This window comes from Crocosphaera watsonii WH 8501 (assembly GCF_000167195.1).
GTDB classification, from domain to species: Bacteria; Cyanobacteriota; Cyanobacteriia; order Cyanobacteriales; family Microcystaceae; genus Crocosphaera; species Crocosphaera watsonii.
The window spans coordinates 115,343-225,009 of record NZ_AADV02000004.1 but is presented as its reverse complement, the minus strand read 5'-3'; the positions used below and the strand labels follow the sequence as shown (position 1 = coordinate 225,009).

Below are 109,667 nucleotides of genomic sequence, written 5' to 3'. Positions count from 1 at the left end.
ATACAGCTCAGGCTCGGACCTTCTACCCAAGTTGCCTAATTAATGAAAGTGGGGCTAAATCTCATGAGAAAACGTTGTTAGTTTCAATCCCCAGAATTCTCCTAACTTTGCCTCTACTAATCTTATCAGTGCCTTGCTCAACTTTGACTTAAAAGGATTAGTCTTTGTAAATTCTAGACAAACAGCTAAACATATCTTTTCTTTATTATCTTATCATCATGGAGGCTATATTTCATCCGTTGATTTATTCTATGGTTCTTTAAGAAGTGAACAAAGAAAAGAACGAATAGAACAACTAAGTAATTGTGAAACTAAAATCCTAATTACCACCAATTGTCTCGAAGCAGGAATCGATTTACCTGAATTGGATTTTGTGGTTTTAAGGGGTTTTTCCAGTCTGAATAGTTTCTGGCAACGAGGGGGACGGTGTGGCAGGAAATCCCCAGGTTTAATTATCTTTATTCCTGATAGTAATAACCATATTGATTATTATTATGCCACACAACCTCAAAGATTACTATCTCCTGTAGAAAAAGTCAAAATTCAACCTAATTATCCTTCAATTCTCAGTCGTCATCTTCTATGTGCAGCAGCAGAAGGAGGATTAAATAGTGATGAAGTCACTCAATATTTTGGAGACAAAAGTGATTTAGTTACGGCTGAATTATTGAAGCAGAAGCAGTTATCTTGGTCATTAGGAAAACGACTGTGGAAAAGAGGGTATCCCCATAAATACGTCTCTCTGAGAGGGATTCAAGATGAGACTATTTCCTTAATTGATGTAAAGACTTCTAAGATATTAGAAGAAATGAGTTTATACATCGCTCATAAAGAATGTCATACTGGTGCTATTTACTTAACAGCGTCAGAGGGAAAAACTAATGTATGGAGATGTAAAGAACTTGACTTAAAACAAAACAAAGCTTTCCTTGAATTAGAAAATTCGTCAGATAAACGAACCAAACCTGATGTACAATTAGCCGTTGAACCTTTGTCTAAATTAGAAGACCCCTCCATAGTCAAGACAGCTATTCCCAATGGGAATTTAAGACTGATTTTCTATTGGGGAAAAGTTAAACGACAAGTCATGGGATTCAAAGAGTTACAGTTAGTTTATGCCCCTACTTGTATTAACCGAAACTGTAGTCATTATCAGATTCCGAAAGCTTCTCAGATGACTAAATGTCCTGGTTGTGGGTGGACACTCAAACAACGATTAAATACCCAAGAAATTGCTAAGTTTGAGTTTAAACCTCCTTTAGAAACAACCATAGAAGTTCCTCTTTTGAGGATTGAAGTTAACGAAACCTTAGCAACAGCGATTACCAATAAGGCTCAAGAAATCAAGAAAGCTATCTTGAAAACTTACCATAATCCTGATGATATTCCCCATCAATTAAGTCCGACTTTTAGCTATGAACCAGTGCATTTAGCTTTGCATTCTTTGTGTCACTTGCTAACGAAAACAGTTCCTTTGTTATTCTTAGCTAGTCATCAAGATTTGAGCAGTTATACTGAACAAAGACCGGCTAATATTGGAACATCTCATCGGACAATCGCTTATATTTTCGATAGTGTTCATGAAGGTTGTGGCACCACAGAAGCGTTGGTAAATGACTGGGATAACTGTGTGGAAAAAGCCTTAGAATTAGCAACTAATTGTGATTGTGGGGATATGGGGTGTCCTCGTTGTTTGACGGAAATTGGCTGTCCTGAGTCCAATGATGGACTATCTAAATTATTAGGAATGTGGTTGTTAGAACAGATTGCTAATTCACCATAGCTTTTAAGAGATCGTACTTAATTGTACGGTCTTTTTTTTCCTATTAAAGTATAGACTCATCCATAGCTTTCTGCTAATGTGGAGAGTCTTTTAAGGTCAAATAACCACGGATAACTAATTCATTGTAAAAATGATCAGTGATTTGACGACATTCTTGCCAACTTTTCTGACGCAATGAATCCTTTTCAAATCGTTTTCCTTCCCAATAGTGAGGATCGTTGTAGGTTTCTAGATAACATCTAAGCTCAAAGTTATTCATAAATAAACCCTCTCTTATCCTAATGTTAACGATAGTTCCTTCAATACGTCTGGGGGTAAATAGAGTTATACTCTATTCTTTTCTCTACTTTTATTATCACTCAATTAATTGGATATCATCTTAAAATATTATCAAATTAACATAAAATTTAACCATTATTTTTTCTTTTAAGAGATAATTAGTAAGAGTTTAGAGTTTTGGACTTTGGATAAAAAACAATTGTTAGCGTAAATTTTACGCTAAACATATCTCCAGAGCTAAAATAGAGAATTAAGGTGATTTTAAAAACTCTCTTTCCATCTTTTTAGGGGATTTTAAATATTAAATAGCTTCATTCAGTTTCGGTTCCAATATAGATATCTAAGTAGCTTTCAGTTAGAGATTGAATGACTCGTTCTAATTCATCAATGAGATTTCTTCTAGTGAGTTTTTCTACAGCATCAATATGAGCAGAACTTCCGGCTCGTCCTAAATATTTATATTTGGTTTTTTTATCATTATTAGTGGCCATAGGAAAAATTGATTCAGCAGCCTGTAGTTTATAATACCAGTAGATTGTTCCCTTTCCATTAACCTGATAACGAATAATATGACAATTAGCTGGTGCTACTTCCCCTTCCCGTTCAATTTTCTTTATTTTCTGTTTAAGAGAGCGAATTAGACTCTTAATTTGTTTGGCTCTCAGGTGGACATCTTGACTGGTCTTAAGTTCGGAATGTGATGACATTAGCCTTAACTGTAACAAACAACCTCTTTTGATGTTAGCGTATATATTCCGCTAATTTATAAGGTAATAAATTTTAAAAATGACCAAAAATGAAACGGCTACGTCTGTCGAGGAATTCCTGGTGTGGAGGTCTAACCTCTTCCAAGGACTAAAAGCTAGAAAAGAAACTATTATAGAATTACTCGAGGCCCTCTCCAGTAACCAACAAGCTCACTCAGTCGTTGAATTGTCTCTCAATCCTTTATTTAGAAGAGATTATAACAGTTTATATAGAGGAATTCAAGAGTTTTTACCCACTCAAACTGACCCTAATTATGAACAGAGAATTGAGACTTTATTTTCAGCGGTATCGAGAACAATTCCTCCCACTTCAAAACATTATAACTTATTTGGTATTGACACAACTCCCTGTCCACGACGGTTTGCCGAAACGTTAGCGGATAAAACCTTTATTCATTACCCCAATCCAATTAAGGGAAATAAACCCATTAATATTGGACATTGTTATTCCGTTGTCTGCGCTTTACCTGACCAAATAGACACAGAAAAAGTCCCTTGGGCTGTCCCCTTATCAGGAGAGCGAGTCCCCTCTAAACATAAAGGAGTAAATCAAGGCAATCAACAACTAAAAAAAATCTGGCAAAGTTCTTTATTTTCTGATAAATTATCTGTCTTAGTGGCTGATAGTGACTACAGCCAAAAGGATTTTATTGGGGAACAAGTTAAGCATGAAGAGGTAGTTACTATTACAAGAGTTAGAAGTGACCGAGTTTTTTATCGTCAATTTATTCGGGACCCAAATCAAGCCAAAACTTCGGGACATCCCCGTTGGTATGGGGATAAATTTGACCTTAAAGATGACCAAACTTGGACTGAACCTGATGAAGTTCATCATGTTCCCTTTACAACGAAAAAAGGTCGTCAATTAACAGTGACTATTTCGGGATGGAAACAGATGTTAATGAGAGGAACTAAAAACTATAAAATGAACAATCACCCCTTTACTTTACTCCAGATTGTTGTCAGAGATCAAGAAAGAAATAGTATTTGGAAACCTATGTGGCTTATTGTTATTGGTTCTCGGCGCGATGAGTTAAGTTTAGTTGATTGTTATCAGTGTTATCGACAACGTTATGACATGGAACATCTTTTTCGATTTGGTAAACAAAGATTATTGATGACATCTTATTTAACTCCCGATGTACATCATGAAGAAAATTGGTTTAAACTAACACTTCTTTCTTATGTAAATTTGTGGGCTGCCAGAAAATTAGCTGTGGTTTTACCCCGTGATTGGGAACAGTATTTGAAGACTAATAAATCTATCAAAATCACCCCTAGTCTAGTTCAAAGAGACTTTTCAAGAATAATTACGACCTTGGGGACTTTCGCCAAATTTCCCAAACGTCGAGGTTTTTCTTCCGGACGTATTAAAGGTTACAAAAAAGCCCCACGAACTCGTCATGATGTTATCAAGAAAGGGAGCAAAAAATCAACTAAAAACTTAAAAGCTCCTTAGTTTTCCTCAGAATCTATAGATTAGCCCTATTTGTTAGCCAATTTTATTGACTGATACAGAGCCGATATTTTGGGATTTTAGTTTAGCGTAAAATATACGCTAACAAACTTTTTTGTCCAAAGTCCAAGAATAACCCAACAATATCCTAATGATTATCGAGGATGGTATTATTTGGGAGAATTAATGTCTACTTTTCAGCAATATGAACAAGCGATCGCATCTTTTGACAAAGCATTACAGTTGAAACCAGATAAAGATCAACCTTGGTATAACCGAGGGGTAGCTTTATTTAACTTAGGAAGGTGGGATGAAGCGATCGCATCTTATGACAAAGCATTACAGTTGAAACCTGATAGGAGTTACGCATTGACAGATGGTTTACAATGTGCATAGTCCAAACAGAGAAAGCGATCGCTGTTAACAAAAAGCAAAAAACTGATAAAATAGAGAGGATTATAAGAACTGGAGGTAGATATCCGAACTATAACGAAGAAATCAACGGCTAAATGTCATTTAGAACTCTATACTTACTATTTAATTGCTGAATCCAAATATTCGGGTTGTAATCGTTTATCCGAGATATTTGAGGATTTATCTCATGATAGTGTTAACCGTTTTTTATTAAGAGAAAGCTATAAACCTGTTGATTTATTCAATGAATTTAAACAGCACATTGAACTGAGTGGGGGAACCTTAAGTATTGATGATACAGTCATTGAAAAACTTTATAGTAATCCTAAATTAAGTAAATTTATTGGTTATTTCTGGTCAGGAAATAAACATAAAACTATCAAAGGAATTAATTTAGTTACTTTATTATATACTGACCCTAATGGAATTTCACTCCCTCTAAATTATCGACTTTATGATAAAGAAGATGATCTGTCTAAAAATGATTATTTTCGGATGATGCTATCGGAAGTTTTAGCTTGGGGACTGAGGCCAATTTATGTAACTGGTGATAGTTGGTATTCATCTAAAGAGAACCTTAAATTTTTGAAAAAACAAGAATTAGGTTTCATGATAGGAATAGCTAAAAATCGACAAGTATCAATCGTTAAAGGACAATATCAATCCGTTGAAAGCTTAGAAATAGAGGAAAATGGGACAATTGTTTACTTAAAAGAGTTTGGCGAAGTTAAAGTATTTAAGAAACATTTCAAAAACGGGATGCTTCGTTTTTATATTTTATTTGACCAAGAAAATAAAGACTTAAGAGAAACAGATAAAACTCTATTTACTTTGTTGAAAACAACTCATTGGATTATTGAATGTTACCATCGTGCGCTCAAACAATTATGTGGTATCAATAAATTTATAGTCAGAAAATCAGAAGCTATATTGACCCATTTCTTTAGTTCTTTACGGGCTTTTATTAAACTTGAATTAATGAGAGCTAATGAGTTAATTGATAATTGGTATCAACTCCAAAGAGAATTGTCTATTGAAGTTAATCGGAATTTTATTTTAGAGCAAATAAATTTGAAATTATCAGCCTAATTTATAGATTAGTTATTGTTATTATTACGTCAATTTTAATGACTCTAATAATTAGCGATCGTTGTCTCTCTTTAAAGCTACTCATATTTAAGTTAATTTGTCAATGCGTAACTCCTACCTGATAAAGATGAAGCTTGGAATAACCGAGGGAATGCTTTATATAACTTAGGAAGGTTGGATGAAGCGATCGCATCCTATGACAAAGCATTACAGTTGAAACCAGATGATGATGAAGCTTGGAATAACCGAGGGTTAGCTTTAGATAACTTAGGAAGGTTCGATGAAGCGATCGCATCTTATGACAAAGCATTACAGTTGAAACCAGATTTTCATGAAGCTTGGAATAACCGAGGGATAGCTTTAGGTAACTTAGGAAGGTTCGATGAAGCGATCGCATCTTATGACAAAGCATTACAGTTGAAACCAGATTTTCATGAAGCTTGGAATAACCGAGGGATAGCAGCAAGTTTATCAACTGCAAGTGAAGGGTATATATTACGGGTAGAAAGTCAATTTATAGATACATTTCAACTGGAATTAACCGACGCTTCCAGACAACTAATTAACTATTTTCAATCCCTAGAAACAGGAGATTTTGGTGATCTCATTTCTTTTTTACAACAACCCAACTCAGACAAGTTAATACAATTTCTTAATCAATCTCAACTACAGTCAATTTCTCGGTTGAACCCTGAGTTAAATATACGGGGATACGAAGGACGATTAATTAGTTATCGCTACCCCTTAAATAAACATATTTATCAAGACAGTCACCCCGAAGGATGGGGATATTTACATCATAAAATTGGGGTAGCGCAATATAAACACCAAGAATATTATAACGCTATTAATAGTTATCATTGTGCCTTAGAAACTTTAACCATTGAACAGTTCCCCGAATTACGCTTAGAAGTGATTCAAGATTTAGTTAAAGTTTATTTAGCAAAGGGAGATAAAGACAACGCTGATGATTATTTATTCCAAGGATTACAACTACTCAATCAATTATTAGATCAGGTTCCCATTGAAGGCAAAACCCAAAGATTAAGACTAGAAGCCAAATTTTTAACCTTTCGTCAACTAACCGTTAATGTTCTTTTAGAGAAAGGAGAAATTATCGAAGCATTACGCAACTCAGAATTAGAGAAAAATCGGCGTTTAACTCATATTCTCGAAGGATATAAAACAGAAAATAAACTAAAAACAACCTCTAATATTTATCCCAGTTATGAACAAATACAAAGCTTATTGACTCCTGAGAAAGCAATTATTTACTGGTTTAATAGTCCAATGGGATTAATTACTTTCATTATCAAGCAGAATGAGTTAATACCATTAAACCTATCAAAAAACTCCCCCCTTACTAAGGGGGGTTGGGGGGGATCACTCGAAAAATGGATAAAAGAATGGGACGAAGATTATCAAGACTATAGAAGTAAACAAGATGAAGAGAAAGAAGACAAAAAAGAGCATCCTTGGCGAATTAATATCAGCGATCGCCTAGAAAACTTAAAAAACATCTTAGGTATTTCTGAGATAGAAAAAGACTTAAAAGATATTAAAGAATTAATCTTAATTCCCCATCAAGACTTACATAGATTACCCTTACATTACTTATTCAATAATAAAAATTGGATAATATCTTATCTTCCCAGTTTACAAATAGGTTTAAACTTGAAACAAAAACAACAACAATTAAACAATGGTGAAAGAGAATCATTATTAAGTATATAAAACCCCAGAGAAGATTTAGTATTTTCTGAAATAGAATCTGGCATCATTAACACATACTTTGCTACAATAGAACCATCCATCACTACTATTGAGGACTTTAAGAATGCTATTCCTAACCATACTCACTTTCATTTTACCGGTCACGGTAATTATATTTTTGATGATCCCAAAAGATCAGCTTTAGAATTCGCTAATTATAATCAACTAACTGCTTATGAAATAAGTCATCTTGACTTTAATTCTTATGAGTTAATAACCCTTTCTGCTTGCGAAACCGCCTTAAATGGAAAGCAAACCATTAACAGTGAATATGTAGGGTTAGTTAGTGCATTTCTCAAGAGTGGTGCCAACTGTGTTGTTAGTACCCTCTGGACAGTTGATGAAACTTCTAGCGCATGGTTAATGATTTATTTTTATCAACAATATTGTGCAGGAGTTACCCCAAAAATTGCTCTAGAGAATGCACAAACTTGGTTAAAAGATGTGAATAATCAAGAATTAGGTATCTGGTTAACTAAACTTTTAAAATATGGAAAAAGTAAAAAAGTTAATGGTGATATACTACGTTCAATAGAAGATGAAATTAATAAACATAATGAACGAAATTTCAATAGTAAACCGTATGAAGAGTCTTATTATTGGTTAGGATTTATTGTCCATCAATTATAAATTATGGTATAATAAAAACAAATAATCCTACTTGTTATACCATTTTCATAAACTTAGACTACATAAATTTATATTGTAGGGGCCAACGGCCGTTGACCCCTACACCGGATGTGTAGCCAGACTTTAGGAAATTGGTGTTAGGAGAAAACCATGACTCAACCATCTAAACCACTAAAACCAACTCAAAAAATAACCTTAGACGCTTTAAAAATTGCTATTCAGCGTATTAATATTGAGCAACTTCCTGAAGATTTCAGGGAAAAAATAAATAGTATTGAAACAGAATCATCAGAATATAATTATCAAGTCATTGATGAAATAATAGCATCGATTGAAAATATTTCTGATTTTAATTATGCTTATAAAAAAGCTAGACAGGAATTAGCAGAAAAATATAATAGCCAAGAAAAAACTAAAACAGCAAGTACCTATCCTTCAACTTATTCTCCTTCTAATACATCTCATTCTCCGGCAAAAAACACGCAAAAGATTAATCCTAAAGCATTATTTATTTTGCAAGAATTAGAAGATTATCCCTTGACATTAGAAGACTTAAAATATCGTTTAGAATTATCTTCATCGGAAGTTCTTGAAATTGTCAGAAAACTCTGGAATGAAAAGAAAATAAATAAAGTTTCTGGCAATATTTGGTATAGTGTTTTTCCTATCACTAAACGAGGAATATTAGACATTCAAGAAGATGATTCAGAAACCTATTTTACTGTAACATCCCTTGGTAAAATAGAACTTCGTACCTCGAGTAATTCTCGTTTATAAAAAAAATAATGGAACAGAATTCTACAGGATCTATATTAGTTTTAATTCCTTATTTGCTTATAGGAATTATTGCAGGAATTATTAATGCTGTTAATGCTTGGATAAAATTAGAGGGAAAATATCTTTATTATATCTTTTTTCAACCATTAACAACCTTCCTTTTTTGGGGATGGTTATTAATTCAAATTTATGTTCCTGCACAGATTTACTGGTGGATACTTACCGGAATTTTTCCTAAAAAACCTGATATAAATCCAATATTTATTATAACGGTAGTTATTTATGGAATCTCTTTCCAGTCGTTACTTGAATATATAGAGGAACAAGCTTTAGCCCCTCGTAATTTAAGCATCATAGTTAATTGGGTTGATAATTTGTTAGAATACTATCTAAAGGCAACACAATTAGCCAAAACCTCCGACTTTTGGAAAAGTTTAGAAGAGGAAATGAAAGAAATAAAGAAAGAAAATTTATTATCAGGACTTGAATATCTTGAAGATTACTATTTTGACGGAAAGTATAACAGACTAAATAAGGATCAATATCAAGGGTTTCAAAATAAATTAACAGAAATTAAACAAGAAAATGATATTAGTCTTCAATCTAAAAAATTAGTTAAAACTTTGCTTAAAGGAAAGATACCTCGGCGACATTTACCTAACGTTTTAAGACAATTTAAACTTTCCCCTAAATTCATCAATAAATATTTTAAACAGTCTTAATCTTCCAAGTTAAGGTAAATACTTTTGGACAACACTCCAACCGCTTAAACTTACCATAACAAAGCCAAGAAATAAGATAATATTACTGCCAATATGTAACCAGCGCATTCTGGGTTTTTCTGGACTTATTTGTGTAGCAGCAGCAGCAGAAATTAACACTAAAATAACAGTGAATAATCCAGCAATTAAATGAGGAGAATGACCTAAACTACCGTAATGTCCTAAAGTTCCTACCAAACCAATAACTAATAATATTAACACCAATGCCACCATAATCGCCCCAGTGATATAATGGGCAGGACGTAACCATAAAGGGGAAAAAGCTTGAGTATTTCGGCGATAAAACATCCATCCCCCCGACATTCCCAATAATAAATAGGCGAATAAAGATAAACCCATTGACCAAGCAGCTATTTTCCATAGCCATAAAAAAGATGGTAAATTCATAGTATCAAAAATCACTTCTAACTCCCCCTCCTATTCCCCTCTTTGGATAGGTTAGAGATGGGTTGACTCCATTAACCTGAGTTCGATATAAGGAAATTTATAGACAACTGGTCTTTCATCAATAGTCTTAAACCCTGATTATCTCATGGAAAAAACTCCGAACTCCGAACTCCGAACTCCGAACTCCGAACTCAGGTAATTAACTCTCCTCACCCACTGATTATTTTACCTGATAACTGATAACTGATAACTGATAACCCAAAAAAAAAGCCCCAAAGGGGCGATCTCAGCTAGAATTTTTCAATCATGAATTGTCATTATGAGACTTTCTAAACTAATGCAGCGTTTAAATCCGACGCTGGAGAATTCTGTTTATCACTTGTTTGTATAGTTTGCTTTTTATCAGTCAAAGCAGTAGTAGAAACAAATTCTTCCTCTATTTCGTTATCGTTTCCGTCACTTATAGAAAGACGTTCACAAGGAATGGTATCTGAAAGAATGGCACTAGCCATCATTCCTGTATGGACTTCTAGTTGCGCCTGGGGTAAAGCTTCAAACACAAGGCGTTGTCCTGGAAAAACAACTCTCTCAAAGTACCAGTTTTCTATGTTGGTAATGCGAGCAACTTGGATCTGACTGGTAGCGTTTACATAACAGCAAAGTAGTACATTTCTTTGCCCAGTGGGGACGGGATCAAGGATCTGAGCCATAATAATTGAGGCAATTTAGTTTCTGATTGTTCATTTCTCCCTTACCCTAACATCGAGCGATCCCCGTTAGCTGTAATCAATATTACAATCAATACTTTTCCTATACACCATCTCATGCCATCACACTCTTATGCTATAATGCGAAGTCTGTTCTGAAGTCAAAATTTCGAGTATTCTGACTTAAGCAAAAAGCCCTATTATTCGAGCTATTAGCCGAATCGCCCCCCTAAATTTTCGACGGGTTAGCTGGTAAAAATATCCCCAAGGTTAAGAGATATTACAAGTTTTAAGTTACCCTTATTCTGCAACATAACTTTACAAAGACGGGGATCGCCCAATTGACGGGAGTTCTCAATTATGTGTATCCATATTTCAATTGAAAGTTTGGGGAGACTGGGGAAGTGTGGGGACTATTTACATTTTTATGTTCACTCCATCAGACCCCTTCTGTGACAAAAATTGATATTATATATAAAACATTGTAAATAAATATTACGGTTTCATTAATGTACTTATACTATACCCTGGGATTTATCGCCGTCGTCTTAGTCATAGGTGTTGTTGTCTATCTTGTAACACCTCGCAGTTATGAATCATCTGACACAGTAGCCACTTCTTACGACGAATGGACTCAAGACGGAATTTTAGAATTTTATTGGGGAGAACACATTCATTTAGGTCATTATGGTTCACCACCAAGAAGCAAAGATTTCTTAGAAGCAAAAGCTGATTTTGTTCACGAAATGGTCAAATGGGGTGGTTTAGACAAATTACCTCGCGGTACAACCGTTTTAGACGTTGGCTGTGGTATTGGTGGCAGTAGTCGGATTTTAGCCAAAGCATACGGGTTTGAGACAACAGGAGTTACCATCAGTCCCAAACAAGTACAACGGGCCACCGAATTAACCCCCGAAGATGTTACTGCCAAATTCCAGGTAGATGACGCTTTAAATCTCTCTTTCCCAGATAACAGTTTTGATGTGGTTTGGTCCATTGAAGCTGGTCCCCATATGCCAGACAAAGCTAAATATGCCCAAGAGATGGTGCGAGTTTTAAAACCTGGTGGCCTTTTAGTAGTAGCAGACTGGAACCAACGGGATGACCGTCAAAAACCCCTGAATTTCTGGGAAAAACCAGTGATGCGTCAACTCTTAGACCAATGGTCACACCCTTCATTTTCCAGTATCGAAGGCTTTTCTGAACAAATCGCAGCCACAGGATTAATCGAAGGAGAAGTTATCACCGCAGATTGGACAAAAGAAACCCTACCCTCTTGGTTAGAATCCATTTGGCAAGGAATTGTTCGACCCCAAGGTTTAATTAAGTTCGGTTTCTCAGGATTCATTAAATCTTTAAGAGAAGTTCCCACTATGTTATTGATGCGATTGGGATTTGGTGCTGGTTTGTGTCGTTTTGGAATGTTCCGCGCCATTAAATCTCCTTCTGTTTCCCAGTCAACCCAGACTGCAAAAGGTGAAACAGTAAACGTTTAAACAATTTTGTATCAGCTAATCAACTAACATAGATTTGAAAGGACTAGGGACTGAATCAAGGTTTTTCAGTCCCTTTCCCTTAGCAAGTCTTGAAAAATATTGTCCTCAAGGAAGGGTAAAAGTATGACAATGTTTGGTTTTTTGGGTGGTACAATCATGTCCGTTGACTCTGGTTATAAGGTTTTGCCTCATCCCAAACCGGATAAAATTTATCCTCGATTAAGTGATGCTAAATGGTTTTTGGCGGTGAGATGGTGTGATACCCTTCCTACTCCGGCCGGTATTATTAATAACACTGGAGAATTAGCTTTTCTTAATCAATTTGTTTTGACTATGGGAGAAAAAAACTTTATTCCTCAACAAGATAGATTAAATATATTTACTCGATGTATGTCTCTCTTACCTAACGAAACAGTTAACTATGAATTGCCAAATCAAAACCGCATTTTAGAAATACGAGGATTAGAAATCGATGCTCGTTACGGTAAAGTTGCTCTAGTTAGGGAATTATCCAAAGAATCGACTACAATTTAAACAAAGATATTATGCAAGACGAAATTACAATCATTGGTGCTGGTATTGGTGGTTTAACTTTAGCTGCTGCCTTAGAAAAAAAACACATCCCTTTTCAACTATACGAACAAGCAAACTCTTTTGAAGCCTTAGGATATGGTATTCAAGTTAGTCCTAATATTGTTAGAGTATTATGGGCATTAGGTCTAGAAAAAGAGCTAGAAAATATATCTCATCGTTGTTTAGGTTTTGAGTTGCGATCGTTTAACTCCGATAATATTTTAGCAAAATGGCAAATTGATAATAAGATACCCTATTATCAATGTAGAAGAGCAGATTTGCATCAATTATTATTCGATTCTATTGAAGATAAAAATAGAATTCATTTCTCACAGCGTTTGGAATCATTCCAACAAAAAGATCATAAAATATCCCTCCACTGGCAAAATTCTCAACCCACAACCACCACTGCATTAGTTGCGGCCGATGGGGTTCGTTCTCAGGTTAGGCGATCACTTTTTCCTGGAAATAAAGCTCAATACGCTGGTTACGCTGCTTACAGGGCAATTTTACCCTTTAAAGACAAATATCGTCCCTTATGGGGTAAAGCAACGGTTTGGATGGGGGAAAATCATCACGTGGTGGTCTATCCTAATGGTAATCAAGAAAATTCAACCCCTTGGCTTAATTTGGTCTTAGTAGTCAAAGATGCCAACTGGAATGAACAAGGCTGGAGTATTCCGGCAGATAAGCAAGCAGTTGCGCAAGATTTTGTCAATCAATCAGAGGAACTCAAAGAAATTTTAGAGGATATGATAGCAAGTCCCGAACCTTGTTTTAAATGGGGCTTATTTATCCATCAACCCCTACCCTATTGGTCACAAGGTAAGGTCACCTTATTAGGGGATGCGGCACACCCAATGCTTCCTTTTCAGGCCCAAGGTGCAGCTATGGCCATAGAGGATGCTTATGTATTAGCTGAATATTTAGGGAAGGAAAAGGAGATAGAAAAAGCTTTTATTAAGTATCAACAAACCCGTCTTAAAAGGGCTACAAAAGTGCAACAAGTCTCTAGAAATAATGCTGATATTTTCCACGCATCAGGAGTTAAAGCACTGATTAGAAACTTTGGTCTCGGTTTGGTTTCAGCTACTGTTCCTAATTTACTTAATCAAAAAACAGCTTGGATTTACGATTATGATATACTGTCAAATTAAGTTAATAACTTTCCCATATTTATGGTCAGAAGAAACATTCATAACTCGTAGGGTGGGTTAGGCGCACGGTTGATTTTGATGAAAACATAATAAGTTTTTATCTATGCCGTAACCCACCGTTTTAGGTATGTAGTCTATTACCGTTATCCTAAGACATTCAATCTCTCAATATTCTTTGTATAGCGCAATAGCAACATAATCGATGCTTGAAAGCATACCTTAAGATTAGTTATTTAGTTTTTGTCAAGTCTAATTTATAAATATTTACAGATAGGTTGTTTGTATTAACTTAATTTTCAAGCATCATCAAACCATTATTTTAGAAAAATGAAGATTGTTGTACTTTGCCGGTTAAAATAATTAAAATGTTGCTTTTTATAGCAGTCAATAACTAGCAAAAAAGAATCACTAAAAAACATGAGTGAAATTGAAACAGGAAGAATGTTATTGTCCCACAATTTTGATATCTCCAATGATATCTTTCCTGAGTTAAGTTTGCAGGAGTTTACCCAAGTCTTTATTGATGGTTTGAGTCAATATGATGGGGTGAAATGTCGTCAAGTAAATCATCCTCATTGGATGGTAGAAATTTTGTTTCCTAAAAATAGTTTTTCTCCTCCACAGATAGGAGAAATATGTGCAGATGCTTTAGTTAGTAAGCGTATGAGTCATAAAAATAAGGATGATAGTTTTCCTGATATTTTGCTCTTAGCTGGAGTAAAGACAACACCACCTTTAAGTAATTCTCCTGACACATTACAAACTGGGGAATGGGGAGTTGATGTAGTAGAAACTGCTTCGGCAGAAAGGTTTTTAAACGAGTTAGGATGGGAGGAAAAAACCGCAGGGAAAACTATTGATGATGTCTTTAGAGTTGAAAGATTGAAGTCTTAATTTTTTCGTCCTAACCATAATGCCTATTGCTATAGCAAACGTTATTTTACTTATATTCTTTTGTACCTTTTGGACAACTAAAGTAACGTTTTTCATTTCTTACAGTCATAACTGGTAAAGGTATATCTTCAATTTTGGCAACGGGATCATTAGTGATGCAAATAACCTTGTTAGAATTGTATTCTAGCCCATGGAAATGAAATATTCCTATAACTGCTGGAGTCCATGGATTAGTTTTTTTCGGAAGACCATAAGTTATGATTGTAAAATTATCAATTTGATGATAATCGTAGGCGAAGTAATCTGAAAAAGGAGTTTTAGCATAGTCTCCATTAGAGGAATTAAAATGTCTTTCATACAATTTTAGAGTTCTTTCCATTGTTTCTAAGTCCGTTGGGATTCTACGTCTCAAAGTTAAATATTTATGTTGAGAACGTAATATACGCTTCATTTCCATTGGTAAAAAATGAACTACCTTTTGAGGAATCAAATATTTTTGATAAGTAAGATATAATAGTCCCGTAGAAAATAATAAAAGACTACTGATCATTAACTTCTTTAAAAAGTAATTTTCCGGTTTTTGCTCTTTTTGACTATTAACTTTTAAAATTAATTGTAATTGTTCGTAAGCTTGACGAGATGATTGTATTCGCTTTTCTGGAATAGGATTAATTAATTGATCTAACCAAGCGGTTAAATTAGGACTTAATTCGATTTCATGACTGAACTGTAAACGATTATTATGTAGCAGATCCGATGGATTTTTTCCTGTTAATAATTGGAGCAAAGTTGCCCCTAGAGCGTATAAATCTGAGGCCGGTATTGCTTGACCCCATAATTGTTCTGGAGGTGCATAACCATTGGAGCCAACAATAGTAAATGTTACACCTTCTTGTCGTGTTTTATCTTGAACTGCTCCAAAATCAACTAAATAGATATGACCATCTTCTCCCAAAATTAGGTTACTAGGTTTAATATCTCGGTGAATAATAGGAGGATTTAACTCATGTAAATATATTAAAATTTCTAGAATTTCTGAAGCAATACGACACACCTGTTTATCCGTCATTTGAAGATTTTTATCTAGCCATTGTTTTAAGGATATTCCAGGTATATAATCTTGTACTGTTACCAACCAAGTCAAGTCAGATTCTTCTTTTTTATCTAGGGTAAAATAATCTCTATAATGGGGAATTCTCTCGTGTTCTAATGTTTTAATAACTTGCGCTTCTCTTTCAAATAATTTAATCGCTTCCCAACTAACATTTGAGTTAACCGCTAACAGTTTAATTATTACTTCTTCCGTTGGGGATGTCTGTAAATCAATTACTTTCCATGTCTTTCGACCCGCATATTGACTTAATTTTTCCTTTAATTGATAGCGTTGATTGAGAATAGTGTCAAGAGTTAACATAATAATTATTGATAAGAGTAATTAGGTTCAAATTTCAACAGCGTTACTATCTTGAAAGGTTTCAATAGTGTATTTTTGAGCTATAGAATTATTAATTGTTTCTAAACGATTGTTTAGATAATGACTTACCCATAACTTTTCTTGATGGGATAGGAATAAATAATATTTTTCTTTTCTTTTTGATTTCTTTTCCTGAATAATTAAATTGTTAAATTTGTCAATGTAAAAGAATTGCAGTTGAGAAATATGGTAGGATTTTGTTTGTGAAAAATTAGTGAAACTTTTTGTTAGTCTAACTAACTTATAATCTGAATATATATTGATATTATAGTGAGTAAATCGACCAACTTTTATCAAAAATAGACTACTCAAATTATTTATTAAACGAGAGAATATAGGATGAGAGAATATTCTATTAAATACTTGTTGTATCCTCTCCAATAACTTATTTATTAATTTCAATTCTAGCTTAAACAAAATCAACACTAGGTAAGAACAAAATAGATAAATACCTATAAAGATAGAAATACTCAAGAAGCTTCGCAAAATCATCAGAAAAAAGATCATTGCTATTTGGGGAAGATATGTCTTTTTAAATTTTCTATATAATTTTCTAGACAAGTATCTTATTTTTCTATACCTTTTCTGAAAATTGTAAATAATAAGTAGGCCAGGTGACAGAATTATATGAGTAACAAACAAAAAATGAAAAATTGCTGTAACCGTAATAATAAAATAACTAAATACTTGAAACATATTCAAGAAAAATAAGACCAAGCTTACTGTTATCACAGTCACCAAAATAATTCCTGATATTTTCAGCAAATCTAAAACAAGAGTTGCAATCTTGGGAATTAAATTTTTGGCATTAAAAGAGAAATTTAATAGTTTTCCAGGAATGGATAGAATAGCTTGATGAGAAGATTCTTGTATTTGTATTTTACTCTCAAAAGGTAAAACAACAGGATTTAAACTATCTTTGGGTAAACGTTTAGTATTCAGAGAAATTAACGCCTTTTCTGCGGATTGAAAACGACTGTTTAAATCAGGATCGATTAAGCGATTAATCCACTTAATAAAAAAAGCGTCAATACTCAGGCGATCGCTAAATTGAATTCTTAAATTATCCTGGGGTAAATTAACAGGAGAAACCCCTGTCAGTAAGTGAATTAAAGTCGCCCCTAAACCATATAAATCAGATGCAGGAACAGCTTTTCCCCATAACTGTTCTAGGGGTGCATAACCAGTTGTTCCCACAACAGTAAAGGTAACACCCTCAATAGCAGCAGCATTTTGAACCGCCCCAAAATCGACTAAGAAAATTTGCTCATCTTCAGTAAAAATTAAATTACTCGGTTTAATATCTCTGTGTAAAATAGGCGGAGAAAACTCGTGTAAATATTGGAGAATTTCTAGAATTTGAATAGCAATATTATTGACCTGTTCTTCTGTAAAGTGTTTTCCTTCTTCTAAAAACTGTTGTAACGTTTTCCCAGGAATATACTCTTGAACTAAGCCAAACCAGCAAAGACTCTCCTCTGCCTTCTTTTCTATAGTAAAATAATCGTAGTAACTGGGTATTTTAGGATGGTTGAGTTGTTTGAGAACATCTCCCTCCCGTTCAAATAATTTATAATCATCCCAGTGCATCTCGGGATGAAAAGCTAATAATTTAACAATAACAGATGTATTTTGAGATGAAATAAGATCCGTGACCAACCAAGTTTGACGACCCGCATTATTGGCCAAACATTGAGTTAGTTGATAGCGATCGCAAAAAATTTGTTGAGGTTGCAACATAGGGATAATATCCCTTAAATTTTAAAGTCATAGTCAGTATTCCCAAAATTATCCCCAATCCCAACACTACCGAAAAAATATCTAGGGGTCAACGGCCGTTGACCCCTACAAAGTCATATTTACCCAAATGTAAAGTTTGAAGAAGAAAATGGGCAACTTAAGTATGGACCATATACTCAGTTATCCCCAATAATTCCTATGAGAGATAAAATTGTTGCCCTCACAGATAATCTTAGTCGCACTATAGTAGGTAAAGAAAAGCCCATTCGTCTTGTTATCGTCGCTTTATTAAGTGGGGGACACGCATTACTAGAAGATGTCCCAGGTGTGGGGAAAACCCTCCTAGCTAAGTCCTTGGCCCGTTCCATTAGCGGACGCTTTCAAAGGGTTCAATGTACCCCTGACTTACTCCCCACCGATGTAACCGGAACCAATAGATGGAACCCCAATAGTCGAGAATTTGAATTTTTACCCGGCCCTGTATTTGCTAACGTCTTACTAGCTGACGAAATTAACCGTGCTACTCCTAGAACCCAGTCTGCACTGCTAGAAGTGATGGAAGAAAAACAAGTAACCGTCGATGGAGAAGCTCGTCAAGTCCCTAAACCCTTCTTTGTCATCGCTACTCAAAACCCCGTAGAGTCTCAAGGAACCTTTCCTTTACCCGAAGCTCAAATGGATCGCTTTACAATTTCTTTAAGTATGGGTTATCCTAGTGAAGCCGAAGAACTGCAAATGTTACAAAAACAACTGCAACAAGCTCAGGTTGAGGAACTAAAACCCTGTATTTCCTTAGAAGATGTACAAGAGTTACAACGTTTAACCAGCTTGGTGAAAGTCGCTCCATCCCTACAGCAATATATGCTCAGTGTTGTTCGAGCAACCCGTAGCGATGATGATATCAGTTTAGGGGTAAGTCCTCGGGGAACCGTAGCTTTACAACGGGCAACCCAAGCAGTGGCATTCCTCGAAGAAAGAGATTATGCTACCCCCGACGACGTTAAATTTATCGCCCCTCACGTCCTCTCCCATCGTCTCATCGTCTCCAATGGCCGTCAACCTCACGCCATCATGGAACGGTTATTGCGATCGCAGGTAGTAGAACCCGAACTAATGGCGGCTTAGAAATTTAAAATTTTATAACATACCGCAAGGAATTTGGCAAGATTCCTTGCAATTTCTTTACCCAATGATTAAAATAGTTTACATAAGTTTACAAGAGGCTCAGAAATATGAGTAACACGATCATCGAACTTCTTACCATCGCTGTCATTGCTATGGCCTTCAGAAGTAAACCATCTCAGAGAAAAGCTGAGTCGGAGATGATTCCCATACCTGTAAATGATCAAATAAGGAAAAGTTAAACTATGTTAGAAAAGTTAATCATTTTTTTACAAGACGAATTAAACATTCCGGCCGAAGAAGTTAATTTAGCCTTACGGCACACCCAGGCTATCCCTGCTCAAGTACCGATGCAGTTATGGAAATACGGCCTTATTGATATCACTCAATTAGAACAGATTTTTGATTGGTTAGATTAATATTGCTTTTTAACAGCACAGAAAACTAAATTTAATTTAATTCTTGCCTTCCCTCTAATGCTCTAGCCAAGGTGACCTCATCAGCATATTCTAAGTCACCTCCCATAGGCAAACCGAAAGCAATACGAGTTACTTTGGTAAACGGTTTAAGTAATTGACCTATATATAGGCTCGTGGTTTCCCCTTCCACCGTGGGACTGATAGCTAAAATAACCTCTTTGACTCCTTCTTGAGTCACTCGCCGCACCAGGGGTTGAATATAAAGCTGTTCTGGTCCAATACCGTCCATAGGAGACATGACACCCCCTAAAACGTGGTATTTTCCCCTATATTCTCGGGTTTTTTCCAAAGCAATAACGTCACGAGCATCTGCTACGACACATATTGTTTGTGAGTCACGGTTAGGGTTACGACAGATATCACAGATAGGCTGCTCAGAAAAATGGAAACAAACTTTACATAAACCCACTCGCTTCTTCGCATCAATTAAAGCTTTAGCGAGGGCTTGAATTTCGTTATCAGGCCGTTTAAGAATATGCAAAGCCAGACGTTGGGCTGTTTTTGGTCCAACCCCTGGCAACCTTTGTAATTGTTCGATTAAACGAGCTAAAGGAGGTGTATAGATAAGGCTTTTCTCCAAATTTAACTAAATAAATAAAAGGTTAGAGAACATTAATTTTTGAATTTAGAGTTTACTCATCGGTTTCTTTATTATCTGTTGTTGGTTTTTTCGGTTTATCTGTTTTTCTAGGAGGTTTTTTATTTCCCCGGGGAGGTGCTTGACCATCAGCAGTTGCCTTAATAGGTTTCTTATATCGTGGAATCTTCTTGGTGGGGGGTTCTAGGTCTTTATCCCATCCCCAACAGTTACGAGAGGGGATAAATTTAAAATTCCCTTGAACAAACCAACGAGGGGGTAAATCTTCCTTAGCTATTTTGGGGTTAAAGCGGAAAGGTTTAGCCTCATCCTCTCGTCGCATCAAAACCGGAAGATGAGAAGCTTTAAATTTGCCTTTGGGATCATTGGCATTTTGATTACGATAGACAGAAATCACTGGGGTTCTGACTTGGGGGACAAACTGCCAAACCCCTCTAAATTTGAATATGCCTGGTTGTTCTTCCCAAGGGTTTTCATCTTCCCAGGCAGCTACTTGAAAATAAATTTGAGGATCTTTGCGAGGAATCATTAAACATTTGGGATAGACTCGCAAAAATAAAGTTTTGTCGGGGTTAGCCGCCATTTGCTTGAGCCAAGCTTGATAGCGATAACCAGCAATAAATAATTTATAGCGTTTTCCCCCTAAACGGAGCAAAAAGTTCCCCTCCTCATCTTGTTCCGGTTTCCCTTTCAGGGTTCCGATCGCTTGAAAAAGAGTAGGATTTTCCTCAATTTCGGGTTCAGGGGGTGAAGTTTCTTCGGATTGAACGGGTTGTGAGACCTCAGTAGTGAGTTCTTCAGGGGCAGACATTTTGGCGTTTCCCAATGGTATTTGGTGGTTTATCTAACGAAATTTATATAAATCATAAACCCCTATTTAGAATAAGTCTAGGGGTGTTATAATGAATACTTTGACCATAATATCGTTAAACCCCGAATAATAGATATTTAGGAGATTAATTATTCATTAGAAATTATGTATTGTTTGGGCTTAATAAGTGGCACTTCCGTAGATAGTATCGATGCTGCCTTAGTAAAGATTACTGGAAAAGAATTAGATTTAAACATTGAACTTTTATCTGGGATTAATCATGATTATCCAGACAAACTTAGAGCAACCATTTTGGAAGTGGCAGGGGGAAAACCCTTATCAATGGAAGCTTATGCCCAATTAGATGAAGCAATTGCTTTGTGTTTTGTCGAAGCAGTCGATAAAATTAAGCAGAACCATCCTAACATAGAATTAATTGGCTCCCACGGACAAACTGTTTATCATCGTCCCCCAAACCAAGAAAACATCGGCTATACCCTACAATTAGGCAGAGGAGAAATAATTGCCAATTTAACAGGAATTACTACCGTTAATAATTTTAGAGTCGCTGATATAGCAGCCGGAGGACAAGGCGCACCATTAGTATCTAAAATCGATGCCTATTTATTGAGCGATCCTGAGAAATATCGTTGTGTACAAAATATTGGTGGTATTGGTAACGTCACCTATTTACCAGCAAAAAAAGAAGATAATTGGCAAAAAAAGGTAATGGGATGGGATACGGGACCAGGTAATATGTTGATTGATTTAGCTGTCCAAAAATTTAGCAATGGGGAAAAAAACTACGACAAAAATGGAGAATGGGCAGCCCAAGGAAATCCATATTTAGAATTAATTGAAAAGTGGTTGAAACATGATTTTTTCCAGCAGCCGCCCCCTAAATCAACCGGTAGAGAATTATTCGGAGCAGACTATTTAGAACAGTGTTGGCAAGATGCACAGAAATATAATTTACCAGAAACAGACTTTTTAGCTACCATAACCGATTTAACCGCAGCTTCCATCGCCCATAATTATCAACAATTTATTAAACACCCCATCGACGAAATTTTGTTATGTGGAGGAGGCTCCCTTAACCTATACTTAAAAAAGAGGATTCAAGCTCATTTCCCTGGCTCAACCGCAGTCAGAACCACCGATGAAGTGGGGATGAATAGTGATTTTAAAGAGGCGATCGCCTTCGCCATCTTAGCCTATTGGCGATACGTGAGTAAGCTTCCAGGAAATTTACCCCAGGTGACAGGAGCAAAACAAGAGAGATTACTAGGTGATATTCACTATCCCCTCTAAAAAATGTTAAGGGCTGTTAGTTTTCTGTAAATATAGGGAAATCTAAATTAGAGAAACCTAAGAGTGATAACCGTTAGAGGAGTCAATCAGAAAAATAATCTTTTCTGAACCTTGAAACCGGACAAACTTGCCTTTAATTAGGCTTATCAAATCGACTTGATTTTTTCCACCATAGGATCTCAAATTTTATCGTTAAGGAGATTAAGGAGTGGTATTTTGGCTCATAGCTTTTTAATAGAAGCCGGACGCTGGACAATTGAGGGAAACTGGCTCGAACGCAATGAAATGCCCCTACCCGTCAAAGGGAAAAGTATCGTGGCTTGGAGTAATGATAATTGGTTCACCATGGTAACAAAATTGGTATTTCCCCAAAGCGATCGCCCCGAAATTGCCTTTCAATATCGAGGACACCTTAGTGGAGAAGAACGAGAATATACCTATGTTCTTCAACAAAGTGTCTTAGGGAAAGTAGAAGGAGAAGGATGGATCGGACCAGACTCCATTATTCAACGCTATTGGGTTTTAGGCGATGGCCAACGGCGCAGTGGCTTTGAAACCTTTTACCGCCTTAATAATAATACTTATCATTTCTCTGGAGGTCTGCTCAGAGGTCATTACCTGACTAGCACCATGGAAGCGATATTTGAACGTCAATTGTGATTGTAATAATCTCCCTTGAAACCCCGTTTTTCCTAAGTTTTAATTCTTATCTTGTTCTCACTATTAATGAATCATTATGAATCCCCCAGTTACCATGAAAGAAACTCATCAACGTCGCTTATTAGCTAACCGCTATCAACTCATCGATATGGTTGGGAGTGGGGCGATGGGTCAAGTGTATCGTGCTGAAGATAAACTACTTGGTGGTGTCACCGTTGCGGTGAAATTTTTGTCTCAAGCTTTGCTCAACAGTAAAATGCGCGATCGTTTTGAACGAGAGGCAACGGTTTCTGCCTTACTAGGGGAAAAGAGTAATCATATTGTGCGAGTGCGAGATTATGGGGTAGACGAAAAAGAAATCCCCTTTTACGTCATGGAATTTCTGAAAGGGGAAAGTCTCAGCAACGTTATTAAGTTTCGTCCCTTAAACTTGGAAAGATTTTTAAAGATCGTCCGACAAATTTGTTTTGGTTTAGAATGCGCCCACAAAGGCATTATGTTTGAAGGGGAAATGTGTCCCATTATTCACCGAGATATTAAACCCAGTAACGTTTTAGTCGTCCAAGATCCGGCTTTGGGAGAGTTGGTGAAAATTCTGGATTTTGGTATTGCTAAATTAATTCAGTCAGGGGAGGCACAAACCCAGTCATTTATGGGAACTTTAGCCTATTGTTCCCCAGAACAAATTGAAGGCAAAGAACTCGATAGTCGTTCGGACATCTATAGTCTGGGAGTGATGATGTACGAAATGCTCACGGGAGAAATGCCCATTTTCCCCGAAAATTCCTCTTTTGGGGGTTGGTATGAAGCCCATCACTACGCCAAACCCAAACCCATTCCTGCTAAATTCCGTCTTCCGTCAGACTTAGAAAGCTTGATTTTTCAATGTATGGCCAAAGCTCCTGGTGAGCGTCCCCAAACCGCCACAGACATTTTAAAGAAATTAGAAAAATTAGAATCGTCTCCAGCAGAATCAGAACAAGAAACTTTAGTTGCTAAGCCAAAACCACGGACTGATAAGGCTATTAAGTCCACTAAGCCCACTTTCAGAAAAACCTCTCCTAAAGGGGATGATATTTGTTTAAAAATGACTTGGCCTGAGGATAAACCTCAACAGAAAATTGTTTTTCCTCACGTTGTTCGAGCTTCTGAAGGGAACTTTGCCAGTCTTTGGGTGATGCTCAATGAAGAAGATATTGCTAATCGTCTCTCGAGTATTCGTTACAATCAGTTTGTTTTTATTACCAATCCTCATCCTATGATTTTGTGGATTACCTTACTCTACCATCGTGAACATGGACCGAGATGGTTACCTTGTTATTTAGACCTCAAAAGTTCATCCGGTCAACGGTTTGCTCGTTTATTGGGGGAGTCGGGTTACTACTGGATTTTGTTTTTTGCTTTGGAAAAAGGCAAGAAATGTCAGCACGTTTTAACTACAAGTATTGCTGCTGATCAATGTCAAAATCTACAACAATGGGCTGATAAAAGTCAACTGTTGCCAGGGGGTAAACCGCAAATTACCAAACGAATGTTAAAAAAGGAATTTGAGAAGTTAAAACCCACCATTGAAAATAAGCTCAAAGCGTCTTACACTACCTCTCGGAATGGTTCTAGTTTATAACAGGTTATAACAGGTTATGAATTCTGATATTCAACGAAAAGGGTTAAGCATTTTTTCTTTGCTTAACCCTTTTTATATCTATCCTAAAGGCTAGTTATTAGCTCCATTGGGATTATATTCGGCAATTTTGATGTCCACTGGCTTAACATTCCAGATTTCACTGCAATACTCAGCAATGGTGCGATCAGAAGAGAATTTACCCATTCTGGCAGAATTGAGAATAGACATTCTTGTCCAGTTTTCCTGATCCCGATAAGCTTCACTAACGGCATCTTGACAGTCAACATAAGCTTGATAGTCAGCCATTAACATATAGGGATCATCGTTCATTAACTGTTCCACAATAGGCCCGAATAACTCGCCATTACCATGACTAAAGTGGCCGCTAGAAATGCGATCGATTACAGCCTTTAAGCTACCGTTGTTGTGGTAATACTCACTAGGAGAATAACCCTGGGCTTTGCGATCGTAAACTTCGTGGGCCGTTAAGCCAAACAAGAAGAAGTTTTCTGGGTGCGCTTCTTCGCGGATCTCAATATTGGCTCCGTCTAAAGTACCGATGGTTAAGGCCCCATTCATAGCAAACTTCATGTTACCCGTTCCAGACGCTTCTTTACCTGCGGTGGATATTTGTTCCGATAAATCAGCAGCCGGATAAACCCTTTGACCCAAAGAGACGTTAAAGTTGGGCATAAATACCACGTTTAACCTGCCTCGAACATCGGGATCGTTATTAACCACATCGGCCACAGCATTGATTAACTTAATGATCAATTTAGCCATGAAGTAACCCGGGGCAGCTTTACCGCCGAAAAGGAAGGTACGGGGAACGTAGTCAGCGTTGGGGTTTTCTTTGATGCGGTTGTAGAGGTTAATGATTTCGAGAACCATTAAATGTTGCCGTTTGTATTCGTGAATACGCTTGACCTGCACATCGAACATGGTGTTGGGGTCAATCTTAATATTACGATATTTCAGCAGATAATCGGCTAAACTCTGTTTATTTTGCTGTTTAATCTCCCGCCATTGTTTACGGAAGGCGGCATCGTCGGCAAATTTTTCCAGTTTGCGCATCTCATCCAGATTCTTTAACCAACCATCCCCAATTTTTTCCGTTACTAATGCCGATAGTTTGGGGTTGCTTAACAAGATCCAACGACGAGGGGTGACACCATTGGTTTTATTGAAGAATTTCTCGGGCCAGAGTTTGGCAAAATGCTTGAGGGTATCTTGTTTGAGTAACTCGGTATGTAAGGCCGCTACTCCATTGATAGCATGGGAGCCTAAACAAGCTAGGTTAGCCATGCGGATCAATTTTTCCTCTCTTTCCTCAATTAAGGAAATATTGGTAATTAAATCGTCGTCACCAGGGAAATAAGTCCGTTGATCTTCTAAGAAGCGATGATTTAATTCGTAGATGATTTCTAGATGTCTGGGAAGTAATTCACCGAAAATACTCACTGGCCAGCGTTCTAGGGCTTCTGGCATTAAGGTATGATTGGTATAGGCTAGGGCTTTGGTGGTTATTTCCCAAGCTTTCTCCCATTGATAATTATGTTTATCCATCAATAGGCGCATCAACTCAGCTACTGCTACGGCCGGGTGAGTATCGTTGAGTTGTACGGCAACTTTGTCAGCGAAGTGATCTAAGTTGTTGTGGTTACGCAGGTGAATACGAATTAAGTCTTGTAGAGAGGCAGAAACGAAGAAATATTGTTGTTCTAGTCGTAATTTCCGACCGGCTGGGGTGTTATCGTTAGGATAAAGCACTTTGGAGATGGTTTCTGCATCCATCTTTTCTTGCACCGCGCGATCGTATTGTCCGGCGTTAAAGGCTTCAAAGTTAAAGTTTTCGCTGGCCTCTGCTTTCCACAGTCTTAAGGGGTTGACAGTGTTGGTGTCGTACCCAGGAACCGGTGTATCGTAGGGAACGGCTAAGATGGTGCTATCAGCCACCCAGAAGGTTTTGGGGTTACCATTTTCGTCGTGGGTGTGTTCGGTATGTCCCCCTAACTTGATTTCTACTGCATCATCAGGACGGGCGATCTCCCAAGGGTTCTCAAACCGTAACCAGTTATCAGGAATCTCTACTTGCCAACCGTCTTGGATGGTTTGGTGGAAAATACCAAACTCATAACGGATACCATAACCAATGGCCGGCATGGCTAAAGAGGCTAAAGAGTCCAGGAAACAAGCAGCTAAACGACCTAAACCCCCATTTCCTAAACCTGGATCTGGTTCTTGTTCGATAATATCCTCGAAGTCGATCTTCATCTCCGTCATGATATCTTTCATGGTGTCATAGATCCCTAGGTTAACTAGGTTATTACCTAAATGACGACCCATGAGAAACTCAGCAGAAAAATAAGAAACTATCTTAACTTCTTCTTTTTTGTAGGTTTCAATAGTTTTTAAGAAGCGATGGAGTAAGCGATCGCGGACTGTATAGGACAGGGCCATATAATAGTCCCGTAAAGATGCTTTAGAACGATCAACCCCTTGAATATAAAAAAGATGATCCAGAAACGCCCGTTTCAGGGTTTCTTTGTTCATTCCTGTACGATCATCTTCGATTTTAATGTTAGTTTTTTCGGGACTGGTGCTAGTGTTCTTGACTTTCGGCGTTAATGTACTCATAAATGAATCCTTTTGGGGCTATGCAAAACTTTTCTATAGATTTCAATAGCAATCCTGGCACCATCAGCAATGGGCAAAGTATCAGGAAAAAAGCTAAAGTTTATTTGATTTTGAGGCTTTAACTTTTACAGATTTCCTTAACTTATAATGTGTCGTGCTATATAGGCCAGCATATACCATTGTGAGGCGTAATTAGATGGCTTTAGTTACGCTTTCTTGACAATTGGTTTCCCGTTTTTTGGATATAATTACACTCTAATCATAGAATACAAATTTGATTTTTATCTATTTTCTTTAGCTTTATTTAAGGTCAACGAGTGATTGAGTTAAGTTCTTTTCTGCTGAACTCAAAAAATGGTTTGTGTTTACACTCAGTTAATATTATTCTTAGCAAAGTTAAGCATATTTTCAGCTTGATTAATAATTTCTATAGCTTCTTGCTCTGTAATATTAGGATTAAGATTTTTTCATATAATAATTCCTTCTCGGTGAATATTTAATAATAAGGGACTTTTTTTCATACTTAAATTGTTTTTGACTGACATAAACACAACTGACTAAGTCCCCATATTCTATACACAAATCAGAGATCAAGTCAATTGTTTTTTTATGTTTTTCTTGGGGAGGTTTAGCAGTCTTAAGTATGACTAATATATCAATATCTGATTCTAAGGTTGCTTCCCCTCTTGCTTGAGAACCAAATAAAATCAAATTGACTAGATTTTGTTGATAAATTTCTTTAAATTGTTTGTTAACTTGAACTAAAATTTCTTCTAGCTTTGGATGTTTACCTGTATCTTTTAAAGTTGTATTCATGTTTAAATTAATCTCTAAATTATTATTATTTATATTTTTAATTCTCATTCCAAGGAACGAGGAATATCCTTAACGTCTTAAAGATAACACAGAGAGCTTAACGAAGTCAGAAGTCAGAAGTTCCTCACTACGTTCCGGCGCTATCGCACAGAAGTTGTTTTTGAAACAGAGATTTATACTCCGCTTCAAAAACTATGCGCCTTAAAAGGCGGGGTTTTAGACCCAACTATTTTCGATAATATTATTATGCCCCTACGAACATTTTAATGATTAAATCTTCAATAATCTTTTATCATGTTCACCTGTTAATAACCAATAAACAGGTGCAACTACTCCAAAAGGTTTCCAATGTTTGGGATCTTTTATTACACCCCAATGAGAAAGAGTTTCATGATTAATGTAGTGGATATGATCGACATTAGGAACTAACTTACCATCCTCTTCTAAGAAACCAAAAGCAGAACAAGCAAAGTAAGCAACATCACAATTTTTATATTCAATTAAATCATCCAGTGCATTAACTGTTTGAGGAAAAAATATCTCAGCAAACTTTTCTAAATTTTTTCGATACTGTTGTAATTTTGGAGTTTCAAACATAGAAAATACTAAAGCAATTCTTTGTTGATGTTCTGCTAATATATGAGGTTGTAAATTTTTCAAAGCATTAGAAATTTGTTCATCTTCTCGTGGTAAGTTTCCATCTACTAAAAGAAGTATTCCTTTATCATTAATTCCGGTTGTATCTCGTATAAAATCTGTTAAATTTTTACTATTTGCATTTTCATTATTTGATAATACATTAAAATAATATTCAGAGTAATCACGAAATACAACCGGAATTTTCTTGATATTATCGTTAAATAGATTACGTGATTTCATAGAATAAGTATAGTAATAAAAAGGTATTATAGCTATAGTAGTTTGAGTACGACTAGGCTCAAATTGCGATTGACTTAACAAAATATATTCTGTTTGTTCAGCTAAATATTCACTGTTATCATTAGCAGGAGAAATAGATTCCAAAATCGTATTTATAACAACATTAGTAAAATAACCAAAAGTAGCTAAATATGTAGTTTTACCTGAAGCTGGGCCAATAATTGCTATATTTCCACTCAATTCTTTATTAGTTTTTTTAGTTTTCTTTCGTTTTCTTCTGGGTGGTATATCAGGAGTAACAAATGTAGGTTTACAACGAGGAATATTAGAGACATTTTCTGTATTATTTTCAGACGCTATAGGTTCAACGGTTTCTATAATTGTCTGCAAATCATCTAATACTTCTTGTGCAGACTGATAACGATTATTGACTAAAGGTGCCAGCATTTTATTTAAAATATTAGCTAATTCATCACTAACCTTACTCCCTCTTTCTTCCCCATATTCCCTCCACTTTAACTCACCATCTACATATAACCAATCATTAAATTTATTATCCTCAAAATCTTCTCTAAAACATCTTGTGAATAACCGTACTGCTGTCATTCCTAGACAATGAACATCACTAGCAAAAGTTGCTTTACCTTGTATTTGCTCAATGGCCGCATATCCTCTAGTATGAGAACCAAAACTTCCTATGATTTTCTGATTATCATCAAACTTGATAGATGAACCAAAATTAATCAAAACTAATTCACTTTGTTCATTTAATTGTGATTGTTTATTATAAGAACGACGCATAATGTTATCTGGTTTAATATCTCCATGAACAAGATTATGTTCATGAAGATAAACCAAAACAGCAAGTAACTCTTTTAATAACTGTCTCAGTTGAATTTCATCAAAAGTTTCCTCTTCCCAAACCTCATCATATAAATTTTTACCTTCTATAAATTCCTGAACTAAATAAAAAGCATGATTGTGTTCAAAATAACCATATAAATGAGGTATTTGAGGATGACTTAACTCAGATAAATATTCTGCTTCTTGTTTAAATAATTCTTTTGCTTTCTCAAAGTTCGGAGCATCAACAGGATAAATAAACTTTTTAATCACTCTTAATTTATTCAAACAGTCTATATCTTCAGCAAGATAAGTTCTTCCAACTCCTCCTTCTCCTAGCTGTTTAATAATACGATAATGTCCACGAAATAAATACTCTTTACTACTTTTATCTAAATCTTCATGACATCCATGACATATTTTATTGTTGTCAGGATTATCAGGTTTGCTACAATCAGGATTAAGACAATAAACCATAGTAATCAATTTCAAAGATGCGAAAATATTTTATTTTTCATTCTAGCTAAATATTTCCTTAGGGTTGAACCCTACAACATCTATATTTATAGTCTAAGTTCATTAAAATAGTATTAAAATAACTGATAAATTAACTCAATTCATGAAAATACTTCTAGTTGACGACGAAGCAGAATTAACCGAACCCCTATATCATGTTTTATCCCATGAAGGTTATAACGTAGATGTAGCCGATGATGGACAAAAAGGTTATCAATTAGCTTTACAAAATACTTACGACCTGTTAATCTTAGATTGGATGTTACCTGGTAAACCAGGCCTGTCTATCTGCCGAGAACTGCGATCGCGAGGAAAAACCACACCAGTCTTATTCCTCACAGCTAAAGATACTCTTGATGATCGGGTAATGGGCTTAGATGCGGGTGCAGATGATTACTTAGTCAAACCTTTTGAGTTAAGGGAATTAATGGCCAGGGTTCGAGCTTTGTTGCGTCGCTCTCCTGCTCTAGAAAATGTTGCCACAAACCCCTTAAAAATAGGAGACTTAGAACTCGAGCCAGATAATCAAGTAGCCTATCGTCAAAGCAGAATAATTAATCTCTCCGATAAAGAAGTCAAACTGTTAACCTATTTTATGGAGCATCCCCAACAATTATTGACCCATGAGCAGATTTATCAGTTCTTATGGGAAGACTCGGAAAAACCCAGTAGTAACGTCTTAGCAGCCTTAATTCGTTTGCTGAGACGCAAAATTGAGGAGGAAGGCCCCCTAATTCACACAGTATATGGTAAAGGATATCGTTTCGGGGACTAATAATCAAAACTTTTTAGAAAAATGTAGGCAAAATTAATATTCTGTAATAAGATGAAGACAATATATAGAATTGTAGTACCAAAATAAAATAGGGGGTGAGGGAAATGAAAGCAATAGGCAAAAATCCCAATACCAAAGTAGTGGACTTAAGCAAAGATATACTACTTCGTACTACTATCCCTTTAGACAACCATCCGGCCTTGCGATCTGGGTTTGCAGGTTATCCTATTAACCCTCGTTGGAATGTCAACAAAGTTCATGCTTGGAAAACTGGCCGTCGGTTGCGTCAAGCACTACAACAAGGGGACTTAATAATTCGTTCATCAGATTCGATGTTGGTTCCCAGCGATAAGGAAGAAGAAGGGATATTGGTAACTAAGGCAGCAACTCAACCATATAGGTGGATATCTTGCGCTGAATGGGTAAAACAACTGTTGAAAAACTATCAAACCGTTTAATAATTGGACTTTGGACAAAAAATTTTGTTAGCGTATATTTTACGCTAAACTAAAATCCCAAAATATCGGCTCTGTATCAGTCAATAAAATTGGCTGACAAATAGGGCTAATCTATAGATTCTGAGGAAAACTAAGGAGCTTTTAAGTTTTCAGTTGATTTTTTGCTCCCTTTCTTGATAACATCATGACGAGTTCGTGGGGCTTTTTTGTAACCTTTAATACGTCCGGAAGAAAAACCTCGACGTTTGGGAAATTTGGCGAAAGTCCCCAAGGTCGTAATTATTCTTGAAAAGTCTCTTTGAACTAGACTAGGGGTGATTTTGATGGATTTATTAGTCTTCAAATACTGTTCCCAATCACGGGGTAAAACCACAGCTAATTTTCTGGCAGCCCACAAATTTACATAAGAAAGAAGTGTTAGTTTAAACCAATTTTCTTCATGATGTACATCGGGAGTTAAATAAGATGTCATCAATAATCTTTGTTTACCAAATCGAAAAAGATGTTCCATGTCAGAACGTTGTCGATAACACTGATAACAATCAACTAAACTTAACTCATCGCGCCGAGAACCAATAACAATAAGCCACATAGGTTTCCAAATACTATTTCTTTCTTGAGCTCTGACAACAATCTGGAGTAAAGTAAAGGGGTGATTGTTCATTTTATAGTTTTTAGTTCCTCTCATTAACATCTGTTTCCATCCCGAAATAGTCACTGTTAATTGACGACCTTTTTTCGTTGTAAAGGGAACATGATGAACTTCATCAGGTTCAGTCCAAGTTTGGTCATCTTTAAGGTCAAATTTATCCCCATACCAACGGGGATGTCCCGAAGTTTTGGCTTGATTTGGGTCCCGAATAAATTGACGATAAAAAACTCGGTCACTTCTAACTCTTGTAATAGTAACTACGTCTTCATGCTTAACTTGTTCCCCAATAAAATCCTTTTGGCTGTAGTCACTATCAGCCACTAAGACAGATAATTTATCAGAAAATAAAGAACTTTGCCAGATTTTTTTTAGTTGTTGATTGCCTTGATTTACTCCTTTATGTTTAGAGGGGACTCGCTCTCCTGATAAGGGGACAGCCCAAGGGACTTTTTCTGTGTCTATTTGGTCAGGTAAAGCGCAGACAACGGAATAACAATGTCCAATATTAATGGGTTTATTTCCCTTAATTGGATTGGGGTAATGAATAAAGGTTTTATCCGCTAACGTTTCGGCAAACCGTCGTGGACAGGGAGTTGTGTCAATACCAAATAAGTTATAATGTTTTGAAGTGGGAGGAATTGTTCTCGATACCGCTGAAAATAAAGTCTCAATTCTCTGTTCATAATTAGGGTCAGTTTGAGTGGGTAAAAACTCTTGAATTCCTCTATATAAACTGTTATAATCTCTTCTAAATAAAGGATTGAGAGACAATTCAACGACTGAGTGAGCTTGTTGGTTACTGGAGAGGGCATCGAGTAATTCTATAATAGTTTCTTTTCTAGCTTTTAGTCCTTGGAAGAGGTTAGACCTCCACACCAGGAATTCCTCGACAGACGTAGCCGTTTCATTTTTGGTCATTTTTAAAATTTATTACCTTATAAATTAGCGGAATATATACGCTAACATCAAAAGAGGTTGTTTGTTACAGTTAAGGCTAATGTCATCACATTCCGAACTTAAGACCAGTCAAGATGTCCACCTGAGAGCCAAACAAATTAAGAGTCTAATTCGCTCTCTTAAACAGAAAATAAAGAAAATTGAACGGGAAGGGGAAGTAGCACCAGCTAATTGTCATATTATTCGTTATCAGGTTAATCGAAAGGGAACAATCTACTGGTATTATAAACTACAGTCTGCTGAATCAATTTTTCCTATGGCCACTAATAATGAGAAAAAAACCAAATATAAATATTTAGGACGAGCCGGAAGTTCTGCTCATATTGATGCTGTAGAAAAACTCACTAGAAGAAATCTCATTGATGAATTAGAACGAGTCATTCAATCTCTAACTGAAAGCTACTTAGATATCTATATTGGAACCGAAACTGAATGAAGCTATTTAATATTTAAAATCCCCTAAAAAGATGGAAAGAGAGTTTTTAAAATCACCTTAATTCTCTATTTTAGGGTTTGCTGAAAAAGTTTCTCCAAAATTTATGCCACTTTTGACCAAGAATTTTCTGACAAATCAATAAGTTTTAGTACATAAAAATTGTTTAAAGTATAATCAAAATTAATGAAAGGCGGTTTGACGAGTTCCCCTGTTCCATTATTAGTAAATAAGGACAAAAAAAGCGACAAAAACTGCCTCAGAAGTTTAGAAAGATTGACAACTAAAAATGTAATAGCAATAGATGTAATGGAGGTTTCAGGGAGTTTTGTCATCACGAGATTTAGGCTAAATCTTCGTTTAGCTTGTCCAAACTTTCCCTCAATAGCATTACGGAAGCATTCATCGGAGTGGGCTTGTTTCTTTTCTTCTTCACTGACATTTTTCGGAGGTCTTCCTAACTTCGGACCACTGATTCTTATCCCTCTTTCCTTACACCAATTTCTGTTTTCCCTAGTTCGATAAATTTTATCTACATGGACGGATTCGGGATAATAGCCAAACGTTTCTTTATACTTTTCTACTTGTTCTTTTAAATGACAAGATTCATTGAAGTTTTCCCAACTTATTTTGTCTAGAAACACATAGTTATCTACACAGCTTACTGAGAGTTTAGCTCCAAACTCTATTGGTTTTCCTGCTTTTCCCCTCACTATTGGACGAATATGCGGTTGAGTTAAACTTACAATTCTTTGAGGAACACTCTGGGTCTTATTCTCCCACATTGACTGTTGTTGTTCATAAACTTTTTTGATAGTCTCTAGACAATTTTTCTGTCTTTTACTCAGATTTTCCAGGGAAGCCCCAGCTTGAATTAAGTCTTCTATATTTCCTAAATTTTTCTTAAGGTATTTTAACTGTTTCCCGATAGCTTTTCTTCTTTCTTGATAAGATACTTTTCGTTTTTTAGCTACTTTTAAGTATTCCTTTCTAGCAATTATTCTAGAAGTTCTCGGCTTTTTTCTCAATTTTACTCTTAATGGTTTATAACGATTATCTATTATTCTTTCTGTCTCAATTCTGGCTTGATTTAATATGCCTAAATCCGTTGGGTATTTGATGTCTGCTGGCGCACAAGTCGCATCTAAAATTAGTTTACCTTTATTTTTTATTTTTTCTCCTTTTTATTGGAGACAATCCTTTTTTTTTACTTCTTTATCACTCTTGTCTATTTCTCTTTTTACTATTTTTTTATTGATTTTGTTTATCAATTCTCCATCAATTCTTTTCCTAAAATGAACTAGCATTGAAGATTCCAGTGGTGGCTCTTGTTGATAACAATTTAAACCTATAAAGTATTGTAGATAGGGATTTTCTCTAATCTGTTCTATAGTTTCTCTATCACTTGTTCCTAATTTTTCCTTAATAATTAATGTCCCTAATGCCATTCTAAATAGTTTGGCTGGCGCACCTTTTTCTGCTGAAAAAAGTTTAGCATATTCTTCCTCAAAATCATCCCAAGGTATCAACTCTGCCATGATTACCCAACGATTATTGGGGGACAATTTGCCCTCGAAAGGTAATTCAAATTTTTCTGGGGGCGGTAAAAGTTGCTCCTCTTTTCGATACATTTGTTCTTGACCAACAACTGGGAGGTGTTTCTACCAATTATAGCGGTTTGTAGCCGACAAAGCTGATCTTTTTTGCGATCGCGAATATGGGTGTAACCTTTTAAAGAATAGGGTTTTGCTTTTATTCAGCAAACCCTAATTAGCATAGGCAGAAAGACGCATTTTGAACTTAACATCTCAAACAACTTCCCCTTGGTTAGTTCCCTTGGGTAAGCATCATCAGGAAAATAAGCTTTCTCTATTCTGCTTTCCACCAGCAGGTGCAGGTTCGCTATTTTTTCGCGATTGGCCAGCAACTATACCAGATAGCATCAATCTTTGGGCCGTCAGGTTTCCTGGGCGTGAAAATCGCATCAAGGAGCCTTTAATAACTCGCTGGGGCGACTTAATTGAGCCATTAGTACAAGAAATTTATCCTTATAGTCAATCTCCCTTTGTATTTTTTGGTCATAGTTTAGGGAGTGTAGTTAGCTTAGAAGTTGCTCATCAGTTAGGCGATCGCTTCGGTTGTTTTCCGCAATGTTTGGTAGTTTCGGGGAGAAAACCGCCCCATATACCCTGCGATCATAGAGACTCTCAAGCATCTGACGAAGACTTAATTGAGGAATTAAGAGCCGATGGGGGTACACCAGAGGCTGTCTTACAGGAGCCTGAATTAATGTCTATAATATTACCTATTTATCGGGCAGACTTGCAACTTCATGAAGAATACGAATATGTCTCCGAAAAATCATTACCCTGCCCCATTTTAGCACTTGGAGGAGAAGCTGATGAGGGAGTCAGTCTTGAAGAATTAAGAGAGTGGGAAAAATATACACAGCGAGGGTTTAAACTTCGGAGTTTTCCAGGAGGGCATATGTATTTAACTGAGGAAAAAGAAAGGTTTGCAGTTATTAAATCTTTAGTTGAGTTTATGAGGATCTAAGACTCAAAACAAGTAACCTAAAATAAAATAATAAAAGCTCACGGGGTGACAAGTAGGTTGAAAAGTAAGTCCAGAGCGGTTTTTCTCTGTTACCCGACCCTAAACAATTGTCGGCAACCAGAGAGCTTATTGAGAATGAACGATAATGATAATCATTTGCAAATGGGGGGAAGACGTGGCATTTGCCACGTCTTCCCCCCCCAAACAGGGCAATCGCATTAAAATCTGAGATGCGTGATCCAGTAAAGATTTTAGAGTTTCAGTACAAATGAACGGCGATCGCGAAACCTCTTATGCAGTCAGCTTTTCAAAAATTAAATGCGATTGCCCTGCCCCCCCAAACTGTTTTGATGCGCGAGCGTCAACTCCTAAAAGAGAGAAAACAATCCGATTTTATGCTAATAATAATCAGATTGTCCTTAATCGTTTTATAACTTAAATCATGAGCTTTTTAGCAGTTTATGAATCTCATTTTACCAAACATTTAACACAAACACAGTTCGAGGCTTTTAGAATTTTACTGTGGTTGCTGACAGTACATAAACAGGTTGGAATAGAAAGGTTAGCAGCTTGTTTTCCTTTACCAATCCTTTATCAAAGTCGTCGTAAACATATCCAGAGATTCCTAGTTTTGTCAGCTTTAGCCATTCCCAGATTCTGGTTTCCTGTGATTAAAGCTATTATTTGTAAAGAATTTAAGACTGGCTCTCGTCTGATTATAACAATTGACCGAACCCAATGGAAAGATAAAAATGTTTTCATGGTTGCTGTTATCTGGAAAAAGCGGGCTTTACCCATCTATTGGACACTTTTAGGGAAAAGAGGAGCCAGCAGATTATCTGAACAACAGGCATTAATTAAACCTGTTCTTTGTCTTCTAAAAAACTATGAGTTAGTCATTCTTGGAGACCGAGAATTCCACAGTGTTAAATCAGCTTATTGGTTGAAACAAAAAAGTAAAAAACAAAAGTTATTCTTCGCTTTTCGTCAGAAACAAGGTACAAACCAGAAAAAAGATGATGAAGATTATCAAACTTTTTCGCAGTTAGGAATGAAACCTGGGATGAAGATGTTTTTAACTGGGGTTTCAGTCACTAAAAATAAAGGGTTTGGAAACTTTAATGTGGGAGCATATTGGAAAAGAAAATACAAGGGCAAACAGGAAAAAGAGCCTTGGTTTATTCTTACCAACTTAGACAGTTTATCAGAGGTCTTGAAAGTCTATCGAGCCAGGGCAGATATTGAAGCTATGTTCAAGGATTGTAAGACAGGGTGTTATAATTTGGAGGGAAGTAAAGCCAATAATAAACGACTAAATTCCTTGATTTTATTAATAGCGATCGCTTGCACTGCTACTTCTTTAAAAGGCAAAACATTTCGACAAATCAATCAAGGAAAATATATTGCTCGTCTAACTGAAAAATCAAGACGTGACCGAAGACATAGTAATTTTTGGATAGGACTTTATGGCTCTCTTTGGATTCACGCTTGGGAATTTTGCTCTGATTTTATTTCAATTATGATGAGCAATAATCCCCAGAAACTCAACAATTATAAAAAAGGGTTACAAGCCATGTCCATAATAGATAAGACGGCTTAATTCCCCTATTTTATCTTAACATAAAATAACCAGTGGAAGATGATTTATTTTAGATGTAACTATCCAAAATAAACCAATTTTTATTATTTAATAAAAACTAATATTGCCCAAGGGGTTGATTTTGAGCATCAACCCTGTGGGGGGGAGGACGGTGTAAGCCTCCTCCCCCCCACACACACGGCAAGAATGATTATCATTATTGTTTATTCTCAATAAGCCCTCTAGTTTTTGACAATTTATAGAGCGATCGCTACGGCTGAAACCCTCTTTCAATCAGGGTTTTAACGGGCTTCTCACCCCGTGAGATTGAACCCAGATTCCGCACTTCAAAATGTAGTATAAAAAAATACATAGTTTTAAAAAGTCCGAAAATCATACCTGGGCAAGAATATTTCTCTTTTCATTAAATTTTTAGGAAAAATAATCAAATTAAGAAGATTTATACCCATTGAAAACTTAGCAAGACTCAGCACAAACGAAGGAGAGTTTCCTCTTCTCATTTGATATCATTAGACTCTTATTCTTTTATTATTTTTGCTTTATCCAATTCGATTTATAGATAATATCTTTGACAAGATGCAGGTAATAAACTCAATATAAAACGCCTTTCTTCTGTTAAATTGACAATTTGTTTAACTCCGTTTAAAATCACATAATGAATACCTTGAAAACATTGAAATATCCACCTCAAAGTCGGACGCAATGTTACTTTCCCTACTTGATTATTTATTCCTTTTTTGACTCTTTTTAAACAATTTCTTAATTCTCTTTGCCCCAAGTTATAAATCAACAAACACAAAGACATTAAAAATAACATTGTTTCTATTCTTTCTGGTTTTTCAACGAAGAAACTATCAGTAAAAAATAAGGGATCTTTCAAAAATCGAAATCCTCTTTCCGTAGATTGCTGGTTTTTATAAGTTATCAGAATTTCACTAGCTTCTAATTTATTTTCCTCTACTAAGTTAGTTGCTAAAATAAATTTTCCTGCTTCTTTAGTCTTTCTACTTATCTCTTCACCTTTTTTGATGATCAGACTAATCATTTTATAAATCTTTTCCTTTTTTTTCGAGTAAGTTTCAATCAGTTCAACTTCTTTTCTTTCCAACAATCTCAATTTTTTATTAATAGCTTTTAATTTATATCGAGCAGCTTGAGGATGTTCAAATTCTTCAGATTGTATTTCTTTAAGAAATTTTTGGGATTTCTTCTCTTCTTGGGAAAGTTGTTTTTCTAGTTTTTCCAAATCACTTTTCTGTCTTTTTTCACTCAAGACTATTAACCAAGTTTGCTTGATTCCACCATAAGTAACAATTTCTTCTTTCCAGGTATAACTTTCTAAATTTAGGTCACTTCTTTTTTCTTTATCTTCATCTTTTACTTCTTCCACCTCTATATTTTGCACTAATTCTTTTGCTTTTTTTATGGTCATTGGAACTCTCGTTATCCATTTTAAATGTTGGATTAGTTGGAGATTTTCTTGACCATATAAAGCACTATCACAAACCATGATACTATCAAACTTTATTTGCTTTTTGAATTCTACTAAAACTTTTCCAAATACAGCTTTATCAGATTCATTTCCATCTCCTGCTCTCACAAATAATGAAATATCTCCATCTTGGCTTGTTATTAAATCCAAGACACATTGTTTTAAGTCTGGTCTATGATCCCGAGAATATCCTTTCTTATTAAAAATTGGTCTTTCTTTAATAATTTTTTCTTCTTCCTGTTTCTCTTTATCTTCTTCCCTTTTATATTCTCCATCTAAATGAAATGATGTGGAATCTAAATGGGAGTATTTAAGGTCTATTTTAAATTTTTTAATTACTTCTAAAACTACTTCAATAAAAATATCATTTAGTCCATATTTATATAATTCATCCATTACTCTCCCAATTTTATCATCATTAAGGTAATCAGGTTGAATTCTTTCTCCTAACAATTTCTCAATGGCTTTATCTTGAAAAAACTGACTGAATAAATATAGAGGTCTTGAAACAAATCCTAGTCCATTGATTAAAATAGACTTAACTACTGTACCTGCTGAGATTTTTTCTCTAACATCTATTCCTAATTTATTATTAATTATTTTGACTATTCCTATTTCATCAATTAAACCAGCTACTATCCCTAAATGGTCTAAATTTTTAACTTGTATTTCTTCTAAATAAGACATTTTTCGCTCTTTTTTTACAGAGGAAACAACTTAAACAATTATCCCACTTTTTTGTCTTCAAGAGCTTAAGCAATTATACTTAATTATTAAACCCAGGCTTGTATTATTTAATGCTACTTTTTGAAGTGCGGAATCTGGGATTGAAGATTCCAGTGGTGGCTCTTGTTGATAACAATTTAAACCTATAAAGTATTGTAGATAGGGATTTTCTCTAATCTGTTCTATAGTTTCTCTATCACTTGTTCCTAATTTTTCCTTAATAATTAATATCCCTAATGCCATTCTAAATAGTTTGGCTGGCGCACCTTTTTCTGCTGAAAAAAGTTTAGCATATTCTTCCTCAAAATCATCCCAAGGTATCAACTCTGCCATGATTACCCAACGATTATTGGGGGACAATTTGCCCTCGAAAGGTAATTCAAATTTTTCTGGGGGCGGTAAAGGTTGCTCCTCTTTTCGATACATTTGTTCTTGACCAACAACTGGGAGGTGTTTCTACCAATTATAGCGGTTTGTAGCCGACAAAGCTGATCTTTTTTGCGATCGCGAATATGGGTGTAACCTTTTAAAGAATAGGGTTTTGCTTTTATTCAGCAAACCCTAATTTGGTCTAGTTATCAATGGTTGATTAATCAGACTTTGGAGGTATGTCTTTAAGATGAACTGATGGTGCATCAGGGTTAGATAAATCCAGATAAATAATACGTTCTTGAGGGACTTGGGAAGATAATTTACTGAGTTTACCTAAAGCTTGGAGTTGCTCAAGAAACTGCTCTTGATTCAGATAAGTTCCACAATGCACCTTTCCTAAAACCGTGTCTAAAATCAAATTACTGGGATCACGCCAATCAAGTGCGGTAATCTCTACAGGAGAATTGAGAATTAAAGGATAAATATCTTTCCAATAGCTCAAACTTTGTGGAGTCAACCCCCACACTTTAAGCTTAACAGAAGGTTTAGCTTTAGCCTCTTGATAGAATGTTGCAGGAATCCAAACCCCCTCATCATCAATAAAACCAGCTTTTCTTCCCATAGTTGCCTCAGCTATGGGTTGTCTTTCTTTGACCATAACAGTGACTTCCACTGGCCATAGCTGACGAGTCATATAGACAGTTTCAAGGGGAGGTTGGCTTTCCAGTTTTTGCCGCAACTGATGGATCGGTAGCTTCCAGATTAATTGAGGATAACTCAGATCCAACATGGTATGAATTTGTTCTTGATGGAGTCGCTCGTTACCCAGGATTTTAATTTGTGATTTTTCCCCAATCAACCAATGGGGTAAATTGATACCCCCAATTAACCCTCCTGTCATACCACAGAGGAAAATAAATCGCCAGACTCCTTGCCATGCTTTTAAACGGCGTTGAGTGCGTAGGTTTTGACGTTTGTTTTTGAGGCAATCAGTAGGAATTACGGTACTATCTGTCATAATATTTCTATCATTACTATGAAGACAATGCTATCATTGGGGTGATGCTTACTCTATCAAAAAATAACTCGATAAAATAAGTAACTTAAGTCAGTTAACAGAAGTCTAGGATATACTGAGTTAAAATAGTTCAGACAAGTTCCTGTCTTAGAGTCAGCACTCGCCTGTTATAGAAGTTTCATAAACACACACTTAGCTTATGGTCAATTACAAAAAAGGGTTAGTTCTTGGTGCAACTGCTGCCGTTTTAACAGCCATCGCCGTTACAGGAGCAGGGTTACGTCTTCCCCGTAGCGTTGCTTATCTTCAAGATAATCCTAAAAAATTAGTCGATGAAGTTTGGCAAGTTATTAATGATACTTATGTTGATGCCACCTTTAATCAGGTAGACTGGCTTGCTGTTCGCCAAAAGTATGTAGGAAAGTCCAAAACCTACAATAGTAAGGAAGAGGCTTATAAAGCGATTCGGGAGATGTTAGAACAACTCGACGATCCCTACACTCGTTTTATGGATCCCCAAGAGTTCCAAAATATGCAAATTGATACCTCCGGAGAGTTAACCGGTGTGGGTATCCAAATTACTAAGGATGAAGAAACCAAAGAATTAACCGTAGTTGCTCCCATCGAAGATACTCCCGCTTTTGAGGCAGGAATTCTTGCTAAGGATGTGATCACAAAAATTAACGGCAAAACCACCGAAGGTATGGAAGTGGAAGATGCGGTTAAACTCATTCGTGGGAAACCAGGTAGCAAAGTTACTTTAACCATTCGTCGTTCCAACGAGGAATTTAATTATCCCATCATCAGAGCGCGCATCGAACTCCACCCTGTTAAAGCTCGTATAGAAGAAACTCCTTCAGGGAAGGTTGGTTATATCCGTTTGACTCAGTTTAGTGCGCAGGCCAGCAAGGAAATGCGTGACGCTATTCGTGATGCTGAAGCCGCCAATGTCAACGGTTATATTCTTGACTTACGCTCTAACCCAGGCGGACTCCTTTATTCCAGTATAGAAATTGCTCGGATGTGGCTCGATCAAGGCCGTATCGTCTCAACGGTGAGTCGTAACGGTGAGGTAGAAGCGCAACGGGCAACCAACCGTGCTTTGACTGATAAGCCTCTGGTGATTATGGTAGATGGTGGTTCCGCTAGTGCCAGTGAAATTCTTTCAGGTGCTTTACAGGATAACAACCGCGCTACTTTAGTGGGAACTAAGACTTTTGGTAAGGGTTTAGTACAGTCCGTTCGACGCTTAGGAGATGGTACATCTGGACTTGCTGTTACTATTGCTAAGTATTTAACCCCCAGCGGTCGAGATATCAATAAACAGGGAATTGAACCTGATATTGTCGTAGAATTGACCGAAGCTCAAAGAAAGGATCTTCAACAGGAACGAGATAAAATTGGTGATTTTGGTGATCCTCAATTTGACAGGGCTTATGAAGAGTTAGAAAAGGAAATCGCTAAGTCTAACGGTACGAATGCCCGTGGTACTATGCGATAACTTGAAGTCGTGATAATAATCAAAGGAAGAGGCCTTGTTCTCTTCCTTTTTTTTGTTTTTAATATAGAATAAAAAAGTCTTTTGAGCTTTCTGATAGTTTCATGAATCTTGGTAAATGGCTTGGCTTATCTAGTTTCATCATCTCCTGTTATATTCTTTGGGAAATTAGACAGGTATTGTTATTGGTATTTACTGCGATTGTTTTTGCAACTGCTTTAAATCGATTAGTAAAATGGCTGAAAAAATTTAAGATTAGACGGAATTTTGCCATTGTTATTATTGTTATTGGTATCATTTTTTTAAGTATTTTGTTTGGTTGGTTAGTGGTTCCTCCTTTTCTCGACCAATTTCAAAAATTACTGGCTTTGTTCCCTAATGTTTGGGAAAGACTGCGGACTAATTTAATTTTATTATCGGAAACACAAAGTCGTTTTGATTGGTTGCCACCACCACCCTCGTTAAATGATTTGTTAACCCGTTTACAACCTCTATTGACAGATATTTTTGCCAACTTTTTCACTGTTTTCTCCAATTCTTTATTAATTATTTTACAACTTATTTTTATTTATTTCTTGACCATAACAATGGTAATGGCTCCCAAGAAGTACCGTTATCTTTTTTTGAAACTATTTCCTTCTTTTTATCGTAAACGAGGGGAAGAAATTTTGACACTTTCTGAAGTAGCGTTAGGAAATTGGTTGACTGGAGTTACTATTAATTGTTTATTTATTGGGACTTTAAGCGGTTTAGGATTATTGGTATTACAAGTTAAATTAGTGTTAGTTCATGCTTTATTAGCAGGTTTACTTAACTTTATTCCTAATGTGGGTCCTGCTACCAGTGTTGTTTTCCCTTTAATGGTAGCTTTGTTAGATGAGCCTTGGAAAATTTGGGCTATTTTAATTTGGTATTTTATTATTCAAAATATCGAAAGTTATTGGTTAACTCCTACTGTTATGGCCAAACAAGTTTCTTTGCTTCCTGCGGTAACATTAATGGCACAAATCTTTTTTGCTCGAACCTTTGGTATATTAGGATTATTATTAGCCCTCCCTTTAGCTGTTGTGGCTAAAACTTGGATTGAAGAAGTTTTATTTAAAGACATTTTAGATCCTTGGGACTCTATTGTTTAAATATGGAAAAAGTTATGAAAAATATTAAAGTTTCTGGAATAATTATTAATTTGTTTTTGTTATTTTTCTCTAGTTTCCCTAGTCATGGACAAGAAGAAACTGTCTTAGAAAGAATTGATAAAACAGGGTTATTAAAAGTCGGTATTAGAGAAGATGCTGTCCCTTTTGGTTATCGAGATATTAACGGAGATTTAGAGGGGTTATGTTTGGACTTTATTGCTGTACTTAGAGACAAACTGAAACAAGAATTAAATAAACAAGTGATTGCTATTAAGGTGTATAAATCAACCTTATTTAATCGCTTTGAATTGGTGAGCGATCGCATTGTAGATATAGAGTGTGGACCAAATACAATCCGAGAACTTCCTGAATATCAAATCCAATTTTCTACCCCCTTTCTCTTAACAGGAACTCAATTATTAATTGAGGCCGATAAAGCAAAAACTATTGATCCTGATGGTAGTTTAGAAAATGTTAATATTGGGGTTCTCAAAAACACCACTAATGAACAATTAATGGCTGAAAAATATCCTCTAGCAAATTTAGTTCAGTTTCAAGGTGTAACTGGTAGATATAGAGGAATACAAGCATTAAGAGGGGATAAAATTGATGCTTTTGCTAGTGATGGTATTCTCTTGGTTGGGGAAGCAATAGTACAAGATTTAAGACTAGGTGCAGATTATCTGTTAGTACCAAGGAACCCCATCGACTGTGAAAAATATGGGCTAATTTTACCCAATAATGATCCACAATGGTTGAGTTTTATTAATTCATTGATTGGGAATGCACCAGCAAGAAATCTTTATCTTGATTGGTTTGGAGACATTGCTACACAACTGGAGTCTGTGCAATCGTTTTGTAGAGAAAAAAATGGGGATATTGATTAATTTTTCTCCTCTTCTTTTTGCTCAGTTTCCTGAACACTTTCGCTTTTCAAAGGTGGATCAGTCTCTTTTTCGGTGGTTTCAGATTGGGATGATGTGATTTTGGGTTTGTATTCTTCGATCAAGGTTTCTGCATCATCGTCGGCCATAAAAGGTTCAAATTCAGCAACATAGTCTTCAAGATTTCCTACTACTTCAGGAGTCTTGTTTTCCGTTGATTCTTCTGGGTTAATCTCACTGGTTTCTGCAACAGTTTCAGAGGCGATCGCCTCTGTTTGCTCTATCATTTCTGAAACCTCCTCGTCATCATCATCCCAGTTACTTTCTTCAAGATCAGCTTCCGGGACTTCTGAGGTGGGTGGAGATTGAGATGTTCCTCTCCCAAATATGGACTTAAGGGAAAATCCTTGTTTTTTAGTCTCAGGGGTTTCAGTATCCTCTGAAGTTAGACTAGCTTCTTTTGTTTCTTCTTCTTGCTCAACTTCTGAGATAATTTCTGTATCATCATCAGTGGTTTCTGTTTCTGGTGATGTTTGAGACTCTGAGATAACTTCTGTATCATCATCAGTAGTTTCTGTTTCTGGTGATGTTTGAGACTCTGAGATAACTTCTGTATCATCATCAGTAGTTTCTGTTTCTGCTGATGTTTGAGACTCTGAGATAACTTCTGTATCATCATCAGTAGTTTCTGTTTCTGCTGATGTTTGAGACTCTGAAGTGGTTTCTGTCTCCTCTGGTGTCTCAACTACAGGAGAAGCTGATGGTTTCTGGAAACGGTTTTGTAGCCAAACCAGGAAAGAAAATCCCGTAATATCCGTTTTTTCATCAGGAAGAGCGATCGCTCTTCTCAGACGTAGGGTTTGCCAACCAAAGCATAACACTAACGTCACCGAGGCACTCTGCCCTAATAGTACACCTCCTGTGATTCTCCCTGCACAAACCCAGAGGACAAGGGCGTAAAATAATCCTACACCACTCCAGAGAAAATCGTCCTTTCGGTGTAATTCTGGCAGGAAAAAGGCGGATAAATAAAGACTTAAGCTTGCAAGGCCAACAGCGATCGCTAGGATGTATGCCAACATCTGTGGGTTACTCCTTTTATGGTTTCTATTTCTTATTGTGAAGCATCTTGACCCCTATTACTCACCTATTTCTGAGGAATATTTTTTTTGAAGTACGTTAGATTAGTCAAAAAAATCTCTGTTGAACGTCTCTTCATCCCCGAAACCTTATGAGTCAGTCTCCCCAACCTCCTAACCCGTTTTCTAATCAATTCAACCGTTTTTTAAGATTTGCCCAGAAACCGAAGACTATCATCATAGCAACGACTTCTGTAACCCTGGTTTTCATCGGTTATGCGGGATTAAGTTTCATTCTCAGGGAGTATTTACCTCCTTGGTTGGAAGAAAGACTGAGTAAAGTGATTCATCGTCCCATAGAAATTGGTGAGTTAGAGGGATTTTCCTTTACCAGTTTACAACTAGATGGGGCTTCTATTCCAGAAACTCCTCAACATACTAATCAATTAACCGCCGAAAATATTAAGATTACCTTCAACCCTTTAACTATTTTATTACAAAGAAAGTTAACTCTTCATCTCTCTCCTGAAAGTGTTAAGGTTAATATTCGTGAAAATAAACCGGGTCAATGGTTAAATGTCAAGGCCACTGATGAGGTAATTCCTCTCAATTTTGATATCTCTGTGGATGTTGATAATACTGAGATCATTTTATTACCTTACCAATCAGAAAAAACGATCAATATTCAGGTAGATGGAAATCTAGAATATCAAAAAGGTGAGCAGCGAAAGTGGCTTTATAATCTGGGTTTAGGGTTAGTAGAGAGTAATGAAATTAAACTAGAAGGAGAAACTTTTGTTAACAGTACACAGACTAAGCTTAATTTGCAATTAAATCAGTTCCCCTTAGCAGCTTGGTTGTCTATTTTTCCTAATCTTCCTTTCAATATTGATGAGAGTTATCTTCAGGCTAATTTGAATCTTAATTTACCATCTTTACGGGATTTGAGGGAAACGAAAGGAGAAGGTGATTTCGCATTGAAAGATGTGCAAGCAAAAACAACATCCCTTAAGCAACCTATTCAAGCAGATTTATTATTTCAATTTGAGGAAAATAAGATATTAATTGAGAAAGGTAAAATTGTTTTAGGGGATATTATTACTCAGTTACAAGGTTATTATGATTGGCAGCAGGGAAGCAATATAAAAATTAATGTTCAAAATTTTAGTATTGATAATGTTTTTGGAGTCATTCCCATTATTTTACCAGTGGAAGCAAAGGGAAAGTTCAATATTAATTTTGATATAACTGGTTTGATTAGTGAGCCTCTGATTGAAGGAAAAATAATTAATCATAACCCCATTATTTTTGAAAAAACACCTTTCAAAACAATTTTAGCAGAATTCAAAGTTAGTTTAGATGAAACTTTATTAGAAAAGTTTTTGATTGAAGCCCAAGCAGGAGAAAAAATAGAAGCGAAAGGAAAAATTACACATAATATTAGTCAACTAATTAAACAAAATAAACCTATAGATATTAAACAATTTCCTATTCAACTTGACTTTCAAGTAGCTTTACCCACTAAACAATTAATTAATACCTATTATCCTTTACCTTCTGATATCAACCTCAATTTATTGGAAGCAAAAGGAAAAATAGAAGGACAAATGAGTGATATTAATGGTTTAATTAAGTGGGATACTTCTGGTGATTTTTCTCAACCTAATACTACCATTATTAGTCAAGGTGAGATTCTCATCAAAAAAAATAACTTATTCTTAAAAGATACAAATATTCGTACTGAACAAGGAATCATTAATATTGCAGGAAGTGGCAGTTTAAAAACAAAAAAATGGCAAACTTATATTAATACAGAAGAATTAAATTTAACACCTTTTAGCAGTATTCTCTGTGTCAAGATTACTCTTCAATGTCCTAATAATTTAGTATTACAACAAGGAAATATTCGCATAACTGGAAATATCAATAAACCCTTTATTTCATCTCTTAATGTTGATTCTAATCTTTCTTTATTAGTTAATGAAGGGAAAGTGCTTGTTAACAGTAATCTTGAAAATACTAATTTACAAACAGAAGTTACTACAATAGCATTGCCCATTAATTCATTTGTTTCTAACCTGCCTATACCCGTATTAGTTCATAATGCTCGTTTAAAAGTTTCTGGTAATTTAGAGAGTATTTGGAACAGCAAAAATATTAATTTAAGTGCTATCAATGGTAATGGAAACATAGTTATTCAAATAGAAGATAGTTTAGTTACAGCAACAGCTAAACTAGAAAATGAATCTTTAGAAGCAGTTGCTAATATTAACAATTTATCCATTGATAAACTGATTACTAAGATTCCTATTCCTGTCAAATTGCTTAATACTGATATTAATATAGTAGGAAACTTGAGAATACTGAATTTTTCTAATCTAATATCTAACCTTAACAATTTACAAATAACCGCTAATGGTGATCTCTTGATTGCTAATCGGAGTATAACAGCAAACACAGAAATAAACCAAGGTATAATTACAGGAAGTGCAGCATTAACTCCCTTATCTATCGCACCATTTATTATTGAAGGATATCCTGTTATAAAAGTTATAAAAGCAGAAAGTAATTTTAGAGGTAATTTATCATCCTTACTCGCATTAAAGTTTAATGATTTTCAAGGAAATACTAAGACAGAAATAGAAATAGCAGAAGGAATAATCACTATTGATGGAGAAATAAATAATGATCGTATTTTCGGTAATATCACAACACAAAACATTGATTTATCTAGTTTACAACCTGATTTATTTGCTGCTTTTACCTCTGATAAGTTAAATAGTAAAATTAGTGCATCTCTTCCTCTAACTCCTCTCTTGACATCTGCGTCATTACTTCCTATCACAGTTAATAGAGTATCTTTAGAAGTAGGAAAACAAAATCTTCAAGCAAAAGGAAACTTTGTGGTTACCAATATTTGGACTTCACCAGATATTGAACAATTTTCCTTTGATGTTGATACTAACTTTAATTTAGCTGAATTACCTCTCACACAATTATTAGATAAAATACCTGTTAATAGACAAATATTGCCCACAACAGTAGCATTAACAGGAGAAGGTAATTTTACAGGAACTTTATTGGGTAAAAATCTCTTAACTGCACCTTTATTACCAGGAAATTTAGAAATCATAGGTGATGTTAATGTAGCTAATTTAAGTTTTAATGAACAACAGTTTGAACCAGAGTTAAGGGGAAAAATTGATATAGACTCTTCCAATAAAATTTCTTTTAATATAGAAGGTAAACAAGATAAAATAAGTGCTATTTTTAATCCTTGCTTAGTTGAAAATTGTTCATTAACTTCTATTATAGACTCTTTTGAAATTCGCCAAACCTATAATAATAATATTCCTCTTATTGGTACTGTAAAACGTCAAAATGATAATTTAGTAGCAAAAGTAGACAGTTTACCCATCGATGTCTTAAAAATAGCACCTTTGGGTAACTATGGATTACCTGAGTATTTACAGGGGTTAATTAATCTAGAAATAAGTTTTAACCCATCTGACTTAAATACTGTGGGAAAGTTAACTATTAAATTTCCTCGTTTTGGAGATGTAATCGCAGATAAATTTGAAGCATTTTTAACCTATAAAAATAACCTAATTCAGTTAGAAAAAACTCAACTAATCATAGGAAATAGTAATTATAATATTGTCGGTAACTTAGATGTTAACTCAGGGAAAGTTCAAGGAAAAGTGGATATTGCTCTAGGAAATATTGAAGATTTGCTAATAGCTTTACAACTATATAATTGGGATAACTTATTAAGATTAGTAAGACTGAAAACAAACGATTTTACTACAGCAAAAAATATGCAGACTAATACTGCTGGAAATTCTTTCAATTCCCTTGCTGAAAAACTTTATCAATTTTGGCTTAATGACCAGAAAATAGAAGAATTTTTTACCAAAACACAAGCAGGAGATTTACCGAGAGAATTAAATATTAAAGGACAATACAACGCAGAAATAATACTAATGGGAACCATAAATAATCCTCAATTAGCTATAGAATTTTCAGGAAATAAATGGACATGGACTCCTCAACCTTCTACCGCTTCAATTGTACCATCATTAGGATTAATTATGGAAGGTTCCCAAGTCATTCCTATTGAAAAAATAGCCATCAATGGACAACTCCAAGATAGAACAATCACCCTTAATCCTGAGATAAAATTAGGCGAAGCAACTGCATCGGGAATTCTAAATTTATCTTATAAAAATTCTGATTTTTCTCTTAATTCATCTACCTTTAAAGTAGAAAAATTAACTTTAGATTTAGTTCGTAATTTAATTGTTGTTCCTAGCGATGTTAACGGTGTTATTAATGTAGAAGGGACAGTTAATGGTAGTTTAAATGCTCCCATAGTTGACGGTGTTTTTGAATTTAATGATGGTGCAATTAATGCTCGATTACTTAACCTTGATTTAGGAGGTGAATTTAATTATAGTAATGATAAATTAGAAGTAGCAACGACTCAACCTGAATTTATTAATATCTCTGCTACTCTACCTTTCCCTATTGTAGAAAACACTAATGATCAATTCAAAATTACAGCTAACTTAGGAAAAGAAGCTTTTACTTTACTACAACCTTTAACCCTAGACAAAATTATTTGGGTTGGGGGAGAAGGGAATATTACAGCTAATATCCAAGGAAAAATATTTGTTGACAATCAACTAAGAATTTCTCTCACCCCTGATAGTCAAATTAACTTAAACTTAAATAATGCACAATTTACTAATAATTTACTACCCACAGTTGTTACCTTAAATGGAGGAGCAAACCTGAATAATAGAAGTCTTAATGTTGACCAATTAACCCTAGATGTTGTAAAAACCCGCTTAGATATTACAGGAAAATTTCCTTTATTACCACTTCAAAACGAACAAGATATTAATAATCCTCTCACCATCCAAGTTAGTCAAGACGAAGTGAATGAATCAGGAATTTATCAGGGACTAATTAATGGCAATATCATAATTACAGGAGCATTAATTAGCCCTAAGATTGCTGGAAATATTAACTTAACAGAAGGAACAATACAAGTACCTAACTTAAACTTAAAAGTAGAAGAAACAACACCTTTGTTTCAAAAATGGGTAGGAGTCCTTGCAACTAGAAATAGTATCATAATTCCACCAGAATTAAATAATTTTAGCATCAATATTGATAATATTTCTCTTCAAAGTGAAAGAACATTAACCCTTCCCAAAACCTTTCTTAGTCTCAGTGGTGATTTAACATTAAATGGTCAAATTAATAGTTTATCTTTAGCAGAATTTTTAAGAATTGAACCATCAGGAAAAATAAGAATAAATAATGGTCAAGTCAATTTACCTGTAACTCGTGTTTTTGTCAGCGATCAAAATGAAAATACCTTGACTTTTTTACCAAAACAAGGTTTGTTAAATCCCCTAATTGATTTAGAGCTAAAACTATATATTTTTGCCGTCGCACTCCGTTCAATTGAAGACAATGAAATCACCGATGATATTGTCCAAAGCGGGAGAGCAAAATCATCCGAAATAAGCTTAAGAGTTGCTGGAAGTGCTAGTGAAGTTTTACCTAATGTTGGCAATATTTTTGAAGATGTTTGTCAGCTTAATGATGGAAATACACCACCTATTACTACGTATAATAAAACGTCTCCAGAAAACTTAAACGCTTTAGCTAGATGTATTGAAATTAATAACTTAGGAGCAAATTCCATAGCAGACTTATTGCGATCGCCCATTGTTTCTTTTTCCAGTAATCCTCCTTTAAGTAATACGGAATTATTAACACTATTTGGTCAACAACTGCCCGATGTAGTTGAAAAATTACAAAAACAAAATTTTAGCCAATTAGTAGAAACAGGTGTGGTACAATCAGCAGTAGTAATCTTACCTTTCTTACAAGATTGGGTGTTTAATGCCAATCAAGAAACCACTCAATTTGGGGATAGTCTTGGATTACCTAACTTTAGATTATTTCCTGTCCTAGAAACCGTTTATCAACTAGAAAATAAGTCTACAGTTCGCTTTTCTTACGACTATACTTTAAATGAAGCAACCATCCGCTATGAAAGTAAATTTTAGTTAATTCACAATTAATAATTAATTCGAGATTAGTGAGCAGGATGCTCAAACTCCCCACACTCCCCACACTCCCCACACATTGATGCACCCAATTAGAAAGTGTTATAATAAGGGACTGTGTATTTAAAGACTTAAACTAAAATAACGTTGTCGGAGGGCAAAAATTGTGACTCAGCGTACCTTAGGGGGAACTAATCGTAAGCAAAAAAGAACATCAGGGTTTCGTGCCAGGATGAGAAAGAGTAATGGCCGTAAAGTCATTCAAGCAAGACGGAAAAAAGGAAGACATCGCTTATCCGTCTAGAAAATAGACCTTTCCCCACTATTCAGATTAGCCAGAATGGTCAACCGTGGGATTACCCAAATCAAACCGCCTGAGACATCCCAAGGCATTTCAAACCGTTTATAACCGAGGAAAACGCTATCAAAGTCATCACTTGGTTATGAAGGTATTGTCCAAAGCTGACCAACAACCAACTACACCACCAACACAATTTGGCATTTCCGTCAGTCGAAAGGTTAGTAAAAAAGCAGTGACCCGCAATCGTCTAAAACGACAAATTAAAGGAGTTATTCGTGTTTTTCTACCGATGATTAAGCCAGGTTATCAGGTGGTGATCGTGGTCAAGCGTAACGCAACCGAGTGCAAATATGAACATTTTTTGCGAGAATTAGAAGAGTTGTTAATTAAAGCCGAGATAATTCATGGGTATAAGAGAGAACACATTTTATGAAGGAGGCCCTCACGTTGGGGATTTAATCATCAATATACTACTAGGATTCACGGTGATTTGTTTGCCCCTAACCGTTGGAGCCATAGTACGTGCAATCTGGTTACGTTATCGTATTACCGATCGCCGTATCTCCATTACTGGGGGTTGGATGGGAAATGATCGCACCGACATCATTTACGGTGAAATCGTTAAAATCGCCAAAATTCCCCGTGGAATTGGATTATGGGGCGATCTTGTCGTCACCCTTCGGGATAAAAGTCGCTTAGAAATGCGTGCCGTTCCCCGTTTCCGAGAAATTTATGATTATATGGCCGAAAAAGTCGCCGACAAAACAGGGAAACCCGTTGAAGCGATTACTGCCCAATAACTTCTAAAATCAACACTAGGACTGAGATAACCCTTATGTTACTCATTCCTCCTATTGAATAGATTACACAAAAGTTCACCCCATCAGGGAATTACTTGGATTAAGACGAATGGATTTTGGTATCGGATTTATTTCCACAAACATTATGCTGCCAATCCTAGATTTTTTCTACGGGATTGTGCCAAGCTACGGTTTTGCGATTATTGCCTTAACCCTAGTCATTCGCTTAGGTTTGTACCCCTTAAGTGCAGGCCAAATTCGCAATATGCGGAAAATGCGAATCACTCAACCTCTAATGAAAGAGCGACAAGCAGAAATTCAAAGTCGCTACAAAGACGATCCCGCGAAACAGCAAGAAGAAATGGGTAAGCTGATGCAGCAGTTTGGCAACCCCTTAGCCGGTTGTTTGCCCCTCGTGTTACAAATGCCCATTTTATTCGCTTTATTTGCCACGTTGAGAGGATCGCCTTTCGCTAACATTAACTATACCGTTGATGTACAAATTTTGCCCTCAGAGCAAATTGAGCGAATTGTTCCCCAACCCTACGCCACTAAACCCAGTAATATTTATGTGACTGATGGTGAACATTATCCTATTTCTGCTTTATTGCCTGGGGGTAATACGCTAGGGGTTGGCGAAAAGACAACCGTTGAATTTCAAACCAGCGAAGGACAATCTTTATCTAACTTAGTCCAACAAAACCTTGATAGTAATATTCAAGCCACTTATGAAATTACTAAAGGAGCAGAAAGACTACAAGTTAACGAAGATGGAACAATTGAGGCTATAGCCCCAGGAGAAGCCACCATTGAAGCCACCCTACCAGGGATTGCTGCTAACACTGGTTTCCTCTTTATCAAAGCTTTGGGGCAGGTAGGTGTCACCAGTGATGACGGTACTATCAACTGGGATATTCTAGGGATGATTCTCTTCTTTGGTGCTAGTATTTATATCAACCAAGAATTGTCCGGTTCTTCTGGTGGTGGAGCGCAACAGCAACAGGCTATCAATAAAATTACCCCGCTTATTTTTAGTGGAATGTTTCTCTTTTTCCCCTTACCGGCTGGGGTTTTGATGTACATCGTTGTTGCTAACGTTTTCCAAACCCTACAAACTCTGGTTTTAATGAGGGAACCCTTACCAGACAACTTACAGAAGTTACTCGAAGAACAAGAAAAAGCAGAAAAAGGAAGACAAACCCTTCCCTTTGAAAAGCGTTCCAAGAAAAAAGAGAAACCCTCTTAACGTGAGTTAGGAGTTCGGAGTTCGGAGTTCGGAGTTATGCTTTTAGCAATGAGATCATTCGGGTTTGAGATTTGTAAATTTTGCCAACTCTCTATCAATTTTCTTCTGTCGAACTCAGGTTCCTAAATTGTCAACAAAGCTAAAACGTATTGTTAAAATGCGTTTTAGCCAGAGACAAAATAATAGCTATCACCAATCAACTCAAGGCAGGATAGATAAAATATAGGTTCAAGTTATGATCATGGAACAAGAACAGCAAATAGGTAAAGAATGGTTAGAAAAACTCTTAACATTAATGGGTTTTGCCGCCGATGTTAAGGTTGAGTATCGAGAAAATGAACTAGAAAGAACTCAAGAATGTTGGTTAATCATCGATGAAACTCAATTACCCCTTGAAAAAATAACCATGCTATTAGGGGAAAGAGGGGAAGGAATTGACGCAATTCAGTATTTAGCCAATAGCGTAATTCATCTTAAAGCCGATAATTCTGAGCAACAAGGGTTTACAGTGGAACTCAACGGCTATCGTTTACAACGTCTTCAACAGTTAAGAACTCTTACCGAAGATATTGCTCAAAAGGTTCGTCAAACCGGACAAGAAATAGAAATGACTGCTCTTTCTTCAGCAGAACGTCGTCAGATTCATTCCTTTTTCAAAGATGTTCAAGATATTGCCACAGAAAGTCGAGGACAAGAACCCCATCGTAGTTTAATTGTTAAACCGAGATATTAAATATAATCACTTCGTAGGGTGGGCATTTCCCACCTTACAGTAGTTCGTAGGGTGGGCAAAAAAGAATAAATCTGGGGATAATCCAGGAATTGTTAATGTTGCCCACCATCATTACCAAGGTGGGGAACATTAACTGTTAAGTCTCCTCATCCTCTGTCTTAAGCATTTGCCCACCCTACTATCTACTATGGGAAATGCTATAATTAAGTGTGTTGTTAAGAAACAATTCATAGTCGAAAAATGAAAAAAGTTAATCTCGGATGTGGAGATAAATATAGTCAAGATTGGGTAAATTTGGATTTTAATTCCGAAAATCCTGATGTCATTCCTCATAATTTATTGAATTCTTTACCCTTTGCAAATGAAGAGGTCGATGTAATTTATAACAGTCATTTTTTAGAACACTTTTCCTTAGAAGAGGCTAAAAAAATCTTAACCGAATGCTATCGGGTGCTAAAAAAAGGAAGGATAATTAGAATTGTTGTTCCTGACTTAGAGAGTGTTTGTCGTGAATATTTATATATTCTTAATAATATTGATAAGCCAGAAAATAAAGAAAAATATAAATGGATAGTCATAGAACTTTTAGATCAAATGGTAAGAACTCAAAAATGGGGTTTAATGAATGTTTACTGGAAAGAAGTGGTCAAAAAAGATAACAAATTAATTATTGATTATGTTAAAGATAGATTAGGGGTTGATATTAGAAACTATTATGTTGATCCCCCTTCCCCTAAACCATCCAATTATCTCAATTTTACAAAAATAAAGAGACAATTATTTAATGGGTATATTAGGGTAATTAAGAACCTTTTTCCTACTGATTATAGAAAAGATATCGTTGATCAAACAATGTTAGGAGAAAAGCATAAATGGATGTATGATAAATATTCTTTACCTTCTCTTTTGCAAACAGTTGGCTTTTCTAAAATTCAGATTTTAAACGAAAAAACTAGCAAAATTACTAATTTTAAGGATGATTATTTAGACATTAATAGTGATGGAACACCTTATCGAAAATCATCAATTTATTGTGAAGCTTATAAATAAGCTATAGCTAAGCTGTTTTACATTGAAACAGCACATTATCAAGCTCATACCAAATCCCATTTAGATACCCCCTTTTAAAAAGAATATGGATAGAGAAAACTTCTCATTATAGGTAAGGTTGCCTAAAAGAATAAACATCTTTAATCACTTGAACCCAACCATCAGACACAGAAGCTAAGAGGCGATCTCCTTTTTCTTTGCTGGCTACGGTAGCATCACCCATAACCCCACTTTTGCTTAACTCTTTGGTCAACCAAGCAAAAGGTAATTTTCCCTCCATACTGACTAAACTATCCTCTGGCAACCCTTGGGGATACTCCTTAACAGCTTGGGACATTTTCACTTGATCCGGCAATAAAGCCAGGATAATACTGGTTTCTGCATCCCCTGCGTGGATACCATATTCCAATTCTTGAGGCGTTAATAATTCCTTAGCAATATTAGGGACTCGCCAAGTAAAAAAAGGAAACAGCGAAAAATCTTGATATTTTTGATGAATATCCCTAGCAACAATGTCCATAATTTGCGGTTGTCCACCGTGGGAGTTCATAAGTATTAATTTACGAAACCCAGAACGATAGATACTTTGGGCCACTTCGCTAATGACAGATATTAAAGTATTTGCACTCAGTGTAATGGTTCCAGGAAAGCCCCAATGCTCATTAGATTTGCCATAATAAAGACAAGGTAAAGCATAACAAGGAATCTCTGGAGGTAACTTTTCCAACGCCTTACCCAACACCCCCAAACTGATAGCAGCATCCACTGCGATCGGTAAATGAGGTCCATGTTGTTCGATCGCCCCGATAGGTTGCACAATAACCATATTTTCCTTATCCTCCATGGAGTCAATATCAGTCCAGGAGAGATAAGGGAAAAAACGCTGAGGAGGGATAAAACTGTGCATGATGGTTGTTTGAATGGTTGTAACACAATTTCAGTTTACAGCGTCGACCAAAATAGAGTAATTTAGGGTAAAAATTGTTACCTATAATGGAAGGGAAATAAACCAAACCCATGTCAATGCCAACAGAACTATATCATCTCGTCGCTTTTATCATCGCGTTGGTGGTGGTTTGGTGGAGTACTCCCATCATTAACGAGTTTGGACAAAGAAAAGGTTTAGTTGATAAACCCAACCAAGACCCTGATAAAGATACCATGCACGAACGACCAATGGTCCGCTTAGGAGGGGTTTCTATTTTTGCAGGAACCGTTATTGCATTAATATTAGTTTGGATTTTGGGGGGGTTTGGTTGGTTGCCCCCCAATAAAGAATGGGAAATATGGGGCGTTACTATGGGCGGTGTGGCCTTTTTCCTCATTGGCCTAACGGACGATCTCTACAATTTAAGCCCCATGACTCGCCTTATATTACAAACAGTGGTAGCCAGTGCTGCTTGGGGTGTGGGAGTTCGTATTGAGTTTTTATCCGTTCCTTTTGGTAATTTAATTCAAATAGGTTTATTGAGTCTTCCCATTACAGTTATTTGGCTGGTAGGCATGGCCAATGCTATTAATTGGATCGATGGTTTAGATGGGTTGGCTGCCGGAGGATGTGGCATTTCTGCGGTGGTGATGATGGTGTTAGCTTTATTCATGGAACAACCAGCCGCTGCTTTGATTGCGGCAGCATTAGCTGGGGCAGCTTTAGGGTTTCTTCGTTACAATTTCAACCCGGCAACTATTTTTATGGGAGATGGTGGAGCCTATTTTATGGGGTTTACCCTGGCTGGTGTGGGGGTTATTGGTTTGGTGAAAGTGGCAACTATGGCCACGGTAGCGGTAACAGCAGTATTATTGCCTTTTGTTGTGTTAGCTGTGCCAATTTTAGATATGTCGGTGGTGATTATTTCCCGTATTGCCCAAGGAAAATCGCCGTTTATTGGGGATAACCGTCATCTACATCACCGTTTAATTCAAGCAGGAATTTCTCATCGTCTCACAGTATTGTTTATTTATGCTTTAACTTTATGGGTGGGTAGTCTTGCTTTAGGACTATCTAATATTCCCAGTGGTTGGGGATTTGCGATCGCTGCTACATTCTTATTAGGATATGTGGGTTGGCAAGCTTGGCATAAACGTCGAGAAATTCATGATTGATGTGACATTCTCCCAACCCTGACCGCTTAGGCGGTACAGGGTAGGCTTCCTCATATCACTACGAGGCTTTCCTGCTTCTACGGGAGGCTCTAGATGACTTTTTACGGACATCCCCGATAACCTTGTCCTCCACAGGCAGCTTGATCCCCAGTCCGAGGGCTGCAAGTCCACGTTGCTCGACTATCATAGCAGCAGCAACGTCCCTATCAGTTACAAAACCACAATTAGAACATTCATGTACTCGTTGAGATAAGCTTTTTTTCCCCGTCACTACCCCACAATTAGGACAAGTTTGACTGGTAAAATTAGCATCAACTTTCTCAAAGTAAACATTTCTTTTCCAAGCGACGTGGCTTAATATTTCCAGAAAACTCCCGAAACCAGCATCAAGAGTATGCTTACATAACATTCCTCTCGACATAGCTTTTAGGTTTAAGTCTTCGGCAAATATGATATTAGCTTGGTCACAAAGATGGTGAGCAACCTGATAATGAAAATTCTTACGAGTGTTATAAATGTGTTCGTGTAATCTAGCTACTTTTTCACGAGCTTTATGCCAGTTTTTAGACCCCTTTTGTTTCTTAGATAATCTTCGTTGCAGCCATTGAAGCTTGCTTTGAAGTTCTACAAAGAACCTTGGTCTAACTATTAACTCTTGCTGTGAGGTAGCGATAAATTTTTCCAGCCCTAGATCAATCCCTAAAGATTTTCCTTGTGCTTCAATAGATGGAATTTTAACATCTGACTGAATACAGATAACAGCATACCAACCAGACACTTTTTTAACTATTTGAACTTGTTTAACGATAAAACCATCGGGAATAGGTCTGTGTAGGTTTAGCCTAACACTACCTATTTTTTGTAGTCTTATCTAATACCCTGTGATGGGATTATCTTTGAACTGAGGAAAATTTATTGATCTGTACTGACCATACTTTTTAAACCTTGGAAACCCGAAACTTCTTTTCCAGAAAAAGTTAAACGCTTTGTCCAGGCGACCTATAACCTCTTGTAACACTTGAGACTGAACTCGTTTAAGTGATGGGTATTCTTTTTTGGCTTGTGTTAAAGCTTTTTTCTGCTTATAGTAGTCAGGAAAAGGCTGGTCAGCAGGGATAATATATTCAGAATGAAGACTACAAGCATTAACCTTAGATTTACGAGAATTTATCCATTCTTTCCTTTCTCTCAAAGCGTAATTATAGACACATCGACAGATTTCTAGCCAGTCAAGTAATTCTTTTTCTTGACTAGCATCAGGATAAATTCGGTAGCAATAATTAGGGTTTGCTGAATAAAAGCAAAACCCTATTCTTTAAAAGGTTACACCCATATTCGCGATCGCAAAAAAGATCAGCTTTGTCGGCTACAAACCGCTATAATTGGTAGAAACACCTCCCAGTTATTGGTCAAGAACAAATGTATCGAAAAGAGGAGCAACCTTTACCGCCCCCAGAAAAATTTGAATTACCTTTCGAGGGCAAATTGTCCCCCAATAATCGTTGGGTAATCATGGCAGAGTTGATACCTTGGGATGATTTTGAGGAAGAATATGCTAAACTTTTTTCAGCAGAAAAAGGTGCGCCAGCCAAACTATTTAGAATGGCATTAGGGACATTAATTATTAAGGAAAAATTAAGAACAAGTGATAGAGAAACTATAGAACAGATTAGAGAAAATCCCTATCTACAATACTTTATAGGTTTAAATTGTTATCAACAAGAGCCACCACTGGAATCTTCAATGCTAGTTCATTTTAGGAAAATAATTGATGGAGAATTGATAAACAAAATCAATAAAAAAATAGTAAAAAGAGAAATAGACAAGAGTGATAAAGAAGTAAAAAAAAAGGATTGTCTCCAAGAAAAAAGAGAAAAAATAAAAAATAAAGGTAAACTAATTTTAGATGCGACTTGTGCGCCAGCAGACATCAAATACCCAACGGATTTAGGCATATTAAATCAAGCCAGAATTGAGACAGAAAGAATAATAGATAATCTTTATAAACCATTAAGAGTAAAATTGAGAAAAAAGCCGAGAACTTCTAGAATAATTGCTAGAAAGGAATACTTAAAAGTAGCTAAAAAACGAAAAGTATCTTATCAAGAAAGAAGAAAAGCTATCGGGAAACAGTTAAAATACCTTAAGAAAAATTTAGGAAATATAGAAGACTTAATTCAAGCTGGGGCTTCCCTGGAAAATCTGAGTAAAAGACAGAAAAATTGTCTAGAGACTATCAAAAAAGTTTATGAACAACAACAGTCAATGTGGGAGAATAAGACCCAGAGTGTTCCTCAAAGAATTGTAAGTTTAACTCAACCGCATATTCGTCCAATAGTGAGGGGAAAAGCAGGAAAACCAATAGAGTTTGGAGCTAAACTCTCAGTAAGCTGTGTAGATAACTATGTGTTTCTAGACAAAATAAGTTGGGAAAACTTCAATGAATCTTGTCATTTAAAAGAACAAGTAGAAAAGTATAAAGAAACGTTTGGCTATTATCCCGAATCCGTCCATGTAGATAAAATTTATCGAACTAGGGAAAACAGAAATTGGTGTAAGGAAAGAGGGATAAGAATCAGTGGTCCGAAGTTAGGAAGACCTCCGAAAAATGTCAGTGAAGAAGAAAAGAAACAAGCCCACTCCGATGAATGCTTCCGTAATGCTATTGAGGGAAAGTTTGGACAAGCTAAACGAAGATTTAGCCTAAATCTCGTGATGACAAAACTCCCTGAAACCTCCATTACATCTATTGCTATTACATTTTTAGTTGTCAATCTTTCTAAACTTCTGAGGCAGTTTTTGTCGCTTTTTTTGTCCTTATTTACTAATAATAGAACAGGGGAACTCATCAAACCGCCTTTCATTAATTTTGATTATACTTTAAACAATTTTCATGTACTAAAACTTATTGATTTGTCAGAAAATTCTTGGTCAAAAGTGGCATAAATTTTGGAGAAACTTTTTCAGCAAACCCTAGTTAGGGCAGAACAAGTGTTAGAATTAACCTCAAATTCTACGCCAACGGAACCGTTATCGGTTATTGTTGTTAGTGATCAAACGAATCGTTATGGCTTAGTTATTGATCGCTTTTTGGGGGAAAAAAGCTTAGTGGTTCGTCCTCTAGATCCTCGCTTGGGTAAAGTTCAAGATATCACTGGGGCTGCTTTTTTAGAAGATGGTTCGCCGATTTTAATTATCGATGTTTTGGATCTAGTCCGTTCTCTTGATAAGATTTTAGCCAATATTTCTATTAATCATGTTAAAACTAAAGAGGAGACTGCTTGGCATCAATCTAGCAAACATATTTTAGTGGTTGATGATTCGATTACTGTTCGAGAAATGGAAAGAAAATTGTTAGAAAATAAGGGCTATAAGGTTGATATTGCTGTTGATGGCATGGAAGGGTGGAATGCAGTTCGTGTTGGTCATTATGACTTAGTTATTAGTGATATTGATATGCCCCGTATGAACGGAATTAAATTGGTTCATAATATCAAAAGTAGCCCGCAGTTGAAATCGATTCCTGTCATCATTGTTTCCTATAAGGATCGAGAAGAGGATCGATTACAAGGGTTAGAAGTAGGGGCAGATTATTATCTAACAAAAAGCAGTTTTCATGATGATACTTTAATCAATGCTGTTATTGACTTAATTGGGAAAAATGATGATTAGTTAATTACCAATACTTTCTTTATGTCCCATCATTTGTAATTGATATAAACTATGATACAACCCTTTTTTATCGAGTAATTGTTGATGATTTCCTGACTCGATAATTCTCCCTTGTTTCAAAACAAAAATTCTGTCCACATCCCGAATAGTTGATAAGCGATGGGCAATAATAACTGCTGTTCTATTGATTAACAATTTTTCTAAAGCTTCTTGAATTAAGGCTTCCGTTTGTACATCTAAACTTGCTGTTGCTTCATCTAAAACTAAAATATGGGGGTTGCGGATCGCTACTCTGGCAAAGGCTAATAATTGTTTTTGTCCCCCAGATAAATTCGTTCCTCTTTCTCTTAACTGGGTATGATAACCTTGGGGTAGTTCTTCAATTAAATGATTAATATTGGTTAGTTTGGCAGCTTCTTGTACTTGTTCTAAGGAATAATTTTCCCCCAATGTAATATTTCTTTTCACATCTCCGGCAAACAAAAAGCTTTCCTGTAAAATCATCCCTATATATTGTCTTAATTCTTTCTTGGAAATATCTCTAATATCTATTCCATCAATAAGAATTCTTCCCTTTGTTGGTTCGTAGAGACGAGAAAGAAGACGGATCATTGAACTTTTACCAGCGCCTGTTGGACCGACTAAAGCTACTTTTTCACCAGGAGAAATGGTAAAGTTTAAATCTTTGAGAACAAATTCGTCAGGTTTATAGCCAAACCAAACATTATCAAAACAAATTTCTCCAATTTTATCTCTATATTTTACACTGTCTAAGAATTGAATATTTTTGTCACTTTCTTTAATCTCAATGGGTTCTTTCATTAACTCACTAATCCTTTCAATGGCGGTAAAACCTGCCTGAAACATAGTAAATTTATCGGCAAATTGACGTAAAGGGTTAAACAGACGTTGAGCGTATAAAATAAAAGCTGATAAAGTTCCAAAGGTAATATTATCATTAATAATAAAGATGCCACCTAAGCCAAGAACTCCAGCGATCGCCACTAAACTAACCCATTCTAATGTAGCAGAAACCGCCGATTCATGGAAGATTGTTTTATCAGTTGCCCGACGATAATCATTATTAATAACACGAAATAACTCACTATTAAACTGTTCTCTTCGGAATAATTGAACCACATTAATTCCGGCTAAATTCTCCTGTAACATGGAATTTAGTTCCGATAGTTTTTCCCTAGACTGATAATTTGCTTTACGATATTGTTCCTGAAAATATACAATTAATGCGGCAATAGGTAGCATCAGTGATAACAGCATCAAGGCTAACTGTGCCTGAACTGTGAACATAGTAATAATGATCAGCAGGATATAAATAGCGTCACTAATAACCCCAATAGCCCCACTAGCAAAAACCCCCCCCAATGCTTCAACATCACTGGTTAAACGGGTAATCAAACGCCCAATGGGGGTTCGATTAAAAAAACTGGTTCCTAATGAAATAACATGGGTAAATAAATCATCTCTAATATCTGCTGTGATATTCTGCCCTAGTTTCTGAACAATAAATCCTTGGGAAGAGGTACAAACTAAACGGATAATAATTGTTACTAATAATAAGATAATTAAAAATTGTAATCCTTTGTCTAAGGATAATTGTTCTAAAAAAGGCCAAGTGCTTTCTTGACGTAACAACGATACTGCTTGTCCAATAATCAAAGGTTGGATCGCCCCAGAAATTGATAAGGGTAATAATAAACTAACCGATAACAACAATAGCTTAGGATAGCGACGAAGATAGGGGAGTAGTTTGAGAACTAAACTCCCATCATTTTCTCTTGAGGACTTGACAGATTTTTTAAACTGTGGGTTAGGGAAAACAGCCATAGGAAAGTTAGAAAGAGACTAATAATTGTTACTTAACTTAACAATAACAAAATAAGTTGATTAATCATCGAACCTAATCTATATTTTTTCTTCCATAGAAGGCTCAAGGAAAACGTTAGCATAGGATCAGGTCGCATAATCTCGGCACAATCTAATGAGTATGGCTTCAACTGAACAGGTTAAACAATATCTTGCCCATTGGTTTCAATTGGGTAAAGGTGTCGTTTGTCCCAAACGACAAGAAAGGATTTATCCCCAAGTAATTTTTAAAGAACATCATTATTCCACGGAATTTGAAGAATGTTGGCAAAAAATCATTTATACTGACGCTGATTGTTATTTAGAAGGAACAGATCAAACTATACAACAATTATTAAGTCCTGCTTGGGAACTTATAGACTGCCCTCGCTGCCACTTACCCATTCCGATAACAATGACTGGTGTTCCTTCTCCCATATGTATTTGTTTTGATTTATCAAATTGGCCCAACGATAAATTACCATCTCCCAGAATGCCCACCAATAGTACAAACCATTTACGTTGCTTACTGGAACGACTACGGGACAAAAAAGAAGATAACTAAGCTGTTATTTTTGTTTCATCTGGTCTGTAAATCGTCTCAACACCCCGTTAATAAAACGATAACCATCATCGTCGGAATAACGTTTGGCCAATTCCACTGCTTCATTGATAGCGACTTTTTCGGGAATATCAAGAAACAAAATTTCTGCCACAGCAAGACGTAAGATATCTTGATCTATTTTGGCTAAACGCTTTAATTGCCAATCTTTTAACACCACTTCTAATTGTTGATCGATGTCGTTTCTCCGTCGGGCAACTGTTGCGATAAGTTCAATGGCGTATTGTCGAACTTCGTGTTGAGTAGCTAGTTGAACGATTTCAGGAAATTCTACAGCACTGGCTAAACGATTAATAGCAGTTTGTGTTAGGGTGAGAGCGTCTTCAATCATGGTTTTCGCACTCTCTACAGTGGTGGCACGGGTTTCGGACTGAAACAGTTGATTATGTCCCCTTTTGACTTCTGCCGATGCGGTTTCTAAGGTATCTTGTACCTCGCTAGTCAGGGTACGAATAGCGGCTAAAGTTAGCTCACTAAGGTCAACCTGTTCTAGTTTTTCGGGGTTTCCTTTAATTTGACTAAGACTCAATAGGGCTAGTTCGCGGGAAATACGACGAGGTTGCTGACGAGGAGGCATAAGCAGTTAAATAACTTAAATTTTTAGATTTGAGAAGGTTTTGTCGTTTCTACGGCTCCGCTTTTTTCGGTCAAAGAAGCATCCATAGTAGTAGGATTATTCTTATTGGGTTGAGATAGGTGAGGAACAGGGTTGGGAATATTGGGGCTGACAATACCCCCAGAAATTAACACTTTAAAGGCATCTTCGATGGAAATAGGCAAATTAATCACATCATCAGCAGCAACAATGGCGTACCATCCTGATGTGGGGTTGGGAGTGGTGGGAATAAACACACTTAACATGGGTTTCTCTAAATGGGTTTGTAGAGAGGGGCTTAAAGTACCTGTAACAAACCCTAAACTCCAAACCCCCTGACGGGGATATTCCACCATTACCACACGCCGAAATTTACTTTTAGAGTCTTGAAAAAGGGTTTCTAATATTTGTTTTAGGGTTTTATAAACGGCACCAGCTAAGGGAATTGATTGTAAAATCCGTTCTCCTACGTCCAATAGCCATCTGCCAGCAATATTACGGGCCATTAAACCAATAATTAAAATAAATAGCAGAGGCACAGCTAAGCCCACACTGAGGTTGAAAACAGAACTTAAAATTGGATCGAGGCCGTCGAAAGGGTTAAGTTGTTTGGGAATTTGAGTTAAAAGATTAACAACCCAAGTGGCAATAGTAATGGTTAACCAGATAGTTGTTGCTAGGGGAATAACCACTAATAGGCCAGCAATTAAATCATTTTTTAAATCTTGTCTAAAACGTTGCAGCACAAAGTACCAACTCTCCACTTAGTTGACGCTATCCTTAATAAATTAAGGAGATTCTTGAGGTATCCCTATCAGGATGGTTATTATCTTGTTTTCACAAGTTCCCAGGCTGTTGGGCGTAAACTTTCCGAGAGTTCCTCGGTAGGTTGTGAAGTCTTATAGTTCATAAAAATATAGTCAAATATGACATATCCTTATTTTGCAGGTGTTACCCTTACTGGGTTAACTACAAAGCCCTCTATCCCATAGTCCTAGACATTTGGGACTGCTTTTTTCGGGAGTAGATTTGGTTTTTTATTTTTCTTGATTATCTCGATCTGATGTGATCTGCTTTCTAGTACCTATAGAGTCGGATTGTTTACCGACTTCGCACCCCAGAAGGACTTTCACCTTAACAATTCAGATGTCATCGACTCTTAAAAACCCAATCTACCCAGATTATATATTACCATAGATGACAGTGTTTGACTATATTTATGTTGAATAAGATGGATACTGACCCCTCCCATTGTATCATATTCACGGCATTTCTACCTTTACTCCTTGAGTATCGATGGCTAAAGAACGCACATCTGCTGTTATTTCCAGTTGCGCCCAAGCATTTTTCATGGCGTTTTCAACCCCTTGAATCTGTTCATGACTGGTCAAAGCTAATAATGTGGGTCCTGCTCCACTAATAACCATGCCATAAGCCCCGGCGTTGAGGGCGCATTCTTGCACAAATTCATAGCCGTCAATCAGTCCTTGGCGATAGGGTTGATGAAGTTTATCGGCCATGGCTTTTCTTAACCATTGTCCGTTACCGCTTTCTAAAGCTCTGATCAATAACCCCATACGGGCTATATTGTAGATAGCATCACCACAGGGTAAAGTTTTCGGTAAGACAGATCGGGCTTCTTCCGTGGATAATTCAAAGTTGGGTATGGCTACCACAGGTATGATATCAGGGTGCCAAGGAATAGGGCAAATTTCCCAGTCTTTGGCTTCTCCCACCGATAATTGACAGTTTCCTAATAGGGCCGGCACTACATTATCAGGATGGCCTTCTATATCAATAGCTAATTCCATTATTTCTACTGTGGAAAGGGGTTGACCGGCTAAGGTGTTAGCAGCCACCAGCCCACCAACAATGGCGGTAGCAGAGCTTCCTAACCCTCTGGCCAGGGGGACTCCCAATTTGATGTCAATAGCTATTTTTGGGGGTGTTTTATCGAGATGGTGGTATAGGTGAGTAAAGGCTTGATAGAGTAAATTACTGCCATCGCCTTTAATACGATGGGCTTCGGTTCCTGTTACTGTGATAGTTAGATCGGTGTCTGCTTCTGGGTTTTTCGTAAACTGAAATTGATTGTAGAGGCTAAAGGCTGCACCAATGCAGTCAAAACCGGGGCCAATATTGGCGGTTGTGGCGGGAACCGTAACAGTAACACTAGACATATAAGAAGCTTAGTTGATGAACTCCCAAACTTGATTTATGATAGCCTGAAAATCCTCTCAAAAGTAAGACTTTCTTCTGACGTGGGAGGATGTGACATACTTTGTTAATATTGTTGGCATAAGCAATGCAATTTAGAGGAACACTATTAATATGATTCAATCGACTAAATCTACTGTTATTTCCCCTTCCATCCTTTCGGCTGATTTTAGCCGTTTAGGCGCTGAAATTAAGGCTGTAGATCAAGCTGGCGCAGACTGGATTCATGTAGATGTTATGGACGGTCGTTTCGTTCCCAACATCACCATTGGACCATTAATCGTTGATGCTATTCGTCCTTATACACAAAAGCCTCTCGATGTTCACTTGATGATTGTCGAACCCGAAAAATATGTGGCTGATTTTGCTAAAGCAGGGGCCGATATTATCTCTGTCCATGCAGAACATAATGCCTCACCCCATTTACATCGGACTCTTGGTCAAATTCGTGAATTAGGGAAACAGGCAGGGGTAGTTCTCAATCCTTCTACTCCTTTAGACTTAATTGAGTATGTTCTCGAATTGTGTGATTTAGTTTTAATTATGAGTGTTAACCCTGGTTTTGGGGGTCAAAGCTTTATTCCTGAAATGGTCTCTAAAATCCGTAAATTACGTCAGATGTGCGACGAGAAGGGTCTAGATCCCTGGATTGAAGTAGATGGTGGACTTAAGCCTAACAATACTTGGCAGGTTCTCGAAGCCGGAGCTAACGCTATTGTTGCTGGCTCTGCTGTTTTTAAAGCTGCTGACTATGCCGAAGCGATCGAGGGTATTCGCAACAGCAAACGTCCTGAACGTGAGTTAGCTGCTGTTTAAGAATTCCTCGGATAAATCCACAGACATTCTCAATATTATCTAAACGGGTGGATTCATCCCCTGTTTAGATAACTTTGTTAGAAACTATTTAACAGAAGAAGAAAATAAATCTACCTGCCAAAAACTAGGAATAACCAGAAAAAAACTTAAGGAGAAATTGGTAAAATATGATATTTACCGGCTGACTCCCCTGATTTAACAAAATTGAACAAAATTGAAACCGTTCGAGAATGTGTAGATGATAACTAACAGTAGAATGTGTTAAACCTAAACATAATATAACCTGCTAATAAGAATATCCAAATCATAATGAATTCTCATAATAAACTAAATTGGGATGATAATAGCTATAATCGCCCATACCAAAGCAATAAACTCCTAGAAGAACCCATTGATGCAGAAATAATTGCAGAAATGCCCGTTAATACTTCCTCATACCATGAAGATGAAAACATAATTAACTTGACTTATGATCCGGTTTTAGAACCCAACCAACCTATCCAACGAAGAAGCAATGAGTCTTTATCCTTATGGTTAGAACAAAAGTTAACACCCCTATCTACCAGTTGGGGACTGGGATCATTTTCATTAATTTTGTTGTCTAATCTGGCCATCGTCGGGGTACAGATATGGAAACTACAGGAAACCCCTCCAGAATCGCCTACAGCAACCCTTAACCTAGAAATGGTTTCCCCTGACATATCCATCCCCAACAGTCTTAATATTGCCAAAAAGTCCCCGGATAAGTTCACTTTAGACAGACTAAGTACGGTTTCTAATCCTTGTATTTCTCCCCAGTCTCCTCAAAAACTCCAGAAACCCTCTCCTCTACCTCCGGGACCAACTCAAAATGTGGTTAACGTTAATCAACCTTTAAGCCTGACTAACGCCATTTTCCCCCCTTCTCTACAACCTCAAATCTCCACCCCTCTAAAAGTTCCTCAACCCCCTAAAACTGCCCCCTTAGCTTCTACTATTCCGGTTGCAGAAATTCCTCGTCCCCTTCCTTCTTCTATTCAACCCCCACCCCCTCCCATCAGTAGTCAACTGCTTTCGAGAGATGAGTAAGTTCGTCAAATGATGCAACAACAGTTAACACAAACTGCTCCTCAACTGGCAACCTCTCCCACTGTCACCATTCAACCCCCAGCACCTCCGGTAAATAACCCACCTGTGTCCCAAAATGAACAAGTTTGTCAAGTGATGCAACAACAGTTAACACAAACTGCTCCTCAACCTCCCTCTGTAACCATTCAACCCCCAGCACCTCCGGTAAATAACCCACCTGTGTCCCAAAATGAACAAGTTCGTCAGTCTATTAAACAACAATTAAATATGGAAGAAAATAATCAAAGTGATATTCCCTTGGGATTTAATCATAAAACCCGTTTAGAAATGCAAAATGGGATCAATCAAGTTCCCTCACAACTATTACCCCAACAAGTTAAATATCTGGAACAAATGCAACAACGAGAGGTTTTAGATTCCCAGGTTTCACCCAGTATGAATATTAAGTAATCGTTATTATTAACAACTTTTTCTGATTACTTAAGACTAAGAAACTTGGTAAACTGTTATTAGAAACTATAAAAGAAGATTAGGAGAACAAGAATGGGATGGTTAGAAAGAGTCGGTCGGGTTGTTCGGGGTCATCTGGATAGTTTAGTTAATGAGGCAGAAGATCCCGAAAAATTATTAGATGAAGCCATCAGTAAGATGGAACAAGAATTGATTGCTATGCGTCGGGCTTTGGCAGAGGCGATCGCAACCCATAAAAGTGCAGAACGTCAATTATCTCGTTATGAAAAAGCTGCCGCAACTTGGTACGAACGGGCTGAGTTAGCTATGGCCAAAGGCGGCGAAAGTTTAGCGAGAGAAGCTTTATTTAAACGTCAATCTTATCAACAACAAGCTGATAGTATTCAAAGCCAACTTATAGAACAAAATGAGATTATTCAAAAACTGAAAAATGAGTTAAGAACAATTGAACATAAAGAACGGGAAGCTAAGGCCAAAAAAAGTCTTTATTTAGCCCGACTTCGTTCTGCTATGTCCTCCCAAAAACTCCACGAAGTTTTAGGAGATTTTGATCCTTACAATTCTGATAATCTCTTTGAGAGAATTGATCAACAAATCTTAGAATTAGAAGTACAATCTACTACAATTGGAGAATTTTCTGATCCTCTAGAAAGTAAATTTAGGGAGTTAGAAAATAATAAAAAAGTAGAACAAGAAATTGCCAAATTAAAAGAGAAAAATTCCCAAGCTGAAATTGATGATATCAGGTCTAAACTCGATAAATTATAAAATAACAAAATGAATCAAGCCTCAATCCATGCTCAACCACCTTTAGAGTATATTCCCCCTAATTTTAACCCCTGGCTTTACCGTGGTGTCAAAAATTGTTTACCTTTATGGTTACAATGGCAAACCACAATTCAAGAAATTGAAGGTAATAATGTTGAACAATTAGCCTATTTATATCAACAATTTCAAGAGAAAAAAATTCGCTTTTTAATGGCTTTTCGTCACCCCAGTATTAACGATCCCTATTGCATGGGACATCTAGTGTGGACACTGTTGCCAAAGGTGGCTAAAGAAAAGAAAATTAGTTTAGAAAATCCCCTTCATTCCCACTTTATGTATGATCGAGGGATTCCTCTATGGGCAGGTTCTACTGTGGGTTGGTTATACTCTAATTTAGGGGGAACATCCATACAAAGGGGTAAGTTAGATATTCCTGGTTTACGTTCAGCAAGAGAGTTATTTGTTAATAGTCAATTCCCTATTTCAGCAGCACCAGAAGGGGCAACCAATGGGCATAATGAAATTATTAGTCCCCTGGAACCAGGGATCTCTCAATTGGGGTTTTGGTGTGCAGAAGATTTACGTAAAAGTAACCGCAAAGAAGCGGTTTTTCTTGTTCCTATTGGCATTCAATATTTCTATGTTTCTCCTCCTTGGCAAGAAATTGAAAAGTTATTAACCCAGTTGGAAAAAGATGCTGGTATTTCTTCTAACAATCATTCCTTGGAAACACCAAAACTGTACGAAAGATTATATGGATTAGGGCAACATTTTTTAGTGGTAATGGAAAACTTTTATAGGCAATTTTATCATCAAAATTTAGGAAATAACTCAGAGCAAACCTTACAAGAAAGGTTACAAAAATTACTCAATACTAGCTTAGAAGTAGCAGAAACTTATTTTAATCTTAAGCCAAAAGGAACCGTAATTGATCGCTGTCGTCGTTTGGAACAAGCGGGATGGGACTATATTTATCGGGATGATTTTAAGGAGATAAATAAATTATCTTCGGTGGAAAAAGGTTTAGGCGATCGCATTGCTGAAGAAGCGAGTTTAAGAATGTGGCATATGCGTTTAGTGGAGTCTTTTGTGGCAGTAACTGGTTATTATGTTAAGGATAAACCTAGTGCGGAAAGATTTGCGGATACCGTATTATTATTGTGGGATGTTGTCGCAAAAATCAAAGGGGAAAATCCTTTCTTTCGTCCCCAACTAGGTAAACAAAAAGCCTTGATAACTGTGGGTGATCCTATCTCGCTTAGTGATCGTTTTGATGCCTATAAAAAAAGCCGTCGTCAAGCTGTAACTACCTTAACCCAAGACTTAGAAAATAGTTTAGATAGGTTGATAATTCGTTCCTGAAAAGTTCAAAATATAAGTATGTAGTAAGTCCTTTAGGACAAAAAAACAGTTACATTGATGGCTAAAGCCTTCACTACGAACTTATAATAAATCCTTAAACTCCTTTAAACCCTACGGATGAAGAAACACTGGTTTTTGAGGGTAACTTATTTTCTCTAACAATTCCAATTTGATTAAGAATAATTCCTCCTAAAATCACTAAACCTCCTATATATTGCGCTGCTGTTGGGGTTTCTCCTAAAATAAAAAAAGCAGCTAAAACACCGGCAATGGGGTTGAAAGAGTTAGCTAAAGATACCTCAGAAGCGTTGCTACGTTTTAAACCAGCAAACCAAGATAACTGGCCGATAACAACGATAACTGTTCCATAAAAAACCATCCATTTCCACAGCAAAGGGGAGGATACATCCATGAAATGTTCTATCCCAAATAAATACCATGCGATCGCAAAGAAAATAATTGTCCAAAATGCAGTTCTCACTACATTAAATAACCCCAAGGGTACATTTTTTAAGCTCACTTGACTGATAATATTAGCGATCGCTGAAAATACTGCTCCTGCGGTTGCCATTAACTCTCCTCTTCCTAGTTGAAAAGCTGACATCTGGATCATCTCGCTTCCAGGGGGTTGTAAAACTACAGTGAGGACAACCCCAACTGCTGATACAATTGCACCACTTACTACCCAACTATTAACCCTGGCCTGTAAAAATATAACGGATAATAATAAAATTAAAGGGGGTTCAATGCGACTAACTAAAATAACATTATTGACTGCTGTTTGCTCAAGGGCGCTAAAAAATAAACCCGGTGCCAAAGCACCAGATAATAAAGCTACTAACAACAAATAACACCAATTTTTTGAGGATAGATGACGAAAAGCTGTGGGGTTTAGTTGACGAGAATAAACTCCAATCAAAGCTATTAAAGCGCACAAATTTCCTACAAATAAGACATTACACAAAGAAATAGGGTTACGACCATCAATAAGATTTTCTGCGCCTATTTCTGTCAATTTACGGGTGACAGAGTTGGCCACACCGAATATCATCACTCCAATCAATAAATAGGCACGACCAGGCATTTTGTTAAACCAGGATACCATAAGAAAATTTATCTCTTAAAATCGTTGTTCAAATTGAATACTTCCCCGATTATCATCAGAAAAATTACTAGATCCTCTAATAACTGTACTCTCATTAATACGGTATTGTAAACCTAACTTGGGAGGACTATCGCCGTTAACAATAGTTTGAATGGACAGAGAAAAATCTTCTGTTAGATCGAGTCCAGCTTCGGCGGCAAAACCGATATTAGAGGTATCAAGGGAGTCTTCTTTGTTAATTAAAGGAGTAGGAAAAATCCGAAATTCACTTAATCCTAATGCTTCGCCAATTGCCCCTTGAACAGTTCCTAAGACTGCATTTCCTGCTAAATTTGCTAATCCTAGTGTGGTTTCTCCTGTGCCTAATGTATTAAGAAAAGTTCCTCCTAAAAGGGTGACAATTTGCTGTTGACTTCGTTTGGGCTGACTACTTAATTGAATTCTTTTAGTAATTTTACTGGCAAATCCTTCTACGTTTGCCTTGATTCTTACTGTCTCTAAACTATTTTTAGTTGCGCTAAAAGTATCTGGTATTTCTGGAGAATTCGGATTAATATTAACAGTATTTTGTGTGGTTTCTGTTGCAGAGGCAAATAGTTTAATATTCAAGTAAGGATCAAATCCTTTTTCTGGTATAAATTGTGCGGTATTATTTTTCCCTCCTGCTAATCGTAACTGACTGGCAAAGAGATTAACTAGACCATTTTCTAAGGTAATAGTTCCTGTTGGTTTTGGTTCTGCTAATGTTCCGTTTAAGGCTAAATTTCCTGTGGCAAGAAAGTTTAAAATAGGCAAACGATTTATGGTCAAGTTCTCTCCTAAGTTTACTTGCAAATTATTGAGTTTTGTGCTACCAAATAAAGCCTTGTTTGACCGAGGTTTCTTCCCATTTTCTTTGAGTAAAATTTGTCCAGAAAATAGATTGACTTCTCCCCCAATTTCAGGATTAAATACACTGCCACCAATGTTCAAATTTCCTTGTACCCCCCCTTGATACATTTGCGGGAGGTTAAGGGCTATATTGTTCATCTGAACGGTTACAGATGGGTTATTTTGAGTTAGTTTTAATAGGGGTAAAGAACCATTAATATTAAATTCACCACCACTAAAACTCCCTTGTAGGCTATCAAAGGCAATGGTATCTAAGTCAAAGAAAATTTTGCCCTGAACCTGTTGAAACGGGCTTTTAGGAATCATTTTGGTAGCAATAGTGGCGTTTTTAACTAGGGCTAAACCATCTGCTTGTAGTTCATAGGGAATACCCCGTTTTGGGTCAACTTTTCCCGATAAGTTTAATTGTACTTCTCCTCTTCCTCCTAACCAAGCGAGTTGTCCTCTAGTGAGGATATTGAGTAGGGTTAACCCTTCGTTTCTGGCCTGAAACTTGAGGGAGAAGCGATCGCTTTGGGGTTGCACTTTGGCCAAGGGGAAAATGTAGGGAAAGGTTCCTTCTATGGTCAAGGGTTCACTCTGGCGATCAAGAATACTACTTGCGATAAAGTTAAATTGACCTTTTTCGTAGGTAAATTGTCCTTGAGTAGAGTCTAACAGAGTTTGATTGATGCTAGGTTGTTCAATAGCTAATTTTCCCGATGCTTGAGGGTTGTCACGGGTTCCCCCTAAGTTCATATTGGCGTTAAGTTTTCCTCCCAAGGTGACAAGGGAGGGAAGGTTAACCCCTTGTGACAGGGTTTCTAGGGGAATATTTACTACCTGTAACTGTCCCTGTTGGGTTGTCTGGCCAATACGACCGACAAATTGAATTACACTATCTTTTAATTGTAGATTAAACGGTTCTAGGGTCAACATTCCTTCTTTCCAGTTTCCTTTGGCCTGAAACTGGGTGAGTTGATATTTTCCCCATTCCCATTGTTGTCCCATGAGATCGAAGTTTAGTTTTAATCCAGTGTTTGGGGTAATATTTACGGCAATTTTTCCGGAAAAGTCTCCTTTTAACAGTTCTAACTCAGGTAAAGTTTTATTTTCTTGTTTTTCCTCTTTATTTTTTCCTAACCATTTGGTAATTTGGTCGAAGGTTTCTAGGCGATCGCCAAGAGACTGTTTTGCTGTTTCTACTTGAAACAGAGGAGTCTGGGAACTATGATCGTTTTGATAAAGATCGGCTGCTTTTGCGTATTCTGGGGGGTTTAATCCCCGTTTTAGGTCTTCTAGATCAAAAATTTGTAGTATTTCTAGAATATCCTGGAGTTTACCCCTATTAATGTTCACATTAGCTGCTATTTCTGGACCATTAGGGGTTTGTTTAAATTGTCCATTTAGGTCGTATTGACTGTTATGAGTGGAAATTTTAGTATTATTGACTGCTAAGGTTTGGTTTACATAGTGAAAGTCTCCCTCAATTTGTTTCGCTTGAATTGTCCCTACAATGGGATTGAGAATAGCAACCTTTTCCCCGGCCATCGCCCCACTATCTAAGTCTAAAGTAAATTGACCGGATAATTTTCCTGTCATGGGTTGCAGGAGTAAAGGATTATTTTTGAGCTTTGTTTGAGCAATTTTTTGGATAATAGGTAAGGAAAGGGAACTAATATCTATTTTCCAACGATCGTCTTCTTTATTAGCGACTAAATCTATGTTTTCCTGTTTAATAGTTACAGTAAGGGGGTTGAGTTGGGGATCAAGTTGCAAATGGATCTGGTCTTTTGTCCCCTTTAAAGTTAATTCTAGTCCTTTTTCGGGATTTTTGAGAATATTTCCGCTTATTACAGGCTCGAAAGTAATATCTTCTACTTTTAAGTTAACTAACGCCATTTCTCCCTCAATATTAGGGGTTTGAGGTGTTCCGGCGATCGCCCCTTTAAAGTCTAGTTTTCCTGAATAGTTTACATTTTCAACGGGTAAGGATAAGGGAAAACTAGCTATATCAAAACTTTTTCCGTCAATATCGAAAGAAAATCCTTTAATTGATGATAATATACCTTTCTTGTTCTTTAAATCAACGTCTAACCATCCTTTTGCTGTTAACCCCGATGCTGTGATCTCATCTAAAATTAATCTTTGTCCATCCCATTGTATAGCTGTGGTTAGAGAACGGTTGATATAGGGTAATCCTTGACTAAATTGTAAGTTTCCTTTAGCTTGTATATATTCTGGGGATATTTTGTCTAATTTTCCTGTAATCTCTAAGTTTCCTGCTAAATTTCCAGTTAAGTTAGTAGATATTGTTTTTAGAGGGAGAGAAGTAGGGATCAAGGTAGTAGTAAAGTCACCTTGAGTAATGGTGAGATCCTTAGCTGCGATCGCCCCTTGAGATAGGGATAATGTGATGTTACCTTTTCCTTCAATACTATTTAGAAAAGTTTCAGGAGTAATATCTCCTGTTAGAGTTAGATTACTGTTTAATTTTCCCGATAATTTTGCAGGTACTTTATTGGTTAAACTCTTAATATCAACATTCTGACTCGTTATCTCAGTTGACCATTTACCTTGATTTAAGTAAAGATTATTAGCAACAATTTTTCCTCCACCTATGGTCAAACTTCCCTGACCTTGACCTTGAATATTGTTAAGATTAGATTCTAGATTACCCGCAACATCAAAAAATCCGTTGAATCTACCTTGTAAACCAGTTTTAGGCAATAGTTGCCTAATTTCAGTATTTTTTACCCCTAGTTTAGCTTGCCAGTTTCCTTGGAAAAATTGTATATTTTTAGCATTTATAAAACCATTATTAACTTTTATTGTTAATTCTCCATTGGCTTTTAAACTATCTTTAATTGTTTTTTTACTGTTTCCTGAAACAGCAAATCTGCCTTGTATTTTACCCTTTTTAATAGGAAGATTAAAATTATCTACATCAATACCTGAAACAATAACATCTCCTCCCCAATCACCATTACTATAACTAAAATTTTCGGCTTTTATTGTTCCGCTTTTTGCTTGGAAATTAGCATCACCTCTGGCTTTAAAACTTGTATTATTCTGGAGATTTCCTGATAAATTAACACGAGTAGAAACTTGATGAATATAGCTAGGAATATCTGTTTCATAGAGACTAGCCAAACTAGCTGTAGGAATACCTTTACCTTCAATATCGATAGAATATAAACGAGAAGATGAATTAAGATTTATATTGCCTTTTCCTATTACTTGTCCACCCATTGTCGGAACAGCTTGAAAACTATTAATAGTAATTTGATGCTTATTGATCCCTAAATTTGCTTTTACATTACTAAAATCAACCCGATCAATTCTTATTTTATCTTTGTTCTTTAAAGATATGAAGACCTGCGGATTTTTAAAGCCCCCTATAACCTTTAAATCTCCTTCAACCTTGCCAGATACTGACATATTTTTTGGGTCTTGCTTAATAGTTTTAAAAACATCTTTAATTGAAGTTACTTGAGTATTTGCTGTTAAGTTCAAACCCTCATCTAAATCAATATTTCCTTTAACAATACCTGTAACTTCTCCAAAATTAGTAGTAACCTCATCAAACTTAATTCTTCTACCTTTAAACATTAAGTTTCCTTCAGCAACTAAAGATTGAGGTAAACCCTTAATTCTCGTACTAACTTGGTTTAACCTAGCGACACCTTGTAAATTTTTTATTTTTTTGTTGCCGTATGATACTTCTAAATTAGCATCAACTTTACCTGATTTTAACTCTATAGGAATAGGCAAAATTTGACTAACTCTATTAGCATTGATTTGGTTTCCCCTAACCAATAAATTAGTAGCTTTCTCATTTCGATCATATACTCCAGATACATTTAACTTTCCACTATCAACTATCTGAGAATTTACTTGAAATTTTATTTCTCTCCTCTCATGAATGACTTGAATAATTCCTGATAAGTTTTGTAAGTTTATAGGATCTTCTTTCTCCCCCTCAGCAGAACGAGAAACAACAATAGCTTGACCTTTTTCGATAGTCAAATGTTTGAAACGGACAGGACTATTAGGATTTAATTTATTAAACTTAGTTACTAACCAATCACGGTTTTTACCTTGTTCTAAATAAGCAGAAGGTTCGATAGCAGTTACTTCAATTTCTAATTTTCCATTAATAATATAGCTAAGAGGATTATAAGAAATTTTCAAAGCTGACATAGACACCTTAGCCGGATCAGTTGGTGTAGATAAGAGATCCGTAGAACCAAAGCGAATATAATTGAAAGAAAATGTTTCTAATGTTCCCAACTCTACAGGACGATTAAGAAAACGGCTAAGTTGCTGCTCAACCATAGGAGTCAGGTTTTGTTGCACCAATAAACCCCCGGCAACCGTTCCCCCACCAAGTCCCAACAAAACAACACCGACACCCCAACCCACCCAAGAATGATGTTTTCTGTGAAGTTTAAACTTTTTAGGACATTGTAAGCCATAGTCCCGTCGCTTCGGAGAACTGTTTATTTTCATAATACTTACCCACACCACCAAAGATTTGCACTGATTACTAATCAGATTTTCTAGGACTATTATAGTTCCTAAAATCAACATTAGCAGACGAACCCCTTTCCCAAAACCCTCAAAATTTGGTAGCCTAATTTAATACTTAGGGAATGGAATATAGAAGTGAATATTATTATTGGTCGCAACAAAACAGCCCGACGTGCTTACGGGATAGACGAAATCGCTCTTGTACCTGGCAATCGTACCTTAGACCCTAGTTTAGCCGATACTTCCTGGACTATTGGTGGTATTGAACGGAGCATCCCCATTTTAGCTAGTGCTATGGATAGTGTGGTGGATGTGAAAATGGCCGGGTTACTCTCAGACTTAGGAGCGATCGGTGTTCTTAATTTAGAAGGGATTCAAACTCGTTACGAAGATCCTAAGCCAATTCTCGATCGCATTGTTTCCGTAGGTAAATCTGAGTTTGTGGGGTTAATGCAGGAACTATACGCAAAACCCATTCAACCAGAATTAATTAAACAGCGCATCATTGAGATCAAAAACAACGGTGGTATTGCCGCAGTCAGTTTAACCCCTGCCGGTGCATCTAAATATGGAAATATTGTTGCAGAAGCCGGAGCGGATCTATTATTTGTACAAGCAACGGTGGTATCTACGGCCCATTTATCCCCAGAATCGATTACGCCCCTTAATTTAGAGGGATTTTGCCAAGAAATGCCCATGCCTGTCATTTTTGGTAACTGTGTTACTTATGAAGTGGCTTTAAACTTGATGAAAGCAGGAGCAGCCGCCCTTTTAGTCGGTATTGGTCCGGGGGCAGCTTGTACCTCTCGGGGAGTGTTAGGGGTAGGAGTTCCCCAACCAACTGCGATCGCAGACTGTGCAGCGGCCAGGGATGATTATCAACGAGAAACAGGCCGTTATGTTCCAGTGGTGGCCGATGGAGGTATTGTCACCGGGGGAGACATCTGTAAATGTATCGCCTGTGGTGCCGATGCAGTGATGATCGGATCTCCCATTGCCCGTGCCGCCGAGTCCCCTGGCAGGGATTATCATTGGGGTATGGCCACCCCTTCCCCTGTATTACCCAGAGGAACCCGTATCAATGTGGGAACCACAGGCACCATCCAGGAAATTCTCACCGGCCCTGCTAAATTAGACGATGGCACCCATAATTTATTAGGAGCCTTACAAACCAGTATGGGAACCTTAGGAGCCAAGGATCTCAAAGAAATGCAGGAAGTTGAGGTGGTTATTGCACCCTCCCTATTAACGGAAGGAAAAGTTTATCAGAAAGCTCAGCAGTTGGGTATGGGTAAGTAGATCGCACTTTTCAAGTGGGTGTCTAAATATTTTGGTTGAGTGAGTGTCCCGAGGATCCTCACACTGCCAGTCACCCAGTCACCCAGTCACCCAGTCACCACGTCTCCCAGTCACCCCCTATAGTCAAGATTCAAAATTTCAATGGAACGATCCTGACCCTTCAACGAAAGTTTGTGTTAGCCTAGAGCGATTTACAAAAGTAATGGGAACCAATTTATCCTGTTTTGGTTCTTTTCTATCTATGAATTGACAATTACTCCTCAATGACGGCAATCTAAAAAAAAGCTAAAATAATTAACTCTGTTTTAAAATTGCTGGTTTTATATCTATGCTTTCATTACTATCACCACTTCTAATCGCACAAACAGCCTCCTATCCTTTGACCTACAGGGAAAGGAACCCTCAATTTATCACTCAACCTCAAGAGATACGCCCTTTACCTGGGCAACTCAATGATGTTTTAGTTTTCAATAGCAATAGCCCGGAAGTTGTTTCTAGGGAAGGGGTTTTATTATCCACCTTTCCTGTTAATGGCAAAAGAAACCCTAGAGCGCATCTCAATCATGCGGTAGAAGGCCGTTTTGACGTTTTCACCCATCATATTTCCCGACCGGCTCAAGGGAATAAAACCCTTTATCAAGGTCTTTTGGTACATAACCCTACCTCTAAGACCATAATGGTCAATATCAAGCAAGGAATCAGTTATATTAACTCTTCTGATGCACCGTTCATTAATCTTCCTCCTATCGTTGAAGATCCATCGGGGCAAGTTTTTTCCGGTCCGGGTTCCCGTTTAATGGGGGACATTTTACGAGGGGTTAACCAAAAAGAATTATCCCGTCTTATTTCTATTCCACCTTACCAAAGTCGGATGTTGTTTGCCCTCCCCATTCAACCCAGTGGTGCGCGCTCAACTTTTTTACGGGTACATAGCGATGGACCACTTTATATGGCTAATTTAGCCCTGTATGAAGTTCCAGAACAAATTAAATATCAGGAAGGGGACAAAGAAAAAGTCAAGATTTCTTATCGACAACCCAACCTCAACGAATGGCGAAGAATTATCACCCAAGGCGCTTTAATCTATCCCAGAGATTTAGCCCCCACCCCCCTAGATACTGACTATGGGGATAAAACCATTTATGGCCGTGTTGCTGGTATTTCTGTGGGATCGGAATGGGAAGCAACACTGAGCGATGGAGCGGATAAACCTTACCTGAGTATTCCTGGACGAGGTGGGGCGTTTTCTTATCCCCTAAGTACGGTAACAACCGGAACCCACGGCACTCGACAGATACAAAGCGCACCCATGTTAGTGCGTTATCCTGATACTGCTTATAAAGCTCATGGTAACTATGGGGTACACTATAGTTTAACTTTGCCTTTGGTTAATAAAACTAATCAACCCCAAACCGTTGCTGTAACCTTGCAAACTCCTTTTAAGAAAAATGAATACGCCGATCGCCTAATCTTTTCCCGTCGTCCCGAAGGTCAAGTATTCTTTCGGGGAACAGTACAGGTGAATTATGAAGATCGGCAGGGAAAACCTCAAGAACGTTTCTTTCATCTAGTACAGCGACAAGGACAAAAAGGAGAACCTTTGGTGAGATTTAATTTGAAACCAGGGGAACAAAGAAAGGTTGAAGTTGATTTTCTTTATCCTCCCGATGCAACTCCTCCCCAAGTTTTAACCGTGGAAAGTATGCAACTTTTCTACGGTAATCGTCCTCAATAAATATGTTGGTGTAGGGGGTGTGATGTGGGTTAATTTGACACTCCCCGACCTAAAGGCACGGGGATTCTTCAATCAACGACTCGTCTTGCTGATGCAGGATTGCTCCAACAAAAGTAGAGGACAAATCTCCTGAAGTGTTCGGATCTAAGATCCAGGTTCCTGTATGCCCTACAGTACCCAAGGCTCGATTAAGAATATTTATGGCTGCGTTTTCGTCTCTATCTAATCGACATCCACAAGCACAAACATGAGTCCTTGTAGATAAGGATTTTTTAACGACAGCCCCACAATTAGAACAAATTTGGCTTGTATAAGCAGGATTAACTGCAACAGTTACTCTGCCCATTTTTTTTCCAAAATACTCTAACCATTTTCTAAATTGATACCAACCAGCATCATTAATTGACTTAGCCAAACAATGGTTTTTAACTAGGTTCCTAATCCTCAAATCTTCGTAAGCGACAAAATCGTTAGATTGGATTACGCAACGCGCTAGTCTCTTAGCGTGTTCTTCACGTTGCCTACTTATTTTGAGATGTTTACGACCAAGTTTATTAATGGCTTTTTTACGGTTGGTTGAGCCTTTCTTTTTTCGAGAAATACGCCGTTGATGAAACTTTAATCTTTTTTCTCCTTGACGATAAAATCTAGGGTTTGGTTCAGTTTGCCCCATTGAATCAGTATAGAATTCCTTTAAACCAACGTCTAAACCAATGGTTTGATGAGTTGGTGGTAATTCTTCTTTGATATCAACAGAAATGCAGAATTGACAATAATAACCATCTGCTCTACGCACTAACCTAACTCTTTTGATCTTATCTTGAGGATAAAAAGCTAAATCCCAAGTTCCAATTAGCTTGAGTTTACCAATTTCTTTTTTATCAGTAAACTCAATATGTTTCGGGTCTAAAAGTTTCCATCCACTGGTTTTATACTCAACTGAACGAGTATTTTTCTTGAAACGTGGATAACCTTTTTTGCCAGGGATTTGTTTTTTACAATTATCAAAAAATCTAGCTATAGATGACCAGCATCTTTCTACAGAAGCTTGGCAAGCATGAGAGTTTAGGTCTTGAACAAAAGAAAATTCAGATCGCAGTTTAGTATTGTACCGATATAGTTCGGCACGATTAACCTTTTGACCATCCATCCAATAACGCAAGCACTTATTGCGAACAAATTGGAATGTTCTGATGGCTTCGTCGATGGCTTGATACTGCTTTGTTTTCCCTTTTATCTTAAACTCTAAGACTATCATTTGACGCTAGATTTATTGGCGTACTCTGAGTGTAACATAAAATCTTAGACTGTGCGCCGTAAAGCGATGCAGCGCGGTCTTGGTGGTTCCCATCAAGGAGCGACTGCATCAAGACAGGCGGGGAACCTGCACCCCTGATTTTCTGGTCACCCCCAATTTTATTTTTTAAGATCAGTAATTCTTCGTTTCAGTCTCCAGATAATTTGAGATGATATAATTCGGATATTGTATCGATGTTCAAGGACAAGGAGCAGGGACAGATAATAATAGTACTTATTATTATCATTCGGCTTCATTTCCTCCACACCCTAAGATAGAAGAGAAAACATCAGAAAAAACAGATACAAATCTTTCTTCTTCTAAGAAAACTCCTGATGAATTTTCAAGAGTAATTCTTAACTCTATGTCTCGGACTGAATCCCTTGACAAATTCGTTGGTTTAGCTACTTTAACTATTCTGTTAGTTGCTACAGTATCTATGCTAGTATCTGTAATATTTTCACCGAATATAAAAAATACTAATAAATCTAATGAATTACAAATAGCTCATAAACAATTTTATATTGAGAAAGAAGTTGAAACAATGGAAATCTTGAAACAAGAGTATTTAACAAATAACTCGTTAAATAAGTATGAAAAGCGAATAATTCTAAACTACATACACCAATTCGATCCTAATCCAAAATATAGAGAGTGGGCTAAGCAAGAAATGGAAAATTTATAAATCAAACTACTTTACAGTTTCATCTTTGGGACAAAAAATAATCAAATTCAAGAAAATTTTAACCAATTAAATATTTGTTCAACGGTTAACTGTAAATCAATTCCCGTTAATATAGGTAATTGTTGCTTGCCTCGAAATAATTGTACTTTTTGTTCGGGAAAAATCCCTAAAATACTTTCTTCTCCGGGATCAATTAACCAACCCAATTCTGTGCCATATTGAGAACAATATAACAGATTTTCTAATACTCTCGTGTAACTTTGACGAGGGGATAAAATTTCAATTGACCAATCAGGATGTATTTCAAAACGATTGGCAATTTTTCCTGCTGAAGTTTTAGGAATTCTTGACCAACGAAAAACAGATACATCAGGAATAATAGAATTTCCCTCAAAGGTACAACGTAATTCTGGAAATGCTCTAGCTATTTGTGGTCGTTTTGCTGCAAAATTAATGGTTTCACAAAGTTCGCCTTGTAATAAACTGTGTTCTCCTTGTGGCATAGGTTTTTGTCTAATTTTTCCTTTAATAAATTCCGTCCCGGGTTTTGTTTCAGGAAGGATTAAAAATTCTTCTAGGATTAAAGGTTTAGATGGTGTTTTAACCACTGTTTTATTTGTCTGACTTTCTTTTTATTATATAATCATCTAATAACATTTGAGCAATAAAATTTTAACTCACGCAAACTATAGTAAGGAGACTTGGAAAAATGACGATTGGTTTAAAAGAAGCTAATAATTATTATTTACAGTTGGTAATGGAGTTTCCCCCTCGTCCCATTAAAAATGATGAGGAATTAATGGCAACTCAAAATAGAGTTAATGTTATTTTGAATAAAAGAATATTGCAAGGTGATTTCCAAGAAAAAGTTTCCCACCCATTCTCAGAATCTGTTTGTAGAACATCTCAAATAAGCGAAAAGGGAAAAATAAAAAGTTGTTCGCGGATACTTTCCGCGAACAAAAACCTCCCTATCTAAAAGAAAGAAATACGCTAACTTTTAAATTAGCTTTGACTATTTTTAAAAAGGAAATTCACTTAATTTTACACTCTTATTAACTTTTTAGACTAACTGGGTCTAATCAAAATATCCCATTTAGGTAAGTGAGGATTACGTTCTAAACGTTTCTCAATTTCCTTCATCTCTTTTTTCGTTAAAGAAATGCCTTTTTGATAAACTTTTTTACTTAACTTAACTATCGGATTTAAGCCTTTCCATGTCATAGTTTTTACCCAAGCTAACATCGTTTGAGCATTTCTCAGAAGTGTTCCGTTCCAATGCCTCTCTAAAATTCCCCAACATCTTTCTATGGGATTATATTTACTGTGATAAGGAGGAAAATATAGTAATTGAATAGATTTCTTAGTTTGGTCGGCAAACTCTACCATTCTCTTCAAAAATTGCCTTCTTCTTCCACTATTTTCTGGTCCATTATCAACTTTAAATTGGATGTTCTCTAGTTGCTGCTTTTCAGTTATACTCAGACTTGTCCACCATTGCTCCAAGTTATCTACCATGAAATCACTCGTTTTATAAGAACTTCCAAAAGTTACATAAAGTTGCCCTGTCTCTTTATCTACAATCCCACAAGGAACGTATTTTTCTTTAGTTCCCATATCATGATCTTGAGCTTGATTATAACCTCTGGTTTGTCCGCCACGTGAATATTCTCCTATTTCCACAGTTGCTTTACAATCCATACTTAAACGTTTCACAGAAGGGTCTTTTTTTCTATCTTTTTTCTCTATATTCTCGAAGATAGCGTCCGTCTCCGAGATTTTTTTTTAGGTTTAGCTTTTACCACTTTTCTTAATCGATAGCCCAAACGATTTAAAATATCTGCCATTGTCGAAGCAGCAGGAACCTCCTCTCCATTATATCCTAGATTTCTTAATTGTTTAATGGCTTCAGCCGCCGTTAATCTTGTATAGGCAATGGGGTTATTAAATGTGGGGTTTTGTTGTGCGTGAGCTTCGGCTATTTCTTTCAATGATTGGGCAACTATTGGGTATCTTTCCTCCCATTTTTTACATCCACTATTGACTGATTGTAATCCTAAACACACTATCCCAGTTCGTTTTTCATGTAATCCAAGTTGAACATTTTTTCTCCCCCAACCAAACACGATTTCGGTTTGTCTGGCACTTCCTCCACAATACTTGAGACACATTTCAGCTTGAAATGAACGACGCTCTGCTCCCGTCATTTTTGAGGCTGCTAAACGTAAATCATCGACCATCGACGGGGTTAAGGGATGATTTGTCTGTTTTAGCTTCAATTTACTCTCTCTAATCTTTTTACCTCTTCATTTTAATCTATTTCTTCTGTTTTTTCAGACAAGCCAATTATGAAATTTTAAAGTTGTGTACCAAGATCCGCTAACTCTCTGTTCCTTTTATTTCTTGAAAGCCTTTAGTCCAAGCGATTACCCCCTATGGGAAAAGCTTTCTCGGAAATCACCTTATTAATGGACATCCAGCGATCGCCATTGCCTTATTAGTGCGATCGAATCAACGTATCGACCAATGGTCACAACAAGTTTATCAAACCTTAGATCGCTTTCAGGAGAATCTTCCCAGGGGATTAGGGCTTAATATTGTCTTTGATCAAACCCCTTATGTTGAAGATCGCCTCAATAGTTTGATTATCAATCTTTTACTCGGTGCAGGTTGTGTATTTGCTGTAACTGTATTGATGATGGGATGGCGATCGGCGTTAATTGTGGGATGTGCTTTACCCCTATCAGGGTTGATGGTATTTGCCGGGATGCAATGGTTAGAGATTCCCTTTCACCAAATGTCAATCACGGGATTGATCGTGGCCTTGGGGTTATTGATCGATAATGAGATCGTTGTAGTGGATGAGGTACCAAATAACCTAAAAATGGGCTTAAAGCCCATTAAAGCCCTTAAAAAGTCCGTAAATTATCTATTTATTCCCCTACTTGCCTCCACATTAACCACTGTCTGTGCGTTTTTACCCATTGCCTTATTACCAGGTCCATCGGGAGAATTTGTGGGAACAATTGGTGTTAACGTTATTATTGCCCTAACTTTCTCTCTTTTAATCTCTTTAAGCATTATTCCTGCTATTACGGTTCATTTTCCCCCACCAAATTCTGATCCCTCATCTTTTTTACCCTTGCGATGGTTTAATGAAGGATTTTCTTGGGGATGGTTAACCCAAAAATATCGCTGGAGTTTACATCAACTGTTTAAATATCCTATCCTGGGGATTTTATTAGCCCTTTGCTTACCCATAATTGGTTTTATGCAAGCAGGAACCCTTCAAGAACAGTTTTTCCCTACTGCGGATCGGGATCAATTTAATCTGGAGTTAGAATTTCCTGCTTCTACTGCCCTCGCTCAAACCCGTAGTCAAGTTTTAGAAGCGCGTCAGTTGATTTTAGAACACGAAGGGGTGAAAAATGTACAGTGGTTTATTGGGGAAAGTGCGCCTAGATTTTACTATAATTTGGTTGAAGGGCGTAAAAATGAGCCAAATTATGCTCAAGCTTTGGTGGAAACAGAATCTCCAGAAATTTCTCGCGCTTTAATTCCTGTTATACAAAAGGAACTGGACAAAGTTTACCCTAATGCTAGGGTATTAGTGCGTCCCCTTGAACAAGGGCCTCCAGTGGATGCACCAGTGGAACTTCGTATATATGGCTCTGACCTAGATATTCTAAGCGATTTAGGCCAAAAATTTCGACAAGAATTAAGTCAAGTTTCCCACGTTACCCATACCCGTGATAGTCTCAGTGAGAATTTAGCGAAATTGGGGCTACAAATAGATGAAGAAAAAAGCCGTTTAACCCAGTTTAGTAATGCTAATATTGCTAACCAGTTAAATTCGACCTTAGAAGGGGTTACAGGAGGAACAATTGTGGAATCTTCCGAAGAACTACCCGTAAGAGTGCGAGTCAATGGATTACAACGGGGAGACTTAGATAACATTCGTTCCCTTTATTTAACCGAAAATAGGCAGTCAGTACCCTTCACCTCTCTAGGAAATGTGACCATCTTACCCGAAATTAACCAAATTACTCGACGTAACGGACAAAGAGTTAATACAGTTCAAGGATTCGTAGAAATGGGTATTTTACCTTCTCAAGTTTTGTCAGAATTTCAAAAACGCCTAGAAAATGCTAATTTGGTCGTACCCAGTGGGTATACCCTAGAAATTGGCGGAGAATCAGCGGAGAGAAATAATGCAGTGGGAAGGTTACTGTCCTTGGTTGGGGTATTAACTATTATCATGGTGACAATCTTAGTATTATCTTTAGGATCCTTTCGTTTAGCCGCAGTCATTGGTGTGGTGGGAATTTGTTCGGTGGGGTTAGGATTATTTGCATTATGGTTATTTGACTATCCCTTCGGGTTTATGTCCATTATTGGGTCCATAGGTCTAGTGGGAGTGGCAATTAATGATTCTATCGTTGTTTTAACTGCCATTAAAGATGATCCCGAAGCAAGATTAGGTAATTCTCGCGCTGTAAGAGAAATCGTCATACATTCTACCCGTCATGTCTTAACCACAACTTTTACTACCCCCATTGGTTTTGTTCCTTTGTTATTAGGAGGAGGAGGATTTTGGCCTCCTTTAGCCATTGTCATTGCCGGAGGGATTTTTGGGGCAACTTTACTGGCACTCTATTTTGTTCCCTGTAGTTATTTATTAATTAAAAGAACTTGATTAATTGAGTTTGTAGAAATGTCTCATCTCTAATCATCTTCAAAAAAAAATCTGTACAATATAAAGGAATATAAGTGACCCATTAAACAAATACTATCGCTAACTATTTCAAAAACTTAACAGTGACCGACAACACCACCGACCAATCAATCCAAAACCTAGCTTTAACTATAGTCCAAGCAGCCGACGATCGCAAAGGCAGTGACATTAGTGTACTCAAAGTTACAGAAATCTCCTATTTAACCGATTACTTTGTAATTATTACAGGGTTTTCTCGCACCCAAGTCAAGGCAATAGCAGAGGCAATTGAAGAAAAAGTTTATCAGTCTCATCAACAAGTTCCCCGACAAACCGAAGGAAAACAAGACGGGAACTGGATTTTACAAGACTTTGGGGATGTGATCGTTCACATCTTTTTACCCGAAGAAAGAGAATTCTATAATTTAGAGGCCTTCTGGGGTCATGCAGAAAGGCTAGAGTTTTCATCACTAGAAGTTACACAAACATCATCATCATGAGGCAATCGTCCATACAAGTCTGTCCAGTGCCCCTAGAGCAACAACCGGTTAATGAATACGAGGAGTTAAAGGAATCCTGGTTTTTTCGGTGGGCAACCCTAGATAACCGTCTTTTTGTCCGAAAAATAACTTTGATTTGGATTATAGGTTGGCTGATTAGTAGTCCTATTGCCGCGGCCAGTTTTTCTCCCAGTAAATCTGCTTTACCTTTCGTCCTCTTCAGTAATCTAGGAGCAGGATTGGTTTTAGCTTTGATTCTACTACAATTATTTTTCGGGTGGCATTATGTTAGCGATCGCTTGAAAAAAGCCACTATCTTTTATGAAGAGTCAGGATGGTACGACGGGCAAACTTGGCCTAAACCCCCAGAAATGTTAACTCGCGATCGCCTGATTGTCTCCTATCAAATTAGCCCAATCCTCGGACGCTTAACCCGTACGGTGGGACTTTTGGCCCTATTGATGGCAGGGGATAGCTTACTTTGGCTATACTTATAATTATCTTAGATGTCGGGGTGAAGACCCCCGTTACACGAATGCGCTTCGGTGGGATGAAACCCCGACCAAATATATTAACTGCGTGGCATCGACACTTTCAAGAAAGTTGTGCTAGTCTAGTAGTGTCTTCAGGTTGAAACACCACCGAAAAGCGTGAAAATCTGCTGAAACAGTGCAGCACCGTCGAACGGAAAAAAAAGACAGTGGTAGCGAAAACTACGAAAAACATGAGGTCGCGTCTTTTGATGGAACCTCAAAAGCCTGTGACGACCGTAACCGATAAAAATTGGTGAATGAAAAAGCAAAAGGCTTTTGTCGTGAGACAGGTAGGGTCGGGCAGTCCCAAACCTTGGCTTAAACGCCAAAACGCTTGAAGAGTGAACCACAAAAAGGGTGTCTAGATAGCAACTGATATTCTAGTAAGCTCGGTTCAGACATAATCGTGTAAGACCTAAGTAGGGGTAACTTGAAAGGGCTGTGATCAGCTTCAAGAATCTCCCGTTACAGCGACGATAGGAGCTTAACGGCGAGAGTGTCAATAGTTAATTTTCTATGACCACCAGAGTGAAACGTCATCTAACACCAAAACTAGAAGTTCACCTACTGCGAGAGGGGATCGTCGAATCAACCCATTATGTTGAGGCCACTGTCTGTGATGATCGGGGTCGAGTCTTATCTGCCGCTGGAAACCCAGAAACCACGGCCTTTGTTCGTTCGGCCCTTAAACCCTTTCAAGCTTTGTCCGTTACTTCCACGGGAACCTTAGAAAGGTATGACCTTAACGATAAAGACTTAGCCATTATTTGTAGTTCTCATCAAGGAACCGTTGAACAGGCAAGACAAGTCTTTAACGTTCTCTGGCGGGCTGATATAGACCCCAGTGCTTTACAATGTCCCATTCCTAAAGGGCGCAATAGTCCCCTGGAATATAATTGTTCAGGAAAACACGCTGGAATGTTGGCTGTCTGTCAGCAACGAGGTTGGCCGTTAAAAACCTATGTGAAGCGATCTTCTCACGTACAAAAGTTAATTTTAGATAAAATTGGGGAGTTATTGGGTATTCCTGGTCCTGAGTTGATTGCGGCCCACGATGATTGTGGCGCACCCACCTACTCAATGAAACTCTCCCAAATGGCTCATTTATATGCTCAGCTATCCTCTGGGAACCGTCTTGATCTAGAACGTATTTTGCGAGCCATGACCTATTATCCTACGATGGTGGCTGGGGCCGGCTCTTTTGATACGGAGTTGATGCGTTTGACAGAAGGGGAGTTAGTGAGCAAAGCAGGGGCTGAAGGGATTCAATGTATTGGCCGTGTGGGAGAAGGTATGGGACTAGCTATTAAGGTACTTGATGGTTCAAAACGGGCTAAGTCTGCTGTAGCTATCCATATCCTAAGACAAATGGGTTGGATCAGTCCTAGTGTAGCCGAAACCCTATCTGAAACTTTTATGATTCTGAGCGATTATAAACGCTTAGATGTGGTAGGAGAGTTAGTTATGTCTTATTAGTAAGGCTCCCACCCTACTACGTTGAAGGTGGTGTTTAACAGTGTTAAACCCCTACAAATCGGTATTTGTAGGGATATAATAATATGATTTCCTACTAGCAAAAATTTATTTTTTAGGTTTGTCTTTAGCAACTTTTCGTTTAAATATTGTACCAAAACTGATAGCAGTTACTGCACCTAAAATTGTTAAGGGTTCGGGAACTGCTGTTGCCTCAAGGGTCACATTATCAAAATTAGTTTGAATACCATCAGAACTTAAACGAATACCTAATGATTGTCCTATTAATGGGTCATTATCACTGCTAGTATAATAAACATTTTCTTTGGTAAATGTTCCAGGAGCAGGGGTAATACTATTATTAGAAGCTAAAACGGTATTACCTGCTAATAATTCTATATTATATCCTGAGAAGCTTACATTATTCCTTCGTCCAACAAATACACCTAACGTATATTTAGTATTAGCTTGTAACGTTACTGCAAGTTCTTGAGAAATATCACCACTACTAATAGCAAGTGTTTGTAGTCCGTCAGGAAGAGACTGACTGAAATAAGTATTCAATCCTGTGTTATTTTGAGATGCAGTGGGGTTAAAGACAACAGCCGCATTTGAATTTACTGTCCAATCATCAATATTAGTGGTAAAAAATTCTCTGTTAAAAGCTAAAGGTGCTTCTGGTCCTTCAAAACTATGGTTTAATATGTTGATAGATGCTGCTTTTACTTGTGTAGGTATAGCAACAATTAAGCAAGAGGAATTTAGAGCTATCTTTAAGGTATTTAAAGCATTATTAGAGCGTTTCATGAGTTGTGTTGATTTCATAGTTATCAAGTAGATAATAATTTTATAAATTATTTTTTATGTTTGTCTTTAGCAACTTTTCGTTTAAACATTGTCCCAAAACCAATGGCAGTTACTGCACCTAAAATAGTTAAAGGTTCGGGAACTGCTGTTGCCTCAAGGGTTACATTATCAAAATTAGTTTGAATACCAAAAGAACTTAAACGAATACCTAATGATTGTCCTATTAATCGGTCATTATTACTGCTATTATAATGAACATTTACCAAAGAAAATGTTCCAGGAGCGGGTGTAATACTATTATTAGAGGCTATCACTGTATTACCTGCTAATAATTCTATGTTATATCCTACAAAACCTGATCTATTTCTTTGTCCCACATATACACCTAAAGTATATTTAGTATTAGATTGTAGGGTAGCTGAAAGTCGCTGAAAAATAGTTCCTCCTTCATTCCCCCAAGCAACTTGAACACCATCAGGAACAGGTTCATCATAATAACTATCAAATACTATGCTATCAGATGTTACGTTAGCATCAGATTTACTAGGATTTAGAACTCCTGTTTTTGAACTAGCTACCCAACTATTAATATTACCATTACCAATAGAAAATGCCCCAAAACGGTTTAAAGGTGCTTCTGGTCCTTCAAAACTGTGGTTTAATATGTTGATAGATGCTGCTTTTACTTGTGTAGGTACAGTAACAATTAAGCAAGAGGAAATTAGAGCTATTTTTAAGGTATTTAAACCATTATTAGAGAGTTTCATGAGTTGTGTTGATTTCATAGTTATCAAATGAATATATCAAGTAGATAATAATTTTATAAATTATTTTTTATGTTTGTCTTTAGCAACTTTTCGTTTAAACATTGTCCCAAAACCAATGGCAGTTACTGCACCTAAAATAGTTAAAGGTTCGGGAACTGCTGTTGCCTCAAGGGTCACATTATCAAAATTAGTTTGAATACCAAAAGAACTTAAACGAATACCTAATGATTGTCCTATTAATGGGTCATTATCACTGCTAGTATAATGAACATTTACCAAAGAAAATGTTCCAGGAGCGGGTGTAATACTATTATTAGAGGCTATCACTGTATTACCTGCTAATAATTCTATATTGTACCCGACAAAACCAGTTCTATTTCTTTGTCCCACATATACACCTAAAGTATATTCGGTATTAGATTGTAGGGTAGCTGAAAGTTGCTGAGAAATAGTTCCTCCATTACTCCAAGCAACTTGAACCCCATAAGGAACAGGTTCATCATAATAACTATCAAATACTATGCTATCAAATGTTGTATTAGCATCAGATTTACTAGGATTAAAAATCCCTGTTTGTCCTATTGGTGAAGTAGCTATCCAGTTGTTAATATTACCTCTTTCATTAAAAAATGCACCATTACGTTGTTGAGGAGCAGTCGGACCCTCAAAACTATGATTTAATATGTTAATAGATGCGGCTTTCACTTCTCTAGGTAAGGTAACAATTAAGCAAGAGGAAATTAGAGCTATTTTTAAGGTATTTAAACCATTATTAGAGCGTTTTATGAGTTGTGTTGATTTCATAGTTATCAAATAAATATATCAAGTAGATAATAATTTTATAAATTATTTTTTATGTTTGTCTTTAGCAACTTTTCGTTTAAACCCAGATCCCGCACTTCAAAAAGTAGCATTAAATACTACAAGCCTGGGGTTAATAATTAAGTATAATTGCTTAAGCTCTTGAAGACAAAAAAGTGGGATAATTGCTTAAGTTGTTTCCTCTGTAAAAAAAGAGCGAAAAATGTCTTATTTAGAAGAAATACAAGTTAAAAATTTAGACCATTTAGGGATAGTAGCTGGTTTAATTGATGAAATAGGAATAGTCAAAATAATTAATAATAAATTAGGAATAGATGTTAGAGAAAAAATCTCAGCAGGTACAGTAGTTAAGTCTATTTTAATCAATGGACTAGGATTTGTTTCAAGACCTCTATATTTATTCAGTCAGTTTTTTCAAGATAAAGCCATTGAGAAATTGTTAGGAGAAAGAATTAAACCTGATTACCTTAATGGTGATAAAATTGGGAGAGTAATGGATGAATTATATAAATATGGACTAAATGGATATTTTTATTGAAGTAGTTTTAGAAGTAATTAAAAAATTAAAATAGACCTTAAATACTCCCATTTAGATTCCACATCATTTCATTTAGATGGAGAATATAAAAGGGAAGAAGATAAAGAGAAACAGGAAGAAGAAAAAATTATTAAAGAAAGACCAATTTTTATTAAGAAAGGATATTCTCGGGATCATAGACCAGACTTAAAACAATGTGTCTTGGATTTAATAACAAGCCAAGATGGAGATATTCCATTATTTGTGAGAGTAGGAGATGGAAATGAATCTGATAAAGCTGTATTTGGAAAAGTTTTAGTAGAATTCAAAAAGCAAATAAAGTTTGATAGTATCATGGTTTGTGATAGTGCTTTATATGATCAAGAAAATCTCCAACTAATCCAACATTTAAAATGGATAACGAGAGTTCCAATGACAATAAAAAAAGCAAAAGAATTAGTGCAAAATATAGAGGTGGAAGAAGTAAAAGATGAAGATAAAGAAAAAAGAAGTGACCTAAATTTAGAAAGTTATACCTGGAAAGAAGAAATTGTTACTTATGGTGGAATCAAGCAAACTTGGTTAATAGTCTTGAGTGAAAAAAGACAGAAAAGTGATTTGGAAAAACTAGAAAAACAACTTTTCCAAGAAGAGAAGAAATCCCAAAAATTTCTTAAAGAAATACAATCTGAAGAATTTGAACATCCTCAAGCTGCTCGATATAAATTAAAAGCTATTAATAAAAAATTGAGATTGTTGGAAATAAAAGAAGTTGAACTGATTGAAACTTACTCGAAAAAAAGGAAAAGATTTATAAAATGATTAGTCTGATCATCAAAAAAGATGAAGAGATAAGTAGAAAGACTAAAGAAGCAGGAAAATTTATTTTAGCAACTAACTTAGTAGAGGAAAATAAATTAGAAGCTAGTGAAATTCTGATAACTTATAAAAACCAGCAATCTACGGAAAGAGGATTTCGATTTTTGAAAGATCCCTTATTTTTTACTGATAGTTTCTTCGTTGAAAAACCAGAAAGAATAGAAACAATGTTATTTTTAATGTCTTTGTGTTTGTTGATTTATAACTTGGGGCAAAGAGAATTAAGAAATTGTTTAAAAAGAGTCAAAAAAGGAATAAATAATCAAGTAGGGAAAGTAACATTGCGTCCGACTTTGAGGTGGATATTTCAATGTTTTCAAGGTATTCATTATGTGATTTTAAACGGAGTTAAACAAATTGTCAATTTAACAGAAGAAAGGCGTTTTATATTGAGTTTATTACCTGCATCTTGTCAAAGATATTATCTATAAATTGAATTGGATAAAGCAAAAATAATAAAAGAATAAGAGTCTAATGATATCAAATGAGAAGAGGAAACTCTCCTTCGTTTGTGCTGAGTCTTGCTAAGTTTTCAATGAGTATAAATCTTCTTAATTTGATTATTTTTCCTAAAAATTTAATGAAAAGAGAAATATTCTTGCCCAGGTATGATTTTCGGACTTTTTAAAACTATGTATTTTTTTATACTACATTTTGAAGTGCGGAATCTGGGTTATATATTGTTTTTCAGAATATCAATATTTAGTTTAGAAACAAATTTGAAAAACCCTATCCGTTTATACGGTAGGGTTTTCTAGGAATCTATTAGGATAAAATACCCTGTTTCTTTAACCTTCTTTCAACCAGCTAAACATCGCCCGTAAATCTTTACCCACTTCCTCGATGGAGTGTTCTGCTTCTTGACGACGCATAGCAGTAAACCCGGGTTTACCGGACTGATTTTCTAAGACAAATTCCCGTGCAAATTGACCGGATTGAATTTCTGCAAGAATTTGTTTCATTTCGGCGCGAGTTTCATCGGTAACGATCCGAGGACCTCTTGTTAAGTCTCCATACTCTGCTGTATTAGAGATACTGTCACGCATTTTCGCCAGTCCACCTTCTACAATCAAATCTACAATTAATTTGACTTCGTGGAGGCATTCAAAATAGGCTAATTCTGGCTGATAACCAGCTTCCACTAGGGTTTGAAAACCAGACTTGATCAAAGCGGATAAACCACCACAGAGGACGACCTGTTCCCCAAATAAGTCTGTTTCTGTCTCTTCTCTAAAGGTGGTTTCCAGAATACCTGCACGGGTTCCGCCGATACCTTTAGCATAGGCCATGGCGCGATCGCGAGCTTGTCCACTGGCATCTTGATAAACGGCGAATAAACAGGGAACCCCTTCCCCTTGTTCGTAGGTACGACGGACTAAATGCCCTGGTCCCTTGGGAGCAACCATCACCACATCCACGGTTTCCGGGGGAACAATCTGACCAAAGTGAATATTAAAGCCATGAGCGAAGGATAATACCTTACCGTCTCTTAAGTTGGGTTCAATTTCTTCTTTGTAAATCGTTTTTTGTACCTCATCCGGTAACAAAATCATGATCCAATCGGCAGCACTAGCAGCTTCAGCCACACTGAGAACTTTTAACCCTGCTTCTTCAGCTTTTTGTCGTGACTTACTACCTGGATACAGCCCCACCACCACTTTGATGCCACTATCTTTTAAGTTGAGGGCGTGGGCATGACCTTGAGAACCGTAGCCAATGATCGCCACGGTTTTATCTGCCAATAGATCAAGGTTGGCATCTGCATCGTAATACATCCGAGCCATGAGGCTGTCTCCTAATTTTTTTACAAACTCTCCATTATATAATCTATAGTCCCTAGGGTGCTGATTCGGGGATTTTGTAATCTTTACTTTTGTTTTTAGCTAGGATTCACCCACATTAGGGTTTGACCATATTCCACTGGTTCCCCGTTGGTAACAGCGATTTCCATCACCTCTCCGGTAACTTCCGCTTCGATTTCGTTCATCAGTTTCATCGCTTCGATAATACAGACGGTTTGAGTGTTTCCGACACGATCTCCTACTTCCACAAAGGGTGGTTCATCGGGGGCTGGCGCTCGGTAAAAAGTTCCTACCATGGGGGAGGTAATCGCTACCCATTCCTTGTCTGCTGGAGAGGGGACTGGTTCGGGAGGTGGGGTTGCTGTAGGAGCAACAGAAGGAGGCACTAACACTTCTGGGGTAGTTGCTGTGGGGGATTGAATGGCCGTCGTTGTTATGTCTCGACGGACTGTTAACTCAAAGGTTTCTGTTTTTAGGCTGACTTCGGCAATATCGGTGTGAGCGATCGCCCCTAACAACTCTCGTAGTTCGTTAAAATTAATTGACACAAATTCTCCATCCCATAGTCTATTAATCCAAAGAGGTTGTCTGCCCGGAGACAACCGTTGCCACTTTAGGTTTCTCGTCCCAAGTAGGAACCATCACGGGTATCTACCTTAATTTTTTCACCAATAGAGATAAACAGAGGTACCATTACTTGCGCTCCTGTTTCCACAGTAGCTGGTTTTGTTCCTCCGGTTGCGGTATCTCCTTTAACCCCTGGATCGGTATCTGTTACCTCTAGGAAAACCGAGGTAGGTAGTTGTACTTCTAAGACAGTCTCGTTCCAGAAGAGAACATCCGCTTCCATTTCTTCTTTGATATAGTTCACCGTTGTTCCCATTTGGTCAGGGGTTAAACGCACTTCCTCAAAGGTTTCCATATCCATAAAGACATATTGTTCTCCTTCTTTATAGGTATGTTGCATGGTGCGTTTTTCCAGATTGGCCGAGGGTACGGTTTCTCCTGCACGAAAAGTCCTATCAACCACGTTTCCGGTTTGAGCATTTTTTAGTTTGGTTCGCACAAAAGCCGAACCTTTACCCGGTTTAACGTGGAGGAATTCAACAACGCGCCACACTGAACCATCTAATTCAATGGTAGTCCCAGTCCGAAAATCGTTACTAGAAATCATGAAAGGGTTTTAGAGCTTATAAATTCAAGATTTATTTTACAAGAGTTTGGGAACTCTGGGACATTTCACCCTTATTTAGTCACTATATTTAACATCTTTTTGGATATCACCCTCATTTCAGATATTCAGAGAAAAATTCTCGGGTTTTTTCCCAAGCATCGGCTGCTGCTTCTGGGTTATAACGTTCCCCTGATGGGTTAGCGAAAGCGTGATCGGCGTTGGGATAAATATAAACGTCAACTTCTTTGTTAAGAGACTGCAAAGCCGTTTCAAACTCTTTAACGGTTTCAGGAGATGGCCGTTTATCTAACTCCCCGAAAATCCCTAAAATTGGCATTTCTAGGGGTTTTAGTACCTCTGGCTCTGTTTCCAACTCTCCCCCATAATAAATAACCGCAGCATCTAGGGTTTTAGGGAATAATAAGGCGGTTCGCAAGGATAAACTACCCCCGAAACACCATCCAATAGAAGCTATGGTTGGGGCGTTTGTTTCTAGTTCTAAATACTCATAGGCTAAGATAAGATTCTCTTGGAGGCGATCGCGATTATTTCTGGCTTCGGTGACTAATTCTCTGGCTTTCTCAGGGGTTTGGGCTGTTTCTCCCCCATACATATCTACTGCTAAGGCTGTATAACCCTGTTCTGCAATTTTACGGGTCATGGCTTTGATATTATCATTTAGTCCCCACCATTCGTGGATGACAATAATCCCAGGTAAGGGGCGATCGCTATCTTTGGGAGAGGCCAGATAACCGGCGATCGCTTCTCCTTCTAAAGTCCCATAGCTTACCATCTCTGCGCTCATGCCATCATCTTCCGTTGGTGCTTGCGTTAAAATATCCGTAGGAAGGGGTCGCTCATTTTGATGAACTTGCCACATATAGTCTGCATAATTATCTCGAGGAGGTAACTGTGTCTCCGTAGCAAACAGATTTGATTGCCACCCCATTACCACTAAAAAAGTTCCTAACACCAGGGCAATAAATAAACGCATAGATAACATTGATAAATAACATTTTTAAGTTATCATAACTTTTAAAATTTTGCCTGTATAAACTATTATCTTTTAATTAAAATTGACTCAACAAGATACTCATATTCAACAAACTCGTGCTAGTCTTCAACAAGCTTTATCCTGGTACACTAGCATACGCCGTCATTGGAATTATCCCCCCAATTTAGAACTTCAAGCTGCTGTAAAACAAGATTTACAAGCGTTAAAAGCTTCTCTAGAGAAAATAGAAAATAATGTTATTAAAATCGCTACCTTTGGCTTAGTTAGTCGGGGTAAATCTGCTGTTATCAATGCCTTGATTGGTCAAAATATTCTCGAAAGTGGACCGATTCATGGGGTAACTAAATGGCCTCAATCTGTTTGTTGGACTCCTCCCAACGGTGAGGTTAAAGTTGAGTTTATTGATACTCCTGGATTAGATGAAATCGATGGTAGAGAACGGGAAATTATGTCTCGAAATATTGCCGATGAAGCTGACTTAATTTTATTTGTTATTTCTGAGGATATTACTCGCAGCGAATACGAGGCATTATTAGACCTTAAAAAAGCACTGAAACCTATCATTTTAGTCTTTAATAAAATTGATCTCTATCCTGATAAAGATATAGAAACTATTTACAAACAATTACATAAAATTGGACTAAGTTCTAATATTGACCAGAAATTATTGATTGCTGCTGAAGATATTGTTAGGGTGGCAGCTTCTCCTAAACCTATACCTATTTTAGTTAAATATCCCGATGGTAAAACAGCAGAGAAATGGGAAACAACCCCACCACAAATTGATGAATTGAGAAGCAATATTTTGTCTATTTTAAATAAAGAAGGAAAGTCTTTATTGTGTTTGAATGCTTTACACAAAGCGAGAAAGGCAGAGGAAAGTATTGCTCGAAAAACAATAGAAAATAGAGAAAAAGAAGCCGAAAACATTATCTGGAAATATGTTAAATACAAGTCTGTAGCTGTTGCTTTTAACCCTATTGGTTTTCTGGATATTATGGGAGGAAGTATAACAGATTTAATGTTAATTCGGTCTTTAGCTCGATTGTACGGACTACCAATAACTAATCATGAAGCAGGAAAATTATGGCGCAAAATTTTACTAAGTTCTGGGGGTTTGTTATTGGGAGAAATCGCAACAGGTTTAATCTTAGGTTTAGGAAAAACAGCTTTAGCAGTATCAAGTTTTATCGAAAATCCTGCTATTTTAACCACTTATGGAAGTACCGCTATCATGCAAGGTGGTTTCGCAGCTTATGGGACTTATATTATTGGGAAAGCAGCACAAGAATATTTAGAAAAAGGATGTAGTTGGGGAGATATAGGACCAAGTATGGTTATTAAAAATATTATTAATCAAGTTGAACCCAATACTATTATTTATCGACTACAAATAGATGAGTAAAATAAATATATTGTTATCTATCTTTACTCAATAAATATTTAAAATAAATTGTTTATAACATAAACTATCATAATAATTCTATATATTCAAGATCAATTTAGCGATAGAAAAGTAAACAAAAATACCCAAAATATCAACAACGGTTGTAATAAATGGCGCAGACATCAAAGCAGGATCAAATCCCATTTTATTGAAAAGAAAAGGTAACGCTGCTCCTGTTGTTGCTGCAATAATTGTAATCGCAATTAAACTAAATCCTACTGTTAAACCAATTTCTAGTTTACCCAACAAGAGGAAAATCAAAACGATCACAAAGATAGCCAAAATAATTCCTAATAGTCCCCCCGTGATTAACTCTTTAATAATAATAGGAAAAGGTTGCTTATCTCTTAATTCATCTGTGCTTAAACCTCGAATAATAACAGTAGATGATTGTGCGCCAACATTTCCCCCTGCATCGATTAATAATGGCGTAAAGAAAGCTAAAGTTACAACTTCTTCTAATACTTCCTCAAAATTACTCATTAAAAAGACAGTAACAGAATTAGTAACTAATAAGATCAGTAACCAAGGAATACGTTTTTTAGTAACTTTATAAAATCCTAGTTTAAAGTAATTTTCATCTTCCTCTGCTGCTTCAATGGCACCCATTTTATAAATATCTTCCGTTGCTTCTGCTTCTAAAATATCAATAACATCATCAACAGTAACAACCCCTAATAAGTTCTCATCTTGATCAACAATTGGTAAAGCAATTAAATCATATCTTTGAATTAATTTAGCAACCTCTTCTTGATCTGTATTAGTATAAGCATAAATAATATTTATGGTCATAATTTCTGAAATAATTGTCTCCGGATTAGCGATAATTAAATCTTTTAATGATAAGGTTCCTTTAAGCCTTTTATTGTCATCCGTAACGTAAATATAATAAGCAACTTCGATTTCGTTAGCGAGATTTCTAATTTTAGTTTGTGCTTCGGTGACTGTAATATTTTCCTTCACATAAATGTACTCAGGAGTCATGATTCTACCTGCTGTATTGGCATCATAACCCAACAATAAAGCATTAAATTCCCTTTCTTGTGGGGTTAATTGTGCCACCAATTTTCTCACTAATTGAGGGGGTAATTCATCCAATAATTTTACTCTCTCATCAGGAGACATATTATTAATTATTTCCACCGCTTCTGTGTCTTTAAAATCTTCAATTAGTGATTGCTGAGTTGCTTTGTCTAAATATTTATAAACCTCAATCGCTTCTTGTTTATTTAAGAGTCGAAAAGCAATAATTTGCATAGTTTTTGGCAAATCTGCGATCGCCTCAGCAATATCCACAGAAGCAACAGGAATTAATAAAGTTTTAGCTGCTTCGTAGTTTTTAGCTTCTAAAAATATTAATAATTGCTTATTGATAACATCCCTTAAGTTACTCCTTGATCCTTGAGAAAAATCCAAGACTCTATCATTCATAACTTAATTAACTAGAGAAGATAAACAACTCAAAGATTATATCAAATATTCTTTAGAAAAAATGCGCCTTGTGTTCAGCAATACATCAATGTTGTGACTAAATTGATAACTTGTTATATATCTTTACTCAATAAATATTCTACTACTCTTTGTATAAGATAAATTGTAGGGTGGGCAAAATTAATAACTATTTAAAATTAGCTGAGAGATTGTTAATGTTTGCCCACCACATAACTATTAATTAATTAATACTAGGAACCTATATTTGTCTGGCACCTCCGTCGAAAAGCGGAACAGTCATGGTAAAGTTTTCCCCAAAGGTGAATTTCTGTTCTTCGAGGATACCGATGGCAATTTGTTCTCCTAAGCGTAAGGATTCAATATAATCTGTAAAGTAGTGAACACCTGCCCAGTTGCGTCCAATAGAGATGTTAGCCGCTACTTTGTTCAATTCCCCCTCAACGGTTAAAGGTTGCTCTAAGAGAACCTCAACTAAACCGCTCCCATCTGCATTAGGTTCGTAGGCAATATATCTACCTGTAGTTTCATCTTTACCAAGGGGTAATTGCCAACCATGATCAAAGAAAGCTTTCAGTATAGTTACACAAGCTCCTGCAACAGTAGCATGGCCTGCGCCATAGGAGGGGTGCATCGGTGAACCTTCAGGAAATGCCATTGGTAATAGATAGCTTTGACCATTATTAAATTGATTAACCCTATCCAGTAATCTCTCATTCCGTAAAGCTTCAACAAGAGGAGCAATGGGTTTTAACTCTCCATCCTGTAAGTTAGGAATGGTCAAATAACGATCAATTAAGCCACCCACCCCTTCAGGGCGCAGACGGCTATGCACGTTGAATTTTTGGTAGCGCATCGCTTTCAATGCCCTTGTTGCCACTTCACAGACAAGGGTTAAAATGACTGGCCCCCCAAAAGTGGCAAATCCTTGTTGTTTGTCCTCCACGTCGGGATCTTGGAAAGGAATACCAGGATCAAAAGGTGCCCTCATGCCAAGTAAAATTAAGCAAGCATTCAAATAGGCTTCGTAAAGAGCATCATAATGAACATAGGTGGCTAAATCCCGAGGCGTGGTAATAAAACGATAAGGCGCATTCGCCCCAGTTCCGTTAGTGTAGGTCTCCAATCCTCGAACATCCGCCCCATTCTGCACATCTAACCATTCAGGGAAAGTGGTCATATAGTTTTTGCACGGAGTTGCCGTCCGAACCCGATGATCAATCCGAACTGAACCATAGCGGATGAGGCCATCAGTGCGCTTGAGAACTGTGTCGTTTCCGTTAACCCCACGATTACCCACCAAAAGAAATTGAGATAAATAAGGTCCCACCTCATCCCCGGGCGCAATTCCTCGAAATAGGTTATTAACAGTCACCCTTGACCGTTTTCGCTTGGCTTCTGCTTCCGTTAAATTGATACTTCGGAAAAATAAATTCCCCACAGCGGCTTCTAGCTTGGTATTGTCGAACAAATCACGAAAATCAGTGCCATCGGAATTAAACCAGTTACGATTGTCAATTGTGACTTTATTTAGGATATGAATGGCATCGGCAATACTGGTATTACTATTTTCACAATCAACTGGGGGAGCAAATTGCGTGCCTAAACTAGTGCAGCTTAGCAAAAATAATCCACCAGTCACTTATGATCTTTAAAGCCCTTAAATTTCCAAACGAACGGCTTAGCAAAATGTTGATTAAAGTAATCAATAAAATTGAGAATTTTTTGGGATAGTTCTTCAGTTGAACGGACAGTAATTCTTTTGAGTAAACGCCTGACTAAGATCGAAAACCAACACTCAATTTGATTAAGCCACGATGTATGTTTGGGAATATAAACAAAGCGAATTCGATGAGATTCATCTGATAAAAAATCTGCTCTGCTGTCCATAGATTGCAAAATCCCCTCCTTTCCTTTTCTCCCCAAATCAATAGTAATTCCACAGCTTTCTGCTACTAATTTGACTAAGCTTTCCGATTTATGAGTGTTGAGTTGATCTACAATAAAAATCCATTCTGCTTTTTCATCAATCTTAATCGTTCTCTGGATATATTCAGAAAAATCTTGTTCTGTTCTTGTCGGTCCAATAGAGGGACTAACAACTTTTCCTCTTGCCACATCCCAGTTCGCAATCAAGCTTAAAGTTCCGTGTCTTTCATATTCAAATTCGATTTTTTCTACTTGTTTAGGCTTGATTCTTTTGTTCGGAAATAATCTCTCAAGAGCTTGAATCCCTGTCATTTCATCTGTACTAATTAAATGAATTCCTTGTTCTAACAAAATTTTAGCTTCTTGATGAAGTTCACAGATATATTTGACTTGCTTTTTAAATTTTAAGGGATCATCAATTTTGGCATTTAACCAGTAACGAACGAGATGTGGGTGTAATGTCGCTTCTTTTTAAAAAACGCCCCACACTACGGGGGGAAATCTTTTCGACAATTCCTCTTTTTATGGCTTCATCCGCCAACTCTGAAGGTGTCCAATGGCTCACTGGTCTGTCTGATTTTTCACATTCTTCACAAGCGATCTCTACAATCTGGACTACTTGTTCGACCGTAAAGGATTTTGTTGTTCCAGGTCTTGGGCGATCGCTTAAAATTCCTTTGATCAAGACCATCAATGCTTTCTCCGTTACCTGTTGTTCTTCGGCGGCACTCAGTTTTTCTCTCTCCTCAAACCATCGCGATCGCCACTGACGCACTTGTACTCGGTCTAATTCTAATCTTCGACTAATCGAACTATTGCTCTCTCCTGATGCTGCGGCTAAGATTAGCTTGGCTCGTCTAACAAGGCGATAGGGGTTTGTTGTCCCTCTCACTATTTGTTGGAGTACTGTTTTCTGTAGGTTGGAGAGGTTAATTGGCAATGCTTTTATCATGGACATCAACTTCGAGATTCTTCCGTTAGTTTCATTGAAACACATTGTCGTGGCTAGTCACGAAAGTTTTTGTAAAAATCTGGTGGATTACTTTCGCCAAGCTGCACTAGATAAACTACCAGAATAATTCCGAAATAAAGTTGGAAAATTAAAAACAGTAGAGCATACGGTAAAGGAAATACTAATAATAGGAAAACAGTCAAGGTTAAAAAAGTCAAGGTAAGAATAGATGCTACATAAATTGCTAGACTCACAGAAATTGCGACAGAAGTAGAGCCTATAATTGCTCCCAAAAATCTCTCTTGGCCAGAAATTCTAGCAGAAAAGACTCCCACAATTATTCCTGAAAATATACCTAAAATTAGGGTAATTAGTGGAGGAAAAAATAAAGTCATAAGAAAATAAGTCTTGTAAAAACTCATAGAATCATTGATCGTCAAAGGTACAAGATAGACAATACTAAAAACGACAATACCAAAAATCCAACTACAAAAAAAAACAACACCTAAAAAAATAAAAAAACAATAAGTAATTTTTTTCTTTTCAGGAGGAGGTGCTGTTTCTATTTGTACTTTAACAGGATACTCTTTTAATCCTAGATTACTCTTTAAAATTATTGTTCTTTCTCCAGTTTTGTTTGATTGTAATTTACTGGTATCTACTGTTACTTGACATTGAATATTATTCCCTTCAAAATATTTAGGACTAAAACTAATAAAAGCATGATCATCAGGAGTATGAGGCGGATCATTTTGATGAGGATAAACAGTCCATTTACCCTTTAATGTACTATCAGGAATATTATTAGTAACAGTTAAAGTTTTGGTTAGTATTTGTCCGCATTCCTGTGCTTGAAATACTAACTGAGACTGATCAATATTAACCTCTGGACTACTAGTGCAGCTTGGCGAAAGTAATCCACCAGATTTTTACAGAAACTTTCGTGACTAGCCACGACAATGTGTTTCAATGAAACTAACGGAAGAATCTCGAAGTTGATGTCCATGATAAAAGCATTGCCAATTAACCTCTCCAACCTACAGAAAACAGTACTCCAACAAATAGTGAGAGGGACAACAAACCCCTATCGCCTTGTTAGACGAGCCAAGCTAATCTTAGCCGCAGCATCAGGAGAGAGCAATAGTTCTATTAGTCGAAGATTAGAATTAGACCGAGTACAAGTGCGTCAGTGGCGATCGCGATGGTTTGAGGAGAGAGAAAAACTGAGTGCCGCCGAAGAACAACAGGTAACGGAGAAAGCATTAATGGTCTTGATCAAAGGAATTTTAAGCGATCGCCCAAGACCTGGAACAACAAAATCCTTTACGGTCGAACAAGTAGTCCAGATTGTAGAGATCGCTTGTGAAGAATGTGAAAAATCAGACAGACCAGTGAGCCATTGGACACCTTCAGAGTTGGCGGATGAAGCCATAAAAAGAGGAATTGTCGAAAAGATTTCCCCCCGTAGTGTGGGGCGTTTTTTAAAAAGAAGCGACATTACAACCACATCTCGTTCGTTACTGGTTAAATGCCAAAATTGATGATCCCTTAAAATTTAAAAAGCAAGTCAAATATATCTGTGAACTTCATCAAGAAGCTAAAACTTTGTTAGAACAAGGAATTCATTTAATTAGTACAGACGAAATGACAGGGATTCAAGCTCTTGAGAGATTATTTCCGACCAAAAGAATCAAGCCTAAACAAGTAGAAAAAATCGAATTTGAATATGAAAGACACGGAACTTTAAGCTTGATTGCGAACTGGGATGTGGCAAGAGGAAAAGTTGTTAGTCCCTCTATTGGACCGACAAGAACAGAACAAGATTTTTCTGAACATATCCAGAGAACGATTAAGATTGATGAAAAAGCAGAATGGATTTTTATTGTAGATCAACTCAACACTCATAAATCGGAAAGCTTAGTCAAATTAGTAGCAGAAAGCTGTGGAATTACTATTGATTTGGGGAGAAAAGGAAAGGAGGGAATTTTGCAATCTATGGACAGCAGAGCAGATTTTTTATCAGATGAATCTCATCGAATTCGCTTTGTTTATATTTCCAAACATACATCGTGGCTTAATCAAATTGAGTGTTGGTTTTCGATCTTAGTCAGGCGTTTACTCAAAAGAATTACTGTCCGTTCAACTGAAGAACTATCCCAAAAAATTCTCAATTTTATTGATTACTTTAATCAACATTTTGCTAAGCCGTTCGTTTGGAAATTTAAGGGCTTTAAAGATCATAAGTGACTGGTGGATTATTTTTGCTAAGCTGCACTAGGCACTTATCAAATAAACCCTGGTTATTATTGTTACATTGGTAGTGCTTTTGGAGCTGGGGGAATCAAATCGAGAATTAACAGACATCTACAGATTAATAAACGAAAACACTGGCATCTTGATTATCTTAGACCTTATTTAGGGTTTGCTGAATAAAAGCAAAACCCTATTCTTTAAAAGGTTACACCCATATTCGCGATCGCAAAAAAGATCAGCTTTGTCGGCTACAAACCGCTATAATTGGTAGAAACACCTCCCAGTTGTTGGTCAAGAACAAATGTATCGAAAAGAGGAGCAACCTTTACCGCCCCCAGAAAAATTTGAATTACCTTTCGAGGGCAAATTGTCCCCCAATAATCGTTGGGTAATCATGGCAGAGTTGATACCTTGGGATGATTTTGAGGAAGAATATGCTAAACTTTTTTCAGCAGAAAAAGGTGCGCCAGCCAAACTATTTAGAATGGCATTAGGGACATTAATTATTAAGGAAAAATTAGGAACAAGTGATAGAGAAACTATAGAACAGATTAGAGAAAATCCCTATCTACAATACTTTATAGGTTTAAATTGTTATCAACAAGAGCCACCACTGGAATCTTCAATGCTAGTTCATTTTAGGAAAAGAATTGATGGAGAATTGATAAACAAAATCAATAAAAAAATAGTAAAAAGAGAAATAGACAAGAGTGATAAAGAAGTAAAAAAAAAGGATTGTCTCCAATAAAAAGGAGAAAAAATAAAAAATAAAGGTAAACTAATTTTAGATGCGACTTGTGCGCCAGCAGACATCAAATACCCAACGGATTTAGGCATATTAAATCAAGCCAGAATTGAGACAGAAAGAATAATAGATAATCTTTATAAACCATTAAGAGTAAAATTGAGAAAAAAGCCGAGAACTTCTAGAATAATTGCTAGAAAGGAATACTTAAAAGTAGCTAAAAAACGAAAAGTATCTTATCAAGAAAGAAGAAAAGCTATCGGGAAACAGTTAAAATACCTTAAGAAAAATTTAGGAAATATAGAAGACTTAATTCAAGCTGGGGCTTCCCTGGAAAATCTGAGTAAAAGACAGAAAAATTGTCTAGAGACTATCAAAAAAGTTTATGAACAACAACAGTCAATGTGGGAGAATAAGACCCAGAGTGTTCCTCAAAGAATTGTAAGTTTAACTCAACCGCATATTCGTCCAATAGTGAGGGGAAAAGCAGGAAAACCAATAGAGTTTGGAGCTAAACTCTCAGTAAGCTGTGTAGATAACTATGTGTTTCTAGACAAAATAAGTTGGGAAAACTTCAATGAATCTTGTCATTTTAAAGAACAAGTAGAAAAGTATAAAGAAACGTTTGGCTATTATCCCGAATCCGTCCATGTAGATAAAATTTATCGAACTAGGGAAAACAGAAATTGGTGTAAGGAAAGAGGGATAAGAATCAGTGGTCCGAAGTTAGGAAGACCTCCGAAAAATGTCAGTGAAGAAGAAAAGAAACAAGCCCACTCCGATGAATGCTTCCGTAATGCTATTGAGGGAAAGTTTGGACAAGCTAAACGAAGATTTAGCCTAAATCTCGTGATGACAAAACTCCCTGAAACCTCCATTACATCTATTGCTATTACATTTTTAGTTGTCAATCTTTCTAAACTTCTGAGGCAGTTTTTGTCGCTTTTTTTGTCCTTATTTACTAATAATAGAACAGGAGAACTCATCAAACCGCCTTTCATTAATTTTGATTATACTTTAAACAATTTTTATGTACTAAAACTTATTGATTTGTCAGAAAATTCTTGGTCAAAAGTGGCATAAATTTTGGAGAAACTTTTTCAGCAAACCCTAATTAACTCATGACCTGAAGCGAAATCGTTATATTCGATTTCGTAGCCGTTTAATTCGTAGAAGTCTTCTGCTTCAATGTGTATTGTCTCGGAAGTTAACAACTCTTGAACAGTGTCAGTTGCAGAATACTTCCAGGTTTCACCAACGTCTAAGAAGTTATTTTGGTTAACATCTCCAACGTTAAATCCTCCATCAAGGACTTGTTCTGGGTTGAAGTCATCGTTGCTATCATCAGCAGTGCCATTGTCATCAGTGACGATTACATCAGCAGCAGCGAATGCCACATTACCTGTGTTAGTTACATCGTAGGTGAAGGTAACATTACTCCCAGGATTTAACTCAGGGTATTCATCAGGACTATTTGCATCGATACCGTTGACAAACTTCTCAATATCAATGTCAGGATCTGGGGTTAAGCTAACGTAATGGCTATGATCAGAATCTTCAACACCATCAGCAACAACCGTACCGATGTTTTTATAGATGCCATCGCTGAAGGTATCAAAATCTAAGCCAGAAATAGCACCGCTACCAACAAGCTCAACTTCTATCTTGACAACATCACTGTCATTGATATTTAAAGTTTGGAGACTACCATCACCGGGAGCAGGAATTGCCGTAGTCACTACATTTCCATCACTATCGGTCGTGCGAACTTCACCACCTGTTTCCTCAATATCTACTAAATTAATTGAGTTGAAATCCACAGGGTTATCTAGATCTAAGGTGATTACACCACCACCAGCATTGTCATCAGGATCGTTACTATCACCGTCTTCGGAGATGATTAAGATGTTGCCTTCACTGTCTGTTGCTAAATCAAAATCGCCACCGGTTGGGTTCGCACGGTCAAAGATCATGGCACCAAATTTAGTGGCAGAAATCGTCAATCCTAAATTCTGGTATTCATCATCAATGACGGTACCTGCCGGTAAAGCATTACCTTCACCGTCGGTCTCAAAATCAATAACATTGTTAGTAGCAGTAGATAAATCTTGAGCGGTTCCTGTCTTCTGATAAATCCAGGTTTCACCCGGGGCTAAAGTATTATCCCCATCTGCTTGATCAATGATGTCGGTGATAGTTCCTTCTTGGTCATCTGTTACTAAAATCTCACTTTCGTCAAACGGAACATCACCTGTGTTAGTAACCTCATAGGTCCAAGTTACTGTGTCACCAACAATGATTTCGGCTGCTGCGTCTGGGGTGTCAGCATCTACACCGTTGGTGAATTTTTCAATGTCAATATCTGGGATGAGTCGAATTAACCCTGCGTCTAAGGTGCCGTTAAAGTCTCCTGATTCGAGAATAACGGTTTCAGTCATGCCGTTGTCGGGGTCTGCATCAGAGTCCACTGCGTTGTCATCAC

Annotated in this window: 89 protein-coding genes and 7 pseudogenes (1 of these 96 cut by a window edge); 55 read left to right on the top strand and 41 right to left on the bottom strand. The window is 36.8% G+C overall.

Annotated elements, in window-relative coordinates:
• Positions 1 to 133 precede the first annotated feature (133 nt).
• Entirely contained in the window at positions 134 to 1,783 is a 1,650-nt protein-coding gene (locus tag CWATDRAFT_RS09705; protein ID WP_007304760.1) for a helicase-related protein, read from the top strand.
• Between the two features lie 73 nt (positions 1,784 to 1,856).
• Here the strand turns inward: CWATDRAFT_RS09705 and CWATDRAFT_RS09700 are convergent, their stop codons facing one another.
• Together CWATDRAFT_RS09700 and CWATDRAFT_RS09695 are read right to left on the bottom strand one after the other, a co-directional pair.
• Positions 1,857 to 2,042 (bottom strand): hypothetical protein, encoded by a 186-nt coding sequence (locus tag CWATDRAFT_RS09700; protein WP_007310327.1) that lies wholly within the window; start codon positions 2,040 to 2,042, stop codon positions 1,857 to 1,859.
• Between the two features lie 331 nt (positions 2,043 to 2,373).
• Positions 2,374 to 2,769 carry a hypothetical protein gene (locus CWATDRAFT_RS09695; protein WP_007304759.1) on the bottom strand — a complete coding sequence of 132 codons (396 nt, stop codon included), beginning with the start codon at positions 2,767 to 2,769 and terminating at the stop codon, positions 2,374 to 2,376.
• Between the two features lie 79 nt (positions 2,770 to 2,848).
• On the opposite strand from CWATDRAFT_RS09695, the gene CWATDRAFT_RS09690 reads away from it, so the two are divergent.
• From CWATDRAFT_RS09690 to CWATDRAFT_RS09665, 7 genes and pseudogenes are all read left to right on the top strand, one after another.
• Positions 2,849 to 4,288, top strand: coding sequence for an NF041680 family putative transposase (locus tag CWATDRAFT_RS09690; RefSeq protein ID WP_007304761.1), 1,440 nt, complete (start codon positions 2,849 to 2,851; stop codon positions 4,286 to 4,288).
• A 129-nt stretch (positions 4,289 to 4,417) separates the two neighbouring features.
• On the top strand, positions 4,418 to 4,681 hold the full coding sequence (locus CWATDRAFT_RS09685) for a tetratricopeptide repeat protein (RefSeq protein WP_268742249.1): 264 nt from the start codon (positions 4,418 to 4,420) through the stop codon (positions 4,679 to 4,681).
• 81 nt (positions 4,682 to 4,762) lie between these two features.
• On the top strand, positions 4,763 to 5,788 hold the full coding sequence (locus CWATDRAFT_RS33250) for an IS701 family transposase (RefSeq protein WP_071892215.1): 1,026 nt from the start codon (positions 4,763 to 4,765) through the stop codon (positions 5,786 to 5,788).
• Between the two features lie 117 nt (positions 5,789 to 5,905).
• Positions 5,906 to 7,522 (top strand): annotated as a pseudogene (locus CWATDRAFT_RS39605) (CHAT domain-containing protein); the annotation flags it as partial.
• 30 nt (positions 7,523 to 7,552) lie between these two features.
• Positions 7,553 to 8,191, top strand: a complete 639-nt coding sequence (locus tag CWATDRAFT_RS33240) for a CHAT domain-containing protein (RefSeq protein WP_326997411.1) — start codon at positions 7,553 to 7,555, stop codon at positions 8,189 to 8,191.
• Between the two features lie 150 nt (positions 8,192 to 8,341).
• On the top strand, positions 8,342 to 8,968 hold the full coding sequence (locus CWATDRAFT_RS09670) for a hypothetical protein (RefSeq protein ID WP_007304766.1): 627 nt from the start codon (positions 8,342 to 8,344) through the stop codon (positions 8,966 to 8,968).
• An 8-nt stretch (positions 8,969 to 8,976) separates the two neighbouring features.
• Positions 8,977 to 9,690: a hypothetical protein gene (locus CWATDRAFT_RS09665; protein ID WP_007304767.1), complete on the top strand. Its 714-nt coding sequence runs from the start codon at positions 8,977 to 8,979 to the stop codon at positions 9,688 to 9,690.
• Positions 9,691 to 9,699: 9 nt separating this feature from the next.
• Here CWATDRAFT_RS09665 and CWATDRAFT_RS09660 read toward each other — a convergent pair whose 3' ends face one another.
• Both CWATDRAFT_RS09660 and CWATDRAFT_RS09655 read right to left on the bottom strand, forming a co-directional pair.
• A complete protein-coding gene (locus CWATDRAFT_RS09660; protein ID WP_007304758.1) occupies positions 9,700 to 10,137 on the bottom strand; it encodes a DUF4079 domain-containing protein in 438 nt (145 codons plus the stop codon).
• A 329-nt stretch (positions 10,138 to 10,466) separates the two neighbouring features.
• A complete protein-coding gene (locus CWATDRAFT_RS09655) occupies positions 10,467 to 10,847 on the bottom strand; it encodes a DUF1830 domain-containing protein (protein ID WP_007304757.1) in 381 nt (126 codons plus the stop codon).
• Between the two features lie 506 nt (positions 10,848 to 11,353).
• Here CWATDRAFT_RS09655 and CWATDRAFT_RS09650 point away from each other — a divergent pair.
• The 4 genes from CWATDRAFT_RS09650 (at position 11,354) to CWATDRAFT_RS09635 (ending at position 14,964) form a co-directional block, all read left to right on the top strand.
• Positions 11,354 to 12,340 (top strand): methyltransferase domain-containing protein, encoded by a 987-nt coding sequence (locus CWATDRAFT_RS09650; protein ID WP_007304768.1) that lies wholly within the window; start codon positions 11,354 to 11,356, stop codon positions 12,338 to 12,340.
• A 129-nt stretch (positions 12,341 to 12,469) separates the two neighbouring features.
• Positions 12,470 to 12,874 (top strand): hypothetical protein, encoded by a 405-nt coding sequence (locus CWATDRAFT_RS09645; RefSeq protein WP_007310183.1) that lies wholly within the window; start codon positions 12,470 to 12,472, stop codon positions 12,872 to 12,874.
• Between the two features lie 11 nt (positions 12,875 to 12,885).
• Positions 12,886 to 14,070, top strand: a complete 1,185-nt coding sequence (locus CWATDRAFT_RS09640; protein WP_007304770.1) for an FAD-dependent monooxygenase — start codon at positions 12,886 to 12,888, stop codon at positions 14,068 to 14,070.
• Positions 14,071 to 14,487: 417 nt separating this feature from the next.
• Positions 14,488 to 14,964: a DUF2656 domain-containing protein gene (locus CWATDRAFT_RS09635; protein WP_007304771.1), complete on the top strand. Its 477-nt coding sequence runs from the start codon at positions 14,488 to 14,490 to the stop codon at positions 14,962 to 14,964.
• A 46-nt stretch (positions 14,965 to 15,010) separates the two neighbouring features.
• Here the strand turns inward: CWATDRAFT_RS09635 and CWATDRAFT_RS31665 are convergent, their stop codons facing one another.
• Together CWATDRAFT_RS31665 and CWATDRAFT_RS09625 are read right to left on the bottom strand one after the other, a co-directional pair.
• Positions 15,011 to 16,378, bottom strand: coding sequence for a serine/threonine protein kinase (locus tag CWATDRAFT_RS31665; RefSeq protein WP_007304756.1), 1,368 nt, complete (start codon positions 16,376 to 16,378; stop codon positions 15,011 to 15,013).
• Between the two features lie 27 nt (positions 16,379 to 16,405).
• On the bottom strand, positions 16,406 to 18,178 hold the full coding sequence (locus CWATDRAFT_RS09625; RefSeq protein WP_007304755.1) for a serine/threonine protein kinase: 1,773 nt from the start codon (positions 18,176 to 18,178) through the stop codon (positions 16,406 to 16,408).
• A gap of 198 nt (positions 18,179 to 18,376) precedes the next feature.
• Between CWATDRAFT_RS09625 and CWATDRAFT_RS09620 the strand changes: the two genes are divergently transcribed.
• Together CWATDRAFT_RS09620 and CWATDRAFT_RS32310 are read left to right on the top strand one after the other, a co-directional pair.
• The gene (locus tag CWATDRAFT_RS09620) at positions 18,377 to 19,303 is read left to right on the top strand and encodes an AAA family ATPase (protein WP_007304772.1); all 927 of its coding nucleotides are present in this window, start codon (positions 18,377 to 18,379) and stop codon (positions 19,301 to 19,303) included.
• A gap of 242 nt (positions 19,304 to 19,545) precedes the next feature.
• Positions 19,546 to 19,719, top strand: a complete 174-nt coding sequence (locus tag CWATDRAFT_RS32310) for a DUF2949 domain-containing protein (RefSeq protein ID WP_007304773.1) — start codon at positions 19,546 to 19,548, stop codon at positions 19,717 to 19,719.
• A gap of 31 nt (positions 19,720 to 19,750) precedes the next feature.
• On the opposite strand, the gene recR is transcribed toward CWATDRAFT_RS32310, so the two are convergent.
• Both recR and CWATDRAFT_RS09610 read right to left on the bottom strand, forming a co-directional pair.
• Positions 19,751 to 20,359 (bottom strand): recombination mediator RecR, encoded by a 609-nt coding sequence (gene recR / locus CWATDRAFT_RS09615; protein ID WP_007304754.1) that lies wholly within the window; start codon positions 20,357 to 20,359, stop codon positions 19,751 to 19,753.
• Between the two features lie 52 nt (positions 20,360 to 20,411).
• Positions 20,412 to 21,188 carry a hypothetical protein gene (locus tag CWATDRAFT_RS09610; protein ID WP_007304753.1) on the bottom strand — a complete coding sequence of 259 codons (777 nt, stop codon included), beginning with the start codon at positions 21,186 to 21,188 and terminating at the stop codon, positions 20,412 to 20,414.
• A gap of 165 nt (positions 21,189 to 21,353) precedes the next feature.
• Between CWATDRAFT_RS09610 and CWATDRAFT_RS09605 the strand changes: the two genes are divergently transcribed.
• The 3 genes from CWATDRAFT_RS09605 (at position 21,354) to CWATDRAFT_RS09595 (ending at position 24,783) form a co-directional block, all read left to right on the top strand.
• Positions 21,354 to 22,499 (top strand): anhydro-N-acetylmuramic acid kinase, encoded by a 1,146-nt coding sequence (locus CWATDRAFT_RS09605; RefSeq protein ID WP_007304774.1) that lies wholly within the window; start codon positions 21,354 to 21,356, stop codon positions 22,497 to 22,499.
• A gap of 216 nt (positions 22,500 to 22,715) precedes the next feature.
• The gene (locus CWATDRAFT_RS09600; RefSeq protein WP_007304775.1) at positions 22,716 to 23,159 is read left to right on the top strand and encodes a hypothetical protein; all 444 of its coding nucleotides are present in this window, start codon (positions 22,716 to 22,718) and stop codon (positions 23,157 to 23,159) included.
• Positions 23,160 to 23,235: 76 nt separating this feature from the next.
• Positions 23,236 to 24,783 carry a serine/threonine protein kinase gene (locus CWATDRAFT_RS09595; RefSeq protein ID WP_007304776.1) on the top strand — a complete coding sequence of 516 codons (1,548 nt, stop codon included), beginning with the start codon at positions 23,236 to 23,238 and terminating at the stop codon, positions 24,781 to 24,783.
• Between the two features lie 90 nt (positions 24,784 to 24,873).
• Here CWATDRAFT_RS09595 and CWATDRAFT_RS09590 read toward each other — a convergent pair whose 3' ends face one another.
• The 3 genes from CWATDRAFT_RS09590 to CWATDRAFT_RS31660 all read right to left on the bottom strand — a co-directional run bounded on the left by CWATDRAFT_RS09590 (position 24,874) and on the right by CWATDRAFT_RS31660 (position 30,435).
• A complete protein-coding gene (locus tag CWATDRAFT_RS09590) occupies positions 24,874 to 27,420 on the bottom strand; it encodes a glycogen/starch/alpha-glucan phosphorylase (RefSeq protein WP_007304752.1) in 2,547 nt (848 codons plus the stop codon).
• 456 nt (positions 27,421 to 27,876) lie between these two features.
• A complete protein-coding gene (locus tag CWATDRAFT_RS09585; protein ID WP_232287054.1) occupies positions 27,877 to 28,236 on the bottom strand; it encodes a nucleotidyltransferase domain-containing protein in 360 nt (119 codons plus the stop codon).
• Between the two features lie 270 nt (positions 28,237 to 28,506).
• Positions 28,507 to 30,435, bottom strand: coding sequence for a serine/threonine-protein kinase (locus CWATDRAFT_RS31660; RefSeq protein ID WP_007304750.1), 1,929 nt, complete (start codon positions 30,433 to 30,435; stop codon positions 28,507 to 28,509).
• 142 nt (positions 30,436 to 30,577) lie between these two features.
• Between CWATDRAFT_RS31660 and rppA the strand changes: the two genes are divergently transcribed.
• Both rppA and CWATDRAFT_RS09570 read left to right on the top strand, forming a co-directional pair.
• On the top strand, positions 30,578 to 31,249 hold the full coding sequence (gene rppA, locus CWATDRAFT_RS09575; RefSeq protein WP_007304777.1) for a two-component system response regulator RppA: 672 nt from the start codon (positions 30,578 to 30,580) through the stop codon (positions 31,247 to 31,249).
• A gap of 104 nt (positions 31,250 to 31,353) precedes the next feature.
• Complete coding sequence (locus tag CWATDRAFT_RS09570; RefSeq protein ID WP_007304778.1) at positions 31,354 to 31,707, top strand: hypothetical protein; 354 nt, start codon at positions 31,354 to 31,356, stop codon at positions 31,705 to 31,707.
• A 130-nt stretch (positions 31,708 to 31,837) separates the two neighbouring features.
• Here the strand turns inward: CWATDRAFT_RS09570 and CWATDRAFT_RS09565 are convergent, their stop codons facing one another.
• Positions 31,838 to 33,277 carry an NF041680 family putative transposase gene (locus tag CWATDRAFT_RS09565; protein ID WP_007304749.1) on the bottom strand — a complete coding sequence of 480 codons (1,440 nt, stop codon included), beginning with the start codon at positions 33,275 to 33,277 and terminating at the stop codon, positions 31,838 to 31,840.
• A gap of 79 nt (positions 33,278 to 33,356) precedes the next feature.
• On the opposite strand from CWATDRAFT_RS09565, the gene CWATDRAFT_RS09560 reads away from it, so the two are divergent.
• Positions 33,357 to 33,752, top strand: coding sequence for a hypothetical protein (locus CWATDRAFT_RS09560; RefSeq protein ID WP_007304123.1), 396 nt, complete (start codon positions 33,357 to 33,359; stop codon positions 33,750 to 33,752).
• Between the two features lie 101 nt (positions 33,753 to 33,853).
• Here CWATDRAFT_RS09560 and CWATDRAFT_RS35650 read toward each other — a convergent pair.
• A pseudogene (locus tag CWATDRAFT_RS35650) lies at positions 33,854 to 35,380 on the bottom strand (IS5-like element ISCwa2 family transposase).
• Positions 35,381 to 35,543: 163 nt separating this feature from the next.
• Between CWATDRAFT_RS35650 and CWATDRAFT_RS09545 the strand changes: the two are divergent.
• Both CWATDRAFT_RS09545 and CWATDRAFT_RS09540 read left to right on the top strand, forming a co-directional pair.
• Complete coding sequence (locus tag CWATDRAFT_RS09545; RefSeq protein ID WP_007304779.1) at positions 35,544 to 36,305, top strand: thioesterase II family protein; 762 nt, start codon at positions 35,544 to 35,546, stop codon at positions 36,303 to 36,305.
• A 442-nt stretch (positions 36,306 to 36,747) separates the two neighbouring features.
• Complete coding sequence (locus CWATDRAFT_RS09540; protein ID WP_007304780.1) at positions 36,748 to 37,905, top strand: IS4 family transposase; 1,158 nt, start codon at positions 36,748 to 36,750, stop codon at positions 37,903 to 37,905.
• A gap of 553 nt (positions 37,906 to 38,458) precedes the next feature.
• Here CWATDRAFT_RS09540 and CWATDRAFT_RS09535 read toward each other — a convergent pair.
• From CWATDRAFT_RS09535 to CWATDRAFT_RS09525, 3 genes and pseudogenes are all read right to left on the bottom strand, one after another.
• Complete coding sequence (locus tag CWATDRAFT_RS09535) at positions 38,459 to 40,084, bottom strand: IS1634-like element ISCwa1 family transposase (RefSeq protein WP_007304746.1); 1,626 nt, start codon at positions 40,082 to 40,084, stop codon at positions 38,459 to 38,461.
• Positions 40,085 to 40,222: 138 nt separating this feature from the next.
• Positions 40,223 to 40,549 (bottom strand): annotated as a pseudogene (locus tag CWATDRAFT_RS09530) (transposase); the annotation flags it as partial.
• A gap of 163 nt (positions 40,550 to 40,712) precedes the next feature.
• Positions 40,713 to 41,513 (bottom strand): cell division protein FtsQ/DivIB, encoded by an 801-nt coding sequence (locus CWATDRAFT_RS09525; RefSeq protein ID WP_007304744.1) that lies wholly within the window; start codon positions 41,511 to 41,513, stop codon positions 40,713 to 40,715.
• A gap of 199 nt (positions 41,514 to 41,712) precedes the next feature.
• Between CWATDRAFT_RS09525 and ctpC the strand changes: the two genes are divergently transcribed.
• From ctpC to CWATDRAFT_RS09510, 3 genes are all read left to right on the top strand, one after another.
• Positions 41,713 to 43,014, top strand: a complete 1,302-nt coding sequence (gene ctpC / locus CWATDRAFT_RS09520; protein WP_007304781.1) for a carboxyl-terminal processing protease CtpC — start codon at positions 41,713 to 41,715, stop codon at positions 43,012 to 43,014.
• A 101-nt stretch (positions 43,015 to 43,115) separates the two neighbouring features.
• Entirely contained in the window at positions 43,116 to 44,147 is a 1,032-nt protein-coding gene (locus CWATDRAFT_RS09515) for an AI-2E family transporter (RefSeq protein WP_007304782.1), read from the top strand.
• Between the two features lie 2 nt (positions 44,148 to 44,149).
• Positions 44,150 to 45,034, top strand: coding sequence for an amino acid ABC transporter substrate-binding protein (locus CWATDRAFT_RS09510; protein ID WP_007304783.1), 885 nt, complete (start codon positions 44,150 to 44,152; stop codon positions 45,032 to 45,034).
• On the opposite strand, the gene CWATDRAFT_RS09505 is transcribed toward CWATDRAFT_RS09510, so the two are convergent.
• Positions 45,031 to 46,113 carry a Ycf66 family protein gene (locus tag CWATDRAFT_RS09505; protein WP_007304743.1) on the bottom strand — a complete coding sequence of 361 codons (1,083 nt, stop codon included), beginning with the start codon at positions 46,111 to 46,113 and terminating at the stop codon, positions 45,031 to 45,033. The two genes, CWATDRAFT_RS09510 and CWATDRAFT_RS09505, sit on opposite strands and share 4 nt — an antisense overlap.
• 149 nt (positions 46,114 to 46,262) lie before the next feature.
• On the opposite strand from CWATDRAFT_RS09505, the gene CWATDRAFT_RS09500 reads away from it, so the two are divergent.
• The 7 genes from CWATDRAFT_RS09500 (at position 46,263) to CWATDRAFT_RS09470 (ending at position 56,326) form a co-directional block, all read left to right on the top strand.
• Positions 46,263 to 52,196: a translocation/assembly module TamB domain-containing protein gene (locus CWATDRAFT_RS09500; protein WP_007304784.1), complete on the top strand. Its 5,934-nt coding sequence runs from the start codon at positions 46,263 to 46,265 to the stop codon at positions 52,194 to 52,196.
• Positions 52,197 to 52,362: 166 nt separating this feature from the next.
• Complete coding sequence (gene rpmH, locus CWATDRAFT_RS09495) at positions 52,363 to 52,500, top strand: 50S ribosomal protein L34 (RefSeq protein ID WP_007304785.1); 138 nt, start codon at positions 52,363 to 52,365, stop codon at positions 52,498 to 52,500.
• A gap of 46 nt (positions 52,501 to 52,546) precedes the next feature.
• The gene (rnpA, locus tag CWATDRAFT_RS09490; RefSeq protein WP_021830817.1) at positions 52,547 to 52,930 is read left to right on the top strand and encodes a ribonuclease P protein component; all 384 of its coding nucleotides are present in this window, start codon (positions 52,547 to 52,549) and stop codon (positions 52,928 to 52,930) included.
• Positions 52,902 to 53,297 carry a PH domain-containing protein gene (locus tag CWATDRAFT_RS09485; RefSeq protein WP_007304787.1) on the top strand — a complete coding sequence of 132 codons (396 nt, stop codon included), beginning with the start codon at positions 52,902 to 52,904 and terminating at the stop codon, positions 53,295 to 53,297. The genes rnpA and CWATDRAFT_RS09485 overlap by 29 nt, the downstream gene beginning before the upstream one ends.
• A gap of 109 nt (positions 53,298 to 53,406) precedes the next feature.
• Positions 53,407 to 54,543, top strand: coding sequence for a membrane protein insertase YidC (yidC, locus tag CWATDRAFT_RS09480; RefSeq protein ID WP_007304788.1), 1,137 nt, complete (start codon positions 53,407 to 53,409; stop codon positions 54,541 to 54,543).
• A 235-nt stretch (positions 54,544 to 54,778) separates the two neighbouring features.
• Entirely contained in the window at positions 54,779 to 55,276 is a 498-nt protein-coding gene (locus CWATDRAFT_RS09475; protein ID WP_007304789.1) for a Jag family protein, read from the top strand.
• A 240-nt stretch (positions 55,277 to 55,516) separates the two neighbouring features.
• Complete coding sequence (locus CWATDRAFT_RS09470) at positions 55,517 to 56,326, top strand: class I SAM-dependent methyltransferase (protein ID WP_007304790.1); 810 nt, start codon at positions 55,517 to 55,519, stop codon at positions 56,324 to 56,326.
• Between the two features lie 106 nt (positions 56,327 to 56,432).
• On the opposite strand, the gene CWATDRAFT_RS09465 is transcribed toward CWATDRAFT_RS09470, so the two are convergent.
• Complete coding sequence (locus CWATDRAFT_RS09465; protein ID WP_198138966.1) at positions 56,433 to 57,236, bottom strand: creatininase family protein; 804 nt, start codon at positions 57,234 to 57,236, stop codon at positions 56,433 to 56,435.
• A gap of 113 nt (positions 57,237 to 57,349) precedes the next feature.
• On the opposite strand from CWATDRAFT_RS09465, the gene CWATDRAFT_RS09460 reads away from it, so the two are divergent.
• Positions 57,350 to 58,429, top strand: coding sequence for a glycosyltransferase family 4 protein (locus tag CWATDRAFT_RS09460; RefSeq protein WP_198138965.1), 1,080 nt, complete (start codon positions 57,350 to 57,352; stop codon positions 58,427 to 58,429).
• Positions 58,430 to 58,487: 58 nt separating this feature from the next.
• Here the strand turns inward: CWATDRAFT_RS09460 and CWATDRAFT_RS41705 are convergent.
• A pseudogene (locus CWATDRAFT_RS41705) lies at positions 58,488 to 59,741 on the bottom strand (RNA-guided endonuclease InsQ/TnpB family protein).
• Positions 59,742 to 59,848: 107 nt separating this feature from the next.
• Here CWATDRAFT_RS41705 and CWATDRAFT_RS09450 point away from each other — a divergent pair.
• Both CWATDRAFT_RS09450 and CWATDRAFT_RS09445 read left to right on the top strand, forming a co-directional pair.
• On the top strand, positions 59,849 to 61,375 hold the full coding sequence (locus tag CWATDRAFT_RS09450; RefSeq protein ID WP_007304792.1) for an IS5-like element ISCwa2 family transposase: 1,527 nt from the start codon (positions 59,849 to 59,851) through the stop codon (positions 61,373 to 61,375).
• A 3-nt stretch (positions 61,376 to 61,378) separates the two neighbouring features.
• The gene (locus CWATDRAFT_RS09445; protein ID WP_007304793.1) at positions 61,379 to 62,101 is read left to right on the top strand and encodes a response regulator; all 723 of its coding nucleotides are present in this window, start codon (positions 61,379 to 61,381) and stop codon (positions 62,099 to 62,101) included.
• On the opposite strand, the gene CWATDRAFT_RS09440 is transcribed toward CWATDRAFT_RS09445, so the two are convergent.
• Positions 62,102 to 63,946 (bottom strand): ABC transporter ATP-binding protein, encoded by a 1,845-nt coding sequence (locus CWATDRAFT_RS09440; protein WP_007304739.1) that lies wholly within the window; start codon positions 63,944 to 63,946, stop codon positions 62,102 to 62,104. It abuts the gene before it with no gap.
• Between the two features lie 154 nt (positions 63,947 to 64,100).
• On the opposite strand from CWATDRAFT_RS09440, the gene CWATDRAFT_RS09435 reads away from it, so the two are divergent.
• Complete coding sequence (locus CWATDRAFT_RS09435; RefSeq protein WP_007304794.1) at positions 64,101 to 64,529, top strand: hypothetical protein; 429 nt, start codon at positions 64,101 to 64,103, stop codon at positions 64,527 to 64,529.
• 4 nt (positions 64,530 to 64,533) lie between these two features.
• Here CWATDRAFT_RS09435 and nusB read toward each other — a convergent pair whose 3' ends face one another.
• From nusB to thrB, 3 genes are all read right to left on the bottom strand, one after another.
• Positions 64,534 to 65,163, bottom strand: a complete 630-nt coding sequence (nusB, locus tag CWATDRAFT_RS09430) for a transcription antitermination factor NusB (protein ID WP_007304738.1) — start codon at positions 65,161 to 65,163, stop codon at positions 64,534 to 64,536.
• Between the two features lie 23 nt (positions 65,164 to 65,186).
• Positions 65,187 to 65,927, bottom strand: a complete 741-nt coding sequence (locus CWATDRAFT_RS09425) for a DUF502 domain-containing protein (RefSeq protein WP_007304737.1) — start codon at positions 65,925 to 65,927, stop codon at positions 65,187 to 65,189.
• 516 nt (positions 65,928 to 66,443) lie between these two features.
• Positions 66,444 to 67,361, bottom strand: coding sequence for a homoserine kinase (gene thrB, locus CWATDRAFT_RS09420; protein ID WP_007304736.1), 918 nt, complete (start codon positions 67,359 to 67,361; stop codon positions 66,444 to 66,446).
• A 151-nt stretch (positions 67,362 to 67,512) separates the two neighbouring features.
• Between thrB and rpe the strand changes: the two genes are divergently transcribed.
• The 5 genes from rpe to CWATDRAFT_RS09400 all read left to right on the top strand — a co-directional run bounded on the left by rpe (position 67,513) and on the right by CWATDRAFT_RS09400 (position 71,883).
• Positions 67,513 to 68,214, top strand: coding sequence for a ribulose-phosphate 3-epimerase (gene rpe, locus CWATDRAFT_RS09415; RefSeq protein ID WP_007304795.1), 702 nt, complete (start codon positions 67,513 to 67,515; stop codon positions 68,212 to 68,214).
• Positions 68,215 to 68,523: 309 nt separating this feature from the next.
• On the top strand, positions 68,524 to 69,282 hold the full coding sequence (locus tag CWATDRAFT_RS31655) for a hypothetical protein (RefSeq protein WP_007304796.1): 759 nt from the start codon (positions 68,524 to 68,526) through the stop codon (positions 69,280 to 69,282).
• A gap of 9 nt (positions 69,283 to 69,291) precedes the next feature.
• Positions 69,292 to 69,732, top strand: coding sequence for a hypothetical protein (locus CWATDRAFT_RS31650; protein WP_007304797.1), 441 nt, complete (start codon positions 69,292 to 69,294; stop codon positions 69,730 to 69,732).
• A gap of 93 nt (positions 69,733 to 69,825) precedes the next feature.
• Complete coding sequence (locus CWATDRAFT_RS09405; RefSeq protein ID WP_007304798.1) at positions 69,826 to 70,521, top strand: PspA/IM30 family protein; 696 nt, start codon at positions 69,826 to 69,828, stop codon at positions 70,519 to 70,521.
• A 9-nt stretch (positions 70,522 to 70,530) separates the two neighbouring features.
• Positions 70,531 to 71,883: a glycerol acyltransferase gene (locus CWATDRAFT_RS09400; RefSeq protein ID WP_007304799.1), complete on the top strand. Its 1,353-nt coding sequence runs from the start codon at positions 70,531 to 70,533 to the stop codon at positions 71,881 to 71,883.
• Between the two features lie 94 nt (positions 71,884 to 71,977).
• Here the strand turns inward: CWATDRAFT_RS09400 and CWATDRAFT_RS09395 are convergent, their stop codons facing one another.
• Together CWATDRAFT_RS09395 and CWATDRAFT_RS09390 are read right to left on the bottom strand one after the other, a co-directional pair.
• A complete protein-coding gene (locus tag CWATDRAFT_RS09395) occupies positions 71,978 to 72,988 on the bottom strand; it encodes a DMT family transporter (protein WP_007304735.1) in 1,011 nt (336 codons plus the stop codon).
• Between the two features lie 15 nt (positions 72,989 to 73,003).
• Positions 73,004 to 78,451 carry a translocation/assembly module TamB domain-containing protein gene (locus CWATDRAFT_RS09390; protein ID WP_007304734.1) on the bottom strand — a complete coding sequence of 1,816 codons (5,448 nt, stop codon included), beginning with the start codon at positions 78,449 to 78,451 and terminating at the stop codon, positions 73,004 to 73,006.
• A gap of 75 nt (positions 78,452 to 78,526) precedes the next feature.
• Between CWATDRAFT_RS09390 and CWATDRAFT_RS09385 the strand changes: the two genes are divergently transcribed.
• Positions 78,527 to 79,690: a GuaB3 family IMP dehydrogenase-related protein gene (locus CWATDRAFT_RS09385; protein WP_007304800.1), complete on the top strand. Its 1,164-nt coding sequence runs from the start codon at positions 78,527 to 78,529 to the stop codon at positions 79,688 to 79,690.
• Between the two features lie 328 nt (positions 79,691 to 80,018).
• A complete protein-coding gene (locus CWATDRAFT_RS09380; RefSeq protein WP_007304801.1) occupies positions 80,019 to 81,425 on the top strand; it encodes a DUF3370 domain-containing protein in 1,407 nt (468 codons plus the stop codon).
• 49 nt (positions 81,426 to 81,474) lie between these two features.
• Here CWATDRAFT_RS09380 and CWATDRAFT_RS09375 read toward each other — a convergent pair whose 3' ends face one another.
• On the bottom strand, positions 81,475 to 82,683 hold the full coding sequence (locus tag CWATDRAFT_RS09375) for an RNA-guided endonuclease InsQ/TnpB family protein (protein ID WP_007304733.1): 1,209 nt from the start codon (positions 82,681 to 82,683) through the stop codon (positions 81,475 to 81,477).
• A gap of 403 nt (positions 82,684 to 83,086) precedes the next feature.
• On the opposite strand from CWATDRAFT_RS09375, the gene CWATDRAFT_RS09370 reads away from it, so the two are divergent.
• A complete protein-coding gene (locus tag CWATDRAFT_RS09370) occupies positions 83,087 to 83,407 on the top strand; it encodes a hypothetical protein (protein WP_007304802.1) in 321 nt (106 codons plus the stop codon).
• 47 nt (positions 83,408 to 83,454) lie between these two features.
• Here the strand turns inward: CWATDRAFT_RS09370 and CWATDRAFT_RS09365 are convergent, their stop codons facing one another.
• Positions 83,455 to 84,015: a Uma2 family endonuclease gene (locus tag CWATDRAFT_RS09365; RefSeq protein ID WP_007304732.1), complete on the bottom strand. Its 561-nt coding sequence runs from the start codon at positions 84,013 to 84,015 to the stop codon at positions 83,455 to 83,457.
• 101 nt (positions 84,016 to 84,116) lie between these two features.
• Here CWATDRAFT_RS09365 and CWATDRAFT_RS38420 point away from each other — a divergent pair, with 101 nt between their 5' ends.
• On the top strand, positions 84,117 to 84,386 hold the full coding sequence (locus tag CWATDRAFT_RS38420) for a hypothetical protein (RefSeq protein WP_198138963.1): 270 nt from the start codon (positions 84,117 to 84,119) through the stop codon (positions 84,384 to 84,386).
• An 89-nt stretch (positions 84,387 to 84,475) separates the two neighbouring features.
• Here CWATDRAFT_RS38420 and CWATDRAFT_RS39590 read toward each other — a convergent pair.
• Positions 84,476 to 85,578: pseudogene (locus tag CWATDRAFT_RS39590) on the bottom strand (ISAzo13 family transposase).
• A gap of 254 nt (positions 85,579 to 85,832) precedes the next feature.
• Between CWATDRAFT_RS39590 and CWATDRAFT_RS09345 the strand changes: the two are divergent.
• From CWATDRAFT_RS09345 to CWATDRAFT_RS09330, 4 genes are all read left to right on the top strand, one after another.
• Complete coding sequence (locus CWATDRAFT_RS09345; protein ID WP_326997409.1) at positions 85,833 to 88,103, top strand: efflux RND transporter permease subunit; 2,271 nt, start codon at positions 85,833 to 85,835, stop codon at positions 88,101 to 88,103.
• A 122-nt stretch (positions 88,104 to 88,225) separates the two neighbouring features.
• Positions 88,226 to 88,621, top strand: coding sequence for a ribosome silencing factor (rsfS, locus tag CWATDRAFT_RS09340; RefSeq protein ID WP_007304804.1), 396 nt, complete (start codon positions 88,226 to 88,228; stop codon positions 88,619 to 88,621).
• Complete coding sequence (locus tag CWATDRAFT_RS09335; protein WP_007304805.1) at positions 88,618 to 89,118, top strand: CGLD27 family protein; 501 nt, start codon at positions 88,618 to 88,620, stop codon at positions 89,116 to 89,118. Before rsfS ends, CWATDRAFT_RS09335 begins: the two co-directional genes overlap by 4 nt.
• 552 nt (positions 89,119 to 89,670) lie before the next feature.
• Positions 89,671 to 90,630 carry an asparaginase gene (locus CWATDRAFT_RS09330; protein ID WP_007304806.1) on the top strand — a complete coding sequence of 320 codons (960 nt, stop codon included), beginning with the start codon at positions 89,671 to 89,673 and terminating at the stop codon, positions 90,628 to 90,630.
• A 105-nt stretch (positions 90,631 to 90,735) separates the two neighbouring features.
• Here the strand turns inward: CWATDRAFT_RS09330 and CWATDRAFT_RS09325 are convergent, their stop codons facing one another.
• From CWATDRAFT_RS09325 to CWATDRAFT_RS09315, 3 genes are read right to left on the bottom strand one after another with little or no spacing between them, the layout of a single operon-like run.
• Positions 90,736 to 91,452 (bottom strand): PEP-CTERM sorting domain-containing protein, encoded by a 717-nt coding sequence (locus CWATDRAFT_RS09325; protein ID WP_007304730.1) that lies wholly within the window; start codon positions 91,450 to 91,452, stop codon positions 90,736 to 90,738.
• 29 nt (positions 91,453 to 91,481) lie between these two features.
• A complete protein-coding gene (locus CWATDRAFT_RS09320) occupies positions 91,482 to 92,219 on the bottom strand; it encodes a PEP-CTERM sorting domain-containing protein (RefSeq protein ID WP_007304729.1) in 738 nt (245 codons plus the stop codon).
• A gap of 42 nt (positions 92,220 to 92,261) precedes the next feature.
• The gene (locus CWATDRAFT_RS09315; RefSeq protein ID WP_007304728.1) at positions 92,262 to 93,005 is read right to left on the bottom strand and encodes a PEP-CTERM sorting domain-containing protein; all 744 of its coding nucleotides are present in this window, start codon (positions 93,003 to 93,005) and stop codon (positions 92,262 to 92,264) included.
• Positions 93,006 to 93,225: 220 nt separating this feature from the next.
• Here CWATDRAFT_RS09315 and CWATDRAFT_RS33235 point away from each other — a divergent pair.
• Positions 93,226 to 94,850 (top strand): annotated as a pseudogene (locus CWATDRAFT_RS33235) (IS1634-like element ISCwa1 family transposase).
• A 357-nt stretch (positions 94,851 to 95,207) separates the two neighbouring features.
• Here CWATDRAFT_RS33235 and ilvC read toward each other — a convergent pair.
• From ilvC to CWATDRAFT_RS09280, 4 genes are all read right to left on the bottom strand, one after another.
• The gene (ilvC, locus tag CWATDRAFT_RS09295) at positions 95,208 to 96,203 is read right to left on the bottom strand and encodes a ketol-acid reductoisomerase (RefSeq protein WP_007304727.1); all 996 of its coding nucleotides are present in this window, start codon (positions 96,201 to 96,203) and stop codon (positions 95,208 to 95,210) included.
• A 95-nt stretch (positions 96,204 to 96,298) separates the two neighbouring features.
• Positions 96,299 to 96,769 (bottom strand): acetyl-CoA carboxylase biotin carboxyl carrier protein, encoded by a 471-nt coding sequence (accB, locus tag CWATDRAFT_RS09290; RefSeq protein WP_007304726.1) that lies wholly within the window; start codon positions 96,767 to 96,769, stop codon positions 96,299 to 96,301.
• A gap of 65 nt (positions 96,770 to 96,834) precedes the next feature.
• The gene (gene efp, locus CWATDRAFT_RS09285) at positions 96,835 to 97,395 is read right to left on the bottom strand and encodes an elongation factor P (RefSeq protein ID WP_007304725.1); all 561 of its coding nucleotides are present in this window, start codon (positions 97,393 to 97,395) and stop codon (positions 96,835 to 96,837) included.
• Between the two features lie 112 nt (positions 97,396 to 97,507).
• Complete coding sequence (locus CWATDRAFT_RS09280) at positions 97,508 to 98,389, bottom strand: dienelactone hydrolase family protein (RefSeq protein WP_021834646.1); 882 nt, start codon at positions 98,387 to 98,389, stop codon at positions 97,508 to 97,510.
• Between the two features lie 82 nt (positions 98,390 to 98,471).
• On the opposite strand from CWATDRAFT_RS09280, the gene CWATDRAFT_RS09275 reads away from it, so the two are divergent.
• Positions 98,472 to 99,815 carry a GTP-binding protein gene (locus CWATDRAFT_RS09275; protein ID WP_007304809.1) on the top strand — a complete coding sequence of 448 codons (1,344 nt, stop codon included), beginning with the start codon at positions 98,472 to 98,474 and terminating at the stop codon, positions 99,813 to 99,815.
• A gap of 78 nt (positions 99,816 to 99,893) precedes the next feature.
• Here CWATDRAFT_RS09275 and mgtE read toward each other — a convergent pair whose 3' ends face one another.
• The 5 genes from mgtE to CWATDRAFT_RS37130 form a co-directional block, all read right to left on the bottom strand.
• Entirely contained in the window at positions 99,894 to 101,288 is a 1,395-nt protein-coding gene (gene mgtE, locus CWATDRAFT_RS09270) for a magnesium transporter (protein ID WP_007304723.1), read from the bottom strand.
• A 259-nt stretch (positions 101,289 to 101,547) separates the two neighbouring features.
• The gene (locus CWATDRAFT_RS09265) at positions 101,548 to 102,486 is read right to left on the bottom strand and encodes a vanadium-dependent haloperoxidase (RefSeq protein WP_198138962.1); all 939 of its coding nucleotides are present in this window, start codon (positions 102,484 to 102,486) and stop codon (positions 101,548 to 101,550) included.
• A gap of 458 nt (positions 102,487 to 102,944) precedes the next feature.
• Positions 102,945 to 103,586, bottom strand: coding sequence for a transposase (locus CWATDRAFT_RS09260; protein ID WP_007304721.1), 642 nt, complete (start codon positions 103,584 to 103,586; stop codon positions 102,945 to 102,947).
• A gap of 64 nt (positions 103,587 to 103,650) precedes the next feature.
• Positions 103,651 to 104,232: a helix-turn-helix domain-containing protein gene (locus CWATDRAFT_RS09255; RefSeq protein ID WP_007304720.1), complete on the bottom strand. Its 582-nt coding sequence runs from the start codon at positions 104,230 to 104,232 to the stop codon at positions 103,651 to 103,653.
• Positions 104,233 to 104,240: 8 nt separating this feature from the next.
• A complete protein-coding gene (locus CWATDRAFT_RS37130; RefSeq protein ID WP_007304719.1) occupies positions 104,241 to 104,627 on the bottom strand; it encodes a hypothetical protein in 387 nt (128 codons plus the stop codon).
• Positions 104,628 to 105,146: 519 nt separating this feature from the next.
• Between CWATDRAFT_RS37130 and CWATDRAFT_RS09245 the strand changes: the two genes are divergently transcribed.
• The 4 genes and pseudogenes from CWATDRAFT_RS09245 to CWATDRAFT_RS33215 all read left to right on the top strand — a co-directional run bounded on the left by CWATDRAFT_RS09245 (position 105,147) and on the right by CWATDRAFT_RS33215 (position 108,268).
• Positions 105,147 to 105,728 (top strand): helix-turn-helix domain-containing protein, encoded by a 582-nt coding sequence (locus CWATDRAFT_RS09245; RefSeq protein ID WP_007303067.1) that lies wholly within the window; start codon positions 105,147 to 105,149, stop codon positions 105,726 to 105,728.
• Between the two features lie 64 nt (positions 105,729 to 105,792).
• Positions 105,793 to 106,434, top strand: coding sequence for a transposase (locus CWATDRAFT_RS09240; protein ID WP_007304810.1), 642 nt, complete (start codon positions 105,793 to 105,795; stop codon positions 106,432 to 106,434).
• A gap of 42 nt (positions 106,435 to 106,476) precedes the next feature.
• The gene (locus CWATDRAFT_RS40980) at positions 106,477 to 106,620 is read left to right on the top strand and encodes a DUF123 domain-containing protein (RefSeq protein ID WP_081450937.1); all 144 of its coding nucleotides are present in this window, start codon (positions 106,477 to 106,479) and stop codon (positions 106,618 to 106,620) included.
• Between the two features lie 121 nt (positions 106,621 to 106,741).
• Positions 106,742 to 108,268 (top strand): annotated as a pseudogene (locus CWATDRAFT_RS33215) (IS5-like element ISCwa2 family transposase).
• A 17-nt stretch (positions 108,269 to 108,285) separates the two neighbouring features.
• On the opposite strand, the gene CWATDRAFT_RS31645 reads toward CWATDRAFT_RS33215, so the two are convergent.
• Positions 108,286 to 109,667, bottom strand: partial view of an SdrD B-like domain-containing protein gene (locus CWATDRAFT_RS31645; protein WP_007304718.1) — the end only. The gene runs 2,617 nt beyond the window's last position; only the last 1,382 of its 3,999 coding nucleotides appear in the window; its start codon lies beyond the right edge, outside the window; it ends in the stop codon at positions 108,286 to 108,288.

Excerpts from the sequence above, each read along its gene's own strand:
- nusB (WP_007304738.1), bottom strand. The coding sequence starts at position 65,163 with ATGCCTCCTCGTCAGCAACCTCGTCGTATTTCCCGCGAACTAGCCCTA.
- CWATDRAFT_RS31665 (WP_007304756.1), bottom strand. The coding sequence starts at position 16,378 with ATGTTAACTCTTGACACTATTCTCAATCAACGCTATCAATTAAAGGAA.
- CWATDRAFT_RS09610 (WP_007304753.1), bottom strand. The coding sequence starts at position 21,188 with ATGTCTGCCCCTGAAGAACTCACTACTGAGGTCTCACAACCCGTTCAA.
- CWATDRAFT_RS09590 (WP_007304752.1), bottom strand. The coding sequence starts at position 27,420 with ATGAGTACATTAACGCCGAAAGTCAAGAACACTAGCACCAGTCCCGAA.
- ilvC (WP_007304727.1), bottom strand. The coding sequence starts at position 96,203 with ATGGCTCGGATGTATTACGATGCAGATGCCAACCTTGATCTATTGGCA.
- rpe (WP_007304795.1), top strand. The coding sequence starts at position 67,513 with ATGATTCAATCGACTAAATCTACTGTTATTTCCCCTTCCATCCTTTCG.
- CWATDRAFT_RS09450 (WP_007304792.1), top strand. The coding sequence starts at position 59,849 with ATGTATCGAAAAGAGGAGCAACCTTTACCGCCCCCAGAAAAATTTGAA.
- CWATDRAFT_RS09505 (WP_007304743.1), bottom strand. The coding sequence starts at position 46,113 with ATGTTGGCATACATCCTAGCGATCGCTGTTGGCCTTGCAAGCTTAAGT.
- CWATDRAFT_RS09435 (WP_007304794.1), top strand. The coding sequence starts at position 64,101 with ATGAGTATGGCTTCAACTGAACAGGTTAAACAATATCTTGCCCATTGG.
- CWATDRAFT_RS09585 (WP_232287054.1), bottom strand. The coding sequence starts at position 28,236 with ATGAATACAACTTTAAAAGATACAGGTAAACATCCAAAGCTAGAAGAA.
- CWATDRAFT_RS09370 (WP_007304802.1), top strand. The coding sequence starts at position 83,087 with ATGTCTCGGACTGAATCCCTTGACAAATTCGTTGGTTTAGCTACTTTA.
- CWATDRAFT_RS09265 (WP_198138962.1), bottom strand. The coding sequence starts at position 102,486 with ATGACCACTTTCCCTGAATGGTTAGATGTGCAGAATGGGGCGGATGTT.
- CWATDRAFT_RS09460 (WP_198138965.1), top strand. The coding sequence starts at position 57,350 with ATGCCAACAGAACTATATCATCTCGTCGCTTTTATCATCGCGTTGGTG.
- CWATDRAFT_RS09255 (WP_007304720.1), bottom strand. The coding sequence starts at position 104,232 with ATGTGTTTCAATGAAACTAACGGAAGAATCTCGAAGTTGATGTCCATG.
- CWATDRAFT_RS09635 (WP_007304771.1), top strand. The coding sequence starts at position 14,488 with ATGAGTGAAATTGAAACAGGAAGAATGTTATTGTCCCACAATTTTGAT.
- CWATDRAFT_RS38420 (WP_198138963.1), top strand. The coding sequence starts at position 84,117 with ATGACGATTGGTTTAAAAGAAGCTAATAATTATTATTTACAGTTGGTA.
- CWATDRAFT_RS09525 (WP_007304744.1), bottom strand. The coding sequence starts at position 41,513 with ATGACAGATAGTACCGTAATTCCTACTGATTGCCTCAAAAACAAACGT.
- CWATDRAFT_RS09645 (WP_007310183.1), top strand. The coding sequence starts at position 12,470 with ATGTTTGGTTTTTTGGGTGGTACAATCATGTCCGTTGACTCTGGTTAT.
- CWATDRAFT_RS09560 (WP_007304123.1), top strand. The coding sequence starts at position 33,357 with ATGTCATCACATTCCGAACTTAAGACCAGTCAAGATGTCCACCTGAGA.
- rppA (WP_007304777.1), top strand. The coding sequence starts at position 30,578 with ATGAAAATACTTCTAGTTGACGACGAAGCAGAATTAACCGAACCCCTA.
- CWATDRAFT_RS09245 (WP_007303067.1), top strand. The coding sequence starts at position 105,147 with ATGTGTTTCAATGAAACTAACGGAAGAATCTCGAAGTTGATGTCCATG.
- CWATDRAFT_RS09515 (WP_007304782.1), top strand. The coding sequence starts at position 43,116 with ATGAATCTTGGTAAATGGCTTGGCTTATCTAGTTTCATCATCTCCTGT.
- CWATDRAFT_RS09325 (WP_007304730.1), bottom strand. The coding sequence starts at position 91,452 with ATGAAATCAACACAACTCATGAAACGCTCTAATAATGCTTTAAATACC.
- CWATDRAFT_RS09640 (WP_007304770.1), top strand. The coding sequence starts at position 12,886 with ATGCAAGACGAAATTACAATCATTGGTGCTGGTATTGGTGGTTTAACT.
- CWATDRAFT_RS09625 (WP_007304755.1), bottom strand. The coding sequence starts at position 18,178 with ATGTTGCAACCTCAACAAATTTTTTGCGATCGCTATCAACTAACTCAA.
- CWATDRAFT_RS09595 (WP_007304776.1), top strand. The coding sequence starts at position 23,236 with ATGAATCCCCCAGTTACCATGAAAGAAACTCATCAACGTCGCTTATTA.
- CWATDRAFT_RS09375 (WP_007304733.1), bottom strand. The coding sequence starts at position 82,683 with ATGATAGTCTTAGAGTTTAAGATAAAAGGGAAAACAAAGCAGTATCAA.
- CWATDRAFT_RS09540 (WP_007304780.1), top strand. The coding sequence starts at position 36,748 with ATGAGCTTTTTAGCAGTTTATGAATCTCATTTTACCAAACATTTAACA.
- CWATDRAFT_RS09330 (WP_007304806.1), top strand. The coding sequence starts at position 89,671 with ATGACCACCAGAGTGAAACGTCATCTAACACCAAAACTAGAAGTTCAC.
- efp (WP_007304725.1), bottom strand. The coding sequence starts at position 97,395 with ATGATTTCTAGTAACGATTTTCGGACTGGGACTACCATTGAATTAGAT.
- CWATDRAFT_RS09620 (WP_007304772.1), top strand. The coding sequence starts at position 18,377 with ATGAGAGATAAAATTGTTGCCCTCACAGATAATCTTAGTCGCACTATA.
- CWATDRAFT_RS09690 (WP_007304761.1), top strand. The coding sequence starts at position 2,849 with ATGACCAAAAATGAAACGGCTACGTCTGTCGAGGAATTCCTGGTGTGG.
- CWATDRAFT_RS09280 (WP_021834646.1), bottom strand. The coding sequence starts at position 98,389 with ATGCGTTTATTTATTGCCCTGGTGTTAGGAACTTTTTTAGTGGTAATG.
- CWATDRAFT_RS09570 (WP_007304778.1), top strand. The coding sequence starts at position 31,354 with ATGAAAGCAATAGGCAAAAATCCCAATACCAAAGTAGTGGACTTAAGC.
- CWATDRAFT_RS09405 (WP_007304798.1), top strand. The coding sequence starts at position 69,826 with ATGGGATGGTTAGAAAGAGTCGGTCGGGTTGTTCGGGGTCATCTGGAT.
- CWATDRAFT_RS09390 (WP_007304734.1), bottom strand. The coding sequence starts at position 78,451 with ATGTTGATTTTAGGAACTATAATAGTCCTAGAAAATCTGATTAGTAAT.
- CWATDRAFT_RS31655 (WP_007304796.1), top strand. The coding sequence starts at position 68,524 with ATGAATTCTCATAATAAACTAAATTGGGATGATAATAGCTATAATCGC.
- CWATDRAFT_RS09510 (WP_007304783.1), top strand. The coding sequence starts at position 44,150 with ATGGAAAAAGTTATGAAAAATATTAAAGTTTCTGGAATAATTATTAAT.
- CWATDRAFT_RS09475 (WP_007304789.1), top strand. The coding sequence starts at position 54,779 with ATGATCATGGAACAAGAACAGCAAATAGGTAAAGAATGGTTAGAAAAA.
- CWATDRAFT_RS09500 (WP_007304784.1), top strand. The coding sequence starts at position 46,263 with ATGAGTCAGTCTCCCCAACCTCCTAACCCGTTTTCTAATCAATTCAAC.
- CWATDRAFT_RS09440 (WP_007304739.1), bottom strand. The coding sequence starts at position 63,946 with ATGGCTGTTTTCCCTAACCCACAGTTTAAAAAATCTGTCAAGTCCTCA.
- CWATDRAFT_RS09665 (WP_007304767.1), top strand. The coding sequence starts at position 8,977 with ATGGAACAGAATTCTACAGGATCTATATTAGTTTTAATTCCTTATTTG.
- CWATDRAFT_RS09485 (WP_007304787.1), top strand. The coding sequence starts at position 52,902 with ATGGGTATAAGAGAGAACACATTTTATGAAGGAGGCCCTCACGTTGGG.
- CWATDRAFT_RS31650 (WP_007304797.1), top strand. The coding sequence starts at position 69,292 with ATGATGCAACAACAGTTAACACAAACTGCTCCTCAACTGGCAACCTCT.
- CWATDRAFT_RS09700 (WP_007310327.1), bottom strand. The coding sequence starts at position 2,042 with ATGAATAACTTTGAGCTTAGATGTTATCTAGAAACCTACAACGATCCT.
- CWATDRAFT_RS09650 (WP_007304768.1), top strand. The coding sequence starts at position 11,354 with ATGTACTTATACTATACCCTGGGATTTATCGCCGTCGTCTTAGTCATA.
- CWATDRAFT_RS31660 (WP_007304750.1), bottom strand. The coding sequence starts at position 30,435 with ATGGTTTATTGTCTTAATCCTGATTGTAGCAAACCTGATAATCCTGAC.
- CWATDRAFT_RS09660 (WP_007304758.1), bottom strand. The coding sequence starts at position 10,137 with ATGAATTTACCATCTTTTTTATGGCTATGGAAAATAGCTGCTTGGTCA.
- CWATDRAFT_RS09380 (WP_007304801.1), top strand. The coding sequence starts at position 80,019 with ATGCTTTCATTACTATCACCACTTCTAATCGCACAAACAGCCTCCTAT.
- yidC (WP_007304788.1), top strand. The coding sequence starts at position 53,407 with ATGGATTTTGGTATCGGATTTATTTCCACAAACATTATGCTGCCAATC.
- CWATDRAFT_RS09335 (WP_007304805.1), top strand. The coding sequence starts at position 88,618 with ATGAGGCAATCGTCCATACAAGTCTGTCCAGTGCCCCTAGAGCAACAA.
- CWATDRAFT_RS09470 (WP_007304790.1), top strand. The coding sequence starts at position 55,517 with ATGAAAAAAGTTAATCTCGGATGTGGAGATAAATATAGTCAAGATTGG.
- CWATDRAFT_RS32310 (WP_007304773.1), top strand. The coding sequence starts at position 19,546 with ATGTTAGAAAAGTTAATCATTTTTTTACAAGACGAATTAAACATTCCG.
- CWATDRAFT_RS09565 (WP_007304749.1), bottom strand. The coding sequence starts at position 33,277 with ATGACCAAAAATGAAACGGCTACGTCTGTCGAGGAATTCCTGGTGTGG.
- CWATDRAFT_RS09605 (WP_007304774.1), top strand. The coding sequence starts at position 21,354 with ATGTATTGTTTGGGCTTAATAAGTGGCACTTCCGTAGATAGTATCGAT.
- CWATDRAFT_RS09535 (WP_007304746.1), bottom strand. The coding sequence starts at position 40,084 with ATGTCTTATTTAGAAGAAATACAAGTTAAAAATTTAGACCATTTAGGG.
- CWATDRAFT_RS09315 (WP_007304728.1), bottom strand. The coding sequence starts at position 93,005 with ATGAAATCAACACAACTCATAAAACGCTCTAATAATGGTTTAAATACC.
- CWATDRAFT_RS09320 (WP_007304729.1), bottom strand. The coding sequence starts at position 92,219 with ATGAAATCAACACAACTCATGAAACTCTCTAATAATGGTTTAAATACC.
- CWATDRAFT_RS09400 (WP_007304799.1), top strand. The coding sequence starts at position 70,531 with ATGAATCAAGCCTCAATCCATGCTCAACCACCTTTAGAGTATATTCCC.
- thrB (WP_007304736.1), bottom strand. The coding sequence starts at position 67,361 with ATGTCTAGTGTTACTGTTACGGTTCCCGCCACAACCGCCAATATTGGC.
- CWATDRAFT_RS09695 (WP_007304759.1), bottom strand. The coding sequence starts at position 2,769 with ATGTCATCACATTCCGAACTTAAGACCAGTCAAGATGTCCACCTGAGA.
- CWATDRAFT_RS09655 (WP_007304757.1), bottom strand. The coding sequence starts at position 10,847 with ATGGCTCAGATCCTTGATCCCGTCCCCACTGGGCAAAGAAATGTACTA.
- mgtE (WP_007304723.1), bottom strand. The coding sequence starts at position 101,288 with ATGAATGATAGAGTCTTGGATTTTTCTCAAGGATCAAGGAGTAACTTA.
- CWATDRAFT_RS09395 (WP_007304735.1), bottom strand. The coding sequence starts at position 72,988 with ATGGTATCCTGGTTTAACAAAATGCCTGGTCGTGCCTATTTATTGATT.
- ctpC (WP_007304781.1), top strand. The coding sequence starts at position 41,713 with ATGGTCAATTACAAAAAAGGGTTAGTTCTTGGTGCAACTGCTGCCGTT.
- CWATDRAFT_RS09670 (WP_007304766.1), top strand. The coding sequence starts at position 8,342 with ATGACTCAACCATCTAAACCACTAAAACCAACTCAAAAAATAACCTTA.